88 protein-coding genes, 5 tRNA genes, 4 rRNA genes and 2 riboswitches (2 of these 99 running past the window's edge) are annotated in these 115,343 nt (G+C 50.7%); of the genes, 53 read left to right on the top strand and 44 right to left on the bottom strand.

Features of this window, described 5'->3' with window-relative positions; genetic code table 11:
* On the top strand, positions 1-341 hold the final stretch of the coding sequence (gene mdh, locus BZG76_RS02080; protein ID WP_077459969.1) for a malate dehydrogenase. Its footprint begins 598 nt before the window's first position; the window shows 341 of its 939 coding nt (coding positions 599-939); the start codon falls outside the window, past its left edge; the stop codon is at positions 339-341.
* A gap of 149 nt (positions 342-490) precedes the next feature.
* On the opposite strand, the gene ispB is transcribed toward mdh, so the two are convergent.
* Positions 491-1,462, bottom strand: a complete 972-nt coding sequence (gene ispB, locus BZG76_RS02075) for an octaprenyl diphosphate synthase (protein WP_077459968.1) — start codon at positions 1,460-1,462, stop codon at positions 491-493.
* Positions 1,463-1,823: 361 nt separating this feature from the next.
* On the opposite strand from ispB, the gene rplU reads away from it, so the two are divergent.
* The 6 genes from rplU to folA all read left to right on the top strand — a co-directional run bounded on the left by rplU (position 1,824) and on the right by folA (position 5,680).
* Positions 1,824-2,135 carry a 50S ribosomal protein L21 gene (gene rplU, locus BZG76_RS02070; protein ID WP_021023346.1) on the top strand — a complete coding sequence of 104 codons (312 nt, stop codon included), beginning with the start codon at positions 1,824-1,826 and terminating at the stop codon, positions 2,133-2,135.
* A gap of 18 nt (positions 2,136-2,153) precedes the next feature.
* On the top strand, positions 2,154-2,411 hold the full coding sequence (rpmA, locus tag BZG76_RS02065; protein WP_025675203.1) for a 50S ribosomal protein L27: 258 nt from the start codon (positions 2,154-2,156) through the stop codon (positions 2,409-2,411).
* A 218-nt stretch (positions 2,412-2,629) separates the two neighbouring features.
* The gene (gene cgtA, locus BZG76_RS02060) at positions 2,630-3,793 is read left to right on the top strand and encodes an Obg family GTPase CgtA (RefSeq protein WP_077459967.1); all 1,164 of its coding nucleotides are present in this window, start codon (positions 2,630-2,632) and stop codon (positions 3,791-3,793) included.
* A 145-nt stretch (positions 3,794-3,938) separates the two neighbouring features.
* The gene (locus BZG76_RS02055; RefSeq protein ID WP_077576487.1) at positions 3,939-4,718 is read left to right on the top strand and encodes a threonine/serine ThrE exporter family protein; all 780 of its coding nucleotides are present in this window, start codon (positions 3,939-3,941) and stop codon (positions 4,716-4,718) included.
* Positions 4,715-5,179 (top strand): threonine/serine exporter family protein, encoded by a 465-nt coding sequence (locus BZG76_RS02050; protein ID WP_021023350.1) that lies wholly within the window; start codon positions 4,715-4,717, stop codon positions 5,177-5,179. The genes BZG76_RS02055 and BZG76_RS02050 overlap by 4 nt, the downstream gene beginning before the upstream one ends.
* Before the next feature lie 18 nt (positions 5,180-5,197).
* Positions 5,198-5,680 (top strand): type 3 dihydrofolate reductase, encoded by a 483-nt coding sequence (folA, locus tag BZG76_RS02045; protein ID WP_077459965.1) that lies wholly within the window; start codon positions 5,198-5,200, stop codon positions 5,678-5,680.
* 8 nt (positions 5,681-5,688) lie between these two features.
* Here folA and apaH read toward each other — a convergent pair whose 3' ends face one another.
* From apaH to lptD, 6 genes are read right to left on the bottom strand one after another with little or no spacing between them, the layout of a single operon-like run.
* Positions 5,689-6,504, bottom strand: coding sequence for a bis(5'-nucleosyl)-tetraphosphatase (symmetrical) ApaH (gene apaH / locus BZG76_RS02040; protein ID WP_077459964.1), 816 nt, complete (start codon positions 6,502-6,504; stop codon positions 5,689-5,691).
* Between the two features lie 17 nt (positions 6,505-6,521).
* On the bottom strand, positions 6,522-6,905 hold the full coding sequence (apaG, locus tag BZG76_RS02035; RefSeq protein ID WP_021023353.1) for a Co2+/Mg2+ efflux protein ApaG: 384 nt from the start codon (positions 6,903-6,905) through the stop codon (positions 6,522-6,524).
* A 14-nt stretch (positions 6,906-6,919) separates the two neighbouring features.
* Entirely contained in the window at positions 6,920-7,726 is an 807-nt protein-coding gene (gene rsmA, locus BZG76_RS02030; protein WP_021023354.1) for a 16S rRNA (adenine(1518)-N(6)/adenine(1519)-N(6))-dimethyltransferase RsmA, read from the bottom strand.
* Positions 7,723-8,712, bottom strand: coding sequence for a 4-hydroxythreonine-4-phosphate dehydrogenase PdxA (gene pdxA, locus BZG76_RS02025; protein WP_021023355.1), 990 nt, complete (start codon positions 8,710-8,712; stop codon positions 7,723-7,725). The genes rsmA and pdxA overlap by 4 nt, the downstream gene beginning before the upstream one ends.
* Positions 8,699-9,994: a peptidylprolyl isomerase SurA gene (gene surA, locus BZG76_RS02020; protein WP_077460039.1), complete on the bottom strand. Its 1,296-nt coding sequence runs from the start codon at positions 9,992-9,994 to the stop codon at positions 8,699-8,701. Before surA ends, pdxA begins: the two co-directional genes overlap by 14 nt.
* Positions 9,995-10,047: 53 nt before the next feature.
* Positions 10,048-12,372, bottom strand: a complete 2,325-nt coding sequence (gene lptD / locus BZG76_RS02015) for an LPS assembly protein LptD (protein WP_077459963.1) — start codon at positions 12,370-12,372, stop codon at positions 10,048-10,050.
* A gap of 154 nt (positions 12,373-12,526) precedes the next feature.
* Between lptD and djlA the strand changes: the two genes are divergently transcribed.
* Positions 12,527-13,348 carry a co-chaperone DjlA gene (gene djlA / locus BZG76_RS02010; RefSeq protein WP_077459962.1) on the top strand — a complete coding sequence of 274 codons (822 nt, stop codon included), beginning with the start codon at positions 12,527-12,529 and terminating at the stop codon, positions 13,346-13,348.
* 33 nt (positions 13,349-13,381) lie between these two features.
* Here djlA and BZG76_RS02005 read toward each other — a convergent pair whose 3' ends face one another.
* From BZG76_RS02005 to rapA, 3 genes are all read right to left on the bottom strand, one after another.
* Positions 13,382-14,362: a D-2-hydroxyacid dehydrogenase gene (locus BZG76_RS02005; RefSeq protein WP_077459961.1), complete on the bottom strand. Its 981-nt coding sequence runs from the start codon at positions 14,360-14,362 to the stop codon at positions 13,382-13,384.
* 69 nt (positions 14,363-14,431) lie between these two features.
* Positions 14,432-15,154: a bifunctional tRNA pseudouridine(32) synthase/23S rRNA pseudouridine(746) synthase RluA gene (gene rluA, locus BZG76_RS02000; RefSeq protein WP_021023361.1), complete on the bottom strand. Its 723-nt coding sequence runs from the start codon at positions 15,152-15,154 to the stop codon at positions 14,432-14,434.
* Positions 15,155-15,199: 45 nt separating this feature from the next.
* Positions 15,200-18,109 (bottom strand): RNA polymerase-associated protein RapA, encoded by a 2,910-nt coding sequence (rapA, locus tag BZG76_RS01995; protein WP_077459960.1) that lies wholly within the window; start codon positions 18,107-18,109, stop codon positions 15,200-15,202.
* A gap of 315 nt (positions 18,110-18,424) precedes the next feature.
* Here rapA and BZG76_RS01990 point away from each other — a divergent pair, with 315 nt between their 5' ends.
* Positions 18,425-19,798 carry a PhoH family protein gene (locus BZG76_RS01990; RefSeq protein ID WP_077459959.1) on the top strand — a complete coding sequence of 458 codons (1,374 nt, stop codon included), beginning with the start codon at positions 18,425-18,427 and terminating at the stop codon, positions 19,796-19,798.
* Positions 19,799-19,836: 38 nt separating this feature from the next.
* Here the strand turns inward: BZG76_RS01990 and thiQ are convergent, their stop codons facing one another.
* The 8 genes from thiQ to leuA form a co-directional block, all read right to left on the bottom strand.
* Positions 19,837-20,535: a thiamine ABC transporter ATP-binding protein gene (gene thiQ, locus BZG76_RS01985; RefSeq protein WP_077459958.1), complete on the bottom strand. Its 699-nt coding sequence runs from the start codon at positions 20,533-20,535 to the stop codon at positions 19,837-19,839.
* Positions 20,529-22,118, bottom strand: a complete 1,590-nt coding sequence (gene thiP, locus BZG76_RS01980; RefSeq protein ID WP_077459957.1) for a thiamine/thiamine pyrophosphate ABC transporter permease — start codon at positions 22,116-22,118, stop codon at positions 20,529-20,531. The genes thiQ and thiP overlap by 7 nt, the downstream gene beginning before the upstream one ends.
* Positions 22,119-22,123: 5 nt before the next feature.
* Complete coding sequence (thiB, locus tag BZG76_RS01975) at positions 22,124-23,110, bottom strand: thiamine ABC transporter substrate binding subunit (RefSeq protein ID WP_077460038.1); 987 nt, start codon at positions 23,108-23,110, stop codon at positions 22,124-22,126.
* Positions 23,111-23,162: 52 nt separating this feature from the next.
* Positions 23,163-23,264, bottom strand: a riboswitch (TPP riboswitch).
* A gap of 38 nt (positions 23,265-23,302) precedes the next feature.
* Complete coding sequence (locus BZG76_RS01970) at positions 23,303-24,094, bottom strand: DUF547 domain-containing protein (RefSeq protein ID WP_077459956.1); 792 nt, start codon at positions 24,092-24,094, stop codon at positions 23,303-23,305.
* Between the two features lie 144 nt (positions 24,095-24,238).
* Complete coding sequence (leuD, locus tag BZG76_RS01965) at positions 24,239-24,841, bottom strand: 3-isopropylmalate dehydratase small subunit (protein ID WP_077459955.1); 603 nt, start codon at positions 24,839-24,841, stop codon at positions 24,239-24,241.
* 9 nt (positions 24,842-24,850) lie between these two features.
* Positions 24,851-26,272: a 3-isopropylmalate dehydratase large subunit gene (gene leuC, locus BZG76_RS01960; protein WP_077459954.1), complete on the bottom strand. Its 1,422-nt coding sequence runs from the start codon at positions 26,270-26,272 to the stop codon at positions 24,851-24,853.
* Positions 26,273-26,296: 24 nt separating this feature from the next.
* On the bottom strand, positions 26,297-27,388 hold the full coding sequence (gene leuB, locus BZG76_RS01955; protein ID WP_077459953.1) for a 3-isopropylmalate dehydrogenase: 1,092 nt from the start codon (positions 27,386-27,388) through the stop codon (positions 26,297-26,299).
* Positions 27,389-27,390: 2 nt separating this feature from the next.
* Positions 27,391-28,953: a 2-isopropylmalate synthase gene (leuA, locus tag BZG76_RS01950; RefSeq protein WP_021023371.1), complete on the bottom strand. Its 1,563-nt coding sequence runs from the start codon at positions 28,951-28,953 to the stop codon at positions 27,391-27,393.
* Between the two features lie 529 nt (positions 28,954-29,482).
* On the opposite strand from leuA, the gene BZG76_RS01945 reads away from it, so the two are divergent.
* The 5 genes from BZG76_RS01945 to ilvN all read left to right on the top strand — a co-directional run bounded on the left by BZG76_RS01945 (position 29,483) and on the right by ilvN (position 35,726).
* Entirely contained in the window at positions 29,483-30,022 is a 540-nt protein-coding gene (locus BZG76_RS01945; protein WP_077459952.1) for a phosphatase PAP2 family protein, read from the top strand.
* A complete protein-coding gene (locus BZG76_RS01940) occupies positions 30,019-31,146 on the top strand; it encodes an MJ1255/VC2487 family glycosyltransferase (protein WP_077459951.1) in 1,128 nt (375 codons plus the stop codon). The genes BZG76_RS01945 and BZG76_RS01940 overlap by 4 nt, the downstream gene beginning before the upstream one ends.
* A gap of 174 nt (positions 31,147-31,320) precedes the next feature.
* Positions 31,321-33,111 carry an AMP-dependent synthetase/ligase gene (locus tag BZG76_RS01935; protein WP_077459950.1) on the top strand — a complete coding sequence of 597 codons (1,791 nt, stop codon included), beginning with the start codon at positions 31,321-31,323 and terminating at the stop codon, positions 33,109-33,111.
* A 399-nt stretch (positions 33,112-33,510) separates the two neighbouring features.
* Positions 33,511-35,229: an acetolactate synthase 3 large subunit gene (locus BZG76_RS01930; RefSeq protein WP_077459949.1), complete on the top strand. Its 1,719-nt coding sequence runs from the start codon at positions 33,511-33,513 to the stop codon at positions 35,227-35,229.
* Positions 35,229-35,726: an acetolactate synthase small subunit gene (gene ilvN, locus BZG76_RS01925; RefSeq protein ID WP_021023377.1), complete on the top strand. Its 498-nt coding sequence runs from the start codon at positions 35,229-35,231 to the stop codon at positions 35,724-35,726. The genes BZG76_RS01930 and ilvN overlap by 1 nt, the downstream gene beginning before the upstream one ends.
* A gap of 59 nt (positions 35,727-35,785) precedes the next feature.
* On the opposite strand, the gene treC is transcribed toward ilvN, so the two are convergent.
* The 3 genes from treC to treR form a co-directional block, all read right to left on the bottom strand.
* The gene (gene treC / locus BZG76_RS01920) at positions 35,786-37,450 is read right to left on the bottom strand and encodes an alpha,alpha-phosphotrehalase (protein WP_077459948.1); all 1,665 of its coding nucleotides are present in this window, start codon (positions 37,448-37,450) and stop codon (positions 35,786-35,788) included.
* Between the two features lie 61 nt (positions 37,451-37,511).
* A complete protein-coding gene (treB, locus tag BZG76_RS01915) occupies positions 37,512-38,930 on the bottom strand; it encodes a PTS trehalose transporter subunit IIBC (protein WP_077459947.1) in 1,419 nt (472 codons plus the stop codon).
* 151 nt (positions 38,931-39,081) lie between these two features.
* Entirely contained in the window at positions 39,082-40,038 is a 957-nt protein-coding gene (treR, locus tag BZG76_RS01910; protein ID WP_077459946.1) for a trehalose operon repressor TreR, read from the bottom strand.
* 151 nt (positions 40,039-40,189) lie between these two features.
* Between treR and BZG76_RS15400 the strand changes: the two genes are divergently transcribed.
* Complete coding sequence (locus tag BZG76_RS15400; RefSeq protein ID WP_021023381.1) at positions 40,190-40,342, top strand: hypothetical protein; 153 nt, start codon at positions 40,190-40,192, stop codon at positions 40,340-40,342.
* 75 nt (positions 40,343-40,417) lie between these two features.
* Here the strand turns inward: BZG76_RS15400 and pykF are convergent, their stop codons facing one another.
* Positions 40,418-41,830 (bottom strand): pyruvate kinase PykF, encoded by a 1,413-nt coding sequence (gene pykF / locus BZG76_RS01905; protein WP_021023382.1) that lies wholly within the window; start codon positions 41,828-41,830, stop codon positions 40,418-40,420.
* Between the two features lie 576 nt (positions 41,831-42,406).
* Between pykF and BZG76_RS01895 the strand changes: the two genes are divergently transcribed.
* The 4 genes from BZG76_RS01895 to BZG76_RS01880 all read left to right on the top strand — a co-directional run bounded on the left by BZG76_RS01895 (position 42,407) and on the right by BZG76_RS01880 (position 49,199).
* A complete protein-coding gene (locus tag BZG76_RS01895) occupies positions 42,407-43,855 on the top strand; it encodes a transporter substrate-binding domain-containing diguanylate cyclase (protein WP_198532285.1) in 1,449 nt (482 codons plus the stop codon).
* Between the two features lie 172 nt (positions 43,856-44,027).
* Positions 44,028-44,720, top strand: coding sequence for a translesion DNA synthesis-associated protein ImuA (gene imuA, locus BZG76_RS01890; protein ID WP_077459943.1), 693 nt, complete (start codon positions 44,028-44,030; stop codon positions 44,718-44,720).
* Positions 44,720-46,123: a Y-family DNA polymerase gene (locus tag BZG76_RS01885; RefSeq protein ID WP_077459942.1), complete on the top strand. Its 1,404-nt coding sequence runs from the start codon at positions 44,720-44,722 to the stop codon at positions 46,121-46,123. The genes imuA and BZG76_RS01885 overlap by 1 nt, the downstream gene beginning before the upstream one ends.
* 10 nt (positions 46,124-46,133) lie before the next feature.
* The gene (locus BZG76_RS01880) at positions 46,134-49,199 is read left to right on the top strand and encodes an error-prone DNA polymerase (protein ID WP_108743641.1); all 3,066 of its coding nucleotides are present in this window, start codon (positions 46,134-46,136) and stop codon (positions 49,197-49,199) included.
* Here BZG76_RS01880 and BZG76_RS01875 read toward each other — a convergent pair.
* The 4 genes from BZG76_RS01875 to BZG76_RS01860 all read right to left on the bottom strand — a co-directional run bounded on the left by BZG76_RS01875 (position 49,196) and on the right by BZG76_RS01860 (position 53,436).
* Complete coding sequence (locus BZG76_RS01875) at positions 49,196-50,446, bottom strand: multifunctional CCA addition/repair protein (RefSeq protein WP_077459940.1); 1,251 nt, start codon at positions 50,444-50,446, stop codon at positions 49,196-49,198. The two genes, BZG76_RS01880 and BZG76_RS01875, sit on opposite strands and share 4 nt — an antisense overlap.
* Before the next feature lie 282 nt (positions 50,447-50,728).
* Entirely contained in the window at positions 50,729-51,343 is a 615-nt protein-coding gene (locus tag BZG76_RS01870) for a TIGR04211 family SH3 domain-containing protein (RefSeq protein WP_077459939.1), read from the bottom strand.
* Positions 51,344-51,470: 127 nt separating this feature from the next.
* Positions 51,471-52,727 (bottom strand): inorganic phosphate transporter, encoded by a 1,257-nt coding sequence (locus BZG76_RS01865; protein WP_077459938.1) that lies wholly within the window; start codon positions 52,725-52,727, stop codon positions 51,471-51,473.
* A 28-nt stretch (positions 52,728-52,755) separates the two neighbouring features.
* Positions 52,756-53,436: a TIGR00153 family protein gene (locus tag BZG76_RS01860; protein ID WP_077459937.1), complete on the bottom strand. Its 681-nt coding sequence runs from the start codon at positions 53,434-53,436 to the stop codon at positions 52,756-52,758.
* Positions 53,437-53,660: 224 nt separating this feature from the next.
* Between BZG76_RS01860 and BZG76_RS01855 the strand changes: the two genes are divergently transcribed.
* From BZG76_RS01855 to glnE, 3 genes are all read left to right on the top strand, one after another.
* Positions 53,661-55,184 (top strand): CYTH and CHAD domain-containing protein, encoded by a 1,524-nt coding sequence (locus BZG76_RS01855; RefSeq protein ID WP_077459936.1) that lies wholly within the window; start codon positions 53,661-53,663, stop codon positions 55,182-55,184.
* A gap of 372 nt (positions 55,185-55,556) precedes the next feature.
* Positions 55,557-57,158, top strand: a complete 1,602-nt coding sequence (locus tag BZG76_RS01850) for a methyl-accepting chemotaxis protein (protein ID WP_077459935.1) — start codon at positions 55,557-55,559, stop codon at positions 57,156-57,158.
* A 97-nt stretch (positions 57,159-57,255) separates the two neighbouring features.
* Positions 57,256-60,114: a bifunctional [glutamate--ammonia ligase]-adenylyl-L-tyrosine phosphorylase/[glutamate--ammonia-ligase] adenylyltransferase gene (glnE, locus tag BZG76_RS01845; RefSeq protein WP_077459934.1), complete on the top strand. Its 2,859-nt coding sequence runs from the start codon at positions 57,256-57,258 to the stop codon at positions 60,112-60,114.
* 22 nt (positions 60,115-60,136) lie between these two features.
* Here glnE and lpxL read toward each other — a convergent pair whose 3' ends face one another.
* A complete protein-coding gene (lpxL, locus tag BZG76_RS01840; RefSeq protein WP_077459933.1) occupies positions 60,137-61,057 on the bottom strand; it encodes an LpxL/LpxP family Kdo(2)-lipid IV(A) lauroyl/palmitoleoyl acyltransferase in 921 nt (306 codons plus the stop codon).
* 197 nt (positions 61,058-61,254) lie between these two features.
* On the opposite strand from lpxL, the gene hldE reads away from it, so the two are divergent.
* Positions 61,255-62,682: a bifunctional D-glycero-beta-D-manno-heptose-7-phosphate kinase/D-glycero-beta-D-manno-heptose 1-phosphate adenylyltransferase HldE gene (gene hldE, locus BZG76_RS01835; RefSeq protein ID WP_077459932.1), complete on the top strand. Its 1,428-nt coding sequence runs from the start codon at positions 61,255-61,257 to the stop codon at positions 62,680-62,682.
* Positions 62,683-62,762: 80 nt separating this feature from the next.
* Here hldE and tolC read toward each other — a convergent pair whose 3' ends face one another.
* A complete protein-coding gene (gene tolC, locus BZG76_RS01830) occupies positions 62,763-64,073 on the bottom strand; it encodes an outer membrane channel protein TolC (protein ID WP_077459931.1) in 1,311 nt (436 codons plus the stop codon).
* Between the two features lie 231 nt (positions 64,074-64,304).
* On the opposite strand from tolC, the gene nudF reads away from it, so the two are divergent.
* The 8 genes from nudF (at position 64,305) to idi (ending at position 72,656) form a co-directional block, all read left to right on the top strand.
* Entirely contained in the window at positions 64,305-64,931 is a 627-nt protein-coding gene (nudF, locus tag BZG76_RS01825) for an ADP-ribose diphosphatase (protein WP_077459930.1), read from the top strand.
* Between the two features lie 55 nt (positions 64,932-64,986).
* Positions 64,987-65,433 (top strand): DUF1249 family protein, encoded by a 447-nt coding sequence (locus BZG76_RS01820; protein WP_021023397.1) that lies wholly within the window; start codon positions 64,987-64,989, stop codon positions 65,431-65,433.
* Positions 65,434-65,455: 22 nt separating this feature from the next.
* On the top strand, positions 65,456-66,280 hold the full coding sequence (gene cpdA, locus BZG76_RS01815; protein WP_021023398.1) for a 3',5'-cyclic-AMP phosphodiesterase: 825 nt from the start codon (positions 65,456-65,458) through the stop codon (positions 66,278-66,280).
* A gap of 5 nt (positions 66,281-66,285) precedes the next feature.
* Positions 66,286-66,864, top strand: a complete 579-nt coding sequence (gene yqiA, locus BZG76_RS01810) for an esterase YqiA (RefSeq protein WP_077459929.1) — start codon at positions 66,286-66,288, stop codon at positions 66,862-66,864.
* A 210-nt stretch (positions 66,865-67,074) separates the two neighbouring features.
* The gene (gene parE / locus BZG76_RS01805; RefSeq protein WP_077459928.1) at positions 67,075-68,967 is read left to right on the top strand and encodes a DNA topoisomerase IV subunit B; all 1,893 of its coding nucleotides are present in this window, start codon (positions 67,075-67,077) and stop codon (positions 68,965-68,967) included.
* Between the two features lie 25 nt (positions 68,968-68,992).
* Positions 68,993-71,242 (top strand): DNA topoisomerase IV subunit A, encoded by a 2,250-nt coding sequence (gene parC / locus BZG76_RS01800; RefSeq protein WP_077459927.1) that lies wholly within the window; start codon positions 68,993-68,995, stop codon positions 71,240-71,242.
* 98 nt (positions 71,243-71,340) lie between these two features.
* A complete protein-coding gene (locus BZG76_RS01795; protein ID WP_077459926.1) occupies positions 71,341-72,075 on the top strand; it encodes a 1-acylglycerol-3-phosphate O-acyltransferase in 735 nt (244 codons plus the stop codon).
* Between the two features lie 14 nt (positions 72,076-72,089).
* Positions 72,090-72,656, top strand: a complete 567-nt coding sequence (idi, locus tag BZG76_RS01790; RefSeq protein WP_077459925.1) for an isopentenyl-diphosphate Delta-isomerase — start codon at positions 72,090-72,092, stop codon at positions 72,654-72,656.
* A 54-nt stretch (positions 72,657-72,710) separates the two neighbouring features.
* Here the strand turns inward: idi and BZG76_RS01785 are convergent, their stop codons facing one another.
* The 7 genes from BZG76_RS01785 to BZG76_RS01755 all read right to left on the bottom strand — a co-directional run bounded on the left by BZG76_RS01785 (position 72,711) and on the right by BZG76_RS01755 (position 80,083).
* Positions 72,711-73,103, bottom strand: coding sequence for a RidA family protein (locus tag BZG76_RS01785; protein WP_077459924.1), 393 nt, complete (start codon positions 73,101-73,103; stop codon positions 72,711-72,713).
* Between the two features lie 66 nt (positions 73,104-73,169).
* Positions 73,170-73,658, bottom strand: coding sequence for an arginine repressor (locus BZG76_RS01780; RefSeq protein ID WP_077459923.1), 489 nt, complete (start codon positions 73,656-73,658; stop codon positions 73,170-73,172).
* 170 nt (positions 73,659-73,828) lie between these two features.
* On the bottom strand, positions 73,829-74,833 hold the full coding sequence (argF, locus tag BZG76_RS01775) for an ornithine carbamoyltransferase (RefSeq protein WP_077459922.1): 1,005 nt from the start codon (positions 74,831-74,833) through the stop codon (positions 73,829-73,831).
* A 27-nt stretch (positions 74,834-74,860) separates the two neighbouring features.
* Positions 74,861-75,823, bottom strand: a complete 963-nt coding sequence (gene arcC, locus BZG76_RS01770) for a carbamate kinase (protein WP_077459921.1) — start codon at positions 75,821-75,823, stop codon at positions 74,861-74,863.
* 57 nt (positions 75,824-75,880) lie between these two features.
* Positions 75,881-77,101: an arginine deiminase gene (gene arcA, locus BZG76_RS01765; protein ID WP_077459920.1), complete on the bottom strand. Its 1,221-nt coding sequence runs from the start codon at positions 77,099-77,101 to the stop codon at positions 75,881-75,883.
* A gap of 542 nt (positions 77,102-77,643) precedes the next feature.
* Positions 77,644-79,086: a YfcC family protein gene (locus BZG76_RS01760; RefSeq protein WP_077459919.1), complete on the bottom strand. Its 1,443-nt coding sequence runs from the start codon at positions 79,084-79,086 to the stop codon at positions 77,644-77,646.
* A gap of 511 nt (positions 79,087-79,597) precedes the next feature.
* Positions 79,598-80,083: an RDD family protein gene (locus BZG76_RS01755; RefSeq protein WP_077459918.1), complete on the bottom strand. Its 486-nt coding sequence runs from the start codon at positions 80,081-80,083 to the stop codon at positions 79,598-79,600.
* Between the two features lie 215 nt (positions 80,084-80,298).
* Here BZG76_RS01755 and BZG76_RS01750 point away from each other — a divergent pair.
* From BZG76_RS01750 to metA, 12 genes are all read left to right on the top strand, one after another.
* Positions 80,299-80,385, top strand: a tRNA-Leu gene (locus tag BZG76_RS01750).
* A 152-nt stretch (positions 80,386-80,537) separates the two neighbouring features.
* A complete protein-coding gene (locus BZG76_RS01745; protein ID WP_077459917.1) occupies positions 80,538-81,998 on the top strand; it encodes an aminotransferase-like domain-containing protein in 1,461 nt (486 codons plus the stop codon).
* A 75-nt stretch (positions 81,999-82,073) separates the two neighbouring features.
* Positions 82,074-82,292 (top strand): hypothetical protein, encoded by a 219-nt coding sequence (locus BZG76_RS01740; RefSeq protein WP_021023412.1) that lies wholly within the window; start codon positions 82,074-82,076, stop codon positions 82,290-82,292.
* 643 nt (positions 82,293-82,935) lie between these two features.
* A 16S ribosomal RNA gene (locus BZG76_RS01735) occupies positions 82,936-84,504 on the top strand.
* Between the two features lie 262 nt (positions 84,505-84,766).
* Positions 84,767-84,843 (top strand) — tRNA-Ile (locus BZG76_RS01730).
* Between the two features lie 40 nt (positions 84,844-84,883).
* A tRNA-Ala gene (locus BZG76_RS01725) sits at positions 84,884-84,959 on the top strand.
* A 123-nt stretch (positions 84,960-85,082) separates the two neighbouring features.
* Positions 85,083-85,158: transfer RNA gene (locus BZG76_RS01720), tRNA-Ala, on the top strand.
* A 406-nt stretch (positions 85,159-85,564) separates the two neighbouring features.
* Positions 85,565-88,650: ribosomal RNA gene (locus BZG76_RS01715) — 23S ribosomal RNA — on the top strand.
* 287 nt (positions 88,651-88,937) lie between these two features.
* A 5S ribosomal RNA gene (rrf, locus tag BZG76_RS01710) occupies positions 88,938-89,053 on the top strand.
* Positions 89,054-89,171: 118 nt separating this feature from the next.
* Positions 89,172-89,247: transfer RNA gene (locus BZG76_RS01705), tRNA-Thr, on the top strand.
* A 7-nt stretch (positions 89,248-89,254) separates the two neighbouring features.
* Positions 89,255-89,370: ribosomal RNA gene (gene rrf / locus BZG76_RS01700) — 5S ribosomal RNA — on the top strand.
* The 16S, 23S and 5S rRNA genes sit together here with 4 tRNA genes alongside, the layout of an rRNA operon.
* A gap of 252 nt (positions 89,371-89,622) precedes the next feature.
* Entirely contained in the window at positions 89,623-90,570 is a 948-nt protein-coding gene (gene metA / locus BZG76_RS01695; RefSeq protein WP_021022714.1) for a homoserine O-acetyltransferase MetA, read from the top strand.
* Positions 90,571-90,610: 40 nt separating this feature from the next.
* Here metA and BZG76_RS01690 read toward each other — a convergent pair whose 3' ends face one another.
* The gene (locus BZG76_RS01690; protein WP_021022713.1) at positions 90,611-91,903 is read right to left on the bottom strand and encodes a cation:proton antiporter; all 1,293 of its coding nucleotides are present in this window, start codon (positions 91,901-91,903) and stop codon (positions 90,611-90,613) included.
* Positions 91,904-92,085: 182 nt separating this feature from the next.
* Here BZG76_RS01690 and metH point away from each other — a divergent pair, with 182 nt between their 5' ends.
* Positions 92,086-95,745, top strand: coding sequence for a methionine synthase (gene metH / locus BZG76_RS01685; protein WP_077459916.1), 3,660 nt, complete (start codon positions 92,086-92,088; stop codon positions 95,743-95,745).
* Positions 95,746-95,783: 38 nt separating this feature from the next.
* On the opposite strand, the gene lysC is transcribed toward metH, so the two are convergent.
* A complete protein-coding gene (gene lysC / locus BZG76_RS01680) occupies positions 95,784-97,160 on the bottom strand; it encodes a lysine-sensitive aspartokinase 3 (protein ID WP_443216254.1) in 1,377 nt (458 codons plus the stop codon).
* A gap of 99 nt (positions 97,161-97,259) precedes the next feature.
* A riboswitch (Lysine riboswitch) is annotated at positions 97,260-97,447 on the bottom strand.
* A gap of 197 nt (positions 97,448-97,644) precedes the next feature.
* Here lysC and BZG76_RS01675 point away from each other — a divergent pair.
* Positions 97,645-98,778, top strand: coding sequence for a pyridoxal-phosphate-dependent aminotransferase family protein (locus BZG76_RS01675; RefSeq protein WP_021022711.1), 1,134 nt, complete (start codon positions 97,645-97,647; stop codon positions 98,776-98,778).
* Here the strand turns inward: BZG76_RS01675 and BZG76_RS01670 are convergent.
* The 5 genes from BZG76_RS01670 to BZG76_RS01650 all read right to left on the bottom strand — a co-directional run bounded on the left by BZG76_RS01670 (position 98,775) and on the right by BZG76_RS01650 (position 106,265).
* Positions 98,775-100,445, bottom strand: a complete 1,671-nt coding sequence (locus BZG76_RS01670) for a Wzy polymerase domain-containing protein (RefSeq protein WP_077459914.1) — start codon at positions 100,443-100,445, stop codon at positions 98,775-98,777. The genes BZG76_RS01675 and BZG76_RS01670 overlap by 4 nt on opposite strands.
* The gene (gene uvrA, locus BZG76_RS01665) at positions 100,445-103,270 is read right to left on the bottom strand and encodes an excinuclease ABC subunit UvrA (RefSeq protein ID WP_077459913.1); all 2,826 of its coding nucleotides are present in this window, start codon (positions 103,268-103,270) and stop codon (positions 100,445-100,447) included. The genes BZG76_RS01670 and uvrA overlap by 1 nt, the downstream gene beginning before the upstream one ends.
* Before the next feature lie 142 nt (positions 103,271-103,412).
* Positions 103,413-104,273 carry a UTP--glucose-1-phosphate uridylyltransferase GalU gene (galU, locus tag BZG76_RS01660; RefSeq protein ID WP_077459912.1) on the bottom strand — a complete coding sequence of 287 codons (861 nt, stop codon included), beginning with the start codon at positions 104,271-104,273 and terminating at the stop codon, positions 103,413-103,415.
* A 264-nt stretch (positions 104,274-104,537) separates the two neighbouring features.
* Complete coding sequence (locus BZG76_RS01655; protein ID WP_077459911.1) at positions 104,538-105,494, bottom strand: acetyltransferase; 957 nt, start codon at positions 105,492-105,494, stop codon at positions 104,538-104,540.
* A gap of 63 nt (positions 105,495-105,557) precedes the next feature.
* On the bottom strand, positions 105,558-106,265 hold the full coding sequence (locus tag BZG76_RS01650) for a LuxR C-terminal-related transcriptional regulator (RefSeq protein WP_021022706.1): 708 nt from the start codon (positions 106,263-106,265) through the stop codon (positions 105,558-105,560).
* Between the two features lie 286 nt (positions 106,266-106,551).
* Between BZG76_RS01650 and BZG76_RS01645 the strand changes: the two genes are divergently transcribed.
* On the top strand, positions 106,552-107,103 hold the full coding sequence (locus BZG76_RS01645; protein WP_021022705.1) for a single-stranded DNA-binding protein: 552 nt from the start codon (positions 106,552-106,554) through the stop codon (positions 107,101-107,103).
* Between the two features lie 122 nt (positions 107,104-107,225).
* On the opposite strand, the gene BZG76_RS01640 is transcribed toward BZG76_RS01645, so the two are convergent.
* Together BZG76_RS01640 and BZG76_RS01635 are read right to left on the bottom strand one after the other, a co-directional pair.
* Positions 107,226-108,386: an alpha-hydroxy acid oxidase gene (locus tag BZG76_RS01640; RefSeq protein ID WP_077459910.1), complete on the bottom strand. Its 1,161-nt coding sequence runs from the start codon at positions 108,384-108,386 to the stop codon at positions 107,226-107,228.
* A 144-nt stretch (positions 108,387-108,530) separates the two neighbouring features.
* On the bottom strand, positions 108,531-109,418 hold the full coding sequence (locus BZG76_RS01635) for a LysR family transcriptional regulator (RefSeq protein ID WP_077459909.1): 888 nt from the start codon (positions 109,416-109,418) through the stop codon (positions 108,531-108,533).
* A 119-nt stretch (positions 109,419-109,537) separates the two neighbouring features.
* Here BZG76_RS01635 and csrD point away from each other — a divergent pair, with 119 nt between their 5' ends.
* From csrD to rng, 7 genes are all read left to right on the top strand, one after another.
* Entirely contained in the window at positions 109,538-111,517 is a 1,980-nt protein-coding gene (gene csrD / locus BZG76_RS01630; RefSeq protein WP_021022702.1) for an RNase E specificity factor CsrD, read from the top strand.
* Positions 111,514-112,023, top strand: a complete 510-nt coding sequence (locus BZG76_RS01625; protein WP_021022701.1) for a hypothetical protein — start codon at positions 111,514-111,516, stop codon at positions 112,021-112,023. Before csrD ends, BZG76_RS01625 begins: the two co-directional genes overlap by 4 nt.
* Before the next feature lie 158 nt (positions 112,024-112,181).
* The gene (locus BZG76_RS01620) at positions 112,182-113,225 is read left to right on the top strand and encodes a rod shape-determining protein (protein WP_077459908.1); all 1,044 of its coding nucleotides are present in this window, start codon (positions 112,182-112,184) and stop codon (positions 113,223-113,225) included.
* A 33-nt stretch (positions 113,226-113,258) separates the two neighbouring features.
* A complete protein-coding gene (gene mreC, locus BZG76_RS01615; protein WP_021022699.1) occupies positions 113,259-114,191 on the top strand; it encodes a rod shape-determining protein MreC in 933 nt (310 codons plus the stop codon).
* On the top strand, positions 114,191-114,679 hold the full coding sequence (gene mreD, locus BZG76_RS01610; RefSeq protein ID WP_021022698.1) for a rod shape-determining protein MreD: 489 nt from the start codon (positions 114,191-114,193) through the stop codon (positions 114,677-114,679). The genes mreC and mreD overlap by 1 nt, the downstream gene beginning before the upstream one ends.
* Before the next feature lie 9 nt (positions 114,680-114,688).
* Positions 114,689-115,255: a Maf family protein gene (locus BZG76_RS01605; RefSeq protein ID WP_021022697.1), complete on the top strand. Its 567-nt coding sequence runs from the start codon at positions 114,689-114,691 to the stop codon at positions 115,253-115,255.
* A 50-nt stretch (positions 115,256-115,305) separates the two neighbouring features.
* Positions 115,306-115,343 carry the 5' end (the start) of a ribonuclease G gene (rng, locus tag BZG76_RS01600; RefSeq protein WP_021022696.1) on the top strand. It continues 1,432 nt past the right edge of the window, so the window shows 38 of its 1,470 coding nt (coding positions 1-38); it begins with the start codon at positions 115,306-115,308; the stop codon falls past the right edge of the window.

Genomic DNA, 115,343 nt, shown 5'->3' with positions numbered 1-115,343 from the left:
AGTCACTGACGCCACGTATTCAAAACGCAGGGACGGAAGTGGTTGAAGCGAAAGCAGGGGGAGGCTCAGCAACCCTATCCATGGGACAGGCGGCATGCCGTTTTGGCCTGTCTTTAGTGCGAGCGTTGCAAGGTGAAGCTAATGTGGTTGAATGTGCGTACGTTGAAGGCAGCGGTGAACACGCACGCTTTTTCGCGCAGCCTGTACATTTAGGTAAAAATGGTGTCGAGGCAATCTTAGACATCGGTGAGCTGAGCGCCTTTGAACAGCAAGCGATGGACAAGATGTTAGACACCCTGCATAACGATATCCAAATGGGTGAAGAGTTCGCCGCAAAATAAACCGCAAGAACGAAAAAAGCGGCGTCCAATTAGGGCGCCGCTTTTTACATGTAGGCACAAGCGTGATAGCGAGGCATCACTGCGGTGAAGTCTGCGCTGACTAAGCTCTGCGTTGCCTAAGTTCTGTGCTGACTAAGTTCTACGTTGACTTAAGTATTGCGATCAACGGCCAACTTGGCGAGCGCGACTAAGGCTTGTTTGTAGGGCGAATCAGAAAGGCTATCGAGGGCACGGACCGCTTTTTCTGCTTCTTGCTCTGCGCGTTCACGGGTATAAGCGAGCGAGCCACAGACGTCCATACACGCTAAAATAGCGTCGAGTTTGTCGCGTCCGTTCCCTTTTTCGATCGCGTCGCGAATCATCGCCGATTCAGCGTCACTGCCGTGCTGCATTGCATGAAGCAAAGGCAGCGTCGGTTTGCCCTCAGCCAGATCATCACCGGTTTGCTTGCCCATCTCATCATCTTTACTGGTGTAGTCAATGACATCATCAATGAGCTGGAACGCAGTCCCCAGGTAACGGCCATAATCTTGCAGGGCTTTTTCCGTATCAGTATCCGCTTGGTTGAGAATCGCCCCTATCTGTGTCGCAGATTCAAACAAACGCGCTGTTTTTGAATAGATCACCTGCATGTAACTGCTTTCACTGGTGTCGGGATCGTTACAGTTCATTAACTGCAACACCTCACCTTCGGCAATAACATTGGTCGCTTCACTCATCAAATCAAGAATTCTCAGTGAGCGTAAGCTGGTCATCATCTGAAATGAACGCGTATAAATATAATCCCCCACCAAGACGCTTGCCGCATTGCCAAATAAAGCATTGGCGGTGGCATTACCACGGCGTAAGTCGGATTCATCGACCACATCATCATGAAGCAAAGTGGCAGTGTGGATAAACTCAATGAAAGCGGCTGCGGTGGTGTGTTTATCACCTTGGTAACCCAATGCACGCGCGGCCAAAATGGCCAACATGGGACGTAAACGCTTGCCACCGCTGTTAACGATGTAAAAACCAAGCTGATTAATCAGCGCGACATCAGAATTGAGCTGAGCGAGTATTTTTTGGTCGACCTGCGCCATGTCATCACTGATCAAGGCTTGGATTGATTTGAAATCCATGTATATATCCGGGCGTTGTCCTAGTTACTTGCCTGCCGAGCTAACGATACACAACTTACCCCATGTAAGGTAAGAGTCACGATCGCTAATACGTACAGACGGTGATGGATCTTTCGTCAGTATCGGCACTAGAGCGGGTATTAAGACGGACATGGTACACCAGATAACGTATGACGAGATAGCGATCACACCGGTAAAATGTGTGGGAATGAATGCTGAGCAGCTTTTCACCAATTTTCTTGCGTTACCCTCTTGCCTCTAATTAATTTCTACCGTAGAATTCGCGCCCTATTGATGAATTATATGCGCACCCCTTGTTGTTCATAAATGCAGCAGGCCGTGCGGAAATGCGGAGTAAAACATGTACGCAGTTTTCCAAAGTGGTGGTAAGCAACACCGAGTAAGCGAAGGCCAGACTATTCGCTTGGAAAAGCTAGACGTTGAAACTGGCGCAAGTGTAGAACTTGACAAAGTATTGCTAGTGGCAAACGGCGAAGACGTTAAAGTTGGCGCGCCTTTTGTTAGCGGTGCAACCGTAACAGCAGAAGTTGTTACTCACGGTCGCGGCGATAAAGTGAATATCGTTAAGTTCCGTCGTCGTAAACATTCTCGCAAGCACATGGGCCACCGTCAGTGGTTCACTGAAGTCAAAATCACTGGCATCAGCGCTTAAGAGTAGGAGAGAGAAGAGATGGCACACAAAAAAGCTGGCGGTTCCACTAAAAACGGCCGCGATTCAGAAAGTAAACGCCTAGGTGTTAAGCGCTTCGGTGGTGAGTCTGTACTAGCAGGTAACATCATCGTGCGTCAACGTGGCACTAAGTTCCACGCAGGTAGCAACGTAGGTTGCGGTAAAGACCACACTCTATTCGCTCTGTCAGACGGCAAAGTGAAGTTCGAGACCAAAGGTCGTCATAACCGTAAATTCGTTACTATCGAAGCTGAATAAGCTTCAACGCAACGCGAATTTTTGAAGCCCTGCCTTATGGCGGGGCTTTTTATTGTGTCTGGGGATCACCGATCAAGCCACCGCCTCATCACGGTACGCAGATAATCGGCCAACGCTGAAAAATGATCCTAAGATCGATATGATCACCATTCACTAATCTGGGATAAGGCTGGTTGTGAGACGCCATAGGCATTCATAACTGGTGCGGAGAAGTTAGCATGAAGTTTGTAGATGAAGCGATTATTCGCGTCGATGCCGGTGACGGGGGCAATGGTACCGTCAGCTTCCGGCGTGAAAAGTATGTGCCTAAAGGGGGCCCAGATGGCGGCGACGGCGGTGATGGTGGTGACGTTTACCTGCTTGCCGACGAAAACCTGAATACCCTGATTGACTATCAATTTGAACGTTTTCATGCCGCGGCACGTGGTGAGAATGGTCGAGGCGGCAACTGCACCGGGAAACGCGGTGAGGATCGCGTCTTGAACGTGCCGGTGGGGACGCGCGCAATCGATGAAGACACGGGCGAAGTGATCGCAGACCTTACCGAGCATGGTATGCAGGTTATGGTGGCGAAAGGGGGCTTCCATGGCCTCGGAAATACACGCTTTAAGTCCTCGGTCAATCGTGCACCTCGACAAAAAACCATGGGCACGAAAGGTGAAGTACGTGCACTGCGTTTGGAGCTATTACTGCTTGCCGATGTTGGTATGCTTGGCTTGCCGAATGCGGGTAAATCGACCTTTATTCGTGCGGTATCGGCTGCCAAACCGAAAGTGGCTGACTACCCATTTACCACCTTGGTGCCAAGCCTTGGGGTGGTTCGTGTCGCCGCAGACAAAAGCTTTGTCGTGGCTGATATTCCCGGCTTGATTGAAGGCGCGGCAGACGGCGCAGGGCTAGGGATTCGCTTCTTAAAACACCTTGAGCGCTGTCGTGTGTTGTTACACATGATTGATTTGCTACCCGTTGATGGTACCGATCCGGTTGATAATGCGTTTACCATTATTGATGAGCTAAACCAATACAGTGAGAAACTTGCCGATAAACCGCGTTGGTTGGTGTTCAATAAAGTCGATCTGATGCCGGAAGATGAGGCCCAAGCTCAGATTGAGCGTGTGCTTGATGCGCTCGCTTGGGACGATAAGCATTATGCGATTTCGGCGATCAATAAAGCGAATGTGCAACCGCTTATTTATGATCTGATGGCGTCGATTGAGGCACTGCCTGCGCCGAAGCCAGAGGTTGAGCCTGAAGATGAAACCGTCGCCTTTAAATGGGATGATCATCACGAACAACAGCTCAAGCAAGACGACGATAACGATGATGACTGGGATGATTGGAACGAAGACGACTACGACGTCGAGATCATCTACAAGCCATAATCAGACTCACGCCGCTGCCGATTGCAGCGGCTTTTTTTTGTCCGTGATTGAGCGAACAATTGAAGAGACTTTTATTTGCATCAAAGACTGGCATGAACCAATCGCCAATACTGAAGGCGTCGCAGAGAGAGAAGAGGGATTTTGGGTGACAAAACGACTTACTGAGCCAGAGCAACGCGCGATATCACGTTTAGTGATTGAAGTTGGGCAACGGCTATTACAGCATGGTGCGGAGAGCAAACTTGTCAGTGATGTAAGTATCCGGCTCGGTCGTGCGTTAGGGTTAGACAGTGTTGAGCTGTCGTTATCCGCCAGCTCGTTGGTGGTGACCACCTTGAGTCATGGTCATTGTATTACCACGGCAAGACGTAGCCCAGATCGTGGTATTAACATGAAAGTTGTCACAGACATACAGCGGACCGTGATCTTAGCAGAGAAGGGCTTTCTCGACGCGTTAGCGGTACGTAAACGCTTAAGCCGTATCAAACCATTCCGTTACCCTCCTTGGCTCGTTGTTGGGATGATAGGCTTGTCATGTGCCGCCTTTAGCCGGTTAGCTGGCGGCGATGCCGTGGTGTTTGCGCTGACCTTTGTCGCCTCTGCCACCGGCATGCGGGTTCGGCAACTTATCGCCCACCGTCACTTTAACCCTTTTTTGACCTTTGCAGTGACCGCGATGGTGACCACTCTCCTATCCAGCACGGGAACCATCATGGGATGGGGCAATGAGCCTTTTTTGATCATGGCATCATCTGTCTTGATGCTGGTCCCTGGGTATCCCTTTATTAATGCCGTCTCGGATATGATGAAAGGATTTGTGGATATGGGGATCGCACGTTGGACCATGGCGTCATTACTGACCCTTGCCACGGCAATGGGTATTGTGGGGGCGATGAACTTGGTAGATGCATGGGGCTGGTTATGAGCTTACTTGTGGCGTTATTGCAAGATATGTTCTTTGCGATGATCCCTGCCGTGGGATTTGCGTTAGTCTTTAATGTTCCGGTGAAAGCGCTTAAGTATTGTGCTTATGGCGGTGCGGTTGGGCATGGTTTACGCTTTGTTCTGATGGAGTCGGGGGTGGCGATTGAGTGGGCGACACTGGCCGGTGCGACCACGATTGGTTTTCTGGGCGTGTATTGGTCTCAGCGCTTCCTGGCTCACCCGAAGGTTTTTACCGTCGCTGCAATTATTCCCATGATTCCAGGGGTGTACGCGTTTAAGGCCATGATCGCGCTAGTGACGATTAATAACCAAGGTTACAGCCCGGCGCTATGGGCCAGTTTGATTGAAAACTTACTCAGCGCTGGCTTTATTCTCTCCGCGTTGGCAATTGGTCTTGCGATGCCTGGGCTATTGTTTTATCGTCGCCGACCAGTGATCTAATCGAGGAAGGCGAGCGCAATGCGAATTAGTTTAGTGGCCGCAATGGCAAACGACCGCGTGATCGGAAAAGACAATCAAATGCCTTGGCACTTGCCCGCTGATTTAGCGTGGTTTAAGCGTACAACACTGGGCCACCCTGTGGTGATGGGACGTAAAACCTTTGAGTCGATTGGACGCCCGCTGCCTAAGCGTGTCAATGTGGTGATCAGTGGTGATGCGGACTTTGCGCCCGAGGGCGTGACTGTGGTGCGCTCTCCCGAGCAAGCGCTTGAAGTGGTGGCCGGCTATGAAGAAGTGATGGTGATTGGCGGCGGTACTATTTATCAAGCGTTTTTACCTCAGGCTGATCGTTTGTATCTCACCTTTATCGATTTAGACGTTGACGGTGATACCCGTTTTCCAGAATGGGGAACCGGATGGTCAAAAACCGAGGTCGGCACGCATCCCGTGGATGAGAAAAATGCGCACCCTCTTACCTTTACGATTTGGGACCGCGCTTAATCTTTTGTCTATTCGGCGGGAACGGTAAAGCAGGCTTTGTCTTCCCAACGCAGGAGCGTCAACTTTCCTCCCCAGACACAGCCGGTATCTAGCCCATAAAGTTTGGGCTGAATAGTGCCATTCAATGCCGCCCAGTGACCAAAGACTACGGCTTGCTCAAGCGGTTGGCGATTAGGTACCTCGAACCATGGTACTAAGCCACTGCCTAAGGCTTGATCAGGGGGGAGTTTGCACTGCATATCCAAACGCCCGTCAGGGGAACAAAAACGCATCCGCGTGAAGCTATTAATAATATAGCGATAACGTGCTATCCCGGTCAGCGTAGCATCCCATTGATCAGGGCTGTCATGGTACATATTCTCCAATAACCAAACTTGGTCTTCACTCCGCAGAATCGTTTCCACCTCACGGGCGCAGGCGACGGCAGTCGATTTATCCCACTGCGGACTGATGCCGGCATGGGTCAGCAGAAACCCGCCGTCTGGTGCGGGTACATCGCGTATTAGCGGCTGTTGAGCCAGCCAGTTTAATAGTCTGTCTGCGTCTGGTGCATCAAAGATAGGTTGCGTTTTATCTTTTGCTTTGACGGGTTTAATCCCATTGGCGACCGCCAGCAAATGGAGATCATGATTGCCCAATACCAACTTTGCGGATTCACCAAGCTGATAAAAATACCGTAAAACTGCGAGGGAATCGGGACCGCGTGCGACGAGATCGCCGACCGAGTAAAGCGTATCTCGGGCCGGCGAAAAGTCAGCTTCAGCCAATAAAGCATGTAGCGCTTTATCGCAGCCGTGGATGTCCCCGACAAGATAGGTAGCCATATGCCTCCTTGGAGGAGTTAGTGAAGAATGTTGGGGAGCGCGAGACGGAAAGGTGCAATATTGACCTTAAAAGACTGCGCATCTTGATCTTGCATGGTATAAAACCCTTGCATCACCCCAACAGGCGTTTCAATGATGGTACCACTGGTATAGGTATATTTTTCGCCTGCGGCAATCTTAGGTTGCTCGCCGACAACACCCTCACCTTCGATTTCCAACTCCTTGCCATTAGCGTCAGTGATCAGCCACTTTCTTCGCATCAACTGTGCGGGGGCGTCTCCTACATTTTTAATCGTGACCGTGTAGGAAAAGACAAAGCGTTCATGGTCTGGTTCCGATTGGTCTTCCACGTATTGAGTGGCGACGTGGACCTCGAATTGCGCGGGTTCAGTGGCTTGCAAGTCAAGACTCCTGTTTATGATGAGTGATTGGCATCTAACCAATTTGCGAGGCTAGAGAATTGCGCCAGTGTCATGTTCTCTGGACGTAAACTGGGATCGATTCCGAGCTCGGTTAAGGTGTCAACATCGACCAGCGATTTGAAACCGTTCCGGATAGTTTTGCGGCGTTGATTAAAACCTTCACGACAAACACGTTCCAACCACGACAAATTAGTGACTGGATGCGGTAAGGTTTTATGTGGGACGAGGCGAACGACCGCAGAATCAACCTTGGGCGCTGGCTTAAAGGCGCTTGGCGGTACTTCCAGCACGGGCACCACTTTACAGTAGTATTGTGCCATGACCGTGAGGCGGCCATAGGCTTTAGTGCCTGGGCCTGCGGCCAAACGTTTTACCACCTCTTTTTGTAGCATGAAATGCATATCCTGTACGTGGTCAGCAAAGGAAAAGAGATGAAACATCAATGGGGTGGAGACATTGTACGGTAAGTTACCGAAAATGCGCAGAGGCCCCTGCTTTGCCAGCTCAGCGAAATCAAACGCCATGGCATCGGCTTCATGAACCGTCAGCTTTGGTCCCATAAATGGATGGCTTCGCAGGCGCGCGGCAAGATCGCGGTCGAGTTCGACCACGTTGAGGTGATCGACTTGTTCGGTCACCGGTTCGGTCAATGCGCCTAAACCCGGGCCAATCTCTACCAGGTTTTCACCGGATAAAGGATTGATTGCCGCAACAATACCGTCGATGACATACGGGTCGTTTAGGAAGTTTTGTCCGAAACGTTTTCTGGCACGGTGGCCTTGATGGACTTTATCGCTCATGCTTTGCTATCTACTAATTCAATGGCGTGGGAGATGGCCGTCCGCAGGCTTCCTGTATCCGCCGTACCGGTACCCGCTAAATCCAATGCGGTACCATGATCTACTGATGTTCTAACAAATGGGAGGCCCAAGGTGATATTCACCGAGCGTCCAAATCCTTTGAATTTTAACACAGGTAAGCCCTGGTCGTGATACATCGCTAAGACAGCGTCGGCGTCTTGCAAATATTTATCCTGAAAAAGGGTGTCGGCGGGCAGTGGGCCAATAATATCCATACCTTGTTGGCGCAACTCATCAAGCGCCGGCTCAATGATGTCGATTTCTTCTCGACCCAAGCAGCCGTCCTCTCCCGCGTGCGGATTGAGACCGCAGATATAAATGCGCGGTTGCTTAATGGCGAATTTTTGTTGTAAGTCTTGATGCAAAATCGCAATGACGTCATGCAAGCGCTCACGGGTAATGGCTTTAGCCACATAGGCGAGTGGGATGTGCGTCGTCACCAGCGCGACACGTAAGCCTTCGGTGGCCAGCATCATCACCACTTGGTTGACGTTGGCGTGTTGGGCAAAAAACTCAGTATGACCGCTGAAGGAAACGCCGGCGCGATTAATGATCCCTTTATGGACAGGCCCGGTGACAACCGCTGCAAATTCGCCGGTCATATTGCCTTCTGCCGCACGAGTCAGCGTGTCGAGCACATAGCGACCATTGGCCTCATCTAACTGGCCTGGCACAACATCTGCGCCCATCGGGGTATCTGCAACGACCAGCTCCCCTGCTTGATGAGGGCGAGGCCGTGCTGATGGGTCATAGTCCCGCAAACTCACGGCGAGATTGAGCGCTTCGGCTCGCGCTGCCAGCATCTGTTTATTGGCGATAGCTACCAGCTGATGTGGCCAAGAGAGCAGGGCCATTGCTAAGACCAAATCCGGACCAATGCCCGCCGGCTCGCCAGGGGTGATCGCGATACGCTCAGCTGTCATCATTGATCACCTCAACATAGGCACCCGCGCGCAGCTCTTGCAGCCAGGCTTGCGCTTCTTCATTAAATTTGCGGTTAAACAGCATACGGTAAGCACGGTTTTTAACCGCCGCATCGGTTTTATCGACATCGCGACGATCGGTCACTTCAACCACATGCCAGCCATGCACGGTCTTAAAAGGCTCACTAATTTGACCTTTTGGCAAACTATCGACTTTGGCTTTAAACGCGGGCACATAAGCTTCTGTGGTTGACCAGCCTAAGTCCCCCCCGTTAACGGCAGAGCCCGGGTCATCACTATATTGTTTGGCGAGGTCGGCAAAGGTTTGTTCGCCACGCTCGATTTGTGCAATCAGCTGATTGAGCTCTTTTTTCGCCCCTTTATCACTGAGTACGATCGAGGGTTTGATCAAAATATGGCGGGCTTTGACTTCGGTAACGGCGACCGTTTCCAAACCTTGCACATCATCGATTTTCAAAATATGAAAACCCACACCACTGCGAAATGGCCCGATAATAGCGTCTTTCCCTTGGTTGGTGATTTGGTCGGCGAAAATCGTTGGCATTTCTTCTAGGCGCAACCAGCCCCAATCACCGCCATCAAGTGCTTTGGGTCCCTTAGAATATTCCATCGCCAGCTCCGCCACGTTGCCGCCATGACGTAATGTATCGACTAAGCGATACGCTTGCTTTTTCACCGCGTCACGTTCAGCTTTGTCCGCGTCATCATCCAATTTGAGTTGGATATGAGAGAGCTTATAACGCACTTTTTGCATCTGCTGTTCGTTAAGCTGACTGGCTAATGTCTCAACTTCTTGCGGCAAAATGCTAATACGGCGGCGTACCTGTGCATTGCGCGCTTCTGAAATCGTGAGCTCTCGGCGAACTTGCTCGCGATATTGATCCCATGCGATCCCTTGCTCTGCCATTTTGTCGCGCAGAGCACTCACACTGACCGATTGCTCTTTAGCAATATTTTTGATCGCTTGTTGTAACTGGCTGTCGTCAATTTGGATGCCTAGCCGCTTTGCTTCCTGTAGCTGTAGTTCTTCAACAATGAGTCGCTCGCGCATCTGCTCTTCAAGAACGTCTTGAGGCGGTAATTCACGATCTCCGTTGGCCGCATTACGGGTGACCGTTTGGCGCATGGCCGTCATTTCACTGTTCAGCACCACACCATCATTCACAACGGCGATGACGCGATCTAGCTCTTGAGGTGCTGCTTGGGTTAAGGGGGTCAGCAACACTAAAACGCCAGTGATGAGGGCGTGACTCCATTTGTTCATGCTTTGTCCACTTTTTTTCATAGGTTCAACAGTCCAGACCACAATAAGGCGTGTTAGTTCTTTAATGCAAAGGGATCACGATAACCCAGAGCGTTGCCTGAGTCAGTGCTAAAGTTAAAGCCACTGTCAGCTCCCAATCCGAGTAAGCTGAATGACAAGGTAACATTGTTGTCGTAAACCGGATCGGCGTTAATATCAGCGCGCGACATTAAGTACTCGTTGTAACTTAACCCGACGACCCAACAGTCTGAGCGATAGGTGAGGCTAACTTGGTTTTCCAACATGACATCTTGGGTCAGGTCGCGCCAGTATTGGCCTGTAAAACTTAGCCCGCCGCCGAGAGGAAACCCAGTGACGACGCCAGCTTGTGAGAGGCCATCATCGGTGAGCCGGCTGATGTCTCGGTTTGGCAGCGTCGAGACAATATATTCCTGTGCGACGTAGCGATAACTGGTTTGTGCATAAAACTGGCCGCGGCGATATTCAGCAATCGCGTTACCAAACTGCATTTCGCGTAAGTTGCTGTCATATTGCATCGATGCGCGGACAAACAAGTTGTCATCAATGTTGGCTTCCCCTTCTAACGCCCAAGACGAATAATCAAAGGTTTCTGCATCTTGGTTAGACGGTTGGTCAAAGTAGTAAATTTGCCCAAAGGACAAATTCAGACGCTCTTTATATCCGCCATCATAAAAGCGGGTCGTCGCGCCGTAGGTGAGTTGGTTGGCCGGATTAATGTAATCAATGCTACTGAATTGATTACCGCGAAATAGACCGTAGTAGTCGGTCTGCAAGCGTGCGGTATCATAACCGCCGCCACTAAAGTTGACCGGATTATAGATACCGTCTTGATCCACATCTTTAATATACAAATATTGGACTTGCGGCTCGATAGTTTGGCTGAAATGACCGCCCATGGCCCAGAAGTTACGCTCTAGGACAACGCCAGAGTGCAGGCGCAGAGTGGGGATTTTTCGCTCGACTGAATGACTCAGCTCCGCATTAGATTCTGCATCTCGGATGGCGCTATCAAAGCGCTGATCATAGTGCGTATACAGCATGCTGGCTTCCGCCGTGGCATTAAACCAAGGGCGGGTATATGGCAGCGTTAGGGTTGGGGCTAAATGTGTCCGGGTGGCTTCGGGTTTATTGGGATCATCGTTAGCAAATACACTAAATTGCGCAGGCACACTAATATCGAGCCAATCCGTGACTTGTGGCGCGTAGTAGTTAAGATCCACTTGTGGCATCAAGCGATAGACACTGGTGCCTTCTGTTAGCGCTTGGAAGTCGCGAACACGAACTGTACTGTTCCAATCTAAACCGCGATAACTGATTTCGCCCGTTTGGAGTAGCGTGTTGTCTTCTCGTTTGCCCACATTAGAGTCGATGCTTTGGAAGTAAGCGATATCACTGACTTTGCTGTAATCCGCTTCGTAGCGCCAGTGACCTTGTACACCGCTATGTTGCCAGTTGAACCCCCAACGTGAATCGAGCTTGGGGTTGAGCTGGTCGTCAGGCAGGTATTCAGAGTAAAGCGACCCGCTTCCTATTGGCGTAAGGTAGCGAATATTGGTCTTTAATTGAACGCCTCGCTCAGACATATATTTGGGTGTCAGTGTGGCATCCAGTTGCGGATGGATATTCCAATAAAACGGCGTTTCCATCTCGATGCCATCACGATCACTCCAGGTAAGCGACGGATACAAAAAACCTGTCAGCCGACCCTCTTCGACCGGTACACGCAAATAAGGCAGATAAAAGATCGGGACGTCCATTACCTCAAATCTAGGGTGGTAAAGATCAGCAAATAAGCTGCTGTCTTCTTTCTCAATTTTTGAGGCAGAAAAACGCCAGCTTTTATCTTCATCTGGACACGTGGTATAGGTGCCATCCTCAAGCTCGTAGAAGGTGGTGCCGTTTTTAAACACCCGTTTCGCCTCGCCCCGTCCTGGGGTACATAGCATCTTATACTGGGCGTTATTCAGCGTGGTGTCTTCGCTTTCGAGGTTGGCTTGTAGATAATCTGATGTCACCATCATCTGGCCATCATTGAACACCACATCCCCTTGTGCAGTAACGATCCGCTCTGGATCGCGTAAGGTTGCGGTATCGGCCGTCATCTTTCGATGGCCTTGCGTGACTTCGACATTGCCACTATAGATGGCTTTGTCGTTGGTCTGCGCCTCAGCACGATCTGCGACCACACGAATGGGGGCGTTATTCACATCCTGTGTCTGCTCGCTGGCCGGAACGCACTGGGCCTCCTTGTCAGAGCAAGGCTGAGTCGTTGGGTCTGTGTTGGCAAACACAAGGGCTGGGCCGTAGAGCGCCAAGCTGATCATGGTGGCTAAAAAGCTACGTGCAGTCGGTGACATTGAAGAAGACATTCCTGTTTTATCTGATTGCGTGGTGTACACGAAGGCAACGCATCAGTATGCTTTGGCTGCAAAATGCGATTATCATAAATCAATTTGCGCCCGGCATCACCTTTAAATGTGCAGGGTGTGAAACTAGCAATGAGACCATGGCATGCGACTAAATGGCAAGGTAATTGGGGCAATTCTCGGCACATTGTTGGGAGGCCCAATCGGTTTTCTTCTTGGCCTTTTCTTAGGTCATCAGTTTGATAAAGCGAAACAGCGCGCGCGTTTCGGCGGTTTGGGTGGCCAAGGGCCACAAGCACAACGTGTTTTTTTCCATGGCACCTTTGCCGTGATGGGACATATGGCGAAAGCTAAAGGGCAGGTGACGCAACAAGAAATTCAGCTCGCCAGCTTATTGATGGATCGCATGCAGTTGCAAGGTGAAGCTAGGCAACTGGCCCAGCAGGCGTTTCGCGAGGGAAAAGACAGTGACTTTCCGCTGGATGAAACCCTCAACGGTATTCGTGCCTTAAGCCAGGGGCRACGTGATTTATCGCGTGTCTTTTTGGAAATGCAGATACAAGCTGCGTTTGCTGATGGTGAGATCCATCCTAAAGAGCGTGAACTTTTGTATGTAATTGCCGAAAAGTTGGGCTTTTCGCCACAGCAACTGGAACAGCGCCTGCGAATGCAAGAAGCTGCGTTTCGCTTTAGTCAAGGCTATCAAGGCGGCTGGCAGCATCAATCCGATGGCCCCGGTGCGCCGCCGCAGCAGAATGAAATCGACGATGCCTATGATGTATTAGGTGTTGACGCTTCTGCTTCCTCTCAGGAGGTGAAAAAAGCGTATCGGAAACTGATGAATGAGCATCACCCCGATAAATTGATGGCGAAAGGTTTACCGCCAGAAATGATGGAGATGGCGAAAGAAAAAGCGCAAGAAATCCAAAAAGCGTACGACGTAGTGAAAAAAGCCCGCGATATATAGCGGGCTCGTTAGGTTGATTAATCGTCGCGATCATCAATCAAGCGCATCAATCAGGGTGTGTTGTGGTGCACCACGAAAGAACCCATCAATATTGGCGATCAGCTGTTGTGCCAGAGTGTGAACGGCTTCGTCAGCGCCCCAAGCAATATGCGGGGTGACAATAAGGTTGGGTAATGATGCTGCAACTAACGGATGTGCGTCGGGGGCGGGCTCTTGACTGAGTACATCCAAGCCAGCACCACCAATTTGGTCGCGTTTTAACGCATATAACAGGGCCTGTTCATCCACGAGATCGCCGCGGCCAGTATTAATCAAAATGACATGCTGTGGCATCTTGGCCAACACATCTTGATTAATCAGATGTCGGGTTTTGTCGGTTAACGGGCAATGCAGCGACAGCACATCAGCCTGTTGAATCACCTGTTCAAAGGGCTGATAGCCTGGCCGGCAATGGCTCGCCCCTTGATGCTCGGCAAACATGACTTTCATGCCAACGGCCTGGGCCAATTGCCCGACCGCTTCTCCTAGTGCGCCTTTGCCAATAATCCCTAAGGAACTGCCAGCGACACTGCCTATCGGGTGAGTAAAAAAGCAAAACTGGCCCCGTTTTTGCCATTCACCTTGACGCACATCGGCATGATAACCCATCAGCTGACGTTTCAAGGCATAAATCAGAGCCATGACATGCTCGGGCACGGATTGGGTGGCATACCCTTGTACGTTGCAGACTTGTACGCCGTGTGCCTGACAAGCCGCTAAATCGACATTGTTGACCCCGGTTGCGGCGACCGCGATCAGTTTTAGCTTGGGAAGTGCAGTCAGTATTGCTTCATTGATCACGACTTTATTGGTGATTGCCACATCGGCATGTTGCAGGCGATCGATCACGTCACCGGGAGCGGTGGCAGGGTAGGATTGCCAATGATGGGGGTGATGAAGCGTTGGCAGCGTAATGTGAGCAGGAATGGTGTCTCTATCGAGAAAAACCACCTTGATGGGGGTGTGATGAGCCATGTTGATCTCCGTGTCTCAATGCATGGCCCTAGAATGTGAGATTAGTAGCTTTTCTGCAAACCTTAATGGTCAGCCTGTGAGGTTAGCAGGCGCAAGCTGATACTCACTCGCTAGTCGATTATCCGGCATCTGCGGATAAAATGCGCAGGGCGCTTGAAAGTGCATCGGCGTTTCAGTGACAGGATGCAAAATGCTTAATTCTGCGGCATGCAAATGAAGGCGAGAGGCATACTCAAAAGCTTCTGGCAGCGCATAAAACTCATCGCCGACAATCCCATGCCCAAGGGCCTGCATATGCACACGGAGCTGATGAGAGCGGCCGGTGAGAGGATACAATGCCATTAAGCTTGTCTGTGCATGCTGATGCAAACAGCGGTAGTGCGTTTGCGAGGGCTTGCCGTGTTCAAAACAGACCTTCTGTCTGGGGCGATTGGGCCAGTCGCAAATCAAGGGCAGATCGACATTTCCCTCGTCGTGTATAGGGTGCCCCCACACTTCGGCGTAATACAACTTGGTGGGCACGCGCTCGCGAAATTGCGCTTTAAGGTGTCGCTCAGCGGCTTTGTGCGCGGCAAACGCCATGACGCCAGAGGTCGACATATCTAAACGATGGACCAGCTCTGCGTCCGGGAATTCGGCTTTAACCCGTGACCACGCACTGTCGTAATGCGCAGGATCACGGCCAGGGTTAGCCAATAATCCACTGGGTTTATTAATTACCACCAGATCGGCATCTTGATACAAGATATCGAGCCAAGGTGTGGTGGGAGGATGATACTCAATGATTGCCATATAAGGGTTCGGGGCCGGTTGGCCCCGCCTTCGTTCAAAGGGTGATTATTGGTGGCTGACCACAATCAAACGCAGGGCGTCTAAATCGACTTGTGCGTGTTGAATATGATGCGACAAGGTACTGATCTGATCGCGTAGTGCGTCGAGCTCATCATCACGAATATTGGGGTTAACCGTTTTCAGTGCGTCGAGCCGTGCTAAGGCCTGATTCAGCTCGCTGTCCATCTCTTGGTGGGCGGCCGTTTGAATCTCAGACAAGGCTTTTTGGGCCAGCGGTTCGCTTTTCTCAATCAGCTGGTGGACTTGGGCTTGAACCGAGTTGACCATTTTACTGCCTAAATGACGATTCACCGGGCTGAGCTGGCGATGAAACGATTCAAACTCAACGTTGGCTGAGAGATCATTGCCGTTCGCATCCAAAAGCAACCGCACCGGCGTTTGCGGTAAAAAGCGATGAATACCCGACGATTTAGGGGCTTGTGCATCAATGGTGTAAATCAGTTCAACAAACAGGGTTCCCACAGGCAGCGCTTTGTTTTTGAGCAAAGAGACCGCGGTGGTGCCGATGTTTTCGCTCAGCAATAAGTCGATACCGCCACGCACGATCGGGTGCTCCCAAGAGACAAACTGCACATCTTCGCGACTGAGTGCCGTATCGCGGTCGAAGGTCAGTGTGCACCCATCCGTTGGTAGGCCAGGGTAACTGGGCACCATCATCTGCTCCGACGGCTTGACCACGATGGCGTTTTCACCTTTGTCATCTTGATTAACGCCGATGGTATCAAACAGACCGAGCGTGAAGGTGACAAGGCCCGTATCGCCATCTTGATCGGCGATGGTTTGCGCCAGCTGCTTGGCAGCCTCCCCGCCGTGTGAGTGCATCTCGAGCAGTTTATCGCGGCCTTGCTCCATTTCTGCTTTAAGGAGTTGATTCATGGCGGCGCTATCGTGAATGAGCGTATTTAGCGCATCATCATGTTGATTATTGGCTAACAGTGTTAACAATGTCTCGCCATACTGCTCAAACACCGCACGGCCGGTTGGGCAGGTATCCTCAAAGGCATCAAGCCCTTCGTGATACCAACGCGCTAAAATGGTTTGCGCTGTGCCTTCTAGGTAAGGAACGTGAATGGCAATATCTTGACGCTGACCAATACGATCAAGGCGACCAATGCGCTGCTCGAGCAAGTCGGGGTTCATCGGTAAGTCGAACATCACCAGCTGATGGGCAAACTGGAAGTTCCGGCCTTCTGATCCAATTTCAGAGCAAATCAAGACTTGAGCCCCGCCTTCCTCTTGGGCAAAGTACGCTGCCGCTTTATCACGCTCAACAATCGACATGCCTTCATGGAACACGGTGCCACGGATCCCCTCACGCTCGCGCAAGGCCTGCTCAAGCGTCAGTGCGGTTTGCGCGCGTGAGCAAATGATCAGTACTTTGTCGCGACGGTGGGTTTTTAAATAATCCAGCAACCAATCGATACGTGGGTCAAAGCCCCACCAGCTGGCACTATCGCCCTCAAACTGCTGATAAATATCTTCAGGATAAAGATTTTGTACCGCTTTTTGTTCGCTTGAGCTTGTGCCTCCCATCATGCCCGCCACCCGCATGGCAGTTTGATACTGGCTCGGTAACGCCATAGGGTGCATGTGCAGATGCCGGCTCGGGAAGCCACTGATGGCAGCCCGCGTGTTACGGAACAAAACGCGCCCGGTACCGTGGCGATCCATTAAATCATCAATCAGCTGTTGGCGAGCGGTGTGCTTGGTTGCATCATCATCGCTATCAATGGCGCTGAAGCGTTCATCAAGCTCGTCACTTTGCAATAGCGCCCGAATGCTACGTTGGGCATTATCACTTAACGGGGCATCGGCAAGTAGCGCTTCAACCGCTTCGGCGACAGGGGCATATTGTTCGGCTTCTTCAACAAAGGCGTCATAATCATAAAAACGATCAGGGTCGAGCAGGCGTAAACGCGCAAAATGACTTTGCTGACCTAACTGCTCAGGGGTCGCGGTGAGTAACAACACCCCAGGGGTATGCTCAGCAATGCTTTCGATAATCTGATATTCACGGCTCGGTGTCGTTGGCGTCCAGGTTAAATGGTGTGCTTCGTCCACCACTAATAAGTCCCAATGGGTGTCACAGACTTGCTCGACGCGACGCCGGTTTTTGCGTAAAAACTCCAGTGAACATAACACCAGTTGCTGAGTATCAAATGGGTTGGGTGAGTCAGCAAAGGCCTCGACACAGCGCTCTTCGTCAAAAATAGAGAAGTGCAGGTTAAAGCGGCGCATCATCTCGACCAACCACTGATGCTGCAAGGTTTCTGGAACCACGATCAGTACCCGCTCGGCTTGGCCTGCAAGCACTTGCTGGTGAATGATCATGCCCGCCTCAATGGTTTTCCCTAAGCCGACTTCATCCGCGAGCAAAACCCGCGGTGCGTGACGACGACCCACCTCATGGGCAATGTAAAGTTGGTGAGGAATTAATCCAGCACGCATCCCCGTCAACCCCCGTAGAGGGCTACGCAACTGCTGATGCTGATTGGTTAACGCCCGATAACGCAACGCAAAACGTTCCATTCGGTCAAGTTGACCGGCAAAGAGTTTGTCTTGCGGCTTGTTAAAGCGGATCTGATGGCTGAGTAAGATTTCGCGCAGCGGGACTTCGTCTTCCTCGGTGTCTTCGCGATAGCCGTAATAGGTCAACACCCCGTCGTTTTCTTCAACGCGCGAGACGGTCATGGTCCAGCCCTCGTGACTTTCTACCTCATCGCCGGGGTTGAACATCACCCGAGTCACGGGCGCATCATGGCTGGCGTACAGCCGTGTTTCATCACTAGCAGGAAACATTAGGGTCACGGTACGGCCATCAACGGACACCACAGTGCCCAGTCCAAGATCATGCTCCGTATCACTGATCCAACGTTGTCCAAGCGCAAATGACATAAGGGAAAACCTCTGAATTAACTCGATTGTCGAAAGACTCGGTGCCGCGCAAACGCAACCCGATTAAATAGTGTGTTATTCAGTGTGGCACTGAAAAAATTGGTCGCCAATAGTACTCGAACTTGTGAGGAGGGTCACGATGAAACTCCATCAATCGCGGCAAAGATCGTCTTGACATACAAACGTCATCAACGCGCGGCAAAGATGAAAACGTGAACTGGCACAATCAAACAAGTTGGGCGATGCGCAACGGCCAGGTCTATGCTTACTTTAAGCGCTGTCATCGACAGTGAATTGCCGACACAGGAGGTGCCTATGGGCGACGCCGACCGGAAGCTGTTTGTATTAGACACTAACATTCTCCTCCACGAACCTTTCGCCATCTATTCCTTCCAAGAACACGATGTCGTGATTCCTATGACCGTCCTCGAAGAGCTTGACCGTATTAAAGATAGCAAGCGTGATGTCTCTCGGGATGCCCGTGTGGCGATTCGTGCCTTGGAAGATATCTTTAAAGAAGCCACACCCGATGAAATTGGCGAGGGTATTGTGGTCGGTAAAGGTGATGCGACGGGTACCGTCTCCATTCTGGCTGATTTTGAGATTAAAGAAACGGTCCATGCCTTTGCCGATAAAGCGGGCGATAATCGCATTTTAAATGCGGTGTTATACCTTCAAACCAAACGCTCACCGCGCAAAGTCGTGCTGGTGACCAAAGATATCAATATGCGCCTGCGCGCCAAAGGGGCGGGGGTGATGTATGTCGAGGATTACCGTACCGACCAACTGATTGATGATGTTCGGTTGCTCACCAAAGGCTTCCATCAATGTGCGGGCAGTTTTTGGGATAAAGTGGGGCAATGCGACAGCAAGGCCTATGGCTCCGAAACACGCCACACATTACCGGCTGAGCTATTAGAAACGCCTTTTGTGAACCAGTACTTATTGGATGAAAGTGACGACTTCGCCGCACGAGTGCAAGCCATTGATGGTGATAAAGCGATCATCAAAGATCTCAGTCGAGAGCGATTAATGCACCGTGCTGCTTGGGATGTTAAACCGAAAAATATCTATCAAGGCATGGCAATGGATGCGTTGCTTGATCCCACGATTGATTTAACCATTCTGACAGGGCCTGCAGGCTGTGGGAAAACGATTTTAGCCATGGCTGCGGCATTAGAGTTAGTGGTAGAAAAGGGCATGTACGATAAGATTATCGTAACCCGTAATACGCCAGATATTGGCGAGTCGATTGGTTTTCTCCCCGGGACAGAAGAAGAGAAAATGCTGCCATGGCTCGGCGCAGTGACCGATACCCTCGAAGCGTTACACATGAATGATGAATGCACCGACGGTTCGATGCGCTACATTATGGAAAAAGCGAATCTGCAGTTTAAATCGATTAACTTTATGCGCGGGCGCTCGATTCAAAACGCGTTTGTGATTTTGGATGAGTGCCAAAACCTGACCGCCTCTCAGCTTAAAACCATTATCACCCGTTGTGGGGAGGGGACTAAGTTAGTGTGCTCGGGGAACTTAGCGCAAATCGACTCTTCCTATTTGACACCTGTAACATCCGGACTGACTTACATTGTTGAGCGGTTTAAAAACTTTGAAGGCAGTGCGTGCGTGTACCTCAATGGTGTGGTGCGAAGCCGGCTGGCTGAGTTTGCCGAAGAGAACCTTTAACCATCAAGGTGGCGGCCTCTATGCCGCCACTGATAGGGTTATGCCGTGACACCGATATAATCACGCATGATGGCTGGCGGTGTCTTGAGCGTATCAACCGGATCGTGAAGCTGTATTCGGCCATTATCGAGATAGATAAATTGATTGGCGATCGCTTGTGCATCGTCTGGATGGTGGGTGACCATTACCACCGTCGTGCCTTGTTCTTGAGCGGTACGTTTGACCAAGGCTAACATGTCTTGTTTTAGCGCCGGATCAAGTGCCGAAAAGGGTTCATCGAGCAGTAATAAAGGCTGGTTGCGTGCGATGCTTCTCCCCAAGGCGATGCGTTGGCGTTGGCCGCCCGATAGTTGGCTGGGTAGACGAGATAAATAATCGGTCAACCCTACTGCGTGTGCAGCATGGCGCACGGCCTCTTGCTGTATGGCCGTGAGTTTAAGCGAGGGAGACAAGCCAATTGCCATGTTGTCGAATACTGACAAATGGGTAAATACGTTGTGCTCTTGAAACAAGATAGACAGTGGCCGCTGGTGGGCGGGCGTCGTGGTGACAGGCTTGCCATCAATAGTGATCTCGCCACTATCTGGCGCGATCAGCCCAGCAATCAGTGATAATAAGGTGCTTTTGCCTGCACCGCTGGGCCCGAGCACAGCCACAATCTCTCCAGGGGCTATTTGGGCATCAAAGATCATCCAATCTTGCTGGTAACGATAGTGGACATTGGAAAGCGTCAGCATGCGTGTCTCCATTGGATCAGACGAGTGATTAGGGCATAGCAACCCAAACTGGTAAGCAGTAATAGCATGGCAGCGGCAGCGCCTGCGTCCATTTGGTAGCTCCCCATCAAGCGAAACAAATAGAGCGGCAGGGTTTGAAAATTTTGGCTACCAAAAAGTGCGATCGCACTAAGATCGCCCATCGATAACACAAAACTTACCGCCACGCCGCGCGCGATCGGGGCGCGTAAACACTGCCATTCGATAAGACGTAGACGGTTGACACCTTTTAGCCCCAAGGTAGCGCAAAGATTGTGATAGGACTGGGCAAGTTGATAGGCGGGCGCGCTCAGTACTTTTATTAAATAGGGCAACGCCATCAGGGCGTTCACGGCCATCACCAACCACAGCGCCAAGCTGAATACATCGCTAAACTGGCGAAACAGTAAAAAAAGCCCGGTACTGAGGACAATACTGGGTACCACTAAAATCATCGCCCCTAACGTTTCAATGCCATTCGCTTGTTTCTTACGCCCGTTCAAGCGCCAATAACGACTGGCTAAGATGACAGAGGTGGCCAACACGAAGGCCAAGACGGTTGCTCCGGTAGCGATAAGCAGTGAATGCATGGTGGCTTGCCATAATGCCGTGTCGCTCAGCACAATTAACGCGCTAGGGTTAAGGCCACGCGCGATCACAACCCCGAGAGGTGGTAGAACCAACAATAAAGTCAGCGCAATCCAGAGACTGTCCCAACACTTCGCCGTGCGACTATCGAGTGCCGATGGAAGCGGTTGCACTTCGCTGGGGGTGTTGGCAATCGGCCGAGTCAGTGTTTGCACAATAAAAGCAAAGGTGCCGCACAAGAGCATTTGCCACAGCGCCAGAGCGGCACCGGTTTGTAAGTCAAAATCAAAATGAATGGCTTGATAGATAGCCAATTCAATGGTGGTCGCTTTGGGGCCACCGCCTAATGCCATCACGGTGGCGAAGCTGGTGAAACACAGCATGAATACCAGTCCGACGACATGGGGTAGACTTTGCCGCAGATAAGGCCATTCAAGGTGGCGAAAACGTTGCCAGCCTCTTAGACCAAGCTGGGTTGCCAGGCGCCTTTGATCCGCCGGGATCCCTTCCAAGGCCTGCACCATCAATTGGGCCGAAAAAGGCAGGTTAAAGAAAACATGCGCAAGCAAAATGCCGCTTAAGCCATAGAGAGAAAATGGCATCGCCGCATCAAAGTACGCGAAGGCTTGTGCAATCCAACCGCTACGGCCGTAGATGGCAACCAATCCAAACACGCCCACCAATACCGGCAGCACCAGGGTCATGGCAAACAGTTTGAGTAGCCAAGCTTTCCCTGGAAATTGTCGCCGAGCCAGCGCATGGGCCACAGGAATGGCGAGCCCAACGCTGAGCACCACAGATAAGGTAGCCTGCTTAAAGCTAAACAGCGTGACATGGCGCAGATAGGCATCTTGCCACAGGGCGGACAGCTTCAAGTCTTGACTGTGTAAGAACAGCGCCCAGAGTGCGCTGCCAATTAATAACACGACCAAGCTGGCCGCGAGACTGCCCGGCCAGGTTCGAGAAGGGTTAAGCATCGACGTTATTCAACCAAAGCGGTTTGCCAATCGCGCACCCATTGCTGACGGTTACCCATCACTTCATCGGGCTGGTACAACAGGCTCTCTTCTGGTTTGTTCAGCGTATAGAAGGCGTCAGGCAAGCTAACATCGGTGACCGGGTACATCCACTGCGTGGTTGGGATCACAGACTGTGCTGCGTCACTGAGCATAAATTGTAGAAACGCATCGGCGCGTTCTGGTTGGTCGGTATAAGCAGACTTCGCCGCCACTTCAATTTGCATATAGTGGCCTTCTTCAAACATGGCGGCGGCAAAGCGGTCATCATCGTCAGCGACCAGGTGATAGGCGGGCGAAGAGGTGTATGAAAGCACCATATCTGCCTCTTTGTTGAGGAACATGTTGTACGCTTCGGTCCAGCCTTTGGTCACGGTAATAGTGTTGTCGGCAAGGTCGCGCCATGCCTGCTGGCTTTGATCGCCGTATACTTTTTGGATCCACAGCATCAAGCCTTGGCCAACTGTTGACACACGTGGATCTTGGTAAATCACACTGATATCGTCACGCTCCTCAATCAAAGCCTTCAAGCTTTTGGGCGGGTCGAGCAAACGCGTGGTGTCATACACAAAGGCAAAGTAGCCGTAATCGTAGGGGATAAAGTAGGGATTATCCCAACCGCCGGGTACCTGTAGGCGCTCCGTATTCACCGCGTGCTCGGCGACAATGCCGCTACGCTCAGCTTCTTTCATCAAGTTAGTATCCATACCGAGTACAATATCAGCCTTGGTAGTATTGCCTTCGATACGTAAGCGATTAAGCAGAGCAGCACCGTCACTAAGAGACACAAACTCTAATTGGCAGTCACAGCGTTTTTCAAATTCGGCTTTGATTTTTGGCCCTGCGCCCCAATCGGCGATAAAAGAATCATAGGTATAGACCGTCAGAGGGTCGGCGGCACGGGCGCTGAGTGATAACAGCGATAAAGAAACCAGAGTGAGAACAGAGGTAATAACTTTCACAGCACGCTCCTAAGTTGGGCGTGGGTGTTGAGGCAAGTTGATGGCAACATCAAGTCTCAATCCCTACGCCAGTGTTAGCTGGATCAGGTTCGATGGGTTTAGCGCCGCGCGCAATCTCAGCCATGAGGCTCCCCAATGAGTACGGTGCTATTGTACTGATTGGCTTAGTGTTCACCAAGCCTTTTAGTCCGCGAGTTGGTTAAGCGTCCAGTCGTAGTCATAATCCAAGCGTGCATCCTTGGGAAGCTTGATGTCTCTATATTGATTGATATGGGTGATCACCCCTTGTTCACTGCCGCCAAAGTCAGTCTCAAACCACTCATAGATAGAAGAAAGCTGCCACTGATTACCCTGCTGAYTCACGCCTTTATCACTATTAATAAAGGTGTAGGCGGCTTGTTCTAATTGCGCATCCAAGGTGTCGGCTTGAAAGGCTTGCGGTTGCAGGTTAGGGCAGCCAAGGCTGGCACAATTGACCGCATAGTGGGTACGCGGATCTTGCCATAGCGGACGCAAAATACGGTGTTCGATTTCATTGAGCGTGAGGGCTTCGCCCGCCACCGTCACTACGTCATCATCCCACGGACCAAAGCTAAAGAGTCCGCCTAGCTTGGTGATCGAACCGATTGGATAGGCGTCCAAAATTAGCTTTACGGTGACTGAGTTGTAGAGATTAACCCAATACGCGTATTGTTCGTCTTTGCTCAGGGTACGCGGATCGCGCTTGGTAAGCATGCGAATGTAATGATCGAGGGTCGCTTTTTCGGCCTCGGTGACGGCTGCGTAGTTAAATAAGGTGTGCTGCCCCTGAGGCTGTAAATACTTATCGAGTAATACTTGCCAACTGTGATGCGTGAAGGTGGCTTGGCTGTCAGGATTATGTGCATCCCACATTGCCCAGTAGTCCGCTTTGGGCGCGGCTTGGCTGATGAGCGGAAACACTAGCCCGAACAGAAGTATCAAATGTTTTTGCATTGTCAGTCCTTAATGCGATCAAACCTTCTTTGAGACTAGACCAAGCGAGTCAGCGGTTGGTTTCATTGAGGATAGAAAAATGGGAAGGAACGCCAATAAATGCGGAATAATCAGCACTTATTGGCGAGAGATGAGTGGATGGTATTACACCAAAAAATCAGGTATTTGCTGCTCAAAGCGCGAAATTTCCGCTTCGTGCTGTAACGTCAGCCCGATACTATCCAAACCTTCGAGTAAGCAATGATGGCGAAAATCATCCATCTGGAAGCTAAAGCAGTGTTCACCGGCACGGATGGTTTGGGCGGGCAAATCTAGCGTTACCGTCGCACCTTCATTTTCGGCCACATACGTAAATAAAGCATCGATTTGGCCTTCTTCAAGGGTCACCGGCACCATTTGGTTATTAATGCAGTTGCCATAGAAAATATCGGCAAAACTGGGGGCGATAATCACTTTAAAACCGTAATCATCCAGCGCCCAAGGAGCATGTTCGCGTGACGAGCCACAGCCAAAGTTTTCGCGGGTGAGTAACACGCTCGCCCCTTGGTAGCGAGCTTGATTGAGCACAAAGTCAGGGTTCGGTTGCTTGCCCGCATCATCTAAAAAGCGCCAATCGTGAAACAGGTGCTGACCAAAGCCAGTACGGGTGACTTTTTGCAAAAACTGTTTGGGAATGATCGCATCGGTGTCGACGTTCGCCGCATCCAATGGAGCAACAATGCCGGTGTGAGTGTGTATGCCTGACATAAGGCCTCCTTATAATTGGTTAACGTCGACAAAATGACCGGCAATCGCCGCCGCCGCGGCCATCGCCGGGCTGACCAAGTGGGTACGTCCTTCACGGCCCTGGCGGCCTTCAAAGTTACGGTTGCTGGTGGACGCGCAGCGCTCTTTAGGGCCTAAGCGATCGTTATTCATCGCCAGACACATCGAGCAGCCAGGCAAGCGCCACTCAAAGCCCGCTTCGCGGAAAATCACATCCAGCCCTTCTTGCTCTGCTTGGGCACGCACTTGCTCGGAGCCTGGCACCACCATGGCATGGACGCTATCTGCGACGTGCCGACCTTTGGCGACCGCCGCGGCTGCGCGCATGTCCTCAATTCGAGAGTTGGTGCATGAGCCAATAAAGACTTTATCAATTTGGATATCTGTTATGGCTTGGCCTGCGGTTAGCCCCATATATTTCAGCGCGCGCTCCGCCGAGTGGCGCGCGATCGGATCTGCCATGTGCTCAGGGGCCGGCACGCTATCGTGCACACTAACCACTTGGCCGGGGTTGGTCCCCCAGGTGACCTGATGATGAATTTGACTGCCATCGAGTGTCACGACACGATCAAATTGCGCATCGGCATCCGAGTGCAAGGTTTGCCAAAAATCGACCGCTTGCTGCCATTGTTCACTTTTAGGAGCAAATTTCTTGTCTTTTAAATAGGCAAATGTGGTCTCATCGGGGGCGATCAGGCCAGCTTTTGCACCCAATTCGATCGCCATGTTGCAGACCGTCATTCGCCCTTCCATGGACAAGTCGGTAATGGCGTCACCGCAAAATTCCACCACGTGTCCGGTGCCGCCGGCATGACCGACTTGGCCGATAATCGCTAGGACAATGTCTTTGGCGGTGATCCCGGGGGCGGTTTTGCCCGTGACTTCAATTTTCATCGTGCGGGCGCGGGATTGCTTGAGTGTTTGGGTGGCCAGTACGTGTTCGACTTCGGAGGTACCAATACCAAAGGCCAGTGCACCAAAAGCACCGTGAGTTGCCGTATGAGAATCACCACAGACGATGGTATTGCCAGGCAAAGTAATCCCTAACTCGGGCCCCATCACATGGACAATGCCTTGGTAGGGGTGATTCAAGTCGTACAGGGTGACGCCAAATTCTTCGCAGTTTTTAGCCAAGGTTTCCATTTGGATGCGCGCCATTTCCCCTGACGCGTTAATGTCTTTGGTTTCGGTGGAGACATTGTGATCCATGGTGGCGAAGGTTTTGCTCACTTGGCGCACCGGACGGCCTTTCTCTCTCAGGCCGTCAAACGCTTGTGGCGAGGTCACCTCATGCACCAAGTGACGGTCGATATACAGCAGCGGCGCTTCGCCTGGTTGCTCAGTGACCACGTGAGACTGGTGAATTTTTTCGTACAAGGTCTTGGCGCCTTGCTGGGTGTTTGCATTCGACATAGCTCGTATCCTTACGGGTAATGATTATGCGCCTTGGCGGATATAGGCGGCGATACGATCGCCCATCTGCTCGGTGCTCAGTGCTGGATGATTACCGGCCAGATCGGCCGTCAGTTCACCGGCTGCCAGCGCTTGGCTCACTGCGTGTTCAATTGCACAGGCCGCGTTTTCTTCGCCCAACGAGTAACGCAGCATAAGTGCCGCCGATAAAATTTGCGCCACTGGATTAGCAATGTTTTGCCCGGCGATATCGGGCGCGGAGCCACCGGCGGGCTCATACAAGCCAAATTTACTCGCGTTCAAACTGGCTGAGGGCAGCATGCCCATGGAGCCTGTGATCATCGCGCACTCATCAGAGATGATGTCGCCGAAAATATTTGAACACAGCATCACATCAAATTGCGACGGGTCTTTAATCAGCTGCATGGTCGCGTTGTCGATATACATATGGCTTAAGCTGACATCCGGATAATCTTTTGCCACCGCTTCTACCACCTCGCGCCACAGCATTGAGCTTTGCAGTACATTGGCTTTGTCGATTGAGCACACTTGTTTGTTGCGAAGCTGGGCGGATTGAAAGGCGATGTGTGCGATGCGCTCAATTTCATAGCGATGATAGACTTCCGTATCAAACGCCTTTTCCTCGCGGCCTTCGCCTTCGCGCCCTTTGGGCTCACCAAAATAAATCCCGCCGGTCAGCTCTCGTACCACCACGATATTAAAACCTTGGTCGGCAATATCGGCGCGCAGCGGACAAAAGCTTTCGAGACCGGTATGGATTTGTGCCGGACGCAAATTACAAAACAGACCAAAGTGCTTGCGTAGCGGCAGTAAGGCACCGCGCTCCGGTTGTTCGGTTGGCGGTAAATGCTCCCACTTGGGGCCGCCGACTGAGCCAAATAAAATCGCATCGGCTTTTTCACAGCCAGCCAAGGTGTGTGCGGGCAGCGGCGAACCATGGGCGTCGATTGCAGCACCGCCAACCGGATAATGCTGACGCTCAAAGGTGACAGCGAATCGCTCGCTAACCGCATCAAGAACTTTTTCGGCTTGCGCCATCACTTCGGGGCCGATACCGTCGCCGGGTAAAATTGCAATTTGGTGTGCGCTAGCCATGTTTATACTGTCTCCTGTTTTAAATGGGATTGTTCCTTAATCTGCGCAATTTTGTTGGCGCGATAAATAGCATTGATCACGTTTAATAAAGCTTCGCCGGAGGCCTCGATAATATCGGTTGATACCCCGGTGCCGTGATATTTACGGCCTTTGTAGTTGGCAATGATATCGGCTTGGCCGAGGCCATCTTCCCCTTCTCCTTTGGCGGTCAGATCGAATTTATCCAGCTCAATGTCATAGCCGGTGATCCGATATATGCACTGGTACAAGGCGTCGACGGGACCGTTTCCAATCGCCGCTTCGCGTTTTTCTTCATCGCCACATTGCAACTTGATGCTGGTGGTCGCCATTAGGCTGCCCGATTGCACGCCTAGATAGTTGAGCTTATAAAAATCGTCCTCTTCTTTGAGGTTGTTGAAGAACATTAAAGCTTCTAAGTCGTAATCGAACACCTGACCTTTACGATCTGCTAACTGCAAGAATGATTGATACAAGGTCTCCAAATCATAGTCTTGCTCGTTGTAGCCAAGGTTATCCATATGGCTTTTCACCGCCGCGCGGCCGGAGCGACTGGTGAGATTCAATGATTTTTTACCCAATCCAATCGACTCTGGCGTCATGATTTCGTAGGTATTTTTGTTTTTCAGCATGCCATCTTGGTGAATGCCAGAAGAGTGGCTAAAGGCATTGGTACCGACCACGGCTTTGTTGGGCTGGATTGGCATGTTGCAAAGTTGGCTAACCAGCTTACTGGTGCGGGCGATTTCAGTATGATTTAAGCCTGTCTCCACGCCTAACAAGTCAGCGCGGGTTTTTAAGATCATTGCAATTTCTTCTAGCGCACAGTTACCGGCGCGCTCGCCGATGCCATTAATCGTGCCTTCGACTTGGCGGGCGCCGGCCTGTACAGCGGCAATAGAGTTGGCGACCGACATCCCCAAGTCATCATGGCAATGAACAGAAATCACCGCTTTGTCGATATTGGGTACGCGGTTGAACAGGTTGGCAATGATATCGCCAAACTCACTGGGGACCGTATAGCCGACTGTATCTGGGATATTGACCGTGGTGGCGCCAGCATCAATTGCTGCTTCGACCATGCGGCATAAATTATCAATCGGGGTGCGTCCGGCATCTTCGCAGGAAAACTCCACATCATCCGTATACTGGCGCGCATGTTTGACCGCACGCACGCCCATTTCTACTACGTCATCGTAGCTGCGGCGAAGCTTGTCTTTGACATGAATGGTAGAGGTGGACAAAAAGGTGTGGATACGAAAAGCATCGGCGGCTTTGAGCGATTCCGCTGCCACATCAATGTCTTTAGGAACAGCGCGAGACAAAGCACAGACACGGGCATGCTGCATATGCTGAGCAATGGTACGTACGGACTCAAAGTCGCCCGGAGAGGACACAGGAAAGCCAGCTTCAATGATGTCTATTTTCAAACGATCCAAAGCTTGCGCGATTTGCAGTTTCTCTTTGACCGTTAAGCTTGCCGACAACGCCTGCTCGCCGTCACGTAATGTGGTGTCAAACAGAATGACTTGGCTGTTCTCGCTCATGAGTAACTCCCTGTTGTGTTTGCTGGCCGCCGTCATGGCTCTTTAATTGGCGATATGTTTTATTTTGGCGACATTAGATACAAAAAAACCCGCGTCTGGCGCGGGTTTTTGAGATTTGGCATTCACTGTTTTCTGCCCAAAACCTACCCGCGCGACTGGGTCACGATAAGGAGGAGAATGAGGCGTAGGTGAAACAGTGTCATGCTGATGTCCGTCAGTAAATATTCTGTTACCAGAAATAACAGAGCGATGGGGAAAGCGTCAATCTGAAAAAAACAAAACCCGTTTTCTGCGCAATACAAAGGCGAGAAACCGGTTAATTAAACTGCTTTTTACACTAAAAGTTAGACTTTTGTGCTGTGGTCTGGGGCGGCTTTGTCCACCCTGCATTATTTTACTTACGCCAACACAGCTGATCTTAAGCGGCGACGGGGCAGAGTAAATTCATTGAGATGTCCCAATAACGTCACCGACCTGTCACACCGGCTGGCTAATGTTTAATCATCAGCTCGCTGTATTGGGAGATACCATGAGACGCTTTGCTGCGATTCAACGCTTTGACCACTCGGTATCGACACTTTGCCTATCGCATCGCTTTAGCGCTGACACCGCCAAAGTGGCCCGTGCCGTTTCCCACTCGGGCGATGGGCCTCTTTATATCGTGGTGGGGTTAGCTGCTTGGTGGCTGCAAGAAGCCGTGGGGCTCTGGTTTTTACTCACGGGGCTCACTGCATTTGCCATTGAGCTGCCAATTTACTGGGTATTAAAACGCAGTTTCCGGCGCACACGTCCTTCGCAGCTACCCGCCTTTATCACGCCGTCTGACCTATACAGTATGCCATCAGGCCACACCGCAGGTGCCTTTTTAATGGCCTCTTTGCTGAGCATCTTTTTCCCATCGCTCACGCTGTTTGTATTTATTTGGGCGAGCTTGATTGGCATTTCTCGGGTGTTACTGGGTGTGCATTTTGTGACCGACATTATTGTGGGCGCAGGGTTAGGGATAATGTGTGCCAACTTGGCGCACAGCATCACCGCGGATCTTTACGGAATGGCAGGTCTTTCATGAAGCTTTTATACGGTGTTCAAGGAACCGGTAACGGCCATATATCGCGAGCCCGAGCGATGGCGCGTGCTTTGGCAGAGTACGATGTCGAGGTTGATTTTATTTTTTCTGGTCGGCCGGCAGAGCACTATTTTGATATGACGCCATTCGGTGACTATCGGACCTTTACCGGGATGAGCTTTGTGAGCCGCGATGGCAAAATTGATATGTTGGCCACGGCGAGACACAATCACTTGGCACAGCTGCGACGCGATATACGCCAGCTTGATGTATCAGACTATGATAAGGTCATCTCTGATTTTGAACCCATCAGTGCGTGGGCGGCGCGCCAACAAGGAATACCCTCGGTAGCCATCAGTCATCAAGCCGCGTTTTCTCACGCGGTGCCCAAACACGGAGAAACTTGGATTAATCGTCTGATTATGCGCCACTTTGCGCCAACAGACTATGCCATTGGCCTGCATTGGTATCACTTTAACCAAGCGATTTTACCCCCGATTATTGATACCAGCCTGCCGAATGCAACAACGGTGTCGCCCGTTGCGGAAAAGGCGGTACTGGTCTATTTACCCTTTGAATCTTTATCTGCGGTCAGTGAGTTGTTGTTGCGCTTTAGCCAGCCTTTTGTCTGCTTTCACCCCGAGGTAAGCGCGCCCGAGCAGCGAGAAAACCTTACGCTTATGCCGCTGGGCAAAGAAAGCTTTCACTCGGCGCTACATCAGTGCCAGGGGGTAATAGCGAATGGGGGCTTTGAACTTCCGTCTGAAGCGCTGACGTTGGGTAAAAAACTGTTATTAAAACCACTGTCTGGTCAGTTTGAGCAGTTAAGTAATGTCGCGACACTCGCCCAGCTTGGCTTGGCGCACACTATGAATAGCTTGGATGCGCGTGCTGTCCGAGAATGGCTACAGACACCTGCAGTGGACGCGATTGCATACCCAGATGTTGCTAAAGCTCTGGCGGAATGGCTAGTCAAAGGTGAGTTGGGCCAGACGCGCAGCCTATTTCACCATTTGTGGGCTCAGGTTGATTATCCGGAAACAGTCGAAGAGTCGATCTTAGACTTCAACCGCTTATCAACACGCGTTGAGCCGAACCGATTGAGGTTACAGCGGCTGAACCGTTAATAGGATCCGTTATGCACAAGGTGACTGATTAACGCCTCAACGCCGCTGAATCACGTTTTTACATTTTCACTAGAGTATTCGCTCGATTTTGCTTGTTTTTACCCGAGCGGTCAGTAGACTCGCTTTATTATTTGAGCGTACAAGTGTTCGCCTAAAGGTGAGCCCAAGAGAAGCATAGTGAACACCCAATACCATATTGTTACCCGCCTTCGTGAGCAAATTCGCACTCAGCATCAGCGAGAAGCGATTCGCTTCCAGCAACACAACCAGTGGACAAGTATTAGCTGGCGTCAACTCGGCGAGCGTGTTGATCAACTGTCTCGCTGTTTACTCAAAGCCGGCTGTCAGGTTCAGCAAACCGTCGCTATCTTCGCGCCAAACAGTGAAAAGTGGGCAATGTTAGATTATGCCGCACTGCAAATTCGCGCTGTGCCGGTGCCGATTTACGCGACCAGCACGGCCCAGCAAGCGGCATACATTATTAACGATGCCGATGTGCAATGGATTTTCGCGGGTGACGATCAATTGGAAATGGCGGTAGCGGCGTTGGAGCAATGCCCAAACATCAAAGGTGTGGTGGCGTTAAGCCAAGAGACGCCGGTGCCAGCACATCCTAAAGTGTGGGATTGGGCGAGTTGGTTATTGCAAGACGATCGTGGTCATCAAGCCGAATTAGAGACGCGCATTGACGCACGCTGCATGGACGATCTGATCACCTTGATTTATACCTCAGGCACTACTGGGGAGCCCAAAGGGGTCATGCTCGATTATGCCAACGTCGCGGCGCAGCTTGATGTACATGATCAGGTGCTCGCCATTGAACCGCATGACGTCTCTTTGGCGTTTCTGCCCTTATCACATGTCTTTGAGCGTGCCTGGAGCTATTACGTCTTACATCGTGGGGCGGTCAATGCCTATCTCTCAGACCCGCAAAAGGTGCGATCGGCATTGGCGTCGGTTCAGCCAACAGTGATGTCGGCCGTACCGCGTTTTTACGAAAAAATCCATGGAGCTATTCACGACAAACTCAGTCGAGCCACCGGCGTTAAACCGCATTTATTCCGTTGGGCCCTGCGCCAAGGCGAGCGTCATGCTGCTCAGTTACGTGCTGGCCATTCACTGTCGCGGCGCCAGCAATGGCAATTGGCGTTGGCCGACAAGCTGGTACTCAGTAAGTTGCGTGCGCTGCTGGGTGGCAAGATGCGCTTGATGCCATGCGGTGGGGCGCGTCTTGACCCTGACATTGGCGCGTTTTTCCATGCAATCGGTATTAACGTGAAGCTCGGTTATGGCATGACCGAAACCACGGCCACCGTGTCTTGTTGGGATGATACCTGCTTTGACCCCCAGTCGATTGGTTCTCCGATGCCCGGCGCCCAATTGCGCATCGGTGAGGATAATGAAATTCAAGTGCGTGGGCCGATGGTGATGCGTGGCTACTTCAATCAGCCCGATGCGACGGCGGCCACCTTTACCGCGGATGGTTTTTTGAAAACCGGCGATGCGGGGTATCTCGATGCTCACGGCAATGTATTTATCACTGACCGAATTAAAGAGCTGATGAAAACGTCAGGCGGTAAGTATATAGCACCACAGCGGGTAGAAGGCGCTTTGGTGCGTGATCATTTTATCGATCAGATAGCGGTGGTGGCCGAGGCGCGTCATTTTGTCTCTGCCTTGATTGTGCCTTGCTTTGATGCCTTAGAAGAGTGGGCGCGAACGGCTAACATCGAATATCAAAATCGCAAAGAGCTGTTAAAACATTCTGATGTGGTGGCCTTGTTTGAAAAGCGTTTACAAAGCTTGCAACATGAATTGGCCAAATTTGAGCAAGTCAAACGCTTTACCTTGTTGCCACAGGGCTTTTGTATGCACAGTGGTGAGCTTACGCCAACCATGAAGTTGCGTCGTAAAGTGATCCTGTCGCGTTACCAGCATCATATCGACGCCATGTACCAGCGTTGACGGTTTCTAGCTAGGGGGCTCATTGGTGAGCCTCCTCATACGCTGTTTTTATCCCTTTTCTCCTCTTTATCGCCTTTTGTCGGAATAGCAAATCTCGCAAGCCGATGCTTTTTTAGTGAATGTTGTCGATTTACTCCCTTCTCATCAGCGTAATCCAGCAACATACACTCAACATCTAGTGATTAAATGTAAATACTGGTTAGCCAATGGACAGTTTTGCAAATAAAACGTTACATTGGAGGTCGTTTCTGTCGAGGCGGGCCAACGAACAATCTAACGCTACCTTACCGCCAGTATTTGGTTTTGATGTCCGTGTGATCACACCACCAGTACATCCAAGTGTAAGGAGCTGGATTAGGCTAAAAGTAAGTCCTAACTATGCAAACAGGGAGGCGTAGAGTGGAAATGTTATCTGGTGCCGAGATGATCGTGCGTTCCATGATCGATCAAGGCGTAAAACATATTTTTGGCTATCCAGGCGGGTCGGTGCTGGATATTTACGATGCATTGCATGAAAAAAGTGGTATCGATCATGTGTTAGTGCGTCACGAACAAGCGGCCGTGCATATGGCGGATGGTTACGCGCGCGCAACCGGAGAAGTAGGCGTGGTGCTGGTGACTTCAGGCCCAGGCGCAACCAATGCGATTACCGGTATCGCCACCGCCTACATGGACTCGATTCCCATGGTGGTTTTTTCTGGGCAGGTGATGAGTAGCTTGATTGGCAATGATGCCTTTCAAGAGTGCGACATGGTGGGGATTTCTCGTCCTGTGGTGAAACACAGCTTTTTAGTCCAGCGTGCTGAAGATATTCCCAATATTGTCAAAAAAGCCTTTTATCTTGCCTCGACTGGACGTCCCGGCCCTGTGGTGGTGGACATCCCCAAAGACATGGTCAATCCGGCGCAAAAGCATCCGTATCAGTATCCTGATAGTGTGCGTATGCGCTCCTACAACCCGACAACAACCGGCCATAAAGGGCAGATTAAGCGCGGACTAAAAGCACTACTGGCGGCGAAAAAGCCGGTGCTGTATGTCGGCGGTGGCTCTATCATGGCTGATTGCGGCGAACAAATCCGCCAGCTATCAGAAAGCTTGAACATCCCGGTGGTTAGCACCCTGATGGGGCTGGGTGCCTTTCCCGGCACCCATGAGTATTCGCTGGGCATGCTGGGCATGCATGGTACCTACGAAGCCAACATGGCGATGCACCAAGCCGACCTGATTTTTGGTATTGGTGTCCGGTTTGACGATCGCACCACCAATAATCTCGAAAAATACTGTCCCGATGCCACCATCATGCACATTGATGTGGATCCCTCGACCATTTCCAAAACTGTCTCGGCCGATATTCCTATTGTCGGCTCTGCGGATGCTGTGCTCAGTAGCATGCTCAAATTGCTGGTGGAGCAGGGAGGCAGCAACGACAGCGATGCGATCAGCACCTGGTGGCACAATATTCAGATTTGGCGTGAGCGCCAATGTTTGCAATATGTCGCTGATCCTGAGCGGATTAAACCGCAGCAGGTGATTGAAACCTTGTACCGCCTCACTCATGGTGATGCCTATGTGACCTCGGATGTCGGCCAGCATCAAATGTTTGCCGCACTTTATTATCCGTTTGATAAGCCACGCCGTTGGATTAACTCGGGTGGCTTGGGCACCATGGGCTTTGGGCTTCCCGCCGCCATGGGGGTCAAGTTCGCGCTCCCGGACGCTCAGGTGGTGTGTGTCACCGGTGATGGCAGTATTCAGATGAACATTCAGGAGCTCTCCACCGCGTTGCAATATGACATTCCGGTGGTGATTGTGAACCTCAATAACCGCTTCCTCGGGATGGTCAAACAATGGCAGGATATGATTTATCAAGGCCGTCACTCGCACTCTTATATGGACTCGGTGCCGGACTTTGCGGCGATCACTGAGGCCTATGGGCATGTAGGGATGCGCATTAATCATCCGTCTGAGCTGGAAGCTGGCCTAGAAAAGGCGCTGGCAATGAAAGATCGTTTGGTGTTTGTCGATATCCATGTTGATGAAACCGAGCATGTATATCCAATGCAGGTACGCGGTGGGGCGATGAATGAAATGTGGTTGAGCAAAACGGAGAGAACCTAATGCGCAGTATTGTATCGGTTTTAATGGAAAACGAACCAGGTGCCTTGTCGCGGGTTGTGGGGTTATTCTCTCAGCGTGGCTACAACATTGAATCACTGACGGTATCACCCACCGATGATGCGACCTTGTCGCGCTTGAATATCACCACCTCGGTGGTGAGCGACGCGGACCGCGAGCAAATCGAAAAGCACCTGCACAAGCTGATTGATGTGCTGAAAGTGAGCAATGTCACCGAGAGCGATCACATTGAGCGTGAACTGGCGTTGGTGAAAGTAAAAGCCAGCGGCTTTGCCCGCGCGGAGGTAAAACGCACCGCCGATATTTTCCGCGGGCAGATTGTCGATGTCACGAACTCGCTTTACACCGTGCAGTTGACCGGTGACAGTGACAAGCTGGATGCCTTTATTCGCGCGGTGGGTGAAATTACCGAGATCATTGAAGTTGCACGCAGTGGTGTGGTGGGCATTGCTCGCGGCGAAAGAGCGCTGCGCCAGTAACCAAAGCAACTGATCGTGGTAGAAAAATGGCACGCCAAGGCGTGCCATTTTTGTGTCGGTTAAGCGGGATTAATCAAATACACCAAGGCTTCATAGGGTGCCAGTTGCATTTCTGGCATCAATGGCTTGGCTTCTGGGTAATTATGGCTCACCAAGTCTGCGTTCGGAGCAGGGGCGATAGGCAAGGTCGCTGTGACCGGTTCGCCATAAAAGTTACACACTACTACCAGTTGGCTATCACCGTTGTCGCGACGATACGCGAGCAATTGTGGGTGGTCAGGCAGCAAGTCCTGATAATCTCCCTCACGGATCACGGGTAAGGTTTTACGTAGGGAAATCAGCTGCTTGTAGTGATAGAACACCGAGTCTTTATCCGCCAGTGCGGTGTCGACATTGACGTCAACATAGTTAGGCGCAGGTTTTAGCCAGGGTGTGCCTTGAGTAAAACCGGCGTTTGCTGAGCTGTTCCACTGCATGGGCGTGCGTGAATTGTCGCGTGAGCGTGCAGCGAGAATGGCCAACACTTCCCCTTCAGGCATGCCTTGGTCGCAAAGCAGACGGTGCATGTTGCGACTTTCGACGTCTTGATAGTCATCAATATGTTGATAGCCAGGGTTGGTCATGCCAATTTCTTCCCCTTGATACACGTAAGGTGTGCCTTGCTGCATATGTATCGCAGTGGCGAGCATTTTGGCTGATTCGACCCGGTGGTGGCGGTCATCACCAAAGCGGCTGACCACACGTGGTTGGTCGTGGTTACACCAAAATAATGCGCCCCAACCTTGATTATGCAGGCCGTGCTGCCAAGTGCGGAACAGCTGTTTTAGGGCTAAGAAGTCAAACGGCGCCAGTCGCCACTTCTCACCGCCCGGGTAATCGACTTTTAAGTGGTGGAAGTTAAACACCATGGAGAGCTCTTTGCCATCTGGCGCGGAATACTGCTGACAGTGCTCTAAGGTGGTCGAAGACATCTCGCCCACGGTGACGCTGCCGTAACGCTGGAAAATATCGCGGCTGATCTCTTGCAAGTATTCGTGAACGCGGGGGCCGTCGGTATAAAAACGGCGACCATCGCCTTGGTGATCGTCGGGGAACGACTGATCTTTGGAGATCAAATTGATCACATCGAGTCGAAAGCCATCCACGCCTTTTTCTGCCCAAAAAGCCATCACGTCTTTGACGGCGGTCCGCACCGCTGGGTTTTCCCAGTTAAGATCGGCTTGCTCGGTGGCAAATAAATGAAGGTAATACTGACCGGTCGGTTCATGCCATTGCCACGCGCTACCGCCAAATTTTGATTGCCAGTTGTTTGGAACGCCGCCGTTAACCGGATCTTTCCAGATGTAATAGTCGCGATAGGGGCTGTCCTTGCTGGCAAGCGCTGATTGAAACCAGGGGTGCTCGGTTGAGGTATGGTTAATCACAATATCCATGATGATGCGGATGTCGCGTTTATGCGCTTCGGCCAGCAAGGTGTCGAAGTCGTCCATGGTGCCTAGGCTAGGATCAATCGCGTAATAATCGGCAATGTCGTAGCCGTTATCGACTTGTGGCGATACATAAATGGGGGTGAGCCACAAGGCGTCGATGCCCAAGGTCGAAAAGTAGTCCAGCTTTTCGATAATGCCTGGCAGATCACCTGTCCCTGTTTGCGTGGTATCACGGAAGCTCTTTGGATAAATCTGATAAATGGTGGCCGTTTTCCACCAGGGATTTGCGTGCATAATGTCTCTCTTAACGCTAAAAAAAGCGGGGAGCGTTCCCTCCCCGCAGACTGAAGGGGAATTAGATGACGGCCAGTTTGCCTTTGCTGGCTTGGCGGCGATACATAAAGGCGGTGAGTGCAATGGGCACGATAATGGCTATCAGCATCGCGACCGCATAAACACCCCAGAACTGTGGCTGAATGGATAAAATACCTGGCAGGCCACCCACACCAATGCCGTTGGCCATCACGCCGGAAAGACCACACACAATCGCCGCTAGGGCCGAGCCAACCATGGCGCATAGCATCGGGAATTTGTAACGTAAGTTAATCCCGTACATGGCCGGCTCCGTGACGCCAAGGTAGGCAGAAATCGCGGCAGGCACCGATATTTCGCGCTCGTTTTCTTTTTTGCTCATCCAAATGATCCCGACCACCGCCGAGGCTTGTGCAATGTTGGACAGGGCAATCAGTGGCCAAATAGGGGTACCGTTCATTTCTTGCATCAGCTGCAAGTCCACCGCGTTGGTGGTGTGGTGAACACCTGTGATCACTAAAGGTGCATAAAGGAAGCCGAACAGAGCCGCACCTATGTAAGCGTAATCGCCGGTCATCGCCGAACGGGCTAAGAAGGCGACACCATTACCGATTTCGCGGCCAAATGGGCCAATCAAGGTGTGTGCCAAGATCACGGAAGTCAGCAGCGCGACAAACGGCACCACCACAAGATAGAGGTAATCTGGAATAATCCGTTTTAACTGGGTTTCGATAAATGCCAACGCCATCCCCGCAAACATCGCCGGGATCACCTGCGCTTGATAACCGACTTTTTCAATCGAGAACCAGCCAAAGTCCCACACTTCGGGGATTTCTTTACCGATAAGGTAAGCGTTCATCAACTGGGGTGATACTAGGGTAATACCGAGCACGATACCCAAGATTGGCGTACCGCCCATTTTTCTCACCGTCGCCCAACAGACACCGACAGGCAGGAAGTGGAAGATGGCTTCGCCAAGCAGCCATAAGAAGCCGTGAGCGGTGGCCCAAAACTCGCTGATCTCGGTCAGGGTTTTGCCATCGAACATGCGGATATCACCGATCACATTACGGAAGCCGAGGATCAGACCGCCGGTGATGATCGCGGGAAGAAGGGGAACAAAAATTTCCGCGAGGTGTGAAATCGCACGTTCAGTTAGGCTCATATTTTGGCGAGCCGCTTGTTTGGCTTCGTCTTTTGATTGGCCCTCGACGCCGGTGGCTTGTTGTAACAGCGCGAAAGCTTGGTCGACGCTGGTGCCGATCACCACTTGAAATTGACCGGCACTGGTAAAGCAGCCTTTCACCATGGGGATCGCTTCAATCGCTGCGACATCGGCTTTCTCCGGATCGTTTAACACGAAACGTAAACGGGTGAGGCAGTGGCTTACGGTTGCAATGTTGTCTTTGCCGCCAATATGAGTAACCAATTGGTCAACGGCTTTTTTATCTATCTGGCTCATAAGCAATCCTGTATTGCTGTAGGGTATTCATTGGTAACGTTCCCACTGATTATGGATCGTACGATCGAATTTATCAGTGGAATCGTTCCCATTATTTGAAAACCATCACACAGAATTTTTTAACTGCTTGATTCATCGTGTGGAGAAAAGGTTAGGGCACCACGAGATGACACGGTTGTGTCCAATGCGTGATCTCAGTAGGCGTTTCATCAAGCTGCTTGAGCAATAGCTCGGCTGCATGCTGACCCGCTTGATGGTAACCCAGCTCCACACTGACTGCGCGTGGGAACATAAAGCGTAGCATGTCATGATTGCCAATGCCGCCAATGGCGATGTTTTCTTGATTTAGGGTTTGTAGGCGTTTTGCGACTCCCAAAGCGAGGGTGTCGGAGGCGCAGACAATGGCGTCAGTCTGCGGGGTTAACAAACAATCCGTCGCGGCATAGGCGGCATGCAGACTCATCTCACAACGATGGAGTTGTGGTGAAAGCTGGTGGGTTTGGCAGAAATGCTGATACGCATCAGAGCGGGCGAGACCTGTGGTTTCATCGCGCTCATCAATCCCCAAGAAGGCAATATGACGACATCCTTGATGATAAAAATGGTTCATCACTTGTGTGACTGCGCCTTGGTTGTCGTAACTGACACTGGCGTATTGCTGACTATCAACAGCCAGTACGACGCAGTTTGGAGCAAAGGGCGCTAACGCATTGAGATCGCAGCCAGAAAAACCAAAAAAGATAATTCCATCGACATTACGGCGTTTTAGTACATCCAGATGCGCTTGCGCTTTTTGTTGCGAAAATTGCGTTTCCATAATCGCGGCGTCATAGCCTCTGGCATACAAGGTATTGAGCAAGCCAGTCAGCGCGGTATTTTCGGAGTTGGAGCTCAGCTTAGCTACAATCACACCCACAACACCACTGCGTTGTGCTCGCATCGCCCGCGCGGATTTAGAAGGGAGAAAGTCGTGTTGGTCGATCACCGCTTGCACTTTAGCGCGTGTGCTGTCTTTAACGCGTGCGTCATTGTTTAACACACGGGATACGGTCGATTTCCCGACCCCGGCTAAGCGGGCAATATCCAAAATGGTTAATGGTTTTGTCATCTTTTTCTCTGTGATAGCGTTAAATCAGTGGCTTAGACACAGCGCCTTTACTTGTCATGATAACAGCCGTGATTGGCGCTTGCGATTTATTGATTAATTTGTAAACTACAGCCTGATTTTTGAACAACGACCTTTTTAGACTGAAATGATGATGAGCCATCCTGTCGTACAAACCATCAATAAGTGCCTAGTGCGCATGACCACCTTGACGCTCGCGGTATTGGCATTAAAGCTTAGCGCGATTTATTTAGTGCCGTTAGCGGTATTGATCAAAACGCACTTCAAAGAAATTGTCCACTGGTAAGCGCAGATAAAAAAACGCCCCGACATAGTCGAGGCGTAAATTTTGTTATCGCTTTTACTATATAAGTACGATCAATTACAGCACGTGCACTGATGTAGTATTGGTTGTGCCTGAAGGAACTAAAGCACCGGACACCATCACGACGATATCGCCTTTGTTGGCCAAGCCTGATTCGAGAGAGATGGTTTTACCGCGACGGTAGAACTCATCCGTGCTGTCGATGCTTTCGATCATCACGGGCGTCACCCCTTTAGTCAGACACAAGTGTGCGGCTGTTTTCGGATTAGTGGTTACCGCGATGATATTAGCCGTTGGGAAGTACTTACGTACTGAGCGTGCTGATTTGCCCGCTTCGGTCGCAACGACAATCAAAGGTGCGCCCAGTTTTTGAGATGTATCGACAGCGCCTTTACAGACCGCTTCGGTGATGCGCAGACGGCTGCTATCGAGACGAGAACCCAACGCAGGTGACATTTGACGGTCTGTACGCTCACAGATTTGCGCCATGATGCTTACCGCTTCTAATGGGTACTTACCTTTTGCAGATTCCCCTGACAGCATGACGGCATCGGTACCATCCATGATAGCATTCGCCACGTCACCGGCTTCAGCACGGGTTGGACGTGGGTTTTTGATCATCGAATCCAGCATTTGTGTTGCGGTAATAACCAGCTTGCGAGCACGGTTACATTTTTCGATCATCATCTTCTGCGCGAAGATCACTTCTTCAACCGGGATTTCTACACCCAGATCACCACGAGCAACCATGATGCCGTCTGAGGCCTCTAAGATAGCGTCAAAGTTGTCGACACCTTCTTGGTTTTCGATTTTAGAGATGATTTTGATGTCGCTGCCACCGTTTTGGGCGAGTAGCTCGCGGATTTCTTCCACGTCTTCTTTTTTACGGATAAATGAAGCGGCAACAAAATCAACACCTTGCTCACAGCCGAATTTAAGATCAGACTTGTCTTTTTCTGCCAATGCCGGAAGGCTAACGGAAACGCCTGGCAGATTAACGCCTTTGTTTTCACCTAGCTCGCCATTGTTCAGTACTTTACAAACCACTTCTTTTTCAGTCGTTTCTAGTACTTCCATCTCAAGCAGACCATCATCGACTAAGACAGTATTACCCGCTTTTAAATCCTGAGGTAAACCTTCGTAAGTGACCGCAACGCGATCTTTATTGCCCACGACAGAGGTATCTGTGGTGAAAGTGAAGGTTTGACCGGCTTCTAGCATGACATCGTCGCCATTTTCTAGTTTTACCGTACGGATCTCTGGACCTTTAGTATCCAGCAAGATAGCGGCTTGTTTACCCGTTTGCTTCATCACGTTACGTAGGTTAGCAATACGAGCACCGTGCTCTTGATAGTCACCGTGTGAGAAGTTAAGGCGCATAACGTTCATACCAGCTTCAACAAGCTGAGTCAGCATCTCTTCAGATTCGGTTTTTGGGCCAATCGTACATACGATTTTGGTCTTTTTCATCGACACATTTCTCCGGTCAAAAATTGAAACATAAGCTTGGTGCTTTCTCACAACACACTGAAAAAGTGTAATTTTACCACGCACTTTTTGCTCAAGTAGCTGTGAAAGCGAAACCTCTGCATTTTTCAATGGCGTTACCGCAACTAGGATAGCTGGGGTAACATCACTGTTTATCGCCTGTGAGTATAGATGGTCTGCGGTGATCTATGTTGATCACGGGCAATAAAGCCGCTATCGATTAGAAGACTTAAAGCACGCGATCTGAATATCCAAGCCCCTTTCTCCATTTGGGCGCGTAAATTTACCACAACTACCGATTTAAATCATTACAACAGCATGACAGGTTAATGAGGGGGGTAAGATATTTTTGTATTGATTACGCTTTCTGTTGACGCGCGCTCCTTTACCATACGACGTATTCCTTTTTGATTAGTTTCTATACCGTTAATGTCTAACTTGACATTATATGGTGTGATCTGGCTTCCAATTTGAACTGGATCATGCTTTTTTATTAAGTCTTTTGCGTTCTGTAAGAATTTATCTACCATCAAGACTCTTTTCATGGGCTGCCTAACAATGTTTGCGCGTATTTTACGGTTTTTGACAGGGATGCTGCTTATAGCCTGCACGTATGCAAGTACGTTTGCATGGGCTGACGACGCGTATCTGTCAGAAGAAAAAGACATACTAGTCGTTGCGCATTCGTCTGAATGGAAACCCTACAGCTACATACCGGGTAATGGTCAACCCAAAGGCTTATTGATTGATTTTTGGCAGGCTTACGCTAAATACAATCACGAATCGATTCAGTTTATGCTGCTCGACTGGGCTGACTCCCTTTCGTATATGAAAGAGGGAGGCAATCGCGTTCACGCGGGGTTACTCAAGTCTCCCGAACGTGAAACCTATTTGGATTATGTGGCGCCTATCTTCAATACTAATGGGTCTTTATATGTGCAAAATCAGGCGGGACAAGTTAGTAAAGATCCGTTAGCCGCAGACAAAGTGGTTGGCGTGGTGGCTGGCAGCTACGAATCTTGGTTTTTAGCTGAACATTATCCTAATGTGAAGCAAAGACGCTTTCGGCGTAATGAAACGTTATTTAGTGCCGCGCTCGATGGCGAAATCAGTGCACTCGTTGCCGATAGCCAAACCGCAAACTTTTATTTTTTGACGCAAGGTAAGCCGCTGGCGTTTGTTGCCGATCAAGTGCTGTATACGCGTCCGATTTATGCGGCGGTACCTAAAGGTAATCAAGCACTACTGAACGAGATACGTGCCGGCATTGATAACATCCCCGCACAAGAGTTACTGCGTATTAAACAAAAATGGATTAATACCGAACGCGTCGAAGCCTATCCCACTTGGCTTATCCCGAGTATCGCTCTTGCGGTGCTATTAGGCGCGGTGACCTATATTTTTATTCTAAAGCGTATGGTGTATAAGCGGACTGTTGCGCTGCGCCAAGCCAATTCACGTCTGCGAGAGTTTGCTAATACGGATCCTTTAACGCAGCTGTTAAACCGTCGTGGTTTAGACGCTTACTTTTCACGTCAAAAGCCCAAACTTAGCCGTCAGCAAGAAATGGGATTGATCCTGATTGATCTTGACCATTTCAAACAAGTCAACGATACCTACGGGCATATGCAAGGCGATAAAGTGTTGGTGCACCTTGCCAGCTACTTAAAGCGATTAGTCAAAAAAGGCGCTGCAGCACGTCTGGGAGGCGAAGAGTTCTGTGTGCTCTGTCCAACACCAAATTTAGATGCCTTGATTGAAATAGCGAATCATATTCGCTGCGATGTGGCGGATAGTGTATTTGAGTTTGACGGTGCTGATATACGGGTAACGGTCAGTATCGGTGCAATCATTGCCAGTGATGTTACCGATGATATGGACGCGTTAGAGCTTGATGCTTTGATTCATGCGGCAGATGTGTTGATGTATCGCGCTAAGCACCGAGGACGTAACCAAGTAATGCTCGCCTCGTCTCAATCGGTGAAGACGCCTATTTCAGCGATGTAATCCCCTTAGCGCGTTATACCTTATCAGACACAACATCCCACCAAGAAAGTCGGCTCCTTTTTAGGGGGCGTTTTTTTATCAACCGGTTATAGGGCGTGCACTGGTTTTTCTTTTGCTTTCTCTTGCAGCGCGACGAAAGTTAAATATACTGTATATATATACAGGTATTTTAATGATGAAAACGCTCGAACAATTAGCCCAACAACACGGCCTATGGCGTGCTAGTCAGCGTCCGCTAATGGCTGAGTTACCCGATAAGCAAGCGACCGGTTATGCCGCGTTTGATCAGCGTCTGGGTGGGATCCCTACTCCAGGGGTTACGGATATCATCAGTGATTTTGGCGTTGGTGAGCTGCGGCTAGTATTGCCTGCGCTGTATCGCGCTACCGGTAAAGAGATCGCCTGGATCCGTCCTCCGGTCGGCATTAATGCGGCAATGTTGCATCAGCAAGGTTATCCGACAGAAAACACCTTGCTAGTGTATCCCGACAGCGATCAACATGCGCTGTGGGCAGCCGAGCAAGCGGCGCGCAGTGGTGCGTGTCAGGCGGTAGTGTTATGGCCATCTTCGCTCACGGTGGGGCAAGTGAAGCGTCTAAAATTGGCGGCCGAACATGGCCAATGTGCGGTGGTACTGTTACGCCGCCAGCAGACGTATTCATTGAGCTTGCCGGTCGATTTAAGCATGGCGCTAGCCCCTTCTGCATGTGGCGTAACGGTCACGGTGCGCTATTGTCGCGGCCAATGGCCACCGGCCCCGTTTACTCTCGATTGGTGCGAGCAATGGTCCGCTTTGGTGACTTGGCCGAGCAGCGCAGATAATTTGCTCGCCTTCCCCTCACGGCAACAGCGGGAGCAAGCGTGATGACTCTGTGGCTGTACCTACATTGCCCGAGCTTGTTGTTAGATAGCCTCTATGTGCCGTCACCTGAGCAGGCGGTGGGGCTGGTTAGCGAGCAAGAAGGCCGTTTAGTGCAGCTCTCTGTGGCGGCTAACACACACGGTCTGAATACCGGTATGGGGTTAGGGGCCGCAGCGCTTATGTGTCATCAGCTCGCGGTCTACCCTTATTGCGCGAAGAAAGAGCAGTCCGCGCTTGAGCAGATCGCCACACAGCTTTATCCGTTGGTCGCGGAAATCAGTCTTAATCCGCCTAAAGGTTTATGGCTACACGTGTCACCGATGTTAGCGCTATATCAAGGGTTTCCCCCGCTATGGCAGGCAGTGACTCAAACGTTGGTTGAAAATGGCATCCGTTATCAGGCTGGTGTGGGCCAAACGCCGCGTGCCGCCGAGCTTATGGCGTATGGCTACGCAGGCAAGGTCAGTACCGACCCCGAGCATTTGCAGGTAGCGTTGCAGCAATTGCCGTTGGCCGCTGCCCCTTTACCGGAGACGGTGAAACCCCAGTTTACGCGTCTAGGCTTCTCTCAGTTAGGTGAGCTTATCGCCTTGCCTACCGCTTCGCTGATGCGACGTTTTCCCCGCACAGTGGTGGATTATCTTGCCGAAGTGAGTGGCGATAAGCCGACGCCACTGAATTATTTTCAGCCACCGCTGCAATTTTTTCAGCAACGGATTTTGTTGTTTGAGCTTAGTGAGCAAGCTCATTTATTGCCGATCATCGATAACTTGGTATCGGCACTGTGTCACTTTCTTGAGCAACGTAGTGCTTGCACGCCTGCGCTGACGTTGGGGTTTAGCTTGCGTGATAATCGCGAAGAAACCCTTTCCGTGGTGGCCGCGCATGGTGAGAAAGACCCCGATCGCTGGATGACGTTGGTGCGTTTACGCCTGGCGTCATGGCAAGTAAGCCAGCCAGTAACGGCGGTGAGTGTGGCTGCCACGCACATCGATTGCCACCAACCCGGCCAAGTGGATCTGTTTAGCCCGCAGCAAGGTGATCAAAACCGCGATGAGTTGGTTGCGACTCTGGCGGCCCGATTAGGGGAGGAGGCGGTCATGCGGTTAGCGTATGTGGATCATCACCGTCCCGAGGCCGCGAGTCAGCATCTACCGCATCATCAACGCGTTACTCAGCCAACGTCGGTGCCGACGCGCCCGCGTCCAAGTTTATTATTGCCGCAGCCTACGCCACTGGTGGGTAAGGTCACTTTACGTGAAGGGCCGGAGCGGATTGTCACGGGCTGGTGGGAAGATGCGCCTATCCAGCGCGATTACTTTATTGCCCAAAATGCCCAGCAGCAATGGTTGTGGGTGTTTCGCACGCCAGAGCAAACTTGGTTTTTACACGGCTGGTTTAGTTAGGGGTGAAGCGATGAGTACGTATGCCGAGCTGGTATGTTGTAGCAATTTCTCCTTTCTTGTGGGCGCCTCACACCCGGAAGAGCTGGTGGCGCAAGCGGCGGCATTGGACTATCAAGCGCTCGCGATCACCGATGAATGCTCGGTCGCAGGCGTGGTGCGTGCGTATCAAGCTCAGCGTGATTATCCGCAGCTTTCGCTGATCATAGGCAGTCGCTTTCGTCTGCAGGCGTTAGATGTTGTTCTACTGTGTCCCACCCAAGCGGCTTACCAAGAGCTGTGTCGGATTATCACCAATGCGCGGCGGCGCAGTCACAAAGGCGATTACCAGCTGAGCGAGTGGGATCTGATGTCGATACGTCATGGCTTGGTGCTATGGCTACCCAGTGGCGCGGAGAGTGATCATCACTGGGCGACGTGGCTGCTGCGTTATCATGCTGAGCGCTTGTACCTGGCTGTGCGCCGCGATTTAGCAGAACACGATCATCCGTATCTGGCGCACTGTCGCATGCTGGCAAGCCAGTATCAACTTTGTGTGACAGCGTGTGGTGATGTGCAGATGCATCACCCTGAGCGACTAGCATTACATCATACTTTAACCGCGATTTGGCATCGTCAGCCTGTGGCTGAATTGGGGCAGACTTTATTGCCCAATGCAGAGCGGGCTTTACGCCCGCTATCTAAGTTACAGACTCTATTCCCACCCGAGTGGCTAGCGGAAAGTGCCAAGATTGCCGCTCAGTGTCAGTTCTCCTTGGCGAGCCTCAAATACAGCTACCCCAAAGAAGTGGTGCCAACCGGCGAGTCTGCGATGGCGTATCTGCGTGACGCGGTCAAGCAAGGTGCACAGCAGCGTTTCCCCAAGGGGGTACCCAGTGACGTGGGAGCCATCATTGAAAAAGAGCTCGCGCTTATCGAGGCGCTCGATTACCCGTATTACTTTTTGACCATTTACGATCTGGTGCGCTTTGCTCAATCGCGTGGGATCTTATACCAAGGACGCGGCTCGGCGGCGAACTCGGTGGTGTGTTATTGCTTAGGGATCACCGCGGTGGATCCGTGCAAAGTCGATGTGCTGTTTGAGCGCTTTATTAGCAAAGAGCGCGACGAGCCGCCGGATATTGATGTCGACTTTGAGCACCAGCGTCGTGAAGAAGTGATCCAGTATTTGTATCAAAAATATGGCCGTGAGCGGACTGCCTTAGCGGCAACCGTGATCCGTTATCGGCTTAAAAGTGCACTGCGTGATGTGGGCAAAGCGTTGGCGATCCCCGCTAGCCAGATTGATTTTTTTATTCAAAACCTCAATCGGCGCGATAAAACTCAGCCTTGGACGCAGCAACTTCAACAGTTGGGCCTGGATCCTAAAAGCGCGAAAAGCCAACAATGGCTGTCGCTTACCCAGGCATTGATCGGCTTTCCGCGCCACCTTTCTCAGCATGTCGGTGGCTTTGTGATTGCAGATGGGCCTTTGTATGAGTTGGTGCCGGTGGAAAATGCGGCGATGGCAGAGCGGACGGTGATCCAGTGGGATAAAGACGATCTGGAAACACTGCATCTGATGAAAGTCGACGTACTGGCGCTGGGTATGCTCACCGCGATTCGACGTACCTTTGATTTGATTGCCCAAACCGGTGGCCCTCGCTTGAGTTTGGCGGCGATCACTCAACAAGGCGATGATCCGGCGGTGTTTGCGCGCATTCAGAACGCCGATACCGTAGGGGTATTTCAAATTGAGTCACGGGCACAAATGAGTATGCTACCGCGGCTCAAACCGGCTTGTTATTATGATTTGGTGATCCAAATTGCCATTGTCCGCCCSGGCCCGATTCAAGGTGACATGGTGCATCCGTATTTAAAGCGCCGTGATGGGGAAGAAGTGGTGAGCTACCCGTCCAAAGCGGTTGAGCAAGTGCTGGCGCGTACGCTTGGAGTGCCCATTTTTCAAGAGCAGGTGATCAAACTGGCGATGGTTGCAGCCGGTTTTTCTGGTGGCGAAGCGGATCAGCTGCGTCGTGCGATGGCCGCATGGAAGAAAAAGGGTGGACTGGCGCCGTTTCGCGACAAATTGATTACTGGGATGACCGCGCGTGGCTATCGCGTCGACTTTGCCGAGCAGCTTTACCGGCAAATCTGTGGGTTTGGTGATTATGGTTTCCCAGAAAGCCACTCGGCGTCGTTTGCGGTCTTGGCCTATGTATCGGCGTGGCTGAAGCATTATTATCCCGCCGCGTTTTATACCGCCTTGCTCAATAGCCAGCCGATGGGGTTTTACTCGCCGTCACAACTGATGCAAGACGCCACGCGCCATCAGGTGCCTGTGTTGCCGGTTTGTGTGCAACACTCGGGGGCGGATCATTGCTTAGAAAAGGTCGACGATCACTGGGGCGTGCGGCTGGGATTGCGATTAGTCAAAGGGTTGAGTGCGGCGGCGATAGACCGATTGCTGGTCCATCGTCCAGAGTCGGGGTTTGCGTCTTTGTCGGCACTGCAAGAAATTAACCTTGACCGCGATGCCTATCAAGCCCTAGCCAGCAGTGGCGCATTGGCGGCGCTGGCTGGCAATCGCTATCAGGCGCGCTGGGCACTGATGGATCAGCAGCGGCAACTGCCGCTACTGGCCACCAGTGACGATGAGGTTGTCTTGCCTCATTCGCCTTCCCAGTGGCAGAACTTGATTGAAGATTACGCGGCCTTGGGGCTGTCGCTCACCGATCATCCTATTCGTTTGATGGCGCAAGCCGGCACGCTGGGCCGTTTTACCCGCGGCGTTGAGTTATCACAGTGTGCGCCGCAAAGCTGGGTCGCGGTGGCGGGCGTGGTGACGGGCAAGCAATCACCAGGTACCGCCAGTGGTGTAACCTTTGTCACCTTGGAAGATGATACCGGCAATATTAATGTGGTGGTCTGGGCGGGGACGGCACGGGCGCAATCCCGTGCTTTTATGCAAGCCAAGGTGTTGAAAGTGCATGGCATTGTCGAGCGTCAGGGCGAGGTGGTGCATGTAATTGCCGGTAAGTTGATTGACCTTACCCCTAAGCTCACCACCTTGTCGGTCACGTCGCGTGAGTTTCGTTAATAGGGTGTGCCCGCGATTTGCTGATCGCTTGGCGCAGCGCATGCCGCAATCGCCTGAATGCGTTGGCGATGAAGCTCATCACGGATCGCTGCCCCTTTAAAGCCAGCGTCGACAATCGGCTTTACATCGACGTTCTCGGCACAGGCAAAGCGCTCACGTAAGGCATCGGCTTGCGGGTAATGATAATTTTCACGTCCCTTGCGGCCACGCACATCGGCTAAACATGCCAAGGCCAATTGCTCAACCCGTTCAGGTTTTCGCCACGCATCAATTTGATTAAATAATGCCACCCAATGCTCGGGGCTGAGTTGATCGCATTTATGGATCTTAGAGTGATGTGCACTGACTACCAAGGCTAAATCTCTGCATTGATTGGGGATTTTAAGCCGCTCGCACAGCTCTTTTATCACCGGCAGCCCGCGATCGCCATGGCCGCGATGGCCGGGCAAGATGGAGGAAGGGGTGAGGGCTTTACCGAGATCATGGACTTGTGCAGCAAAGCGAATGCATTTGTCATCGGTCAACGAGGCGGCATAACGGCTGACCATTTCAGTGTGGATGCCGGTATCGATCTCAGGGTGCCAGTTGGCAGGATTCGGCACGCCGTACAGGGCGTCGATTTCAGGAATCACTACCGCAAGTGCACCACAATCGCGCAGCACAGCAAGAAACACATCGGGACGATCACTGCCAAGCGCTTTCTCCCACTCCCGCCAAACTCGCTCTGGGGTGAGGTGGGCAAGTTCGCCCTTGGCGACCATCGCTTTCATCAGCGCCAATGTATCGTCGGCAATGGTGAAGCCGAGAGGCGCAAAGCGGGCGGCAAATCGTGCCACACGTAGCACGCGCAATGGATCTTCGCTAAAGGCGGGCGATACATGACGTAACATCCGGTTGTGCAAATCTTGCTGACCGCCATAAGGGTCAATCAAGGTGCCATCTTCATCTTGGGCAATGGCGTTTATAGTGAGATCACGCCGCTGAAGATCGGCCTCTAACGAGATATCTGGCGAAAAGTCACACACAAAACCGGTGTAGCCTTGGCCCGATTTACGCTCTGTGCGTGCTAATGCGTACTCTTCATGCGTTTCTGGATGCAAAAAGACTGGGAAGTCTTGGCCAACTTGTTGATAGCCTGAGGCTTGCATTTGCTTCACTGTCGCGCCCACCACGACCCAATCTTTGTCCGTGACCGGTAAACTTAACAACGCATCGCGTACCGCGCCGCCGACAAGATAGTGTTTCACACAAAGCTCCTTGGTTGCAGAAAGTGAAGAAACAGCAAAGATGCTGAGTCATACCTTCATAGAAGTATACATATAGCGTAGCAGCACGCCCACCGTGTGCTGATAATGGTTACCGTTGGATGGCTAATCGTTAGCTAGCCAATGAAAGATGGGGTTGCTCATCAACGACGGGATTGCTCATCAACGACGGGATAGTAAAAACGCGGGATAAAACGTAAACGATATAAACGTGGCGATCTAAATAAAATAGGCTGCAAACGCAGCCTATTTATCGGAGATTGATTATGCCCAGCCGTCACGGCGACGTTTTTTACGTGGGATAAGATGTGRCAGCACAAGGCCAAACAGTAAGCCGCCGCCGGCCACCATGCCGCCGTAGGTGAACCAGCGCATTAATAAGTCATCTTTTTGCGTATCAATTTTTGCACGCAAAGCACGAATTTCATTTTGTGCATCAATCAGCTTTTTATTGAGTTCGCTGCTGTGTGTTTCTAGCTTCTCGATTTGCGCATTACGCTTTTTAAGCGACTCAACCAACCCTTTTTGTTGTGCTTTGGCATCATCCTGTGCACTCGATAAGGCTGTTTTTACTTTTTTGAGCTCGGCTTCAAGCGCAGGTACACGTTCTTTCAAGCCAGGTTGAGTGGTGACGAAGTCACTTTTCACCCAGCCTTTACGGCCGCGACTATCGACAATTTGCGAATAGCCCGCATTTTGGTCGCGCTTGAGTACAGTGATTTTATCGCCTGCATCAACACTGCCGATAATGCGATATTGTGTACCAGGGCCAGAGTGCATATAGGTAAATAATTCATCAGAAATATAGTTCTCCGCCATGGCTTGCGGCGCGGTGACGAGAACGAATAGCAATATGAGAGCAGAATACAGGTGTTTCACGTCTGGGGTCCTTTGCATTATTCAGTGTGGGACACATCGGCTTTGCTAGGCATAGTGCCATAGGCTAAAAAGAAAGGGGAGCCATGCCCCCCTTTTTTTAACCGTGATTTGACATCGCTGCCGACTGTTAGGCAAAGAAGGTGATCATTACTTGGTAAAAGATCACAGCTAATAAAGCGCCTGCTGGAAGCGTGATGAGCCACGAGGCAACAATATTGCGCACCACGCCGAGGTTGAGTGCGGCAATACCGCGGGCAAATCCAACACCTAGCACCCCACCGACCAGTGTTTGCGTGGTCGAAATCGGTAAGCCTGTTCCCGAGGCTAAAACGACTGTGCTCGCGGTGGCTAATTGCGCGGCAAATCCGCGGCTTGGTGTGAGTTCTGTTATTCCTGAGCCAACGGTCGCCATGACACGATGCCCCAAGGTCGCAAGGCCGATGACAATGCCGGCACCGCCCATCGGAAGAATCCACCAAGCAATGTGTGCTTTTTCTGCCACAGTACCGAGGTTTTGCACGGTCGCCACAATCGCTGACAGGGGGCCAATGGCGTTAGCTACGTCGTTTGAACCATGCGCGAAGGCCATGGCACAGGCAGTGACGACCATGAGTAAGCTGAATATCCGCTCAACGCCTTGAAAGCCTTGGCTCTCATCGCCGCGATATTTTCTAGAGATGTAATACACGCCAAAAAACATCACCAGTGCAGACAAGACAATTGACGCACTGACTGACTCTAACGTGGTCAAATGCAAGCCAACATGCTTGAGCCCTTTTTTAATGGTCACCATCGCAATAATAAATGCGGTGAGGAACATATAAATGGGGACAAAACGTTTTGCATTGAGTACGGGGCGGTCAGTGTCAAAAATGAGGCGCTGGGCGCTAAGAAAAATAAAGTAGGCAAAAAGACCGGAGATAAAGGGGGTGATCACCCAACTGCCAACGATACTTTGGACGGTATGCCAATCGACCGCCTCAGAGCCAACCGATAGGCAAGCAAAGCCAATGATCGCGCCGATTATCGAATGGGTGGTGGAGACTGGCCAGCCCATAAATGAGGCAAGGAGTAACCAAGTACCGGCGGCGAGTAAGGCCGACATCATACCAAAGACCAATTCTAGTGGTTGATCAGCATATAAGTTGGTATCGATAACCCCTTTTCGTATGGTGTCTGTGACTTCACCGCCGGCTAAATACGCGCCAGCAAATTCAAAAATCATCGCCACAACAATGGCTTGCTTGACGGTCAGCGCTTTGGAACCAACGGAGGTCCCCATTGCATTGGCGACGTCGTTGGCACCAATACCAATCGCCATTAAAAAACCAAAAGCCGCGGCGACCATGATCAGTATAGTCCCGTGATTCATCAGGATTTCCATTGTAATACCTTGTTGTTACATCACTCGGTTAAGAACGGGAAAGCATGACCTCTAAGCGCGCACCGACACGTTGCGCTTGATCAGCAATTTCGCCGACCCACTCGAGGATTTTGTACAAGAACATGACGTCAACAGGGTTGTACTCCTGCTCAACGGCCATTAATGCCTGGCGAAGCTGGATTTGCATTGAGTCAGTATCATCTTCAATCACATCCAACTGATGAATCATTTCGGCCACTAAGGTGACTTCGCGTCCTTTAAATCCAGTCTCAAGCAGTTCTTCGAGCTCATTAATCACCCGACGTGCTTGAGCGGCTGCATCTAGGCACCGTTGTACATAAGCAATGAAAGCGGTATTCATTGTTGGGGGCATACGCAGCTGACGACCAATGACTCGGCCGGCAATATCTTTGGACAGATTGGCCAATTTATCTTGCTGCGTCAGTAACTCGAGCATATCCGTGCGATCGACGGGCATAAATAAGCCTCGAGGTAACTTAAGCCGAATATTACGCTTCAGGGTGTCAGCGTCTTTCTCTATTTCAGAGATTTGATGACGGAGTTGGTTTGCTTTATCCCAATCTTGTTGCTCGCAAGCATGAAAAAATGGGATCAGTAGCTCACAGCAATCATTGACACGATTGACGTGGCGTTGCAGAGGTTTTATAGGGCTTTTTGCGAATAGCCCAACAATTGTATTGACTGGCATAGCCGTAATCTACCTGGTTGCCTCACGCCCAAAGGGCAAAGAGTGGAGGCTAAACGTTCAACGATGGTATATCGGAGCGGCGAATGGTAGCGCAGAACATTGGCTAAAGAAACAGCTTTTGTGATCTATGCCGCAGTGCGTTTGATCAAGACTGGTGGTTATAGTCCTTGCCGACAAGATCAATTGTTCATATCCTTGTCAGGCAATTGGCTATAGGTACCCGTATGGACACTGAGATAGAGCTCAAATTTTTTGTCTCTTCTGACTTTCCTCACCGCATCCGCGATAAGATTGTCAGTGTAAAGCAGCTACAGCAAAGCCAGCGTGAGCTGGGCAACATCTACTTCGATACGCCAGATTTTACCCTACGCGAACACGATATCGGTTTGCGTGTGCGTTGTTTTGATGGTGTTTATATTCAAACGCTCAAAACCGCTGGCCGGGTGGTAGCTGGGCTGCATCAGCGCCCAGAATACAACGCTGAGCTTAATGGACCTGAGCCCGACCTTTCTTTGATCCCGGTCGATGCATGGCCTGATAGTGTCAATATTGATGCACTGAGTCAGTCGATTCAGCCGCTCTTTTCCACCGACTTTGTCCGCCAACAGTGGCTCTTAGCCACTGACGACGGGAGTCAAATAGAGTTAGCCAGCGATCAGGGTGAAGTCTCAACCGAAGCCGGTGATAAAGATGTGATTTCTGAGGTCGAGCTAGAGCTTATTTCGGGTCAAACCGATGCCTTATTTTCATTGGCGCGCAACCTTGCCGATGAGGGAGGACTGCGACTGGGAAATTTGAGTAAAGCCGCGCGAGGCTACCGCTTAGCCACGGGCTATCAAGGCGATCCGGTCAAAGCGCTGTCTATCGTCAAACTGAGCGCCGACGATACGCAAGAGAAAGCGCTCATTCGAATTCTTGAGCACGCGCTCAGCCACTGGCATTACCACGAACAAATCTACATAGAGCGAGAGTCGCTTGATGCGCTGCAGGAAATTCGCTACGCGGTATTACTGATCCGCCAAGCCTTCGTTCTATTCGGCAGCGTGTTGCCGAGACGAGCGAGCACATTATTGCGTCAAGAGTTGCAATGGTTTGATGGCGAACTCGCTTGGCTGGATGATGCGTGGGCGAATGCACGCTTGTGTGAAGATAAGGGCCAATACCTGCGCAAACTCAATGCCCGAAAAATGATGGTCAAAACGCTGAAAGCTGAGCAAACTCAGTTGCCGGAGCGCGAGGATATCGTGGCGTTACTTCATACCTCTCGCTACTGCAATCTGTTGCTTGATTTAAGTCGTTGGATTCTCTCTAAAGGTTGGCAGCCGTTTTTAGATGAAAAAGCAGCGGATAAATTAGCGCAACCGATTCAAACCCTGGCCGATAAGGCATTACCTGAATCTTGGCATGAGCTCCTTGATGCCTTTGACGAGAGTAAGACACTGACAAGGCATGAGTATTTTGATCAGTATCCACGTCTGCAACGCAACTTGGTGTTAGGGACCTGCTTGGCGTCACTCTTTGATAAAAGTCGCCGTAAAGCGTTCCGACTGCCTTGGTTAGATTTACTGCAAGGTATAGAGGAACTTCGGCTACTTGAGCCAGTACGCGATTTAGTTGCAGCGATTGACGATGACGACGATAAGCAACAAGCGGAAAAGTGGTTAGCGAGAAAAGAAGAATCACTTTTTCATGCGATGACGCAAAGCCGTCAAACAGGCTTACGCCTCACGCCTTATTGGCAAGAATAAGCGACGCTAAAAAGTGTAAGAGAATAAGTAGAAGCAGCCAGATGGCTGCTTTTTTTAACCGAATCGATTATGCAAATAAGATGTGTCTGTATGCATCACCATGGCGCCTTTGGTCTCGACGTTGACTCGGTAAAAACCCAGTCAAGATCAATCTATGTTGGTGGTTTTTGCGTTATAAACGGTTTACGCGTCACATGATAATTTGACTAAGTTATCATTATGGGCAATGTTTGTGGTTAAATTTCACAAATACGGTAAACAAGGATTCAGCCTGCGTGGTGTTTGTCGATATAACATCACCTAGTATCAATAATCGCCCGTTTGTTTGGGTCACTCAGTTGGCTTGATAGCGGTCATGGAGCTTTCAGGATTATGGCTAAACATACCTTCTATGCGTGGGAAAAACCCGTTACCAATCTGCGCTTGATTCCAAAACTCGTGATTCTTATGGTCTTTAGTACCATTATTTTGGTCGGTAAGCAGATGTGGGACGCCAATACATTTCGCCAATCCGTCATTGATTTCACCTTAAGCCAGACCCAAGAACTTGCCCGTTCCAGTGCCGCAATGACTGGCACATTAATCGAGCAACCGGACGGAGAGCGTCTGATGCGAGAGACGGTCGACACCATGAACAATGAGTTCAGTGAAGGCGCGTATTTATTTTTAGTCAATGGGGAGACGCGTCAGATTTGGGCGCACCCCTCCATGCGACAATTTGATCAATTGCGTGTGCCGGATGACACCTCAGGCGCTGATATTACTGAGCTTTTTATCAATCAGTCACAGCCGTTCAGTTACACCGTCTATGATGGCGGGCGACATGGGTATGCCGTGCCTGTAGGCAACAGCGACTGGTGGTTAGTGGCCTCGCAACCCACATCTGAAGCGCAAGCGTATTACCAAGATTATATCATCAAAGTGGCGTGGCAGACTGCGGTAATGATTGTGTCTTTTATGGTGATCTTGCTGGGTGGATCTAACATCATGCTGCGCCAAATCAACTACCTGACCGATAGGATTCGTGCGTTGGCGAATCGCGATTTGAGTGAGCCGATTGAAATGAATAGCCAAGACGAGTTTGGCGATCTTGCGCGCGAGCTGGAAACGTCTCGTCGGCAATTGGTCGACGTGATTCAAGCGCAGCGACAAGCGTCAGACGWTCTGTCGTCTCTGGCCGAGATCATGACCATCAGCATGTCGGAAACCAAAGAATCGTCGAAAGAGCAGTTCGATGAAATGGATCAACTGGCGTCAGCCATGAGTGAAATGAGCGCCACCGTGCAAACGGTCGCAGAGCATACCCGAGAAGCAGCTAAAGCGACTGAAAGCTCCAGTCAGCAAGCCAGCAGTGGCCAAGCGCATGTTAGCACCACCATTAATACCATCAATGCGCTGTCAAATGACATTAGTGAGTCATCACAAGTCGTCGGTCAGGTCGACGCGCAAGTGGAGAAAATTGGTACTGTGGTGGTGACCATTCAAGGCATCTCAGAGCAAACCAATCTATTGGCGCTTAACGCCGCGATTGAAGCTGCCCGGGCGGGGGATACAGGACGCGGCTTTGCGGTTGTGGCGGATGAAGTGCGTAAGCTGGCACAACATACCCAAGAAGCGACGGTTGAAATTCAAGATATGATCACCCAACTGCAGCAAAGTGCACAAAAAGCGGTGGGACTGATGGATCGCAGTGTGACGGAGGCGAGTGCCGGGGTAGACTCGGTGAGTCAGGCGGGTGGCGAGTTAGAGCAAATTGTTACTCAAATCCAATCACTGAATGATATGAACTTCCAAATTGCCTCGTCGGCAGAGCAACAAGCCTCGGTGGCCGGTGAAATGAATCAAAACCTCACCAATGTTAAAGACTTGGTTCAGGCCTCAGTGACGGTGGCGAGCGAGCTGCATGAAACGGCTGAAATGGTCGAGCAGAGTGCTCAGTCACTGAAAGATAAGATCGATGCCTTTAAAGTGTAATCGTTGTCCCTTCACGTCCCGATAAAGATAACGGCTCACTGCATTAGTGAGCCGTTTTTGTTAGTGTCAAATGAAGGAATTATCAAAAGGAATGCCCATGGTGCTGTCTGACTCCCTTTCCGCCAACCTGAATCAACATTGGACACAATTGGCTGAATTCGCCCCCCAAGCACTTGACCAATGGCAAGGACCCGCCCGCGACCAGCTGGAAAAGGCATTGGTATGCAGCGATTTTATTGCCTCTGCGCTCACGCACACTGACGGATTGTTGCAATGGCTTCATCAACATCACCGCGATGTATCACGCGAGGCCTGCTATCAGCCAGAACTGACGGCAGCGCTTGAGACGGTGAATGATGAGCATGAATTCCATCGTCAACTACGTCTGTGTCGGCAACGTGAACTTGTGTGGATTGCTTGGCGCGATATACATCAGCAGTGGCCTGTGGAGGCGAGTTTACAGCATTTATCGGCCTTGGCTGAGGCGCAGATCCTCAGTGCTTATCACTGGTTATATCAGCGTTGTTGCCATGATTGGGGCACGCCAATGAGCCCAGATGGCGACCCACAGCCTATGCTGATCCTCGGGATGGGGAAATTGGGAGGCGGTGAGCTCAATTTTTCTTCCGATATCGATTTGATTTTTACCTATCCCGAAAATGGAGATACTCAGGGAGCAAGGCGCAGTATCGCCAATGCCCAATTCTTTACGCGACTGGGTCAAAGGCTGATAAAAGCGCTCGACCAGCCTACCGTCGATGGTTTTTGCTATCGCGTTGATATGCGATTACGCCCATTTGGCGACAGTGGGCCTTTGGTGATGAGCTTTTCTGCCTTGGAAGATTACTACCAAGAACAAGGGCGTGATTGGGAGCGTTACGCCATGGTCAAAGCACGGGTGATGGGCAAAGAGCAATACGACTGTTATCAAACGCTTAGACAAATGCTGCGTCCTTTTGTCTTTCGACGCTATATCGATTTTAGCGCGATACAAGCTTTAAGGCGGATGAAGCAGTTAATTCAACGAGAAGTACGTCGGCGTGGACTGACGGATAATATTAAACTGGGTGCGGGTGGCATTCGAGAAATTGAATTTATTGCACAATCTTTCCAATTAATTCGTGGGGGGCGAGAGCCCAGCTTGCGTCAGCGTGGCTTACTGGAAACCTTGGATGCGATAGAAGAACTGGCGTTACTGCCAGCCGCTGAAGTCAGTCAGTTAAAAGCGGCCTACTGCTATTTGCGTCGGGTCGAGAACTTATTGCAGGCCATTGATGACAAACAAACGCAGACCTTGCCCGATAACGCGCTTGATCGGGATCGTCTCTCCTTCGCCATGGGGAGCAAAGATTGGGCGAGTTTACACGCGGAGATCGCGCGGCACATGCAGGCGGTCAATCAGGTTTTCTCTGGCTTAATTGGCGAAGATGAACAAGATAACGACATGGATATTGATAGTGAGTATCACGATCTATGGGCGATGGCGCGCGATGTCGACAACGCTAAATTGATCCTCACAGGGTTGGATGTGCCGGAGACCAATATTGCTGAGCAATTATTAACGTTTAAGCAGGAGCTGGCGAAACGGACCGTTGGCCCACGTGGCCGTGAGGTGGTCAATCGTCTGATGCCGGTGTTGTTAAGTAAATTATTAACCTTGCCTGAGCCTCAACAGGTTCTGCCGCACATTACCCATTTATTATTAAATATTGCCACTCGGACAACGTATTTAGAGTTATTAGATGAACATCCGGGGGCGATTGATCAAGTCCTTCGGCTTTGTACCGCCAGCCCCATGGTGGCGGAAAAGCTGGCACGTTATCCCTTGTTGCTCGACGAGCTGCTGGATCTGACCCACTTGTATCAACCTCTTGCGCCCGATGCGTATCGCAGCGAATTACGCGATTATCTGGCACGGATCCCGGTTGAGGACATGGAGCAGCAGATGGAGGCCGTACGTCAGTTCAAGCAAGTGCAACTATTAAAAATTGCCGCCGCTGATATTGCCGGTGTCTTACCGGTGATGCGGGTCAGTGATCATTTGACTTACTTGGCCGAGGCGATTGTAGAGGCGGTGGTCAATCAGGCCTGGCACCAGATGGTGGAAAAATATGGCCAACCGACACACTTAGGCGAGCGAGAGGGACGTGGCTTTGCGGTGATTGGTTACGGTAAGTTAGGGGGCTGGGAGCTGGGTTACAATTCCGATCTCGACGTGGTTTTTCTCCATGACTGCCCAGCGGATGTTGAGACTGATGGGCGAAAAGTGATTGATGGCCGGCAATTTTATCTGCGTTTGGCGCAGCGCATTGTGCATCTTTTCTCCACCCGAACTCCGTCTGGGATTTTGTATGAAATCGACACGCGCCTTCGCCCATCAGGTACCTCAGGGATGCTGGTGAGCACGTTAGAGGCCTACGCGGATTATCAACAAAACGAAGCCTGGACGTGGGAGCACCAAGCGTTAGTTCGCGCGCGGATGATCGACGGCGACCCCGACCTTGAGTCTGGCTTTGCACAGGTGCGGCATCGCATTTTATCGGCCTCGCGCGATCAGGACATATTGCGCGAGAAAGTCAGTGGTATGCGTGAAAAAATGCGKCAGCATAAAGCGACAGGGCAAAACGATACCTTCTCCATCAAACAAGACGCTGGTGGGATCACGGATATCGAGTTCTTAGCGCAATACCTGGTGCTCGGCAACAGTGCCACACAACCTGCGTTAACCCGTTACAGCGATAACGCACGCATTTTTGAGCAAGCAGGCGAGCTTGGCGTGATGACGATGGCACAAGCGGAGCGCCTGAAATCGGCGTATACCCGCATGCGCAATGCATTGCATCGTAGCCACTTGGCGGGAGAGAGTGGCAAGGTCGAAGCCAGTGCATTCCTCGACGAACGCGATTCCGTGATGCAAGCTTGGCAACAATGGTTAGCGACAGAAAAGGCGTCGTAAATCAGCGATCCGCGTGCGATGCTCAATAAAGCGATGGCTCGCCCTCAGGGCGTGTTTTAAAGCGTCGGTGTAACCACATATATTGCTCCGGCGCTTGTAGGATTAACTGCTCAACCGCGCGATTGGTGACAACGGCAGCCGCATCGGCGTCCTTGGGAAAATCTTGCAGCGGAGACTGGATGGTTATCCGGTACTGACCACCGCGTCGATCTCTCACAATCGAAAACGGCACCACGGCGGCGTGGCCTGCGTGTGCGAGTAAGCTCGTTCCTGTGGTCGTACACGCTTTCTCAACGGCGAATAATGGCGCAAAGGTTGAACGGCGTCGGCCGTAGTCATGATCCGGTGCATACCACATCCTATCGCCTTGTTTGAGATGATGAATCATGGCTTTAACGTTTTTCCTGTCGATGGCACCATTGTGTCGCGTCCGGCCACGATGCTGGAACCAATCATAAACAGGATTATTGTTAGGGCGGTACACACCCACGCCCGGCGTGACCTCACCTAAGGCTCGCGCACCCAACTCTAAGTTCATCGAGTGCACAGCGATAACGAGTACCCCTTGCCCCTGACTTTCTAGGTGTTTCAGTTTGTCTATCCCCTCAAACACCATATGCTTTTTGATACGCCAAGAGGGCCAAAACCATGCCATACAGGTTTCAAAAAGGGCTAAGCCAGAGTTGGCAAAGTTCTCTTTCACCATCGCCTGACGCGAGGCAGGACTCATTTCAGGAAAACACAACGCCAGATTACGATCGGCGATCTTCACACGCCGTTTCATCAGCGTATGTATCAGTCGGCCAAGCCCGCGCCCCGCGTAAAACTGAACGCGATAGGGAAGCCAGCTGGCTAGGTACATGAGTCCCACCCCGAGCCAAGTGTGAAGATAGCGAGGGTGAAGAAATCCAATGTGAAATTTTGGCGGTGAAAAATCGCTCATAGTGTCAATGACTCGTGAAAACAAAAATGAAACCGGCCGTCAGGCACGCGCCACATTGTAGAGTAAATTGCAGGGGCTGTCCTGTGCTTGTCTGCCCGATGGATGTTGAGATTGTGCGCAGCGCACGCCTGTACGCGCCCCATTTGGTTTTTGGCTATGCTACTATCGCTCGGTAACGACAGTATTCGGAGATCCAGATGAAACTCAGCCTGCCTGATTATAACCAAGCCAATGTTCTGGTTGTCGGTGATGTGATGCTTGACCGCTATTGGTATGGTCCCACCGGACGTATATCACCAGAAGCCCCCGTGCCCGTGGTCAAAATCAATCAAACGGAAGAGCGCCCTGGTGGGGCTGCCAACGTGGCGATGAACATCGCTGCTTTAGGGGGACATACCCAGTTAATTGGTTTGACAGGCAAGGACGAACAAGCGGATGCGTTAACCCAAACCCTGGATTCTTTAAACGTCAATTGTGACTTTGTGGCGCTGGACTCGCATCCAACCATCACCAAGTTACGGGTGATGAGCCGTAATCAGCAGTTGATCCGGCTCGATTTCGAGGAGGGATTTGCGGGCGTGGATCTCACCCCAATGCTGACAAAAGTGACAGCCGCCTTACCCAAGGCGCAGGCGATGATCTTATCGGATTATGCCAAAGGTGCATTAGCGCAGGTGCAATCATTGATCCAAGCCGCGAATCAAGCCGGCGTGACCACCTTGGTGGATCCCAAAGGGACGGATTTTGAACGCTATCGTGGCGCCAGCCTGCTGACGCCAAACCTGAGCGAATTTGAAGCCGTGGCTGGCACGGTGACAGACGATCAAAGTTTGGAAGAAAAAGGCTTAGCGCTTATTAAACACTATGAATTGGGCGCGTTGTTGGTCACCCGTAGTGAGCATGGTATGACCCTGCTTCGTCCTGATGCTGCCCCACTTAACTTGCCGACGCTGGCCAAAGAGGTCTATGACGTCACCGGTGCTGGCGATACCGTTATTTCGGTGCTGGCGGCCTCGTTAGCTGCCGGCAAACCGATCGAACACGCATGTGCACTGGCCAATGCCGCTGCCGGTGTGGTGGTCGGCAAGCTCGGCACCTCAACGCTATCAACCATTGAGTTAACCGAAGCCATACACGGCTCGCACGAGTCCGGCTTTGGGGTCACCACAGAATCGCAACTGATCGACGCGGTTAAGGTGGCGCAAGGACGGGGTGAGAAAGTGGTGATGACCAATGGCTGCTTTGATATTTTGCACGCCGGTCATGTTGCCTATTTAAACGAAGCCGCTAAATTGGGCGATCGCCTGATTGTCGCGGTTAATACTGATGCGTCGGTACAAGGTTTGAAAGGACCAGGTCGTCCGGTTAATCCCACCGATCGACGCATGGCAGTCTTGGCGGGGCTTGGCGCTGTGGATTGGGTGGTACCCTTTGGCGAAGAAACGCCTGCGCGCCTGATCAGTGCGGTGTTACCGGATTTATTGGTGAAAGGCGGCGACTATCAGGTCAGTGAAATAGCCGGAGCTGAAGCGGTGCTTGCCAATGGCGGTGAGGTCAAGGTGCTTAACTTCGAAGAAGGATGCTCAACGACTGAGATCATTGAATCGATTCGGCGTGGTCAATAGTGCCTCTTGCCCTATCAATTGAAAACAATAAAAAAGGTGCCCGTCGGCACCTTTTTGCGTTCTCGAGCCTTAAGCGTGAATTAATCTTGTTTCACCAGCCCTTGGTTGATATCAAGTAAGTCTTGCTCGGTCAAGGTGCCGACCGCTTGGTGTAAACGCAAATGACTTAAAATGTAATCGTAACGTGCGTTTGATAGATTACGGTTGGCGTCATACAAACGGCGTGTCGCGTCTAACACATCGACAATGGTACGGGTGCCCACTTCAAAGCCGGCTTCTGTCGCTTCTAATGCCGAGCGAGCTGAAATCACCGTTTGTTCATAAGCACGCAGCGCGCCAATCGAAGCATTAATGTCGTTATAGAACGCACGCACATCTTTCACTGTGCTCCGGTAAGTGGACTCTAACCCCTGCGAGGCAGCGACATATTCATGTTGTGCTTTTTCAACATTGGCGGAGGTGCTGCCACCGGTGAAGAGCGGTAAGCTAAAGTTGAGCGCAGCCGTCCCCTCGTTAGAATCAACAGAGCCTGGCGTGTGTTGGTTATCAACATCCGTCATCCCGTATTTGGCGCTAAACGTCAACGTAGGCAGATGACCTGTTTTGGCGAGCTTAATCTGCTCTTTGGCGGTGTCACGCGCAATGCGGTTGGCCAGCAGTTGCAGATTTTTCTCTTCTGCGGTCTTCACCAAAGCAGCGGGTTGCTGTTGCGGGTTGCTGGCACTAAAACGCGCTTTATCGAGCACGCGTAAGTCTCTCGGCGCTTGGCCGGTGATCTCACGTAAGCCTTCATAGCTGTTGGTGAGGGCGTTTTCTGCCAAGATCTCATCGGCGAGCACAGCGTCATACTGCGCTTGAGCGTCGTGCACATCGGTAATCGCCGACAAGCCAACTTCAAAACGTTGCTTGGTTTGCTCAAGCTGACGGCCCACCGCCGCTTTTTCTGCTTGAATAAACTCAAGCTTGTCCATCGCACGTAGGACATCAAAATACGCTTGCGCCACGCGCAGCATCAACCCTTGTTGCTGGGCAGCATAGGCGGCATCCAGTTGACGCGCTTGCATTTCGCTAATATCCAGATTCACCCAGCTATCACGCTTAAATACTTGTTGGCTAAGGCTGATATCGGCGGAAGTGACATCGTTATCACTTTTATCGTCGCTGTCATTGCGTTGGATCGCGTAACTGGCGTTAAGTGCAATTTGAGGCAGCAAGGTGCCGCGGGTAGCATCCACGGCGGAAAACGCCGCGTCACGTTCAGCGGCCGCTTGATTAAGAGTGGGATCGCTTTGCTTCGCTTGTTGGTAAATTTGGGCGAGATCATCGGCAAAGGCTGCATTGCTTACGCTGCCGAGTGCCAAACCTAACGCCAGAGGGAGCAATTTTTTCATAGATAGAATCCCTGAATCTGTGCTATTCGATAAATATACAGTTACTAGCTTAACGCAATTATGCTTGCGTGAAACTGACAATTTGTGAGGACATTGAGTGTAAACTATCCAATTTGTAAATGGGACTTAAAAATAGTTGTAACTTTTATCAAAAAAGTTAAGTTTAAAGTTTGCAGTGAATCAGGGCCAGTGATAAGACTGCGCCGCGACAGCCTATCATAAGGAGCTAGCATGTCAGACCATCCGCCCGGACAATTTGGTCGCGACGATATCGTGATTGAAGATATCTCACCACTTTATCAAGGCTTCTTTTCTATTCAACGCTATCAGTTTCGTCATCGTCTATTTGAGGGCGGCTGGAGCGGTGCGGTGGTACGAGAGCTATTTGAGCGTGGACACGCCGTCGCGGTACTGCCGTATGATCCAGGGCGAGATGAGGTGGTCATGCTTGAGCAAATCCGCGTCGGGGCGATGGCAGCAGGTGCGACGCCGTGGCAGTTAGAAATTGTCGCGGGCATGATCGATAGCGATGAATCACCAGAGCAAGTGGCACACCGTGAAGCGCGAGAAGAAGCTGGATTGTTGTTGCAGCAAATGGAACATGTCACCCGTTATTTATCCAGCTCCGGTGGGTGCTCTGAGCAACTCGATGTATTTGTTGCCATTGTGGATGCGAGTGATGCCGAGGGGATTCATGGCCTAGACAGTGAGAATGAAGACATTCTTGTTCATCGTTTTTCTCGAGAGCAGGCGTATCAAAAAGTGGTCGATGGTGAAATTGAGAATGCAGCCTCGATCATTGCTTTACAATGGTTGGAACTCAATGCGGCGAGATTGCGTCAGAGTTATAATCGTTAAAACCGATAACCGATCGTGTACGCATTGCGCAGGCTCGAATAACAAGTAGGTACCCGTGAAAACTAATTATCGTGTCGACTTATCGGCGATGATGCGCCTTTATGAAACCAATTACGCTAAGCTTGTTCGTCTGATGCCACAGCCGGATGAGGTAGGTCGCGTCTGCCGATACGATATTCATGGTCAGGAATATGCGCTGGTGGTCCGCGAGTCGACGCGTTATACCACCTTGCTTGATATCGCGCAGCTTAGTCCAGGAGATGCTCCTTCTTATTTACATGCTAACCTGACTGTACGCTTGTATCATGATGCACGCGTGGCGGAAGTGTGTACCACGCAGCAGATTTCGCGCTTGAAACCACGTTATGATTACCCAAATCCGCGCATGCATCAGCGTGATGAAAAGCATCAAGTGAATGCATTTTTATCGGATTGGCTCGGCCATTGTTTGCGTCGTGGCATTAGCGCGTCTAATCCTATGTATAAATCATCGTTAAACTAAACCAGCAAAGGTACTTTCAACGTTGCAGCCTTGTCAGATAGATAACGCCCACGGCGATTGCATTCGTCTCTTGCAAATTACCGACACGCACCTGTTCGCCGATGAGCAGGGCAGTTTGCTGGGTATCAACACACTTCAAAGCTATCACGCCGTGTTAGAGGCAATCAGTGCGACATCTAAGCCTTTCGATGCCATTATTGCCACGGGCGATTTATCGCAAGATCACTCTGCATTGTCATATCGCCGTTTTGTCGACGGGATTCAGCGCTGGAAACAGCCTTGCTTTTGGCTGCCAGGCAATCATGACTTTCAGCCTGAAATGCGCGCGGTGCTGCACTCGAACACCTTGATGGCCCGTTCGCAGGTCTTATTAGGAGAGCACTGGCAAATGATCTTGCTCGACAGCCAGGTCGCGGGTGTGCCGCACGGTGAATTATCTCACGATCAACTCAAACGCTTAGATGCGGATTTAAGTGCTTATCCAGAGCGACACGCGCTCGTGCTATTGCATCACCATCCTTTGGAGGCAGGAAGCACTTGGCTTGATCAGCATAAACTGGTCAATCGAGAGGCGTTTTGGCAGATTATGGCGCGCCACCCTCAAGCGAAAGTGGTGGTGTGTGGCCATATTCATCAGGCGTTAGATATTCGTCATCAAGGCGCGCGTGTGATGGCAGCGCCTTCAACCTGTATCCAGTTTATGCCCGATTCGCATGATTTTGCCCTCGATAACCAAAACCCGGGTTGGCGCTGGCTGACGCTTTATCCTGACGGACACATTGACACGCAAGTTGAACGTGTCACCGGACGTTACTTCCGTCCTGACTTTGACTCGAGCGGGTATTAATCAACATGGCATCTGCGTTACTTTACTTACATGGCTTTAATAGCTCGCCACACTCATTAAAAGCCACGCAAATGCGTGAGTTTTGTCATCGTTACCGGCCTGATATTGATGTATTGGTCCCGCAACTCCCTAGCCATCCCGCGCCGACTATCGATTTACTTTCTGAACGGGTAGAGGCCTATAGGGAAACGCATCAACTTGGATTGGTCGGAAGCTCATTAGGGGGATTCCTCGCCACTTGGTTGAGTGAACGTTATCAATTGCCTGCTGTACTGGTGAACCCTGCGGTTCGCCCTTATGAGCTATTGCAAGACTATATTGGCGAGCAGGTTAACCCTTATACCCAAGAACATTACCACTTGGATGCCGCTGATATTCTCGCCCTGCGTGAGCTTGATGTGCCCACGCTGTCTGAGCCTTCTCGCTTTTGGTTATTACAACAAATGGGTGATGAAGTATTAGATTACCGTCAGGCGGTGGCGAAATTTAACGCGAGCAAACAGACCGTTGAGCCTCATGGCGATCATAGTTTTATTGGCTTTGAGCGCTATTGCGAGGAGATACTGCAATTTCTCGGCGTCTAATCTGCTTACCACGCCAATGCTTGTCCACTCATGCTCTGACCAATGCCTTGTCCACCCATGTTTATCTGCCAAAGCGCTCTGCTAAGCGGATACTTAAGCCAACTATGACTCGGATGGCAGTTCACAGAAACTCGTGGCAATCTGGGGTCGCGCTTGACAAGCGGATCCCCCTTGCTGACCATGTCATCACATTTATTAAGCTAATCGATTATGACAGAACAAAACTATAACGCAGGATCGATAGAAGTCCTCAATGGGCTCGAGCCAGTGCGCCGACGTCCGGGTATGTACACCGATACCAGCCGTCCCAACCATTTGGGGCAAGAAGTGATCGATAATAGTGTCGATGAAGCGCTAGCCGGTCACGCCAGTAAAATTGATGTCATTCTTCATGCAGATCAGTCATTAGAGGTGATTGATGATGGGCGAGGGATGCCGGTTGATATCCACCCAGAAGAGGGCGTCTCTGGGGTCGAACTGATTTTATGTAAACTCCATGCTGGCGGTAAGTTTTCCAATAAAAGCTACCAGTTTAGTGGCGGCCTGCATGGGGTGGGTATTTCGGTTGTTAACGCTTTGTCTCATCGGGTCGAGATCAGCGTTAAACGCGACGGTCAGGTGTATGACATCGCGTTCGAAAATGGCGATAAAGTACAAGACTTGACTGTCACCGGAACATGTGGACGCCGTAATCGAGGTACCCGCGTTCATTTTTGGCCCGATAGCCAATTTTTTGATTCGGACAAGTTCTCGCTTACGCGCTTGAAAACCATTTTAAAAGCCAAGGCTGTATTGTGTCCGGGCTTGACGGTGAACCTGACGGATAAAAACACCAATGAAACCATTACTTGGTGCTATGAAGACGGGCTCAAAGACTACTTAGCACACAGTGTGAAAGGTTATGAGGTACTGCCCGAGACACCTTTTATCGGTGAATTTAGTGGCCAAAGTGAAGCCGCTGATTGGGCGGTGATTTGGCTCCCAGATGGGGGAGAGTTAACCACCGAAAGTTATGTGAATTTAATTCCAACCCCACAGGGCGGTACCCACGTTAATGGCTTACGACAAGGTATGTTGGAAGCAATGCGGGAGTTTTGTGAATTTCGCAACCTATTGCCTCGCGGAGTCAAGCTGACCGCGGACGATATTTGGGAGCGTTGTGCCTACGTGCTCTCGGTTAAAATTCAAGACCCGCAATTTGCCGGACAAACCAAAGAGCGCTTGTCATCGCGCCAATGTGCGGCGTTTGTCTCTGGCGTGGTAAAAGATGCGTTCAGCCTTTGGCTTAATGAGCGTCCTCATTTGGCTGAGCGCTTGGCAGAAGTCTGTATCGCCAGCGCCCATCGACGGATGCGTGCCGCCAAGAAAGTGGTGCGTAAAAAAGTGGCGTCTGGCCCTGCATTACCTGGCAAGTTAACGGATTGTGCTATGCAAGACTCCAGTCGTACTGAGCTCTTTTTGGTCGAAGGGGATTCTGCAGGTGGGTCGGCCAAACAAGCGCGCGATCGAGAATTCCAAGCGGTGATGCCGCTTCGAGGAAAAATCCTGAATACCTGGGAAGTCTCAGCGGACCAAGTACTCGCCTCGCAAGAAGTACACGATATTTCAGTCGCGCTGGGGATCGATCCGGACTCGAGCGATTTATCTCACCTGCGTTACGATAAAATTTGTATCTTGGCCGATGCGGACTCAGATGGCCTGCATATTGCGACCCTTCTATGCGCATTATTTATGCAACACTTTCATGCGTTGGTCGGAGGTGGCCACGTTTATGTCGCGATGCCGCCTTTGTACCGGATTGATTGTGGAAAAGAGGTCTTTTATGCCTTGGACGAGGATGAAAAGGCCGGGATCTTGGAGCGTTTAAGTAATAAGCGCGGCAAGGTCAATGTGCAACGTTTCAAAGGGCTAGGGGAAATGAATCCCTTACAACTGCGTGAGACCACCATGGACCCCAATACTCGGCGCTTGGTACAGCTCACTATCGATGACGAAGAGCAAACGCAACAGCTAATGGATATGTTGCTGGGGAAAAAGCGAGCGGAAGATCGCCGCCATTGGCTGCAGCAAAAAGGCGACATGGCCGAACTTATCGATATTTAAATAACTATAACGGGATCTTATTCGCATGACAGAGGTGACTTATGATGGCGTAGAGCAGCTTGCCCTTCGCCAGTTCACTGAGGATGCTTACCTCAATTACTCGATGTACGTCATCATGGATCGCGCACTGCCGTTTATCGGCGATGGCTTAAAGCCAGTGCAGCGCCGGATTATTTACGCGATGTCCGAGTTGGGGCTTTCCGCCTCCGCAAAGTACAAAAAATCGGCCCGAACCGTTGGCGATGTGTTGGGTAAATACCACCCCCACGGGGATGCGGCTTGCTATGAAGCCATGGTGTTGATGGCGCAGCCGTTTTCTTATCGCTACCCACTGGTTGATGGGCAAGGGAACTGGGGCGCACCGGACGATCCTAAATCCTTTGCTGCGATGCGGTATACCGAATCACGTCTTTCGCGCTTTTCAGAAGTGTTGCTGCAAGAGCTTGGCCAGGGCACGGTCGAATGGGGCCCCAATTTTGATGGCACCATGAAAGAGCCGAAGACCTTACCGGCACGTTTACCGCATATTTTATTAAACGGTATTACTGGGATTGCAGTGGGTATGGCCACCGACATTCCCCCACACAATGCCCGGGAACTCGCCAATGCGCTGGCGGCGATGATTGATAAGCCCAGTATCGATTTAGACGGCGTGCTTGAGTATGTTCAAGGCCCTGACTATCCGACCGAAGCTGAAGTGATCACGCCAAAATCAGATTTGAAAAAGCTCTATACCAGCGGACGCGGATCCATCAAGATGCGCGCCTTGTGGCATAAAGAAAGCAATGAAATTGTGATCACAGCGTTGCCGCATCAAGTCTCTGGTGCCAAATYATTAGAGCAAATTGCCAATCAGATGCGAGCGAAAAAGCTGCCGATGGTGGATGATTTACGCGATGAGTCGGATCATGAAAATCCAACGCGTATTGTCATCGTTCCGCGCTCGAATCGTGTTGACTGTGATCAGCTGATGGATCACTTATTCGCATCGACCGATTTAGAGAAAAGCTATCGCGTAAACCTCAATATGATTGGTCTGGACGGTCGGCCGCAGGTTAAAGGCTTACACGGCATTTTGTCTGAATGGTTAACCTTCCGACGCCAAACCGTAAGACGTCGCCTTGAGCATCGCTTAGAAAAAGTGCTCGCTCGCCTGCATATTTTGGAGGGCTTACTCGCCGCTTACCTCAATATTGACGAGGTGATTGAGATCATCCGCAGTGAAGATGAGCCAAAGGCGGAGTTGATTCAGCGCTTCGGTTTGAGCGAGAAACAGGCCGAAGCCATTCTTGAGATCAAGTTGCGCCAGTTGGCCAAGTTGGAAGAGATTAAAATTCGCGGTGAGCAAGATGAGCTCAGCAAAGAGCGCGACAAACTCGAAACATTGCTGGGGTCAGATCGTCGGTTAAACACCTTGATCAAAAAAGAAATCCTGGCGGATGCAGAAAAATATGGTGACGACCGCCGTTCTCCTTTGATCGAGCGTGCCGAGGCCAAAGCGTTAACGGAACGTGATTTAGTCCCCAGTGAGCCCATCACTGTGGTGTTATCTGACAAAGGTTGGATTCGTCATGCCAAAGGCCATGATGTTGATGCCAGCAGCCTAAATTACAAAGCCGGGGATCAATTCCTCGATGCCGCACCGGGTAAGAGTAATCAACCTGCGGTGTTCTTGGGATCAGATGGGCGCAGTTATGCGATCGAATCGCATACCTTGCCGTCAGCACGAAGCCAAGGCGAGCCGATTACGGGTCGAATTAATATCACGCCAGGATCATCGATTCGTCATGTACTCATGGCAGATGAAAACCAGTTTATGCTGATGGCTTCCGATGCGGGCTATGGCTTTGTGTGTAAACAAGCCGATATGCTGTCAAAAAACCGTAGCGGCAAAGCCTTGCTAACGGTGCCCGCGCATGCTGAGGTGATGTCGCCTCGTCAAATCAGCCAGCTAGAAACGGATTTGATTGTGGCTATTTCTAATGAAGGGCGAATGCTGGTCTTTCCTGTGCATGAACTTCCCCAGTTGAGCAAAGGCAAAGGCAATAAAATCATTAATATCCCTGGCGCACGCGCGAAATCGCGTGAAGAAGTGTTAAGTCAGCTCTATGTCGTGCCCGCCGATGTAGGGATTACTCTGCACGCAGGTAAACGGAAATTAACGTTAAAGCCAGACGATTTGGCTCATTATCGTGGCGAGCGTGGTCGTCGAGGGAGTATGCTGCCTCGAGGCCTTCAGCGCGTCGATGAGATAGATATTCTCACTGATGAATAACACAACGTCCGCCCTTGTGATCAAGGGCGGCGTGGGTGCATTTTTGTGCTGAATCCGTATACTGACTCGCCTTCTACGCTGGCTCTTTGGAGAGAGAAATGATTTTTGTCGTGCGACTGCTGGCATTATTAATTGCCGCTGTGTTGCTGTTTGTCTTTGGCGGGCTTTACTGCTTATTAAGCCCCCGTAACCCCCGTAATTGCTATCATATCAGTAAATGGTTTGGGCGCCTCTCTCGTTTATTTGGGATTCGCTTGGAACTGCGATTTGCCGAAGGCGCACCGCGCGAGCCCGGTGCCAGTGTTTGTATTGCCAACCACCAAAGTAACTGGGATATGGTGACCTTATCCAATGCATTAATGCCTGGCGCGGTCACCGTTGGTAAAAAAAGCCTCTTGTGGGTACCGATTTTTGGCCAGCTTTATTGGCTAACCGGCAACGTATTGATTGATCGAGCGAACCGCAGTAAAGCGATGGGGACCATTGCGCAGGTGACGGAAAAGATCCGTGCCAAGCAACTGAGCGTATGGTTATTCCCAGAGGGGACACGTTCTCGCGGGCGTGGGTTATTGCCTTTTAAAACCGGCGCGTTTCACGCCGCAATCGGTGCCAACGTGCCTTTGATCCCGATCGTATGCAGCTCAACGCATCATTTAAAAGCCAATCGTTGGAACAATGGTCATGTGATTGTTGAAGTGATGGCACCGATTTCATCTGAGGGCTACGATAAAAACAATGTTCGTGCGCTTGCTAAACACTGCCACCAGGTGATGAAAAGCAAGTTAGAACAGCTTGATGCAGAAGTTGCGGAACGTAATCAACGCGACCGCTAATTGAGGATTCAGCTATGACTTCAACCCAGCGCCACCATGTTGTGTTGGTCTCACCTAATGGTGAACCACAAGGGATCGCTGAAAAGTTGGAGGCGCATCAGCAAGGATGGCTGCATATGGCCTTCTCCGTTATGTTATTTCGATGCAACGCCAATGGGGAGCGTGAGTATCTACTCCAACGTCGGGCGGCAGATAAATATCACAGTGGCGGGTTGTGGACTAACACCTGTTGTTCACACCCCAAACAGGATGAACCGATTGCCGCAGCGGCAAAGCGGCGTCTATATGAAGAGTTAGGTATTGCGCGTCCGCTCAACTTTATGATGGGACCTTGGTTTGAATATCGCGCAGAACTGGGCAATGGGTTGATTGAACACGAGTTGGATCAAGTCATTGCCTGTGAGGTGAATCGCGTCGATATGATCTTAAACCCAGATGAGGTAGAAGATTGTCGCTGGTGGCCGGAAAGTGAGGTTAGGCAGGCAGTCGCAGAGAGCCCTGAGCGATTTACCGCATGGTTTGAGCAGGTACTGACCCGGGTTCATGCGATGGTTGAGTTGCCAACCGCCTCGCAGATATAAACCGAGATTGGCTGCGTGACAATTAAGCGGCGTCGTCGACGCCGCTTTTCTTCTTTAAGCGCTACGTACTGCGATGGCTTCAATTTCAATATCAACATCTTTGGGCAGGCGTGCCACTTCAACACACGAACGTGCTGGATAGTTTTCTACCCCGTGCTCGTCAAAGAATGCACCATACACTTTGTTGATATCGGCAAAGTCTTCCATGTTTTTCACAAACACAGTGAGCTTAGCAATATCGTTCACTTTCAGTCCTGCCGCTTCGACAACCGCTTTAACATTATCCAGCGACTGGCGTGCTTGCGCCGTAATTTCTGGTGAAATCTGTCCAGTTACCGGGTTAACCGGGATTTGGCCAGAAGTAAGGATCATATTGCCAAGATCAACCCCTTGTGAATAAGGACCGATCGCTTCTGGCGCTTGTTCAGTTTGCAGTACTTGGATCATTGTCTATTCCTTTGTTAAAACGCAACACCTATAGTCTGCAACGGTTATCCAGCCAGGTAAAGCCGTTTACACGGGGGCAAGGCGATCACGGACCACTTGCTCGCAGGCACTGAGATCGCTTAAGCGGCGAGGGGCGACCAAAATGGTGTCGTTGCCGCCTACCGTGCCTAAAATTAAGGGGTGCCGGTGAAGATCGATTAAGCGTGCAATCAGTTGGGCACCGCCTGGATGTGTTTTTACCACCACCATGGCGTGGCTACAGGTGATCGCGTCAATTTGTGATCCAACCGAAGAGATCGCATAGACAGGCTCCATCTCGCCACTCAGCGTATAGACTTTTTGTCCATGCGCATTGGGTACTTTGGCGACCCCCAGCTTGGATAATAACCGAGAGACAGTCGATTGGCTGACATCAAGATAGCCAAGATCCACCAGTTGCTGACGCACAGCATCTTGGGTAGTAAAGCTTTGGGTTTGGAGTAGATGCCGGCACGTTGAAAGGATATCTTCCTCTGGTGTGGCGGCTGTTACCGATAGAATTGCATCATCAACCACGGGCAACCCCTTATAATTAACGGCACTTTACTTTAATATCAGTAGATAAAACTGATGATTAGCGATTCAATCGCATATGCTATCAGTTGCGGTAAAGGGAAACCTTGATGCGTGTCACTGCGTGGTATCAAGAGGAGAAGCAGGGCGCCGTGTGACGCCCTGTTAGGGGATTAATCGCCGAGGGTGGCGACCATCACCGCTTTGATGGTGTGTAAGCGATTTTCTGCTTCGTCAAAAACGATAGAGCAGTCTGACTCAAACACATCTTCGGTGACTTCTAGTCCTTTTAGGCCGTATTTTTGTTCTATTTCGGCGCCGACGGTGGTTTCGTTATTATGGAATGCGGGCAAGCAATGCATGAATTTTACATGTGGATTACCGGTTGCTTTCACTACATCCATATTGACTTGATAGGGTTTCATCATCGCGACGCGTTCGTCCCAAGCCTCTTTAGATTCGCCCATGGAAACCCAGACGTCGGTATACAAGAAATCACAATCTTTAACGCCTTCTTGTACGTCTTCGGTGAGCGTAATGCGCGCGCCGGTTTGCTCTGCAATTTCACGGCATTGTGTCACCAATGCGTCTTCCGGCCAGAATGCTTTTGGTGCTACCAAGCGAATATCCATCCCCATTTTCGCTGCACCGACCATCAGGGAGTTTCCCATGTTGTTGCGAGCATCGCCGAGATAAGCAAAGCGCATTTCATGAAGCTGCTTACCACGGCCATGTTCGAGCATGGTCATTAAATCGGCTAAGATTTGTGTAGGGTGAAACTCGGTGGTCAGGCCATTCCATACAGGTACCCCGGCAAACTCACCGAGCTCTTCGACAATGTCTTGTCCAAAGCCACGGTATTCAATACCGTCATACATGCGGCCGAGTACGCGAGCGGTGTCTTTCATCGACTCTTTATGACCAATTTGAGAGCCGGTTGGGCCGATGTAGCTGACTTGGCCGCCTTGGTCGAACGCAGCGGTTTCAAAGGCACAGCGGGTTCGTGTTGAGGCTTTTTCGAAGATCAGAGCAATGTTCTTACCTTTTAGACGCGGCGTTTCATAACCGTTGTATTTGGCTTTTTTGAGTTCAATAGCCATATCGATAAAGTGTTGGATCTCACGGGGCGTGAAGTCCAGTAGTTTCAGAAAGTTACGGTTGCGTAGGTTAAAAGCCATAATGGGAAATCCTCTTCGTTATTGGTCTCAGGCTTGTGCAGGAGCAGGTTGGCCGTGAGAAATATTGTTTTTATTCACTGAATGTGGACGAATACGCGTGCCCGCCTGACCGGCTAGAATCGCTAAACCATCTTCTAAAGCGCCAATGCCAACCAGTTTTCCACCTTGGCGCACAAATTCGCACGAGGCATCAATTTTAGGCCCCATTGAGCCTGCATCGAAGGTGTATTGGCTTAGATCCTCGGGCGTTGTCTCGGCGATGGCCCGTTGATTGGGTTGACCATAGTCGAGATAGACCGCCTCGGCATCGGTCAAAATCAGCAGAGCGTCGGCATTGATTTGGCGGGCTAAGAATGCGGCTGACATGTCTTTATCAATCACCGCTTCAATGCCTTTGAGTTGATCACCTTCTTTAATGACTGGGATACCGCCACCACCGGTACAAATCACTAAATGCCCCTGTTTGATCAAGCTGGCAATGGCATCATCCTCAATAATGCCAGTGGGTTGCGGGCTAGGTACCACCCGACGGAAATATTGGCCATCCGGTTTGATATCCCAGCCATATTTGTCAGCAAGCTGATTCGCTTCTTGTTGGTCATACACGGGGCCAATCGGTTTGGTCGGATTGGCAAATGCCGGGTCCTTGGGATCAACCGTCATTTGCGTGAGCATACAAGACACATGTTGATCCGGTGCTAAGTTATGTAGCTCTTGCATCAGCATGTAGCCAATCATGCCTTGGGTTTCAGAGCCGAGCACATCCAACGGATAAGGGGTCACAGATTTGTATTCGAGCCCCTGCAGGGCCAGTAAGCCAACTTGGGGGCCATTACCGTGGACAAGCACTACATTGTATTGCTCACCAATCGCCGCGATGGTTTTTGCCGCTTTGGCGATATTGGCACGTTGAACGTCGGCTTCTAAAGGCTCGCCTCGACGCAGGAGGGCGTTGCCACCTAATGCAACCACGACAGTGGGTTTATTCATAATCATACTCTCTACAGTCGTTGGGGCTGAGCGCAAGCAGGCTCAGCCCAATGCGTTTTAAATACCATCACGATGGATAGGGCAGCTCATGCAGCGCGCGCCGCCCCGGCCGCGGCCCAATTCGTCACCGGGAATCGACAAGACAGTGATACCCGCTTTATCATATTTTTCGTTGGTATAGGTATTCCGTTCATAGCCCACCACGACACCAGGACGAACGGTGAGTACGTTGTTGGCATCATTCCATTGCTCACGCTCGGCTTCAAAGCTGTCACCACCTGTGGTAATCAGATTCAGTGGGCCGACATCAAGTCCTTTTTCAATCGCGGTTAGGAAGTAATCCTCTTCGCGAACATTGAGTTTGCCAGTGCGATCACCGGTGAGGCTCCAGCACTTGATGTCTTTGCGAATCACTTCTGGGTATACCGAGAAGGTATCTTCGCGCATATGGGTCATCACGGTATCAAGGTGCATGCATGAGCGGTGTTTAGGGAGTTCCATCGCAATCACTTGCTTGGCTTGTCCGTGTTTGAACAAACTGGATGCGAGGTTTTCTACCCCTTGCGGCGTGGTGCGTTCAGACATCCCAATGAGGACCACGCCTTTACCCAAGACAGTGACATCGCCGCCTTCTATAGTGGCATTATCATAATCAATGTTCTCGCCACCAAAGTAGGTAATAAAGTCGCCATTGGCGAAACGTGGGTGCCATTTGTAGATGGCACGCAAGTGGTTCGTTTCACGCTTCCGCGCCGGTTTAGCCATTGGGTTAATCGATACGCCGCCGTATAACCAGCACGAGGTATCTCGCGTAAATAAGTGATTAGGCAGTGGGTCGATAATAAAGTCTGAAGGGGAATGCATCGCTTGCAACATCGATGTTGTCGCCAGCGGAAGCTCAGAGTAGGCGAGCCCGCCTAAGAACATCGACGCTAACTCATGATGAGGAAGATCATTTAAGTAGCAGCGGATATCGTTCGCAAACGACGGACCAAAGGTATAGTCAGATATTTTTAGGTTCATCAGCCAAGCTTTGGCTTCAGGGACATCCAGCGTTTCAGCCAGCAGGTTTTGCAACAATAAGACTTCCACACCCTGGTCTCGAAGCGTTTGTGCGAACTTGTCATGCTCTTCACCTGCGCGTTCAACGGAAAGTACATCATCGAAAAGCAGGTCGTGACAGTTAGAGGGAGTGAGGTGTGTCAAAGCACGCTCAGGACGGTGTAACATCACTGTACGTAATTGACCAATTTCTGAGCCGACATAGAAGTTGTTCATCTTTCTTTCTCCGTATATCTCTGCTTGGCTTTTCATCGGAAGGGATAAATAAAAAGTGCAGATTTATTATTGGGTACAAATTCATTCTAACGCGGCGTGATAATGGAACTGGAAGTTAGATCACATTGACTCAATACATCCTAGAGAGCGGTTTTTACCCTGTGTTAATGGTATTTATGGCAGATGATTTACGTGGTCTTTAATAATTAATCACTTTTAATGATTGCTTAGCGTTTTTATTTTTTTATCTTCAGAGTTTGCGCGGACTTTGTGTTTGTTTTATGCCTATTTTATTTTGCGTGTATTAAAGCTTATGCGTCATTAATGAATGACTATCTTTTGATTTTTTTTAATTTAACAAGTACAGGCGATTTTTTGGTTTGAATTGTGACGGTGATCATTATTATACTGCTTGTTGTTAAAAATGTTGTTTTATTGTGAAAAATACAAAGCGACAAAAAATAAAGCAGGTCAAGGTCGTTTTTAGGCAAAAAAAAGCGCACTTGCTTATCGCAAGTGCGCGTGTGTTGCGGTGATAGTGTTTACAGCATGACACCGACGCTGAGCATAACCATAATCATGATAGTTAAAATGCCAAGCAGGGGAGCAACCCATTTTATCCATTTCGCATAGGGTACACGCGCAATGGCTAAGCCGCCCATGACCACGCCAGACGTCGGAGTCACTAGGTTGACCAAGCCAGAGGCTGACTGGTAAGCGGTGACGACTAATTCGCGACCGACGTTGGCGAAATCAGCGAGGGGCGCCATGATTGGCATGGTTAGAACAGCCAGTCCTGATGATGAGGGCACCAAGAAAGACAGAAGTACTTCAAGCCAATACATCACATTGATAAACACAAATGACGACAAGCCCGATACTAGGCTTTCCGCGCTATTCAGTATGGTGTCGGTGATCATGCCTTTGTCCATGATCACCACAATACCGCGCGCAATACCGATGATCAGCGCTACACCAAGTAGGTCTCTCGCCCCATCTATAAAGCTGGTGGTGATTTCCTCTTCACTCATGCGCGCAATAAGACCAATGATAATGGCGGCCCCTAAGAACACGGCTGAGATCTCGGCCATCCACCATCCGAGCGAGGAGACGCCATAAATCATGACCGCGAATGCACCGGCAAAAACGGTAAGGATGACCTTACGTGTGGCGGTGAAGTCTAGGCTTTGATTATCATCGTGCTCGCCAAGGAAATGCTTTTTATTACTTTCATACTGGTCATAAACAATGGATTGGCTTTGGTCAGCGCGTACTTTTCGAGCATAGCGCATGACATAAGCGACACAAATGAGCCAACCAATGGCCAAAATGGCGAGGCGCAGCAGAATACCGTCGGTAAAAGGAATGCCTGCGGCATTGGCAGCAATCACAGTCGCAAACGGGTTAATGGTTGAGCCTAATGTGCCAATACCTGCGCCAAGTAGCACGGTGGCAGCGGCAACGACAGGATCAAAACGTGCGGCCATCATCACAGGCACAAGCAAGGTATAGAAGGGGAGTGATTCTTCAGCCATCCCGTAGATGGTGCCCCCTGCGGCAAATAGGCCCATCAAGATAGGGATCATCCACTCTTCGCGCCCTTCCAAGCGTTTGGTGACCCGCTCAATACCAGCATCAATGGCGCCCGTTTTCGTCACCAGCCCCAAAAAGCCGCCAATAATAAGAATAAACAGGGAGACATCAATGGCCGCCGCTTCATAAGTTTGGTGATTATAAAAGCCATCAATGGGGGCTAAAAGGACATCCACGATGCCTTGCGGATTACTCTCAACTTGCTGATAAGTGCCTGATACAGGGACTTCTTGACCAAGCTCTTCGTTCATGGTGCGGTCGTATTGCCCTGCGGGTACGACCCAACTTAGGGCGGCAACGACGGCAATAAGAATAAACAGTATCGTATAAGCGGATGGGAACTTCAGATTGGCAAACCAACCTTTTTTCTCAGGAACACTCTGGTTACTCATGGTTTCTCCTCATACCTCTTCTCAGTACAGGGGCGTACTACACGTGTTGAGGTAAAGCGTTAAGTTTCACGTCATTATTATTTTGAGCAATAAACATTTGCTTTGTCTTTATTGTAAAAGCGAGAGGCTTCTGACTTCTTGGTGATATCTCACAAAAGGAAATGTGGCTTTTTATTAAAAAAGATGAGCTAAAATTTTAAAGTGAATGTTATGTTGGTTTTTACGCGTACTTATCCTTTTTTTCGCCAAGGGAAAGGTGGGTTTTTATTGATTAAAATGTATCTACTTGCAGCGTAAGGCAGATATTATCCCTTTGCTCGATAGCGTTTATGTGAGCAGATTGCTTAATTAGTCATAAGTGGTGGGCGTTAATGATGAATAAAACAGGATAAAACACCAAGGGTTCCAACGTGAGATAATTAGGATTTTCTTGTTTTAAATCAAATTAGCGGTTGGCTTAAACCGAAGTCCGCATAGGAAAGGGCGCACTTGCGCCCTATTGATGAGGGCGTTATTTCTTTTTGGTGGGTTTTGGCAGCACAATCATATCGCACTCAGAAAAATGGTCTTGGAAAGCGCGATTATTGATATCGAAGATAACAATGAGGTTGCCAAGGCCAAAGCAGGCCGTTGCCATGCGGATCAGTGCCTGAGTGGGGCGAATATTACTGCCATCGGTATTTTGCAGGCGCAGGCGCCATGCTCGCATCCCGAGTGTTTGTCCTGCCTTACACCAAAAATAGCCATAGAACCCACCGATGACACAGGCTAAATACGCTGTATATAATGGGTTAACAATGGGGTGATGGGTGAGAAAGTCACTGATATCTTGGTAGGGCGCGATAGACATGCCGAGCGCTTGTGCGATCGCGAGCAATGCCATCATGCCGCCCCCCGCAAGCATAAGAAGTGCGGCAACCACTAGAATATCATAGACCCAGGCCGCTAAGCGGCGAAAAAAACCTGCGGTTGGACAAGCGATAGAAGACGTTTGCATTGGTGTTTACATCCCAGTATTCAATTCGATGCTAGCCTAGCACAGACACTGTCTTGGCGAGTAAGACTAGGCTGTTGTTTTTTGACCAACTATGGGGATTTTTTCTGCATAAGTGTATCTTAGTGTCCTGAGTTGGTTAAAAATAATGCGAACAAACACTTTTTTGCTTTTTGTGCTTGCACTCGAAAGGGCGGTACGTATAATTGGCCGCACTTGCCGAGATGGCGGAATTGGTAGACGCAGCGGATTCAAAATCCGCCGCCTTAACGGGTGTGAGGGTTCAAGTCCCTCTCTCGGCACCAAATCCCAAAAAAGCCCCAGTCTAAAGACTGGGGCTTTTTTCGTTATGCGCCCGCATAAGCGATGTGCAAGTCACAATCCGCCACATTCTATCCCGCTAATCCTGACGGCCCAAGGTATGATCCCTCGATAAGCAAAAAGAGGGAGTAGTAAGGTGCAAGTGCGTTATCAAGACATTGCTCGTTGGATCGAAGCACAAATCCAGCAGCGCGTTTGGCAAGTCGGCGAGCGGATCCCATCGGTAAGAGAAATGAGCCGTCTCCAGCGCGTGAGTCCAATGACAGTGATGCGTGCTTATGAACAGTTGGAAGCTGATGGCTGGGTTGAAGCGAGACCCCGGTCCGGTTTTTTTGTTCGCCCTCATTATAACCAGTTGGCAGAGCATGTATTGGCGAGGCCGCAAGCTGATTCTCAATGGCTCTCCACGCATCAGGATGTCTTTGATGTGATCAGTGCTAGTCACCAAGGAACGCGCTATCCATTTGGTTCGGCATTTCCCGATCCTCAACTGTTCCCCATGCAAGCCTTGGGACGGGCAATGGCGCGAGTGCTTCGTCAGTCTTCACATCCAGACCACTTTACTATTTTACCACCCGGTGACACTGGGCTGCGTCGGTTGATTGCCCAACGCTATCTGCGTCAAGGCATTAAAGTTGGCATTGACGAAATCATTATCACCAACGGTGCAATAGAAGCATTAAGTTTGTCATTAGCCGCACTCACTCAACCTGGTGATAAAGTCATTATCGAAGCACCCGCTTTTTATGGGGTACTGCAAACGCTTGAAAGGCTACAACTTGAACCCGTTGCTGTATCGGTTGATCTAAGTTCTGGTATTGATATAAATGCGCTTGAGCACGCCTTAATCTCACACCAAGTATCGGCATGCTGGTTAATGAGTAACTTTCATAATCCTACCGGGGCATCGATTCCAGATGATGACCGGCCCCGTGTGGTTAGCCTACTTGCGTCTCATCAAGTCCCACTTATCGAAGATGATGTATATGGTGAGCTCTATTTCACCCCTTCACGGCCCATGCCTTTAAAAGCCTATGATGCGCAAGGCGGCGTCTTACATTGCGGCTCTTTCTCCAAACAGCTTGCACCTGGTTTTCGAGTGGGCTGGGTCGCGGCAGGGTGCTATGCGATGCAAATAGAGAAGCGTCAGTCCGTTTCGAGCTTAGCCGTAGGGGCGCCCAATCAACTGGCGATTGCTGATTACTTAAAACAAGGCGGCTATGACGCGCACTTACGCCGATTACGTGAAACGCTGTCTACTCGTCAAAACCAGGTCCTCACCCAACTCAAAGCGATCTTACCGGCCAGTGCCTCGGTTAGCGAACCCAAAGGCGGTTATTTTTTGTGGGTTACATTGGATAAAAACATCGATACGCGTGATCTGTTTCAGGCGTTAAGGCCGTTTGGTGTGACCATCGCCCCGGGTGCATTGTTTGCGACAGATGGACGGTTTAATCATTGCTTTCGTCTCAATCTCTCGATTGATGGAAAAGTAACAAGAGAGCTCGAGCACAATGATGCCGAGTGTGATGGGTTAAATCAGATTGCGACGGCTCTCTCATCGTTACTCGCCGCGTCACCTGTACCAGTTAAATAGTGATCACTTTGTACTAGGCCGCGACGGCACTTTTCCCTTTAAACTGGATGTGCAATACCAGCTTGGGAGGAAAAGATGAAACAAGAGATGAGCATGATGGTGGTCGCAATAATTTGTGCAGCGTTACTGATCCTTGGCCACATCATTATTATTGAAACACTTGCCTATTACACATGGGCGCAATGGACCGCTGGCGCAATTCCTTTTGTGCTTTTGCTCATGGCGTGGGGCGCTGTGCGTTATTGTCGAGCGAAAGAGCGTGCGGAGGAAAGGCAACAATCGCACTTGCACTAATTGTTTTTTTGTATTGAGGGAGCGTGAGCACCAGCCATCTCTCGCTCTCCACGACTAGAAAAGCTCTCAACGACCGGAAAAAGGGGCCTTTTGTCTGTTTTTGTTTGTTTTGTGAACAAACGAGCAGCAAGGCGCTTTTTTTTTATATTTAGGGGTTGCGGTAAAAACTGAGATCTCTATACTGCGCTTCCTGTCGACGGGGCAACGAGACGTAAGTCACGAAATGCCAACCACTAAGTCGACACGCTCTTTAACAATTTGACCTATGCAATCTGTGTGGGCACTCGTTGAGAATAGACAAAAAGATTTATTCGATGAACTGAGTGACCAATACGATATAACTTTTAGTTATTCGGCACAGTCAATTCGTTTGTCTCGCAAGAGACGAACAAAACAGTATTTATCGAGCCGTTTGTCTTTTCTTWGGRAAAGCAAACACCAAAACTTTAATTGAAGAGTTTGATCATGGCTCAGATTGAACGCTGGCGGCAGGCCTAACACATGCAAGTCGAGCGGAAACGGCAGTATTGAAGCTTCGGTGGATTTACTGGACGTCGAGCGGCGGACGGGTGAGTAACGGCTGGGAACCTGCCCTGACGAGGGGGATAACCGTTGGAAACGACNAAAGCAAACACCAAAACTTTAATTGAAGAGTTTGATCATGGCTCAGATTGAACGCTGGCGGCAGGCCTAACACATGCAAGTCGAGCGGAAACGGCAGTATTGAAGCTTCGGTGGATTTACTGGACGTCGAGCGGCGGACGGGTGAGTAACGGCTGGGAACCTGCCCTGACGAGGGGGATAACCGTTGGAAACGACGGCTAATACCGCATAATGTCTTGATTCGTTAGAGTCAGGACCAAAGRTGGCCTCTACATGTAAGCTATCGCGTTGGGATGGGCCCAGTTAGGATTAGCTAGTTGGTAAGGTAATGGCTTACCAAGGCAACGATCCTTAGCTGGTTTGAGAGGATGATCAGCCACACTGGGACTGAGACACGGCCCAGACTCCTACGGGAGGCAGCAGTGGGGAATATTGCACAATGGGGGAGACCCTGATGCAGCCATGCCGCGTGTGTGAAGAAGGCCTTCGGGTTGTAAAGCACTTTCAGCAGTGAGGAAGGTYGTGTACTTAATACGTGCACGGCTTGACGTTAGCTGCAGAAGAAGCACCGGCTAACTCCGTGCCAGCAGCCGCGGTAATACGGAGGGTGCGAGCGTTAATCGGAATTACTGGGCGTAAAGCGCATGCAGGCGGTTTGTTAAGTCAGATGTGAAAGCCCGGGGCTCAACCTCGGAACCGCATTTGAAACTGGCAGGCTAGAGTCTTGTAGAGGGGGGTAGAATTTCAGGTGTAGCGGTGAAATGCGTAGAGATCTGAAGGAATACCAGTGGCGAAGGCGGCCCCCTGGACAAAGACTGACGCTCAGATGCGAAAGCGTGGGTAGCAAACAGGATTAGATACCCTGGTAGTCCACGCCGTAAACGCTGTCTACTTGGAGGTTGAGGTTTTAGACTTTGGCTTTCGGCGCTAACGCATTAAGTAGACCGCCTGGGGAGTACGGCCGCAAGGTTAAAACTCAAATGAATTGACGGGGGCCCGCACAAGCGGTGGAGCATGTGGTTTAATTCGATGCAACGCGAAGAACCTTACCTACTCTTGACATCCAGCGAAGCCTTTAGAGATAGAGGYGTGCCTTCGGGAGCGCTGAGACAGGTGCTGCATGGCTGTCGTCAGCTCGTGTTGTGAAATGTTGGGTTAAGTCCCGCAACGAGCGCAACCCTTATCCTTGTTTGCCAGCACRTAATGGTGGGAACTCCAGGGAGACTGCCGGTGATAAACCGGAGGAAGGTGGGGACGACGTCAAGTCATCATGGCCCTTACGAGTAGGGCTACACACGTGCTACAATGGCAGATACAGAGGGCAGCGAGACAGCGATGTTTAGCGAATCCCTTAAAGTTTGTCGTAGTCCGGATTGGAGTCTGCAACTCGACTCCATGAAGTCGGAATCGCTAGTAATCGTGGATCAGAATGCCACGGTGAATACGTTCCCGGGCCTTGTACACACCGCCCGTCACACCATGGGAGTGGGCTGCACCAGAAGTAGATAGCTTAACCTTCGGGAGGGCGTTTACCACGGTGTGGTTCATGACTGGGGTGAAGTCGTAACAAGGTAGCCCTAGGGGAACCTGGGGCTGGATCACCTCCTTAYTGACGCTATTCTTGCGAGTGTTCACACAGATTGNTTGTACACACCGCCCGTCACACCATGGGAGTGGGCTGCACCAGAAGTAGATAGCTTAACCTTCGGGAGGGCGTTTACCACGGTGTGGTTCATGACTGGGGTGAAGTCGTAACAAGGTAGCCCTAGGGGAACCTGGGGCTGGATCACCTCCTTAYTGACGCTATTCTTGCGAGTGTTCACACAGATTGTATAGGTTGAAATTGAAAGAGAGCACATCATTGCTTTGATGGGTCTGTAGCTCAGCTGGTTAGAGCGCACCCCTGATAAGGGTGAGGTCGGTGGTTCAAGTCCACTCAGACCCACCAACACATCCCCAAATGTGTTGGTTAACAAAGTAATCAATGTGGGGCTATAGCTCAGCTGGGAGAGCGCCTGCCTTGCACGCAGGAGGTCAGCAGTTCGATCCTGCTTAGCTCCACCACTTTTTAAGCGTATTTATAATGATAAGTGCCTTTAAAAAGTGGTTTATCGTCGTGATAAATACACATGCTCTTTAACAATCTGGAAAGCTGACAAGTCATTCTTTAAGAATGACAGTAAAGNTGGGGCTATAGCTCAGCTGGGAGAGCGCCTGCCTTGCACGCAGGAGGTCAGCAGTTCGATCCTGCTTAGCTCCACCACTTTTTAAGCGTATTTATAATGATAAGTGCCTTTAAAAAGTGGTTTATCGTCGTGATAAATACACATGCTCTTTAACAATCTGGAAAGCTGACAAGTCATTCTTTAAGAATGACAGTAAAGTTCTCAATCAGTGACATATCATGTCACTCACACAATCAAGTGTGCTTGGACTTTGTCTTATTAAATCAATAACGACAAAGCTTCTATTTGAGTCCGGCAAAAACAAAACCTTAATTGGTTGATGATTCAACACTCAGTGGTTTTGCGACGCAGATTTCTTTTTTAGGCAACGCGCGCGAGACTTTTGTCGCCGGGAGCGTAACGTGTTACGTGACCAAGCAAAAGTTAAGCAAGAGGCAGCATAAAAGAGAAAGATCGAGCAAAAAAGACCTCTTGGGGTTGTATGGTTAAGTAATTAAGCGTAGACGGTGGATGCCTTGGCAGTCAGAGGCGATGAAGGACGTATTAACTTGCGAAAAGCCCAGATAAGGCAGTAAAAGCCATTTGAATCTGGGATATCCGAATGGGGAAACCCACCTGCATAAGCAGGTATCTTAGCGTGAATACATAGCGYTAAGAGGCGAACTCGGGGAACTGAAACATCTAAGTACCCGAAGGAAAAGAAATCAATTGAGATTCCGGCAGTAGCGGCGAGCGACCCCGGATTAGCCCTTAAGCAGACTTGGCGTTAGGTGAACAGGTTGGAAAACCTGGCAATAAAGGGTGATAGCCCCGTAACCGACGGCGCCATATTTGTGAAAACGAGTAGGCTAAGAGGCGAACTCGGGGAACTGAAACATCTAAGTACCCGAAGGAAAAGAAATCAATTGAGATTCCGGCAGTAGCGGCGAGCGACCCCGGATTAGCCCTTAAGCAGACTTGGCGTTAGGTGAACAGGTTGGAAAACCTGGCAATAAAGGGTGATAGCCCCGTAACCGACGGCGCCATATTTGTGAAAACGAGTAGGACGGGACACGTGATATCTTGTCTGAACATGGGGGGACCATCCTCCAAGGCTAAATACTCCTGACTGACCGATAGTGAACCAGTACCGTGAGGGAAAGGCGAAAAGAACCCCTGTGAGGGGAGTGAAATAGAACCTGAAACCGTCTACGTACAAGCAGTGGGAGCCTCCTWGTGGGGTGACCGCGTACCTTTTGTATAATGGGTCAGCGACTTAATGTTAGTAGCAAGGTTAACCGCATAGGGGAGCCGTAGGGAAACCGAGTCTTAACTGGGCGTRTAGTTGCTAGCATTAGACCCGAAACCGAGTGATCTAGCCATGGGCAGGTTGAAGGTTGAGTAACATCAACTGGAGGACCGAACTCACTAACGTTGAAAAGTTAGGAGATGACCTGTGGCTAGGGGTGAAAGGCCAATCAAACTCGGAGATAGCTGGTTCTCCCCGAAAGCTATTTAGGTAGCGCCTCGGACGAACACTACTGGGGGTAGAGCACTGTTAAGGCTAGGGGGTCATCCCGACTTACCAACCCTTTGCAAACTCCGAATACCAGTAAGTGCTATCCGGGAGACACACGGCGGGTGCTAACGTCCGTCGTGGAGAGGGAAACAACCCAGACCGCCAGCTAAGGTCCCAAAGTTATCGCTAAGTGGGAAACGATGTGGGAAGGCTCAGACAGCCAGGATGTTGGCTTAGAAGCAGCCATCATTTAAAGAAAGCGTAATAGCTCACTGGTCGAGTCGGCCTGCGCGGAAGATGTAACGGGGCTAAGCGATACACCGAAGCTGCGGCAATGTCCTTATGGATATTGGGTAGGGGAGCGTTGTGTAAGCYGTTGAAGGTGTGCTGAGAGGCATGCTGGAGGTATCACAAGTGCGAATGCTGACATGAGTAACGATAAWGGGGGTGAAAAACCTCCWCGCCGGAAGACCAAGGGTTCCTGTCCAACGTTAATCGGGGCAGGGTAAGTCGGCCCCTAAGGCGAGGCCGAAAGGCGTAGTCGATGGGAAACGGGTTAATATTCCCGTACTGCTACTTACTGCGATGGGGGGACGGAGAAGGCTAGGTGGGCCTGGCGATGGTTGTCCAGGTTCAAGGGTGTAGGCTGTAATCTTAGGCAAATCCGGGATTACRYACGGTCGAGACCCGATGTCGAGCCACCAAGGTGGTGAAGTCATTGATGCCATGCTTCCGGGAAAAGCCTCTAAGCTTCAGGTAAGTAGGAACCGTACTCCAAACCGACACAGGTGGTCGGGTAGAGAATACCAAGGCGCTTGAGAGAACTCGGGTGAAGGAACTAGGCAAAATGGTACCGTAACTTCGGGAGAAGGTACGCTGCCCRCGGTGAAGTCCCTTGCGGATGGAGCTATGGGCAGTCGCAGATACCAGGTGGCTGCAACTGTTTATTAAAAACACAGCACTGTGCAAAATCGAAAGATGACGTATACGGTGTGACGCCTGCCCGGTGCCGGAAGGTTAATTGATGTGGTTATCGCAAGAGAAGCCATTGATCGAAGCCCCGGTAAACGGCGGCCGTAACTATAACGGTCCTAAGGTAGCGAAATTCCTTGTCGGGTAAGTTCCGACCTGCACGAATGGCGTAATGATGGCCACGCTGTCTCCACCCGAGACTCAGTGAAATTGAAATCGCAGTGAAGATGCTGTGTACCCGCGGCTAGACGGAAAGACCCCGTGAACCTTTACTACAGCTTGGCACTGAACATTGAGCCTACATGTGTAGGATAGGTGGGAGGCTTTGAAACGGCGACGCCAGTTGTCGTGGAGCCATCCTTGAAATACCACCCTTGTATGTTTGATGTTCTAACTTAGCCCCSTWATCSGGGGTGAGGACAGTGCCTGGTGGGTAGTTTGACTGGGGCGGTCTCCTCCCAAAGYGTAACGGAGGAGCACGAAGGTGGGCTAATCACGGTCGGACATCGTGAGGTTAGTGCAATGGCATAAGCCCGCTTAACTGCGAGAGTGACGGCTCGAGCAGGTACGAAAGTAGGTCATAGTGATCCGGTGGTTCTGAATGGAAGGGCCATCGCTCAACGGATAAAAGGTACTCCGGGGATAACAGGCTGATACCGCCCAAGAGTTCATATCGACGGCGGTGTTTGGCACCTCGATGTCGGCTCATCACATCCTGGGGCTGAAGTCGGTCCCAAGGGTATGGCTGTTCGCCATTTAAAGTGGTACGCGAGCTGGGTTTAGAACGTCGTGAGACAGTTCGGTCCCTATCTGCCGTGGGCGTTGGATGATTGAGGGGAGCTGCTCCTAGTACGAGAGGACCGGAGTGGACGAACCGCTGGTGTTCGGGTTGTGTCGCCAGACGCATTGCCCGGTAGCTAAGTTCGGCACAGATAAGCGCTGAAAGCATCTAAGCGCGAAGCTGGCCCCGAGATGAGTCATCCCTAGAGCTTCGAGCTCTCTAAAGGGTTGTCGTAGACGACGACGTTGATAGGCAGGGTGTGTAAGCGCTGTGAGGCGTTGAGCTAACCTGTACTAATTGCCCGTGCGGCTTAACCATACAACACCCAAGAGGTTTTGGGTTGGACTNAGATAAGCGCTGAAAGCATCTAAGCGCGAAGCTGGCCCCGAGATGAGTCATCCCTAGAGCTTCGAGCTCTCTAAAGGGTTGTCGTAGACGACGACGTTGATAGGCAGGGTGTGTAAGCGCTGTGAGGCGTTGAGCTAACCTGTACTAATTGCCCGTGCGGCTTAACCATACAACACCCAAGAGGTTTTGGGTTGGACTTAAAATAAAGCCAGTTGATTGTGGCGAGAACGAAACAGCTTTCTAGATTACCGAATTTGCTTGGCGACCATAGCGCTTTGGACCCACCTGACTCCATGCCGAACTCAGTAGTGAAACGAAGCAGCGCCGATGGTAGTGTGGGGTCTCCCCATGTGAGAGTAGGACATCGCCAGGCTCTCATTATCTAATTAGMGCTTARTATTRGGCTTTAGTTAGCAAAMATTTAAGCATCAAAGCAATTAAGTGTAAGACTTTGATGGCAAAACACCGAGTAAAACGTTGATAACGATTTTGCTGATATAGCTCAGTTGGTAGAGCGCACCCTTGGTAAGGGTGAGGTCGGCAGTTCAAATCTGCCTATCAGCACCAGAATTTTCTTGGCGGCCATAGCGTAACGGCACCACCTGAACCCATGCCGAACTCAGAAGTGAAACGTTGCTGCGCCGATGGTAGTGTGGGGTCTCCCCATGTGAGAGTAGGTCACTGCCAAGAGCTTATTTTAAGCCCTCCGCATTCGCGGAGGGCTTTTTCGTTTATAGTGTTTTTTAAAATACCTCATTCCTTTCTTATATCCCCGACTGCCCCATTTTTACCTCACCTTTTTGTTTGGTGTTGTTACCCTTTCACTATTCTTACTTATTCGGGCATCTCTGGGCGTTGATTATTGCTTGAGCTTCATGGGTCACTGGGGTATGTTATTAGATATCTGGACGTCTAAACATCTTAAATCTTCAGGAGGCAGTGATGCCGATAAAAATCCCGGATCAGCTCCCCGCCACCAATATTTTGCGTCGAGAAAACATTTTCGTTATGTCGCAGACGCGTGCGGTGAGCCAAAACATTCGCCCATTGAAGGTGTTGTTACTCAACTTAATGCCCAAAAAAATTGAGACCGAGACGCAATTTATGCGCTTGCTCTCTAATAGCCCTTTACAGGTTGATGTCGAGCTTTTACGTATTGATAACCGACCCAGTAAAAACACGCCAACGGAACACTTAGACACCTTCTATCGCCAGTTTGAAGCCGTGCGTGAACGCAACTTTGATGGTCTTATCGTCACCGGGGCACCATTGGGCTTGGTGCAGTTTGAAGATGTGATTTACTGGGAGCATTTGCAAGATGTGATGAATTGGGCGCATCAGCATGTTACGTCTACCCTTTACGTTTGCTGGGCGGCTCAAGCGGGTTTAAAGCTTCTTTACGATTTACCCAAAAAAACGCGCAAAGAGAAGTTATCTGGCGTCTATCAGCACCAGGTAAATGAAGCACTGGCTACGCATCCTTTATTGCGGGGGTTTGATGATAGCTTTCTCGCCCCTCACTCGCGGTACGCTGACTTTTCACCAAGCTTTCTTGACGAACACACGGATCTCGATATTCTCGCCACCTCAGCACAAGCGGGCACTTACTTGGCGGCGACCAAGGATAAACGTAATGTGTTTGTGACAGGTCATCCCGAATATGACTCACATACGCTGCATCATGAATACCATCGCGATCTTGAAGAAGGGATGGAGCCTGTCGTCCCGATTAACTATTATCCTGATGATGATCCGTCTCAACCCCCCTATGTGAGTTGGCGGAGTCATGGGCACTTACTCTTTGCCAATTGGTTGAACTATTGTGTCTATCAGCTGACGCCGTTTAATCTGGCTGAATTTTCACAATCTAACTTTACGCTCGACGAATAGCAAAAAGGCGCCTAATTGGCGCCTTGTTGAGAAAGAGTGTTTATACACGGGGATTATCGATTTTCTCTTGAGCGGCATTGGCTTTATCAACCATTCCTGTCATGGTCGATCCTTGTACGAGAATAGAGAAAACCACCACCGCATAAGTCATGATTAAAATCAGTTCACGGACGTCGATATTCTTCTCAGGGACGACCATCACACCAGCCGGCACTGCCATGGCCATGGCAAGGGCTAACCCACCTCTTAGGCCTCCCCAACTCAAAATACGAACGGCCCAAGGGTTGTATTGACGAAAGCGATTGAAGCCGAAATAGCAGGCTTTCACACTGAGATAACGAGCGAACAGTACAACGGGTACAACTGCGGCCATAATGATCCAGTCTTCCTTATGGAAGCTAATCTGTAACAGGCTGACCCCGATCAACAAGAACAGTAAGCTATTCAAAAACTCATCGACCAATTCCCAAAAATGGTCCAGATGATCCTCACTCTCTTTGGAGAAGCCAATAAAGCGAGTCCAGTTACCGATCATAATGCCAGATACTACCATCGCCAGTGGCCCGGAAACATGCAACATATCGGCGAGCACATACCCCGCGCTAGGAATAGCCAATGTCAGTAGCAGTTCCATGGAATGGTCATTGGTCGCGCAGATCAAACGGTGAAACAGGTAACCCAATATCAGACCGTATAAAATCCCACCGATAGCTTCTTGTAAGAACAATGCGATCGTACCACCGAGTGTCGGCTCGCTGTCGCCAAACGCCAAGGTAAAAAGCGTCACGAAAATAACAATCCCGACCCCGTCGTTAAACAGTGACTCTCCCTCGATTTGGGTGGTGATCCGCCTAGGTGCCTGTAGCCGCTTAACAATGGCCAACACCGCGATGGGATCGGTTGGAGAAATCAGCGCCCCAAACAATAAACAATAGATAAAATCAAAAGGAATGCCGATCAGTTGGAAGACGCCCCAAATACCGGCACCAACCAGCGAGACAGAGACCAACAGGCCGCCGAGGACGAGGGTGGTGATTTCCCATTTTTGATCAGAGAAATGGGGAAGCTTGACACCAATACCGCCCGCGAATAAAAGGAAACCGAGTACGCCTTTGAGTAAAAAGGCATCAAAGTGGATATCGGTCAATATTTGCTCCGCCATCGCCTTTAACGGAATGGCTTGGTATTGACCGGCGATCACGATCAAAAGAGAAAGGAGTAGAGAGCTTGCAGTGATCGCGATAGTCGTTTGTACTCGGCTGATTTTACTATTAATAAAGGCGATAAAGATGGCAGCAGCAGCCATGAAACTGAGGATTGCGTAGGTAGACATGCAGCTTCCTAGTACGACGAGGAATGAAAGAGTTACAAAATATTAATAGAAATTGCGCTCAAAACGAACAGCTGAATTGAAATAGATCAAAATTAATCGATATTTATAGACGTCTAGATTTCCAAAATGGCTGTGGTAGGATAAAACTATCGCAATCAGGATGGTGATATCACGGGGTAAGAATGGATCGATTAACACAGCGTCTCTCTAAGTGTATTTTGGTGATCGATGGCGGTATGGGCACCATGATCCAAGGCTTAGGACTCGGCGAAGCCGATTACCGCGGCGCACGCTTTAAAGACTGGCATTGTGATGTGAAAGGTAACAATGACCTTTTGGTACTGACGCAGCCTGAAAAAATAGCAGCGTTACACAGCGACTATCTGGCCGCGGGCGCGGACATCATAGAAACCAATACGTTCAACGCGACCCAGATAGCCATGGCCGATTACGACATGCAGGCCATCAGTGCGGAGATAAATTTAGCTGCTGCGCGTCTTGCTCGCGACGTGGCTGACCACTGGACGGCGAAAACCCCAGAAAAACCACGCTTTGTTGCTGGGGTTCTCGGACCCACGAATCGCACTTGCTCTATCTCTCCAGATGTGAACGATCCTGGCTTTCGTAATGTCACCTTTGATCAATTAGTTGAGGGGTATGCGGAGTCCACTGAGGCGTTGATGGATGGTGGTGTTGATCTCATCATGTTGGAAACCATCTTTGATACCTTGAACGCGAAAGCCTGTGCCTTTGCTGTTGAAAAAGTCTTTGATGCCCGAGGTGTGCGCTTACCCATTATGATCTCTGGCACCATCACCGATGCGTCTGGTCGTACGCTCTCTGGGCAAACCACCGCGGCGTTTTATCACTCTTTACGCCACGTCGAACCGCTTTCTTTTGGTTTGAACTGTGCGCTGGGGCCAGCCGAATTGCGTCAGTACGTCAAAGAGCTCAGTGAGATCTGCGAAGGATTTGTTTCGGTTCATCCCAATGCCGGTTTACCCAATGCGTTTGGCGAATACGATCTCTCGCCTGAAGACATGGCAAAACATATCGACGAATGGGCCGCTTCTGGCTTTATTAACCTGGTGGGTGGGTGCTGTGGTACCACACCTGAGCATATTCAAGCGATCAGCGAAGTGGTGGCGAAACATGCCCCCCGTGCGCGCCCCTCTCAGTCTGTGGCATGTCGACTATCAGGGCTAGAACCGCTGACTATTAATGCTGAAAGCCTGTTCGTGAACGTGGGGGAGCGCACTAATGTCACTGGGTCGGCGCGTTTTAAGCGTTTAATCGTCGAAGAACAATACGACGAAGCGCTTGAGGTGGCGTTGCAGCAAGTGGAAAACGGGGCGCAAATCATCGATATCAATATGGATGAAGGCATGTTGGATGCACAGCAAGCCATGGTACGTTTTCTCAATCTGTGTGCGGCTGAGCCCGATATTGCTCGGGTACCGGTGATGATTGACTCCTCAAAGTGGGAGATCATTGAAGCCGGACTGAAGTGTATCCAAGGTAAAGGGATTGTGAACTCAATTTCTCTTAAAGAGGGGGAAGCCGCGTTTATTCAACAAGCCCACTTAGTCCGTCGATACGGTGCCGCTGTGATTGTGATGGCGTTTGATGAGCAAGGCCAGGCTGATACACGTGAACGTAAAGTCGAGATTTGCACGCGCGCGTATCACCTGCTGGTTGATCAAGTCGGCTTCCCGCCGGAAGACATTATCTTTGATCCTAATATCTTCGCGGTGGCCACCGGCATTGATGAGCATAATAACTACGCGGTCGACTTCATCAACGCGGTCGCAGATATCAAACAAACCCTGCCGCATGCCATGATTTCAGGTGGCGTGTCTAACGTGTCTTTTTCGTTTCGCGGAAACAACCCAGTGCGTGAGGCGATCCATGCGGTGTTTCTCTACCATTGCATTAAAAACGGTATGGATATGGGCATCGTCAATGCTGGCCAGTTAGCCATTTATGATGATTTGCCTGAATCGCTGCGTGTGGCGGTGGAAGATGTGGTGCTTAACAAAGACGATGGCGCCACGGAACGTTTACTGGCGTTGGCGGACAGCTACCGCGACCGCGGTGAAAACGAAGTGGCAGAAACCGCGGAGTGGCGCAGTTGGCCAGTGGATAAACGGCTTGAACATGCACTGGTTAAAGGCATTACCGAATTTATTGTTGAAGATACTGAGCTAGCTCGAGCGGCGGCGAGTAAACCGTTGGAAGTGATAGAAGGCCCACTAATGGCGGGCATGAATGTGGTGGGAGACTTATTTGGCGAAGGTAAGATGTTCCTGCCGCAAGTGGTGAAGTCGGCGCGGGTGATGAAACAAGCCGTGGCCTATCTTGAACCTTACATCAACGCTGAAAAGCAACAAGGGCAGACCAATGGCAAGATCTTACTTGCCACGGTAAAAGGCGACGTGCATGACATTGGCAAAAACATTGTCGGCGTAGTGCTGCAATGCAATAACTTCGAGATTATTGATCTCGGTGTGATGGTGCCGACCGATAAAATCCTGTCAGTGGCGCGCGAGGAGCAAGTCGACATTATTGGTTTGTCAGGCCTTATCACGCCGTCGTTGGATGAAATGGTGAATGTCGCCAAAGAAATGGAAAGGCAAGGGTTTGATATTCCGCTATTGATTGGGGGGGCGACCACATCCAAAGCGCATACCGCGGTGAAAATAGAGCAGCACTACCAGGCTCCTGTGGTGTATGTGTCGAATGCGTCACGTGCCGTTGGCGTTTGTGCATCGCTATTATCGCCGGCTCAATATCCGGACTTTGTCGCGCGCTTACAAAAAGAGTATGTGTCAGTACGAGAGCAGCACCAACGCAAGACACCCCGCACTCCGCCTGTCACCCTGGACGCGGCAAGGGCAAACAAATGGCAAACCGATTGGGCCCATTACACGCCGCCCCAGCCGGCGAGGCCGGGCGTCCATGTTTACGATGATGTCTCGATAGCGACATTACGTCAGTATATCGATTGGACCCCTTTCTTTATGACCTGGTCCCTGAGCGGCAAATTCCCAGCGATTTTAGACCACGAGCTGGTGGGTGAAGAAGCACGCCGTTTGTATGAAGACGCTAATGGTTGGCTCGACCGGTTTGAGCACGAAGGATTGATCGCCGCAAAAGGGGTGTGTGGTGTCTTTCCTGCCAACAGCCTAGAGGACGATATAGAGGTGTATACTGACACATCACGGCAAACGGTGGGCACGGTACTGAACCATTTACGTCAGCAAACCAAAAAGCCACGCGGCGCCAATTATTGCTTGTCGGACTTTATCGCGCCGAAAACCAGTGGTCAGCCTGATTGGATTGGTGCGTTTGCGGTGACAGGCGGCATTGGCGAGTATGCCTTGGCGGAAAGTTATAAAGTTGTAGGGGATGATTACAACGCGATCATGATCCAAGCGGTCGCCGATCGATTAGCAGAAGCCTTTGCAGAATACCTGCACCAGCAAATTCGGATCTCATTGTGGGGCTATGCGCCCAATGAGACGCTCGATAACGACGCCTTGATCCGGGAGCAATACCAAGGGATCCGGCCGGCTCCGGGTTATGCTGCCTGCCCTGAGCACAGCGAGAAAGGAAAAATTTGGCAGTTGCTCTCGGTAGAAGCGCATACGGGCATGACACTCACCGAAAGCTATGCCATGTGGCCAGGCGCATCTGTGTCGGGGTGGTACTTCTCACATCCTGAATCACGCTACTTTGCGGTGGCTAAGATTCAAGATGATCAACGTGACAGTTATGCGGCGCGCAAAGAGTGGAGCAGCAAAGACGCGGAAAAATGGCTCGGGCCAAACTTAAACGCCTAATGAAAAAAGACCAGCACATCACATGTGCTGGCCTTTTTTTACTCAAATAAGTCAGCGTGTAACCGCTGTACGACATGGGTCGCGTCGTGATCGTCGACCACCACACAGACATTGTGATTGCTGGCACCATAGCAAATCATGCGCAGTTTATATTGAGCAAGCGCACTAAATACCGGCGCTGTCGCGCCCGGTGTGTGATTCATCTCGTTACCGATCAGCGCAACAACCGCTAGATTCGCACAGATCTCTACCTGACATAACTGCGTGAGCTCGGCGATGGCAGCCTCCGGCAGCTGCGGTGCGTCACCCTGGGTATGGGTTTGATCCAGCGTCAGAGAGACACTGACCTCCGAGGTCGTGATTAAATCAACTGAGATTTCAAAGCGCGCCAAGATCTCAAACACCTTGGCCAAAAAACCACAAGCATGAAACATGTTTAAGCTGGTCAGTGTCACCATGGTCTGGTTGCGCCTGAGGGCCACGGCACGAAAGAGCGGCGCTGAGTGCGCTTGCTCACGGATCCAGGTACCGCCTTGTTCGGGGGCTCTCGCCGCGCCGACAAATACCGGGATATGCTGGCGTACCGCGGGCACTAACGTCGATGGATGGAGGATCTTGGCACCAAAGGTAGCCATTTCCGAGGCTTCGCTAAAGCTAATTTCACTAATCGGACGAGCACGATCAGTCACTCGTGGATCGGTGGTATAAATCCCGGGGACATCGGTCCAGATGGCCAAACTTTCTGCTCCGATCGCCTCGGCGAATAGCGCGGCACTGTAGTCACTGCCGCCACGGCCTAAGGTGGTGGTATGCCCGTTCGCATCAGCACCGATAAACCCTTGCGTGACCACTAAGTGCGTCGCTAAGCGGGGGAGTAATTGGTTCTGGCACTGAATCTTGGTTTGTTGTCGATCCGGTTGGGCACAGCCGAAGTGACTATCGGTGCGCAATAACGCTCGCGCATCGGCCCTCACCGTGGCCATGCCTCGGCTATTGAGCAAGTGAGTAAAAATATAGGTTGAGATGAGCTCACCACAAGCGACCAACGCATCCGTTAACGCTGTACTGGGAGCAGATGCTGCGGTATTTGCATAGTCGGCAATCGTTTGGTGCCAGTCATCGACTGCTGTTTGCGTGTCCTGGCAAGCGGGAAGCGCGTTTAATATCACTTGGTGGATAGCGGTGATGGCAACCAGTTTGTCTTGACGGACTTGTGGGTCGTTGATCCCTTGTGCCAGTGCAACCAAGTGATTGGTGACGCCTGCGCACGCACTGATCACCACAAAGCGGGTATGTGGGTTTTGCTCGATAACATCAGCGCTTTGTTGCATGGCATCGATAGTGCCAACGCTCGTCCCGCCAAACTTAGCGACTGAAATCGGTGGTAATGGGTTCACGTCCTTTTCCCCTCTCATCATACAAATGGGTCTAATTCATTATGGGGAACATCAGAAGTCACATCGTGACCGCGGTAGGGACCGCAAAAAAGAAGGAAGAGCAAACGGCAGGCATGGACTGCCAGAAGCGCTCCACCTGTCTTCCTGTAGGGATGACAAGTGACAGCCTGAAGGATTCAGCCTCCTAGGCCGGCAGCGTTTCGCCCCCAAGCTTACGCCACCTCGGCATTGTCTCCCCTGATTATCATACCTTGGAGTGGGGCTCCGCATGATAACTGCCTGAGAAATGCACCTCTTCTGCATGTTCAGTCCCGGGTTGGTTATCCCGTGAACAGCATTTACATTACGGGCGAGATGACAGGGTGTCAACAGCCTTTTGGTCACGATCAGTGCCTTGGCAAAATTGTCCAGCGATCACACAGTTCACATGCCAGGCAATAGGGATATGGCGAAAAAATATGCTATAACGGTCATCTGTGTGTACCAACAACAAGGAAAGGTTATGGCACGTTCAATTTCCGAGATTCAATCTTTTCAGCCCGTGGCTCGCACGTTAATGGGCCCGGGCCCCTCTGATATTTATCCTGCAGTGCTACAGGCACTCAGCCGTCCGACTGTCGGACACCTTGACCCTTTGTTTATCGCGATGATGGATGAAGTCAAACAACTGCTTCAATATGCGTTTCAAACCGACAACCCTTTTACCCTGGCGATTTCGGCGCCAGGCAGTGCCGGGATGGAAGCTTGCTTTGTCAACTTAGTTGAACCGGGTGAAAAAGTGATTGTCTGTCGCAATGGTGTGTTTGGCGATCGTATGCGGGAAAATGTCGAGCGTTGCGGCGCAACAGCAGTGATGGTCGACGATGCCTGGGGTGCCCCTGTTAGTCCAGAAAACGTTGAGGCTGCGTTGAAAGCCCATCCGGATGCCAGCACGCTTGCGTTTGTCCATGCTGAAACCTCAACCGGCGCTTGTTCGGATGCGCAAACACTGGCGAGATTGGCGCGGGAGCACGGTTGCTTAACCATTGTCGACGCCGTGACTTCACTCGGTGGCGTGCCATTGAAAGTCGATGAGTGGCAGCTCGATGCCGTGTATTCCGGTAGCCAAAAATGTTTGTCATGTGTCCCTGGCTTATCGCCTGTCACCTTCTCACCGCGTGCTGTGGCTAAAATGCAATCGCGAACCCACAAGGTACAAAGTTGGTTTCTCGATCAAAGCCTGGTGCTTGGTTATTGGAGCGGAGAAGGGAAACGCAGCTATCACCATACCGCGCCGGTCAATAGTTTGTATGCCTTGCATGAGTCGTTATTGCGGCTCTATCAAGAAGGGCTTGAGCATGCATGGCAACGTCATCAAGACATGCATCAACACCTCAAAGCAGGGCTGGATGAGCTCGGTATCACTTTTGTGGTTGATCAGCCTTACCGTTTGCCGCAGCTTAACGCGGTCACTATTCCGGATGGCGTGGACGATGCGGCAGTACGTCAGCACCTGCTCACGACCTATAACCTCGAAATTGGTGCCGGCTTAGGCGATCTCGCCGGTAAAGCGTGGCGCATTGGCTTAATGGGCTACGGGGCACGGCATGAGAATGTGGCGCTGTGTCTGAAAGCGTTAGAAAACGCGTTACGTTAAGGCGTTAAGGTATCGGGCAAGGTATGGCGAGTGGTCCATACTTTGCTTGCTTGCGGGTATAAATAGCGCGCTTCTTGTTGAATATCGCGTGCGCGTTGATGATCACCAATTTGTAACGCAACCTGATACGCATGCTGATAGCCCGAAAAGCGTGGGCGTTGCGCGACTTGACGCAGTAAATCATCCAAATGCTGGTGGCGTGCTACGTCAGATAAGTGCGCCAAATTCGCTTGAAAGTGACGGTCTTGTTGCGCGCGGTGCAGTTTTTGCTGCCACCATGGGTGTTGCTGATACAAGGTAAAACGCTGCGAACTTAATAAGGAATCACGCAGATAGCGATTGGCGAGGTAAACGGATGACAAGCTCAGTAAGGTGACGAGCACCAGCGCCATGATCACACTACGGCTCGCGACACGCTGACTATAACGGTGTGAAAACACGGGATAACGACGATATCGACTGGTTAAGTTGTCTAACCAATACAACCAAATCAATAACAATACCCCGTTAAACCACTGTGTGCCACTGGCTGGATAAATCATCAGGCCGGTCAGTGGTGGCAATACTAAGGCGATCAATATTCTACGTGTTCCTGACGGTGCACGTAGAATACGAAGTGTTAGCGCGGCTAACACCACAAGATAGCCGCAGGCGACAACGAGCCCCCCTTCAAGGAGCCACAGGATTAAAGCACTGGGTAAGGTCACCGGGCCGGAATGATTCGGTTGTGAGGCAGACAGTAATAGCAACGTTGACTGACCATTGCCCATGCCCACTCCAAAAAATGGCGTCATTTGCCATTGCTGCCACGCCAGCATCAGTGCGCGCTGATCGTCGGCGGTGAGCCAGTGCCAGTTGTCTTGACCACTGAGACCAAATACCGCCAAAAATGCCCCTGCCGAGATAGCGATCATCCACATACGATGCTGGCGTCGCGAGGCAAAGCGGGCTAAATACACTTGTTGTAAGCCAATCGCACACAGGGCGAATAGCAACAGTAAGGGTTGCTCTTGCATCGCCAATATCGGAATCAACACGAGCGGTGTTAACGCGAGTAAGCCTTGGCTAACCGGGTGGCGATATCGACCACTGGGCTCTCTGGCCAAAATGTAGGCGGCGAGCGTGACTCCGGTTAACAATAAGGTGTGAGTCACGGCTGGAGGGAGGTGAGGGACCCATTGATCAAACATAAAGGGTGCCATGCCCGGCGGAGGCTGGTTCCCTAATACCGACAATACCGCTAACCAGGAGGCCAACAATAAGACGACCAGTAGTTTTTGTCGTTGGGCGTGATTAAAAATAAACTGCTGTAGGGCTGAGAAAAAGCCAAAGCTTAGCGCTAAAACGATGAGCGCATAGCCACTATTGTGGCCCAGTGCCTGCGGATAAAAATAGGGCATCATCGCCAAGCCGGTCGCAAGTGCCAATGTGCCGGTCAGCCGATTGGCTCGCCATGTGTGTTGACGGATAACCTCCAAACTGGCGAACCCAAGCGCAAATGCCAAGGTGAGTAATGATAGCGCCGCCGCCGGGTGACGTATGCCTACCAGCGGCAGAGCAACCGAGTAAAGAGGCAGACAAATCAGCCACAATACCGTTAAGGTCACCAAAAAGGGCACCGTCAACGGCTTGCGTATGACACGACTAGGCGGCAGCACTAACGTCATTATCGCTCCAACATTGGCTTGAGGAAGTGGGCCGTGTGGCTGCCGACCACATCGATAATCGATTCCGGTGTGCCTTGGGCGATAATTTCACCCCCGCCATTGCCGCCCTCAGGCCCCAGATCGATGATCCAGTCGGCCGTCTTGATCACATCTAAATTATGTTCAATAACCACAATAGTATTCCCTTGCTCACGTAGGCGGTGGAGAACATTGAGCAGTTGTTGAATATCATGAAAGTGTAACCCTGTGGTTGGCTCATCAAGAATATATAAGGTTTTACCGGTATCGCGTTTGGACAGCTCTCGGGCTAACTTCACCCGTTGCGCTTCACCACCAGACAGGGTCGTCGCCGCTTGGCCTAGGCGCACATAGCTCAAGCCAACATCCATCAAGGTTTGCAGCTTACGCTTAATGGCTGGCACTGCATCAAAGAATTCACGCGCGTCTTCCACTGTCATTGCCAGGACTTCATCGATGGTTTTGCCTTTATAGCGTACTTCAAGTGTCTCGCGGTTGTAGCGTTTGCCCTTACACACATCACAAGGGACATACACATCCGGCAAAAAGTGCATTTCTACTTTGATGACCCCATCGCCTTGACAGGCTTCACAGCGGCCACCGCGTACGTTAAAACTAAAGCGACCCACCTTGTAGCCTCGTGCCCGTGCTTCTTGTGTGCCGGCAAACAGTTCACGAATCGGGGTAAAGATCCCAGTGTAAGTGGCGGGGTTTGAGCGCGGCGTACGGCCAATGGGGCTTTGATCGATGTCGATAACCTTATCAAAGTGTCCTAGGCCATCAATCTCGGCATACGGCGCAGGATCCGCGGTCGTGGCACCGTTTAATTGCTGGTGGGCGACTTTAAAGAAGGTATCGTTGATGAGGGTTGATTTTCCAGATCCCGACACGCCCGTAACACAAGTGAGTAAGCCGACAGGTAAGTGCAGGTCCACATTTTTGAGGTTATTTCCGGTTGCACCTTTGAGCGTCAACATCTTGTTGGGATCGCGCGGTATCCGTTGTGCTGGCACCGCAATCGCTTGTTTGCCAGAAAGATACTGCCCGGTAAGTGAATGCTCACTGGCAAGAATATCGTCAAGGCTGCCTTCTGCCACGATCTCGCCGCCGTGCGCGCCCGCCCCTGGGCCTATATCGATAATGTAATCCGCGGCACGAATAGCGTCTTCATCATGTTCAACCACCATCACGGTATTGCCCAGATCGCGCAAGTGCTCCAAGGTATCCAGTAAGCGCGCGTTATCTCGTTGATGCAAGCCAATCGATGGTTCATCCAATACGTACATCACACCGACAAGGCCAGCACCAATTTGACTAGCGAGTCGAATGCGTTGGGCTTCTCCCCCGGATAAGGTATCGGCGCTACGTGACAAGTTAAGGTAATTGAGCCCGACATTGACCAAAAAGCGTAATCTGTCATGGATTTCTTTCATCACCTTTTCGGCGATTTTTGCACGTTGGCCGCTAAGCGACAGTTGTTCAAAGAAATCGAGCGCCTGCTGAATACTGAGCTCACAAATTTCTGGCAGATTACGGTTATCGATAAAAACATGTCGAGCTTCTTGACGTAAACGCGATCCACCGCAGCTGGCGCAGGGCTTAGTGGCAATATATTTGGCGAGTTCGTCGCGCACCGCATTAGACTCGGTATCGCGATAACGTCGCTCCATATTATTGAGGATCCCCTCGAACGGATGCTTACGTACGCGAATATCGCCACGATCGTTGACGTATTTAAACTCGATCTCTTTCGGCCCAGACCCATATAAAAGTATATCTTGCATGGTGCCGGAGAGATCTTGCCAGGGCGTTTCCAGATCAAAACCGTAATGCTCAGACAGTGAACGCAGCATTTGGAAGTAATAAAAGTTACGACGATCCCAGCCTCGGATCGCACCACCTGCGAGACTGACCGTAGGGTTTTGAATCACGCGTTTGCGATCAAAGTACTGCTGAACGCCTAACCCGTCACAGGTGCCACACGCACCGGCGGGATTATTAAATGAGAACAAGCGAGGCTCTAGCTCTTGCATGCTGTAACCACAATGGGGGCAGGCAAAGTTAGCAGAAAAAATGATTTCTTCACCGTCGCCGTCCATCCAGCTGATGACCGCACTGCCACCCGTGAGTTCGAGCGCGGTTTCAAAGGATTCAGCTAAACGTTGTTGTTGATCGTCGCGTACTTTAAATCGGTCAACCACCACTTCGATGGTGTGTTTTTTTTGCAGCTCCAGCGTGGGTGGATCGGACAGATCACACACCTCGCCGTTGATCCGCGCACGAATAAACCCTTGAGCAGCGAGGTTTTCAAGTGTTTTTACATGCTCACCTTTTCGGTTTTTGATAATCGGTGCCAGCAGCATTAATTTACTGCCTTCAGGCAGGGCCAACACTTTATCTACCATTTGGCTAATGGTTTGTGCCGCTAGGGTGACATCATGGGTGGGGCAGCGTGGCTCTCCCACTCGGGCGTACAGCAAACGCAGATAGTCATAGACTTCAGTGATGGTGCCAACGGTGGAGCGGGGATTATGTGATGTCGACTTTTGCTCAATCGAGATGGCGGGTGACAGCCCTTCGATATGGTCAACATCGGGTTTTTCCATCAAGGATAAAAATTGACGCGCATACGATGATAAAGACTCAACATAGCGACGTTGACCTTCGGCATACAAGGTATCGAAAGCGAGTGATGACTTCCCTGAGCCAGACAGGCCGGTGATGACAATTAGCTTATCACGGGGGATGGTCACGTTAATATTTTTGAGGTTGTGCGTACGCGCGCCTCTGACGTCGATATTGTCCATTATTATCCTACTACTCAATCAGCTCACTGGTTGGTCGTTGAGTATCGCACAGACACGACCATGACCAAACAAAAAGGCTGTATATTTACACAGCCTTTGCTCGTATCGAAAAAACCACTCGCGCCGGTGCACCTTGAGGCGATTACGGATTTTTGACGGTTGCCTCATCTTTGTTGCTGCTACCGAGGTAGTGATGCTGATAGCAGTGATTTGTGGCCTCAATAAAGCCCTCAACACTGCCACAATCAAAGCGCTCGCCTTTAAATTTATAGGCAAGCACACAGCCTGACTGCGCTTGTTTTAGCAAGGCATCGGTGATCTGCACCTCACCATTTTTACCTGGTGGGGTGTTTTCTAACAGATCAAAGATATCGGGCGTGAGAATATAACGGCCAATAATCGCAAGGTTGCTCGGTGCATTACCGGGATCGGGTTTTTCTACCATATTGTCTACGCGGAAAAGGTCATCTTTGATCTCTTGGCCCGCAATCACCCCGTATTTATGGGTTTCATCTTCTGGTACTTCTTCGACGGCGACAATGGAGCAGCGGAACTGATTGTAGAGCGCGACCATCTGGTTAAGCACGCCGTTGCCTGGATGAATACAAAGATCATCAGCAAGGACGACCGCAAAGGCCTCATCGCCGACCAGATCGCGCCCCGTGAGGATCGCGTGTCCTAACCCGCGCATTTCATGTTGGCGAACGTAAGTGAAGGAGGCTTTTTCTATCGTATTACGAATATCGTCCAGCAGTGCTTCTTTATTGGTGCCACTGATTTGATGTTCGAGCTCATAGTTTTTATCAAAATGGTCCATAATGGCATGTTTGCCGCGCCCTGTGACGATACACATACCATTGATGCCCGCTTCCAACGCTTCATCTACGCCATATTCAATCAGGGGTTTATTGACCACCGGCATCATTTCTTTCGGCATCGATTTGGTCGCCGGTAAAAAGCGGGTGCCATAGCCAGCCGCTGGGAACAGACATTTTTTAATCATCGTGGATCCTTTGTTTTATCGAGTCGCCATCAGCACGTTAGGCTGTATGTACGCCACTTACCGGCTTGCGAATAAGTAGCCACTCAGCATATATCTTATGAGGCAAAACGTTTTTTATAGAGCAACAGTTTGTTATGGAGCAACAGTTTGTTATAAAGCAATAGTTTGTTATCGAGCAATAGTTTGCTGGGTTACAGGCAGCGACGCAAGTCGTAAGCATACTCAGGGCGTGAGAGCGTGACGGCCTCGCTATTGCTGATCCCGCTATGGCGAAAAATGTGCCATAAACGCGGCGGTAAATGCCGATAAGGCGGTGGCAGGCAAGGCATTGATGCCCGCCGCGGCAGCCCGACCGCCACCGGTAGCAAATTGCTCTGCTAACTGTACCGCGCCAGAGGGACGATTTAACGGCGCGCGGATACTGACCATCCAATCACCGCTCGGCATCGGCGTCAGTACAGCATGCGCACTGTCGGGCGCCTGATTTGCCAGCTGATTGCCTAACATACCACTGATGCGACGCGCCCAAGCAGCATCCGGTAACAGATAAATTTTACCCCCATATCCAGTGGTTTCAGGCGCTAGCGCTTTCGCTTTATCACGGTCGCTTTGGTAGGCCTCTGCCAAGGTCGTTACAATGTCCGGATAAGCGCGCATAAAGGCATCGGGGGTATCAAAGCCACACAGATGCCGATATAAGATGGCAGGAGGCATGATCAGATCATCCAGGCTGGCGCCATAGCTATTGTAATTAAGACAGTGGCCAAGCTGTTCAAGCCGATCACGTTGGCTGGCTGCTATTTGTGACTGGTGGGCGAGGGCGTTAGCGGTGCGATGGAGATTATCGCCATAGGCACCAACCAGCGCCCATTCTCGATATTGACCGTGCAAAAGTTTATCAATAATTAAGGCGGTGCAGGTGTTCGCGCTGGTATGAATGTGGGCGTGAAGCAAAGGCGATTGAGGCACGGCGCCGCTTTGGTGGTGATCGGCATAAAAAACCTGGGTGCCGGAGGCGAGCAAAGCGTCAAGAGCAGCTTGATTTTTGGCCATGGAGAGATCCATCACTGTGACCTGCTCAGTGGCCAGGGGAACCTGCTTTAACAGTGCAATATCACGTTTTACCCCGGTGATCAGCGTATTGGCTTCAGGGTAGGCAAGACGCCATTGCACCAATGCCGCTAGGCCGTCTGCATCGCCATTAAATACATCGAAAGCCATCCTACAACGTCCTTTTTGGCTAAGAATCACACCATGGTAACGCGGGGACAGCTGCGGTCCAAGTTACCCATTGACCTCGTCATTATCGACTGGACCTTCTTGTCCGGTAAAGCCAATTAATGAGGCGTTATTTTTCGCCCAGAACACGGCTTGGACACGGTTTTTGACGTTGATTTTCTTAAACACGTTATACAGATGCGATTTGACTGTGTGCTCACTCACCGCTAAGGCATTGGCGATATCTTGATTTGAGGCACCTGTGACCAAATGATGCAAAATCTGCTGTTCACGGTTAGTCAACACTACCGCCTGTTCGTCAATGGTTTGCTGGTGATGCTGTTGGTAATAATGGATTAAGGCAGCCATTTTATGGCGGGGCAACCAATACTCACCGGAAAACATCTTTTCAATGCCGTGACAAAGGTGATGTACTTCATCCTCTTTTTTAAATACCCCTTTGATAAAAGGCCAGCTCGCCAGCTCTTTGGCACTCAAATCATGGGCATTGAGTAAGGCGAATACGTGTTGCTCGGCAAAGGGTGCTAACGTTTGTTTGAGTTGGTCGGTAGCGGTGTCATCAAAGGCATTGAGATCAATGAGCACCAGTCCAGAACGCGCAGTCAGTTTGGCTGCAATCTCGTGGGGAGGCACGAGTTCAACGGCACTATGTGTTTCTTTTTCTAAACACGTCATTAACGCCGAAACAGACATGCTAGGCTGGGAAATAAGAAGAAGGGTGTAATGGTCTGAAGTGGTTTCTGCTTGGTTCATAAGCATCCTACTAATGATCACTTAACCGGCGTCGCTGCGTGAGCGCTGGGCACTGTCCGTTCACAAACGCCAAGGCGAGGCAAGATTTGTATCAGTTTAAACTATTTTCATTGCTCAGGTATATCCACTTTGTGGTAACGCATTGTTACGCCATTGCAAGCGCAGAATCTGGAACCTGATCGCGTTGAAAAGCTTCGAACCTCGAGGGGGCTCGTGCTAGACTTCATGCTTATTTATCCAGTGAGCGAAATCATTTCGCGCGTAACAGCAACAATGGGAGTCACCTATGGCCAGCCGTGGCATAAATAAAGTCATCTTGATTGGTAATTTGGGCAATGATCCGGAAATCCGTTACCTTCCCAACGGCGGTGCGGTGGCGAACCTAAGCCTCGCGACCTCGGAGTCATGGCGTGATAAAAACACCGGTGAGATGCGAGAGAAAACAGAATGGCATCGTGTTGTGTTATTTGGTAAAACCGCAGAAGTCGCCGGTGAGTATCTGCGTAAAGGCTCGCAAGTGTATATTGAAGGCCAACTACAAACGCGTAAATGGCAAGACCAAAGCGGTCAAGATCGCTACACCACGGAAGTGGCGGTACAGCCGTTTAGCGGTAGCATGCAAATGCTCGGTGGTCGCGGTGGCCAAAACCAAGGCCAGCCAATGCAGCAGCCATCGCAGCAGCAAGGTGGATGGGGTCAACCTCAGCAGCCTCAGCAAAATATGAATCAACAACCACCTCAGCAGCAAGCGGCCCCGCAACCACAATCTCAGCCTCAGTCGCAACCTCAGCAGCAGTATAATGATCTGCCTGACTTTGACGACGATATTCCGTTCTAGGCTACGTTCTTAACCAACGGCTATCTGAGCGCCATATCGTTATCGACAAAGCTTGATCGACAAAGCGCCCCGTGATTGGGGCGCTTTGTTTTTATGATGTCGTATTGATTCACGGCATGAGATTAGGCAACGCCAGGTCCAGCTTTTAAAAAGTGAGGCAGTTGGGTTGGCGTGGGGCATTTTAATTGGCCCATCACCTGAGTCATTTGTTGAGTGAGCATTTCAATGGCATGCTCACCACCGTGTTGACCCACGGCGCCACAGGCATAAACAAACGTTCGGCCCAGCAAGGTAAAGTCAGCACCCATTGCCATGGCCTGCGCTACGTTGCCACCGCTTTGTACGCCGCTGTCCATTAACAGTTTAATTTTATCGCCGTATTGATGCTTAATGGTTTGAATCGTGTCTAACGGGGATTCGCCCACATCTAACTGGCGGCCGCCATGATTGGATAGCACCACACCATCTGCGCCCAGCGCAACTGCTTGTGCGACATCCTCAGGATTGACCAGCCCTTTAAGCACTAATGGCCCATCCCAGTTATCCCGGATCACTTTTAGGCTCTCAAAGTCGACCGCGCCCATCACGGTATTATTCATAAAGTTAGCCAGCTCGCTGGTGGGCATATTCTTGGGCATGTAAGGTTTCAAGGTCTGCATTTCAGGAACACCGGCAAGGAGTGTATGCCAGCTCCAGCTCGGACATTGCATCATTTGCGCGATATTACGAAGGTTCATTTTGGGCGGCATGGCCAGGCCATTTTTGATATCGCGAGGACGATAACCAAAGGTGGGGACATCCACCGTCACCACCAGCACTTTATACCCTGCTCGTTTGATGCGTCCCATCAGATCGTCACGGATCTTGGCATCCGTCGGGTTATACAGCTGGTACCACGCCGTGCCCTCAGAGATCTCGGCAATGGTTTCAAGACTCGCTGAGGATACGGTGCTGAGTACATAAGGAAGGTTCGATTTGTAAGCCGCTTTCGCGAGAATTTCTGGCGCTTTTGGCCACATCAGCCCTTGTAATCCGACGGGCGCGACACCGAATGGGGCGGCGTAGTGTTTGCCAAATAGTTCGACCGATAAGTCAATGTCGGGGGTCGGGGCGAGTAAATCAGATTGCAGCTTTACTTGAGTGAAGGAGCTTGCATTGTGCGCCACCCCAATTTCGTCGTGACAACCGCCACAAAGATAATCAAACGCGAAGGCAGGAATACGCTTTTTAGCTGCTTTTTTAAGCGCAGGCGTATCAGGGTATTGAGGATGATAGTAAGACATAAATATCGTATCGCTGTGAGGTGAGTGTTTAGCCCTACCCTAGCGCAGCAATTGTTAGTGATATATAGACAAAAAATAAAATACTTTTTCCAAAATCGCCTAACCCCTTATAGAACCTAGCCTCCCATAAAAGGGTGGCGCGTGCTAAATGTACAACTGTTTAACTTTTTGTTTAATAAAATCGATAAATAGCTTGGTCTTCGTGTGGTTGTATTCCAACTTGGGGTAATACGCATAAGCCGATGAGCGTGGCTGCTTGAGTGCAGGCAATACGGGAACCAATAAGCCCTGATCAATTTCTTTTTGCACGGTCCCAGCCCCTCCTAAAATAATGCCCATGCCAATGACCGCGGCGCTCACTAAGGCTTCAGGGTTAGGCGAGACAAAGTTTCCCGACAACTGCAAACGTGTGCCATCTTCGAAGACCCGCTCTTGAGGCTGATGGGAGTGACCATAGAGCAAAATATTATGTTGGCTTAGTTGGTCAGGGTGGGTAATCGGCGCGTGCCGAGCAAGATAGGTGGGTGAGGCAAAAAAGCCAGGCTGAAAATCAAACAGCTTTGCCGCAATATAGCTGGCAGAGTTGAAGTACTCGAGCTCGCGGCTGATCACCACATCAAGATTAAGATCAGGGAGCTGTCCTGGGGTCAAGGTGGTGAGCTCAACCTTGATTTTCGGATAAATCTCAAGAAACTCAGCAATAAAGTTGACCAGAAAACGGTTCCCTGTCACCAATGGCGCACCAATACGTAATATGCCGCTGACTTCCCCAAAGGTAGACGTGGTTTCACTGACTAATTGTTGCCAATCGTCGACCCAGGTTTTTGCTCGGTGATAAAAAAGATCACCGGCATCGGTCATCGACAAGCTTCGGGTGGTGCGTTTTAACAGTTGCACGCCAAGCTGGCGCTCAAGCCAACTCAGGCGTTTGGATAAGGCTGAGCTTGAGGTATGTAGTTGCGTGGCAGCTTGTGCTAACGAGCCCTGATCGACCACACAAATAAAGCTTTTGGTACAGGTAATCCAGTCCATGAGTCCTCTTGGGGAAGAAAAGGTAGCCACGGATGGTGGCTAGGCATTCACATTATGATCACTAAGCCTGATAATAGCGGCTACGAGCCCCAAAAGGCGACCTCAGTCAGCAGAGAATCATGGATAGAACAGCTAATGCGATTAAAGTCAGCGGAATGAAGCTGACCAACCGACTCGTTGCATTTGTCACCTTAATCGTGGTGTGCGCCATTTTCGTCTTATTTATTGGTGGCGCTATCAGTTTTCGCCAGCTGGGGATCGACTTTATCTCGCATTACGTCGATGGCATGGTCGAGGTGATTGATCAAGAGATGGCGAGCGAGCAACGAGACAATCAGTATTTTTCACGCTGGTTGCCCAAAATGCTCAAAGCCAGTGACGTGACCTCTTTGACCATCTATTCAGAAACCGGGATCTTGTATCAATACGAACAAATCCAATATCAAACGATCGCCACACAACAAGTTATCACGCGAGATATTCCGCTCGACAGTCATCCTGGTTATGCCGTGAAACTCACATTTGTCCCGCCTTATGCCGAGTTTGCGTATTCGATTGGCCCCCTCTTTTCGTTGTCGGCGGCGATTTTGGTGATTGTCCTTGGTTTAGCGTGGGGGATCGGATGGTTGCGGCGGCAACTGTATGGCAGTGAAGTATTGGAACAGCGTGGCCGATTAGTTTTGGCGGGCCGCCTGGATGAGGCACAGCAAGGCGACCCTCGAGAATGGCCTATTCCCGCGAGTGCTGCGTTGAGTCAGCTCATTGAGGAGCTTAAAGAGGCTCGGCAAGAGCGGAGTCGTTTTGACACCTTTATCCGCACTAATACCTTTCTCGATCAGCTGACGGGAGCCGCGAACCGCGTGATGTTTGATAACCGGCTGCATACACTGGCGACCGATGATGCGAGTCAAGGCAGTGTTATTTTAGTCCGTGTCGCCGACTGGGATGAGTTGGTCGCGCAACATGGTCAAGAGGCCGCGGATCACTTGATTCAAGCTATCGGTAACGTGCTCTCTAATGCGACTCAGCGTTTTCCCGATGCCGTGCTTGCGCGTTACTTTGCGTCTGATTTTGCCATCTTATTGGTCAACCAGGCAGGGGATGAAGTGCATCCTTTCTTGGCGCAAATCACCAACGCTTTAGATAAACTGACACCGTCAGAGGCGTTGGATAAAGATAACTGGTTTCATTTGGGCATGACTTCTTTTGGCGCGGGGGAGCGGCGTGGCCGATTAATGGATGAAGCTGAGCGAGCGCTAAAAGCGGCGGAGCTAACAGGACAAAATGGCTGGTCACAGTTTGATAAACAACTCAGCCGTTTGGATAAACGCGGCAGTGTACGTTGGCGAACCTTACTCGAGTCGGTAATGGCGGGTGAAGGCCCCATGCTCTACCGCCAACCCGTGTTTGCACGAGATGGCAAAACCCGTCTCCATTATGAACTTTTGGGTCGAATTAAAGACGAAAAAGGTAAAGTGTTAAAAGCATCGCGCTTTTGGCCCGGGGTCGAGTGGGTCGGCATGGATGTTACTTTCGACAAGGCTACCGTAGGACGTGCGTTATGGTGGCTAAAAACGCGTGATTATATTGATAACTATGCAGTGAATGTTAGTGCATACTCACTATGTCAGCGCGAATTTGTGATTTGGCTGCGTGATGCCTTGCTACAAACTCCACGCAGTACATTAAATCGACTGCTGGTGGAAGTCTCGGAGGGCGCTTTAGTCTCGCACTTTGATGCCGCGCGACCTTGCTTACGAATGATTGCCGCGTTAGGGTGCCGACTTGTCGTTGACCAAGCAGGCAGAACGATAGTGAGCACTCACTACGTAAAAGATATTCAACCGGCTTATATCAAGCTGCATCGTAGCCTGGTCCGCAATATTCACCAACGCCCTGAAAACCAGCTGTATTTGCGCAGTGTGTTGGGCGCTTGTGAAGCAACCAGCACGGAGGTGCTTGCCGTCGGTGTGGAAACGAATGAGGAGTGGTCCGTGGTGAAAGATCTTGGTGTGGCAGGTGGGCAAGGGCGTTTGCTGGGTGCCGAAATGTCACCGCATCCTGCCCAGAAAAAGCGGCGCCGTTGGGGGAAACGATGACGCTTAGGGAAAAAAAAGCACTTCAACAGGGACGTGGATGGTTAGAAGCCGTATTATTAGTCAGTATTTTGTCAGTTCTTGTCGTCATTGCGGTACCTAAGTTCTATGATTATGAAGCCGATGCGAATGTGTCAGCGCTGAAAGGGTTAAAAAGTGGTATTGATAGTGCCTCGACACGGACGTATTCCTTGGCGAAAGCTGAGAAAATCACTGATCAGCCTGCTCAATCACTGACCGTCGACGGTATCGACATAGGCGTAACATATGGCTATCCCCAAATCAGTGCGCTGCCTAAGTTAGTGAGCGCGCTGCAGGACACCACACGTTGGCAGATACGACGATACCCTGAACAAAACCGCGTTGACTTTATTTGGTTGTTCCATGAGCAGCCAGCGCCCGCGTGTTATTTGATGTATCAGGAGGCAACGGCTTCACAACAAGCGTCCACGACGTTGGTGATCGGTGAATCATGCCAGTCACCCGCGGCAGAAAAACAAAGGGAATGATGCGTTTTTGATGGAAAAATCATCAAAATGACAGCGCATTGAAAAAAAACACAGATCTCATTCAGGTTTAAAGCACCGTATCTTGCTGCTTACCGTGCGCGTTGATACATTTAGCTCAATTTGTCTGATTTCACAGCTTGCAGGATTAACTGACCATCATGTTTAAGAAACTTCGCGGGATGTTTTCCAACGATCTATCGATTGATTTGGGAACCGCCAATACACTGATTTATGTAAAAGAACAGGGCATTGTTCTGGATGAGCCGTCTGTTGTCGCTATTCGTCAAGACCGCGCGGGTTCTGCTAAGAGTGTGGCTGCTGTGGGTCATGATGCGAAGCAAATGCTGGGTAGAACGCCAGGTAATATTGCCGCGATCCGCCCGATGAAAGACGGCGTCATTGCTGACTTTTATGTCACCGAAAAAATGTTACAGCACTTTATTAAGTCTGTGCATGATCATAGCTACATGCGTCCGAGCCCACGAGTGCTAGTGGCGGTGCCTTGTGGTTCTACCCAAGTTGAACGCCGTGCCATTCGCGAATCAGCCGTGGGCGCGGGTGCGCGTGAAGTTTATCTGATTGACGAACCGATGGCCGCCGCGATTGGCGCTGGCCTGCCGGTTTCCGAGGCGACCGGTTCGATGGTGATTGATATCGGTGGTGGTACCACCGAAGTGGCGGTCATCTCGCTTAATGGTGTGGTTTATTCCTCATCAGTGCGTATTGGTGGTGACCGTTTTGACGAGTCCATTATCAATTATGTTCGCCGTAACTATGGCAGCTTGATTGGTGAAGCGACGGCAGAGCGCATTAAGCACGAGATTGGTTCAGCCTATCCGGGCGATGAAGTGCGCGAAATTGAAGTTCGCGGTCGTAACCTTGCTGAAGGTGTGCCACGTAGCTTTACGCTTAACTCCAACGAAATCTTGGAAGCGCTACAAGAGCCGCTGAGCGGTATCGTTTCGGCAGTGATGGTGGCGTTAGAGCAGTGCCCACCAGAGCTTGCGTCCGATATCTCCGAGCGCGGCATGGTGATTACCGGCGGCGGCGCTCTCCTGCGCGATCTCGATCGTTTACTGACCGAAGAAACGGGGATTCCGGTGGTTGTGGCGGAAGATCCACTGACCTGTGTTGCACGTGGTGGGGGTAAAGCGCTTGAGATGATCGATATGCATGGCGGCGATCTTTTTAGCGAAGATTAACGTGACTGTGCCAACAAACAGGTTGTTTTCATTATGAAACCTATGTTTGGCAGAGGACCGTCTCTGCAATTACGCCTGTTTTTCGCGCTTCTACTATCAGTCAGCCTTATGCTGGCTGATAGTCGTCTTGATGCTTTTGCCGGGGTCCGCTATTTCCTCAACACCTTGGTTGCACCGCTTCAGTATGCATCGAATGTGCCTCGTGACACCCTTGATGAATTAGTGATGCAGTTTCGCGCTCATCAACGTGTAGTGGCTGAAAATCGCGCCTTACGCAAACAAGTGTTGCAGCTCGAAAGTGATCAGCTTCTATTGGCACAGACAGAGCGCGAAAATCAACGCTTACGTGAGCTACTCGGATCGTCGTTTATTCGTGATGAACGAAAAATGGTCGCTGAAGTGATGGCGGTCGATTCTGATCCCTATAAACACCAAGTGATGCTCGATAAAGGACGCACCAATGGTGTGTATGAAGGGCAGCCAGTGATCAATGAACACGGGGTCGTCGGACAGGTTGCTTATGTCGGTGCGCATAATAGCCGTGTCTTGTTACTCACTGATCCTACTCATGCGGTACCAGTTCAAGTGATGCGCAATGATATTCGCGTGATAGCGTCTGGCCGTGGGACCACCGCCTATATCGGTTTGGATAATATTCCGAGTAGCACGGATATTAAAGTGGGCGATAAATTAGTGACATCCGGGCTTGGCGGCGTCTTTCCTGAAGGCTATCCAGTGGGCACGGTGACAGAATTCTCGTTTGATAATAAACGTCCCTTTGCGCAAGTCACCGCGACAACCGCAGTAAAATTCGATCGGTTACGTTATCTTCTTTTAGTCTGGCCAACCCCAGAAAAAGCCGATAATGCGCCCTCCGATCGGCCTATGAGTCAATCGTCATCTGAGCAAGAAAACCCGCCATCTGACTCTGCGCCGTCGTCAGGTAGCGAGGGAGAATCACCATAATGGCAAATGTGACATTTCGTGGCCAATTGGTTATTTGGCTCTCCTTCATGGTTGCGTTGATTTTGCAGGCCGCTCCGTGGCCCGGTGAACTGGCGCCTTTTCGTCCTTCTTGGGTCTTGCTCGTCGCATTTTACTGGGTTCTGGCGTTGCCACATCGAGTGAATGTCGGGACAGCGTTAGTGGTCGGGTTGTTATGGGATCTGATGTTGGGCTCCACCTTGGGCGTTCGAGGGATGACCATGGCCATTTTGATATATATTGTCGCGCTTAATTTTCAATTACTGCGCAATATGTCCTATTGGCACCAAGCGCTTTTACTGTCTTTACTGACCTTGGCTGGAAAATTGATCGAGTTCTGGGCGGAGTATTTAGTCTCTAACGTACAGTTTAACCCTGAACAGCTTTGGGCGGGTGTGCTTAACTTCATACTGTGGCCCTGGGTGTTCTTACTATTGCGCCGGTTACGCCGTCGGTTTGCCATTCGTTAGCGAGGGACTATGCATTGTGATTTATACCTGGCCTCGGGATCGCCTCGACGCCATGAACTGCTCACCGAAATGGGCGTCAACTTTTCCCGTGTCGTCATCGATGTAGAGGAAAAACAAAACGCGAGCGAATCGCCCTATGCCTATGTCTCACGCTTGTCGCAAGATAAAGCGCGAGCCGGCGTGATACAAACGGGTGGGCACATCCCGGTACTTGGCGCGGATACCATTGTGGTTGATGGTGACCAAGTACTGGAAAAGCCGATAGATCAAGCCGATGCAACCCGGATGCTTAAACAGCTGTCTGGGCGAGAGCATCAAGTGATGACGGCCGTGACAGTGGCAAATGCCATCAAGCAAGTCACCACCGTTGTCACCACCAAAGTCTGGTTTTGTTCACTGACGGATAAGATGATTGATGCTTATTGGCAGTCGGGGGAACCCGCGGATAAAGCCGGTGCATACGCGATTCAAGGATTGGGCGGTAAGTTTGTGACCCGTATCGATGGAAGCTATCACGCCGTCGTTGGTTTGCCACTGTATGAAACCGAGCAACTGCTCAAACAATTTTCGGTCTGAGCGCACCAACGAGTGGCGCTAGGCCCCACTTTTGAGACATCGGGGAAACCATGAGTGCGGAACTGTTAATAAACGTCACACCCAGTGA

The organism is Salinivibrio sp. AR647 (assembly GCF_001995415.1).
Classification (GTDB): domain Bacteria; phylum Pseudomonadota; class Gammaproteobacteria; order Enterobacterales; family Vibrionaceae; genus Salinivibrio; species Salinivibrio costicola.
This window is presented reverse-complemented; position numbering and strand designations above follow the sequence as displayed.

Coding starts and splice junctions, on each gene's coding strand:
- leuB (WP_077459953.1), bottom strand. CDS start 27,388: ATGGCTAGCGCACACCAAATTGCAATTTTACCCGGCGACGGTATCGGC.
- mreD (WP_021022698.1), top strand. CDS start 114,191: ATGGCAAATGTGACATTTCGTGGCCAATTGGTTATTTGGCTCTCCTTC.
- surA (WP_077460039.1), bottom strand. CDS start 9,994: ATGAACAAATGGAGTCACGCCCTCATCACTGGCGTTTTAGTGTTGCTG.
- BZG76_RS01760 (WP_077459919.1), bottom strand. CDS start 79,086: ATGAGTAACCAGAGTGTTCCTGAGAAAAAAGGTTGGTTTGCCAATCTG.
- apaH (WP_077459964.1), bottom strand. CDS start 6,504: ATGGCTACCTATCTTGTCGGGGACATCCACGGCTGCGATAAAGCGCTA.
- treR (WP_077459946.1), bottom strand. CDS start 40,038: ATGACAAAACCATTAACCATTTTGGATATTGCCCGCTTAGCCGGGGTC.
- leuD (WP_077459955.1), bottom strand. CDS start 24,841: ATGTCAGGCATACACACTCACACCGGCATTGTTGCTCCATTGGATGCG.
- rsmA (WP_021023354.1), bottom strand. CDS start 7,726: ATGAGCGATAAAGTCCATCAAGGCCACCGTGCCAGAAAACGTTTCGGA.
- pdxA (WP_021023355.1), bottom strand. CDS start 8,712: ATGATGACAGCTGAGCGTATCGCGATCACCCCTGGCGAGCCGGCGGGC.
- tolC (WP_077459931.1), bottom strand. CDS start 64,073: ATGAAAAAATTGCTCCCTCTGGCGTTAGGTTTGGCACTCGGCAGCGTA.
- BZG76_RS01740 (WP_021023412.1), top strand. CDS start 82,074: ATGAAACAAGAGATGAGCATGATGGTGGTCGCAATAATTTGTGCAGCG.
- ispB (WP_077459968.1), bottom strand. CDS start 1,462: ATGGATTTCAAATCAATCCAAGCCTTGATCAGTGATGACATGGCGCAG.
- BZG76_RS01855 (WP_077459936.1), top strand. CDS start 53,661: ATGGACACTGAGATAGAGCTCAAATTTTTTGTCTCTTCTGACTTTCCT.
- BZG76_RS01895 (WP_198532285.1), top strand. CDS start 42,407: ATGTTTGCGCGTATTTTACGGTTTTTGACAGGGATGCTGCTTATAGCC.
- BZG76_RS01940 (WP_077459951.1), top strand. CDS start 30,019: ATGAAGCTTTTATACGGTGTTCAAGGAACCGGTAACGGCCATATATCG.
- BZG76_RS01795 (WP_077459926.1), top strand. CDS start 71,341: ATGATTTTTGTCGTGCGACTGCTGGCATTATTAATTGCCGCTGTGTTG.
- pykF (WP_021023382.1), bottom strand. CDS start 41,830: ATGAAAAAGACCAAAATCGTATGTACGATTGGCCCAAAAACCGAATCT.
- rpmA (WP_025675203.1), top strand. CDS start 2,154: ATGGCACACAAAAAAGCTGGCGGTTCCACTAAAAACGGCCGCGATTCA.
- BZG76_RS02050 (WP_021023350.1), top strand. CDS start 4,715: ATGAGCTTACTTGTGGCGTTATTGCAAGATATGTTCTTTGCGATGATC.
- BZG76_RS01785 (WP_077459924.1), bottom strand. CDS start 73,103: ATGATCCAAGTACTGCAAACTGAACAAGCGCCAGAAGCGATCGGTCCT.
- leuC (WP_077459954.1), bottom strand. CDS start 26,272: ATGTCGAATGCAAACACCCAGCAAGGCGCCAAGACCTTGTACGAAAAA.
- BZG76_RS01885 (WP_077459942.1), top strand. CDS start 44,720: ATGACTCTGTGGCTGTACCTACATTGCCCGAGCTTGTTGTTAGATAGC.
- BZG76_RS01625 (WP_021022701.1), top strand. CDS start 111,514: ATGACGCTTAGGGAAAAAAAAGCACTTCAACAGGGACGTGGATGGTTA.
- lptD (WP_077459963.1), bottom strand. CDS start 12,372: ATGTCACCGACTGCACGTAGCTTTTTAGCCACCATGATCAGCTTGGCG.
- metA (WP_021022714.1), top strand. CDS start 89,623: ATGCCGATAAAAATCCCGGATCAGCTCCCCGCCACCAATATTTTGCGT.
- uvrA (WP_077459913.1), bottom strand. CDS start 103,270: ATGGACAATATCGACGTCAGAGGCGCGCGTACGCACAACCTCAAAAAT.
- rplU (WP_021023346.1), top strand. CDS start 1,824: ATGTACGCAGTTTTCCAAAGTGGTGGTAAGCAACACCGAGTAAGCGAA.
- BZG76_RS01655 (WP_077459911.1), bottom strand. CDS start 105,494: ATGGCTTTCGATGTATTTAATGGCGATGCAGACGGCCTAGCGGCATTG.
- BZG76_RS01690 (WP_021022713.1), bottom strand. CDS start 91,903: ATGTCTACCTACGCAATCCTCAGTTTCATGGCTGCTGCTGCCATCTTT.
- nudF (WP_077459930.1), top strand. CDS start 64,305: ATGTCAGACCATCCGCCCGGACAATTTGGTCGCGACGATATCGTGATT.
- lpxL (WP_077459933.1), bottom strand. CDS start 61,057: ATGAGCGATTTTTCACCGCCAAAATTTCACATTGGATTTCTTCACCCT.
- argF (WP_077459922.1), bottom strand. CDS start 74,833: ATGGCTTTTAACCTACGCAACCGTAACTTTCTGAAACTACTGGACTTC.
- parE (WP_077459928.1), top strand. CDS start 67,075: ATGACAGAACAAAACTATAACGCAGGATCGATAGAAGTCCTCAATGGG.
- arcC (WP_077459921.1), bottom strand. CDS start 75,823: ATGAATAAACCCACTGTCGTGGTTGCATTAGGTGGCAACGCCCTCCTG.
- rapA (WP_077459960.1), bottom strand. CDS start 18,109: ATGTCATTTGCGCTTGGACAACGTTGGATCAGTGATACGGAGCATGAT.
- thiQ (WP_077459958.1), bottom strand. CDS start 20,535: ATGCTGACGCTTTCCAATGTCCACTATCGTTACCAGCAAGATTGGATG.
- treC (WP_077459948.1), bottom strand. CDS start 37,450: ATGCACGCAAATCCCTGGTGGAAAACGGCCACCATTTATCAGATTTAT.
- BZG76_RS01635 (WP_077459909.1), bottom strand. CDS start 109,418: ATGGACTGGATTACCTGTACCAAAAGCTTTATTTGTGTGGTCGATCAG.
- ilvN (WP_021023377.1), top strand. CDS start 35,229: ATGCGCAGTATTGTATCGGTTTTAATGGAAAACGAACCAGGTGCCTTG.
- BZG76_RS01755 (WP_077459918.1), bottom strand. CDS start 80,083: ATGCAAACGTCTTCTATCGCTTGTCCAACCGCAGGTTTTTTTCGCCGC.
- folA (WP_077459965.1), top strand. CDS start 5,198: ATGCGAATTAGTTTAGTGGCCGCAATGGCAAACGACCGCGTGATCGGA.
- BZG76_RS01620 (WP_077459908.1), top strand. CDS start 112,182: ATGTTTAAGAAACTTCGCGGGATGTTTTCCAACGATCTATCGATTGAT.
- lysC (WP_443216254.1), bottom strand. CDS start 97,160: ATGAGAGGGGAAAAGGACGTGAACCCATTACCACCGATTTCAGTCGCT.
- cgtA (WP_077459967.1), top strand. CDS start 2,630: ATGAAGTTTGTAGATGAAGCGATTATTCGCGTCGATGCCGGTGACGGG.
- imuA (WP_077459943.1), top strand. CDS start 44,028: ATGATGAAAACGCTCGAACAATTAGCCCAACAACACGGCCTATGGCGT.
- BZG76_RS01860 (WP_077459937.1), bottom strand. CDS start 53,436: ATGCCAGTCAATACAATTGTTGGGCTATTCGCAAAAAGCCCTATAAAA.
- treB (WP_077459947.1), bottom strand. CDS start 38,930: ATGAGCCAGATAGATAAAAAAGCCGTTGACCAATTGGTTACTCATATT.
- BZG76_RS01675 (WP_021022711.1), top strand. CDS start 97,645: ATGGCACGTTCAATTTCCGAGATTCAATCTTTTCAGCCCGTGGCTCGC.
- BZG76_RS15400 (WP_021023381.1), top strand. CDS start 40,190: ATGAGCCATCCTGTCGTACAAACCATCAATAAGTGCCTAGTGCGCATG.
- mreC (WP_021022699.1), top strand. CDS start 113,259: ATGAAACCTATGTTTGGCAGAGGACCGTCTCTGCAATTACGCCTGTTT.
- BZG76_RS01640 (WP_077459910.1), bottom strand. CDS start 108,386: ATGTCTTACTATCATCCTCAATACCCTGATACGCCTGCGCTTAAAAAA.
- BZG76_RS01650 (WP_021022706.1), bottom strand. CDS start 106,265: ATGAACCAAGCAGAAACCACTTCAGACCATTACACCCTTCTTCTTATT.
- arcA (WP_077459920.1), bottom strand. CDS start 77,101: ATGAACAACTTCTATGTCGGCTCAGAAATTGGTCAATTACGTACAGTG.
- yqiA (WP_077459929.1), top strand. CDS start 66,286: ATGGCATCTGCGTTACTTTACTTACATGGCTTTAATAGCTCGCCACAC.
- BZG76_RS01645 (WP_021022705.1), top strand. CDS start 106,552: ATGGCCAGCCGTGGCATAAATAAAGTCATCTTGATTGGTAATTTGGGC.
- hldE (WP_077459932.1), top strand. CDS start 61,255: ATGAAACTCAGCCTGCCTGATTATAACCAAGCCAATGTTCTGGTTGTC.
- idi (WP_077459925.1), top strand. CDS start 72,090: ATGACTTCAACCCAGCGCCACCATGTTGTGTTGGTCTCACCTAATGGT.
- csrD (WP_021022702.1), top strand. CDS start 109,538: ATGGATAGAACAGCTAATGCGATTAAAGTCAGCGGAATGAAGCTGACC.
- BZG76_RS01990 (WP_077459959.1), top strand. CDS start 18,425: ATGGGCGACGCCGACCGGAAGCTGTTTGTATTAGACACTAACATTCTC.
- BZG76_RS01865 (WP_077459938.1), bottom strand. CDS start 52,727: ATGGAAATCCTGATGAATCACGGGACTATACTGATCATGGTCGCCGCG.
- galU (WP_077459912.1), bottom strand. CDS start 104,273: ATGATTAAAAAATGTCTGTTCCCAGCGGCTGGCTATGGCACCCGCTTT.
- leuA (WP_021023371.1), bottom strand. CDS start 28,953: ATGAGCGAGAACAGCCAAGTCATTCTGTTTGACACCACATTACGTGAC.
- BZG76_RS02005 (WP_077459961.1), bottom strand. CDS start 14,362: ATGGCTCATCACACCCCCATCAAGGTGGTTTTTCTCGATAGAGACACC.
- BZG76_RS01605 (WP_021022697.1), top strand. CDS start 114,689: ATGCATTGTGATTTATACCTGGCCTCGGGATCGCCTCGACGCCATGAA.
- BZG76_RS01945 (WP_077459952.1), top strand. CDS start 29,483: ATGAGACGCTTTGCTGCGATTCAACGCTTTGACCACTCGGTATCGACA.
- metH (WP_077459916.1), top strand. CDS start 92,086: ATGGATCGATTAACACAGCGTCTCTCTAAGTGTATTTTGGTGATCGAT.
- BZG76_RS01670 (WP_077459914.1), bottom strand. CDS start 100,445: ATGACGTTAGTGCTGCCGCCTAGTCGTGTCATACGCAAGCCGTTGACG.
- rluA (WP_021023361.1), bottom strand. CDS start 15,154: ATGGCAATCATTGAGTATCATCCTCCCACCACACCTTGGCTCGATATC.
- thiP (WP_077459957.1), bottom strand. CDS start 22,118: ATGCTTAACCCTTCTCGAACCTGGCCGGGCAGTCTCGCGGCCAGCTTG.